The organism is Pseudomonas sp. C32, from assembly GCF_030417915.1.
In the GTDB taxonomy this organism is placed as follows: domain Bacteria; phylum Pseudomonadota; class Gammaproteobacteria; order Pseudomonadales; family Pseudomonadaceae; genus Aquipseudomonas.
Map to the genome: position 1 here is coordinate 112,564 of NZ_JAUHUK010000011.1, position 99,342 is coordinate 211,905.

Annotated in this window: 86 protein-coding genes (1 of these 86 only partly in view); 44 read left to right on the forward strand and 42 right to left on the reverse strand. The window is 59.6% G+C overall.

Annotated elements, in window-relative coordinates:
* The 10 genes from mraY to lpxC all read left to right on the forward strand — a co-directional run.
* Positions 1-255 carry the 3' portion of a phospho-N-acetylmuramoyl-pentapeptide-transferase gene (gene mraY, locus QYH43_RS14585; protein ID WP_090286123.1) on the forward strand. Its footprint begins 828 nt before the window's first position, so 255 of the gene's 1,083 nt are visible here — the last part of the coding sequence; its start codon lies off the left edge, out of view; it ends in the stop codon at positions 253-255.
* Positions 256-261: 6 nt separating this feature from the next.
* Positions 262-1,608, forward strand: coding sequence for a UDP-N-acetylmuramoyl-L-alanine--D-glutamate ligase (murD, locus tag QYH43_RS14590; RefSeq protein WP_095056967.1), 1,347 nt, complete (start codon positions 262-264; stop codon positions 1,606-1,608).
* Positions 1,609-1,610: 2 nt separating this feature from the next.
* Positions 1,611-2,822 carry a putative lipid II flippase FtsW gene (gene ftsW, locus QYH43_RS14595; protein WP_177408780.1) on the forward strand — a complete coding sequence of 404 codons (1,212 nt, stop codon included), beginning with the start codon at positions 1,611-1,613 and terminating at the stop codon, positions 2,820-2,822.
* On the forward strand, positions 2,812-3,882 hold the full coding sequence (gene murG / locus QYH43_RS14600) for an undecaprenyldiphospho-muramoylpentapeptide beta-N-acetylglucosaminyltransferase (RefSeq protein ID WP_095152878.1): 1,071 nt from the start codon (positions 2,812-2,814) through the stop codon (positions 3,880-3,882). The genes ftsW and murG overlap by 11 nt, the downstream gene beginning before the upstream one ends.
* Positions 3,875-5,335: a UDP-N-acetylmuramate--L-alanine ligase gene (gene murC, locus QYH43_RS14605; protein WP_095056970.1), complete on the forward strand. Its 1,461-nt coding sequence runs from the start codon at positions 3,875-3,877 to the stop codon at positions 5,333-5,335. Before murG ends, murC begins: the two co-directional genes overlap by 8 nt.
* Positions 5,332-6,288, forward strand: coding sequence for a D-alanine--D-alanine ligase (locus tag QYH43_RS14610; RefSeq protein WP_095056971.1), 957 nt, complete (start codon positions 5,332-5,334; stop codon positions 6,286-6,288). The genes murC and QYH43_RS14610 overlap by 4 nt, the downstream gene beginning before the upstream one ends.
* A 4-nt stretch (positions 6,289-6,292) precedes the next feature.
* Positions 6,293-7,162, forward strand: coding sequence for a cell division protein FtsQ/DivIB (locus QYH43_RS14615; protein WP_301157262.1), 870 nt, complete (start codon positions 6,293-6,295; stop codon positions 7,160-7,162).
* A 15-nt stretch (positions 7,163-7,177) separates the two neighbouring features.
* Entirely contained in the window at positions 7,178-8,437 is a 1,260-nt protein-coding gene (ftsA, locus tag QYH43_RS14620; RefSeq protein ID WP_095056973.1) for a cell division protein FtsA, read from the forward strand.
* A 73-nt stretch (positions 8,438-8,510) separates the two neighbouring features.
* On the forward strand, positions 8,511-9,704 hold the full coding sequence (gene ftsZ / locus QYH43_RS14625; protein ID WP_095056974.1) for a cell division protein FtsZ: 1,194 nt from the start codon (positions 8,511-8,513) through the stop codon (positions 9,702-9,704).
* Between the two features lie 112 nt (positions 9,705-9,816).
* A complete protein-coding gene (gene lpxC / locus QYH43_RS14630) occupies positions 9,817-10,728 on the forward strand; it encodes a UDP-3-O-acyl-N-acetylglucosamine deacetylase (RefSeq protein WP_053154975.1) in 912 nt (303 codons plus the stop codon).
* Between the two features lie 85 nt (positions 10,729-10,813).
* On the opposite strand, the gene QYH43_RS14635 is transcribed toward lpxC, so the two are convergent.
* The 7 genes from QYH43_RS14635 to QYH43_RS14665 all read right to left on the reverse strand — a co-directional run bounded on the left by QYH43_RS14635 (position 10,814) and on the right by QYH43_RS14665 (position 20,474).
* Positions 10,814-12,316 carry a sensor domain-containing diguanylate cyclase gene (locus QYH43_RS14635; protein ID WP_301157263.1) on the reverse strand — a complete coding sequence of 501 codons (1,503 nt, stop codon included), beginning with the start codon at positions 12,314-12,316 and terminating at the stop codon, positions 10,814-10,816.
* Positions 12,317-12,561: 245 nt separating this feature from the next.
* Positions 12,562-12,783 (reverse strand): hypothetical protein, encoded by a 222-nt coding sequence (locus QYH43_RS14640; protein WP_095057131.1) that lies wholly within the window; start codon positions 12,781-12,783, stop codon positions 12,562-12,564.
* Positions 12,784-12,899: 116 nt separating this feature from the next.
* On the reverse strand, positions 12,900-14,264 hold the full coding sequence (locus QYH43_RS14645; RefSeq protein WP_301157264.1) for a heavy metal sensor histidine kinase: 1,365 nt from the start codon (positions 14,262-14,264) through the stop codon (positions 12,900-12,902).
* Positions 14,254-14,931, reverse strand: a complete 678-nt coding sequence (locus QYH43_RS14650) for a heavy metal response regulator transcription factor (protein ID WP_033056445.1) — start codon at positions 14,929-14,931, stop codon at positions 14,254-14,256. Before QYH43_RS14650 ends, QYH43_RS14645 begins: the two co-directional genes overlap by 11 nt.
* A gap of 8 nt (positions 14,932-14,939) precedes the next feature.
* Entirely contained in the window at positions 14,940-18,041 is a 3,102-nt protein-coding gene (locus tag QYH43_RS14655; RefSeq protein WP_301157265.1) for a multidrug efflux RND transporter permease subunit, read from the reverse strand.
* A complete protein-coding gene (locus QYH43_RS14660; protein ID WP_301157266.1) occupies positions 18,038-19,198 on the reverse strand; it encodes an efflux RND transporter periplasmic adaptor subunit in 1,161 nt (386 codons plus the stop codon). Before QYH43_RS14660 ends, QYH43_RS14655 begins: the two co-directional genes overlap by 4 nt.
* A 307-nt stretch (positions 19,199-19,505) precedes the next feature.
* Positions 19,506-20,474 (reverse strand): LysR family transcriptional regulator, encoded by a 969-nt coding sequence (locus QYH43_RS14665; RefSeq protein ID WP_301157267.1) that lies wholly within the window; start codon positions 20,472-20,474, stop codon positions 19,506-19,508.
* Between the two features lie 273 nt (positions 20,475-20,747).
* On the opposite strand from QYH43_RS14665, the gene QYH43_RS14670 reads away from it, so the two are divergent.
* The 4 genes from QYH43_RS14670 to QYH43_RS14685 all read left to right on the forward strand — a co-directional run bounded on the left by QYH43_RS14670 (position 20,748) and on the right by QYH43_RS14685 (position 25,687).
* Positions 20,748-22,247 carry an efflux transporter outer membrane subunit gene (locus tag QYH43_RS14670; protein WP_301157268.1) on the forward strand — a complete coding sequence of 500 codons (1,500 nt, stop codon included), beginning with the start codon at positions 20,748-20,750 and terminating at the stop codon, positions 22,245-22,247.
* A gap of 183 nt (positions 22,248-22,430) precedes the next feature.
* On the forward strand, positions 22,431-24,623 hold the full coding sequence (locus QYH43_RS14675) for an FUSC family protein (RefSeq protein WP_095056981.1): 2,193 nt from the start codon (positions 22,431-22,433) through the stop codon (positions 24,621-24,623).
* The gene (locus tag QYH43_RS14680; protein WP_007896379.1) at positions 24,613-24,813 is read left to right on the forward strand and encodes a DUF1656 domain-containing protein; all 201 of its coding nucleotides are present in this window, start codon (positions 24,613-24,615) and stop codon (positions 24,811-24,813) included. Before QYH43_RS14675 ends, QYH43_RS14680 begins: the two co-directional genes overlap by 11 nt.
* 10 nt (positions 24,814-24,823) lie before the next feature.
* Positions 24,824-25,687: an HlyD family secretion protein gene (locus QYH43_RS14685; protein ID WP_095056982.1), complete on the forward strand. Its 864-nt coding sequence runs from the start codon at positions 24,824-24,826 to the stop codon at positions 25,685-25,687.
* Positions 25,688-25,733: 46 nt separating this feature from the next.
* On the opposite strand, the gene QYH43_RS14690 is transcribed toward QYH43_RS14685, so the two are convergent.
* The 18 genes from QYH43_RS14690 to yaaA form a co-directional block, all read right to left on the reverse strand.
* A complete protein-coding gene (locus QYH43_RS14690; protein WP_301157269.1) occupies positions 25,734-26,477 on the reverse strand; it encodes a hypothetical protein in 744 nt (247 codons plus the stop codon).
* A 47-nt stretch (positions 26,478-26,524) separates the two neighbouring features.
* A complete protein-coding gene (locus tag QYH43_RS14695) occupies positions 26,525-27,808 on the reverse strand; it encodes a hypothetical protein (RefSeq protein ID WP_301157270.1) in 1,284 nt (427 codons plus the stop codon).
* 188 nt (positions 27,809-27,996) lie between these two features.
* Positions 27,997-28,404: a DUF4440 domain-containing protein gene (locus QYH43_RS14700; protein ID WP_095056985.1), complete on the reverse strand. Its 408-nt coding sequence runs from the start codon at positions 28,402-28,404 to the stop codon at positions 27,997-27,999.
* 121 nt (positions 28,405-28,525) lie between these two features.
* The gene (locus tag QYH43_RS14705; RefSeq protein ID WP_301157271.1) at positions 28,526-29,350 is read right to left on the reverse strand and encodes an SDR family oxidoreductase; all 825 of its coding nucleotides are present in this window, start codon (positions 29,348-29,350) and stop codon (positions 28,526-28,528) included.
* Between the two features lie 33 nt (positions 29,351-29,383).
* Positions 29,384-29,848, reverse strand: a complete 465-nt coding sequence (locus tag QYH43_RS14710; protein WP_301157272.1) for a multidrug transporter — start codon at positions 29,846-29,848, stop codon at positions 29,384-29,386.
* A gap of 290 nt (positions 29,849-30,138) precedes the next feature.
* Entirely contained in the window at positions 30,139-31,590 is a 1,452-nt protein-coding gene (locus QYH43_RS14715; RefSeq protein ID WP_095056988.1) for a mannose-1-phosphate guanylyltransferase/mannose-6-phosphate isomerase, read from the reverse strand.
* Positions 31,591-31,739: 149 nt separating this feature from the next.
* Positions 31,740-32,396: an alginate O-acetyltransferase AlgF gene (locus QYH43_RS14720; RefSeq protein WP_095056989.1), complete on the reverse strand. Its 657-nt coding sequence runs from the start codon at positions 32,394-32,396 to the stop codon at positions 31,740-31,742.
* A 17-nt stretch (positions 32,397-32,413) separates the two neighbouring features.
* Positions 32,414-33,589, reverse strand: coding sequence for an alginate O-acetyltransferase (locus tag QYH43_RS14725; RefSeq protein ID WP_095056990.1), 1,176 nt, complete (start codon positions 33,587-33,589; stop codon positions 32,414-32,416).
* Positions 33,590-33,600: 11 nt separating this feature from the next.
* Positions 33,601-35,166 carry an MBOAT family protein gene (locus QYH43_RS14730; RefSeq protein WP_095056991.1) on the reverse strand — a complete coding sequence of 522 codons (1,566 nt, stop codon included), beginning with the start codon at positions 35,164-35,166 and terminating at the stop codon, positions 33,601-33,603.
* 205 nt (positions 35,167-35,371) lie between these two features.
* Positions 35,372-36,493: a mannuronate-specific alginate lyase gene (locus tag QYH43_RS14735; RefSeq protein WP_301157273.1), complete on the reverse strand. Its 1,122-nt coding sequence runs from the start codon at positions 36,491-36,493 to the stop codon at positions 35,372-35,374.
* An 8-nt stretch (positions 36,494-36,501) separates the two neighbouring features.
* Entirely contained in the window at positions 36,502-37,953 is a 1,452-nt protein-coding gene (locus QYH43_RS14740) for an alginate O-acetyltransferase (RefSeq protein WP_301157274.1), read from the reverse strand.
* Positions 37,954-37,963: 10 nt separating this feature from the next.
* On the reverse strand, positions 37,964-39,538 hold the full coding sequence (gene algG / locus QYH43_RS14745) for a mannuronan 5-epimerase AlgG (protein WP_301157275.1): 1,575 nt from the start codon (positions 39,536-39,538) through the stop codon (positions 37,964-37,966).
* 26 nt (positions 39,539-39,564) lie between these two features.
* Entirely contained in the window at positions 39,565-41,049 is a 1,485-nt protein-coding gene (locus tag QYH43_RS14750; RefSeq protein WP_301157276.1) for an alginate export family protein, read from the reverse strand.
* Positions 41,046-42,551: an alginate biosynthesis TPR repeat lipoprotein AlgK gene (algK, locus tag QYH43_RS14755; protein WP_301157277.1), complete on the reverse strand. Its 1,506-nt coding sequence runs from the start codon at positions 42,549-42,551 to the stop codon at positions 41,046-41,048. Before algK ends, QYH43_RS14750 begins: the two co-directional genes overlap by 4 nt.
* Before the next feature lie 9 nt (positions 42,552-42,560).
* Complete coding sequence (locus QYH43_RS14760; protein WP_095056997.1) at positions 42,561-43,730, reverse strand: alginate biosynthesis protein Alg44; 1,170 nt, start codon at positions 43,728-43,730, stop codon at positions 42,561-42,563.
* A gap of 37 nt (positions 43,731-43,767) precedes the next feature.
* Positions 43,768-45,252, reverse strand: coding sequence for a mannuronan synthase (alg8, locus tag QYH43_RS14765; RefSeq protein WP_177408781.1), 1,485 nt, complete (start codon positions 45,250-45,252; stop codon positions 43,768-43,770).
* 92 nt (positions 45,253-45,344) lie between these two features.
* A complete protein-coding gene (locus QYH43_RS14770) occupies positions 45,345-46,661 on the reverse strand; it encodes a nucleotide sugar dehydrogenase (RefSeq protein WP_095056999.1) in 1,317 nt (438 codons plus the stop codon).
* Positions 46,662-47,481: 820 nt separating this feature from the next.
* The gene (gene yaaA / locus QYH43_RS14775; protein ID WP_095057000.1) at positions 47,482-48,261 is read right to left on the reverse strand and encodes a peroxide stress protein YaaA; all 780 of its coding nucleotides are present in this window, start codon (positions 48,259-48,261) and stop codon (positions 47,482-47,484) included.
* A gap of 203 nt (positions 48,262-48,464) precedes the next feature.
* On the opposite strand from yaaA, the gene QYH43_RS14780 reads away from it, so the two are divergent.
* From QYH43_RS14780 to QYH43_RS14805, 6 genes are all read left to right on the forward strand, one after another.
* The gene (locus QYH43_RS14780; protein WP_095057001.1) at positions 48,465-49,589 is read left to right on the forward strand and encodes a polysaccharide deacetylase family protein; all 1,125 of its coding nucleotides are present in this window, start codon (positions 48,465-48,467) and stop codon (positions 49,587-49,589) included.
* A gap of 336 nt (positions 49,590-49,925) precedes the next feature.
* The gene (locus QYH43_RS14785; protein ID WP_095057002.1) at positions 49,926-51,320 is read left to right on the forward strand and encodes a PhoH family protein; all 1,395 of its coding nucleotides are present in this window, start codon (positions 49,926-49,928) and stop codon (positions 51,318-51,320) included.
* Between the two features lie 227 nt (positions 51,321-51,547).
* Positions 51,548-52,021: a cyclic pyranopterin monophosphate synthase MoaC gene (moaC, locus tag QYH43_RS14790; protein WP_095057003.1), complete on the forward strand. Its 474-nt coding sequence runs from the start codon at positions 51,548-51,550 to the stop codon at positions 52,019-52,021.
* Complete coding sequence (moaD, locus tag QYH43_RS14795; protein ID WP_150702912.1) at positions 52,018-52,260, forward strand: molybdopterin converting factor subunit 1; 243 nt, start codon at positions 52,018-52,020, stop codon at positions 52,258-52,260. The genes moaC and moaD overlap by 4 nt, the downstream gene beginning before the upstream one ends.
* A 2-nt stretch (positions 52,261-52,262) precedes the next feature.
* The gene (moaE, locus tag QYH43_RS14800) at positions 52,263-52,715 is read left to right on the forward strand and encodes a molybdopterin synthase catalytic subunit MoaE (RefSeq protein ID WP_095057005.1); all 453 of its coding nucleotides are present in this window, start codon (positions 52,263-52,265) and stop codon (positions 52,713-52,715) included.
* A gap of 288 nt (positions 52,716-53,003) precedes the next feature.
* Positions 53,004-53,780 carry an ABC transporter substrate-binding protein gene (locus QYH43_RS14805; RefSeq protein WP_095057006.1) on the forward strand — a complete coding sequence of 259 codons (777 nt, stop codon included), beginning with the start codon at positions 53,004-53,006 and terminating at the stop codon, positions 53,778-53,780.
* Positions 53,781-53,887: 107 nt separating this feature from the next.
* Here the strand turns inward: QYH43_RS14805 and QYH43_RS14810 are convergent, their stop codons facing one another.
* The 5 genes from QYH43_RS14810 to QYH43_RS14830 form a co-directional block, all read right to left on the reverse strand.
* Positions 53,888-54,529 (reverse strand): PAS domain-containing protein, encoded by a 642-nt coding sequence (locus QYH43_RS14810; protein ID WP_095057007.1) that lies wholly within the window; start codon positions 54,527-54,529, stop codon positions 53,888-53,890.
* 90 nt (positions 54,530-54,619) lie between these two features.
* Positions 54,620-55,747, reverse strand: coding sequence for an FAD-binding oxidoreductase (locus tag QYH43_RS14815; RefSeq protein ID WP_095057008.1), 1,128 nt, complete (start codon positions 55,745-55,747; stop codon positions 54,620-54,622).
* Between the two features lie 125 nt (positions 55,748-55,872).
* Positions 55,873-56,817, reverse strand: a complete 945-nt coding sequence (locus tag QYH43_RS14820; protein ID WP_301157278.1) for an ornithine cyclodeaminase family protein — start codon at positions 56,815-56,817, stop codon at positions 55,873-55,875.
* 140 nt (positions 56,818-56,957) lie between these two features.
* Entirely contained in the window at positions 56,958-58,445 is a 1,488-nt protein-coding gene (gene rhlB, locus QYH43_RS14825; RefSeq protein ID WP_095057010.1) for an ATP-dependent RNA helicase RhlB, read from the reverse strand.
* Positions 58,446-58,543: 98 nt separating this feature from the next.
* Positions 58,544-59,200, reverse strand: a complete 657-nt coding sequence (locus QYH43_RS14830; RefSeq protein ID WP_095057011.1) for an alpha/beta hydrolase — start codon at positions 59,198-59,200, stop codon at positions 58,544-58,546.
* Positions 59,201-59,668: 468 nt separating this feature from the next.
* Between QYH43_RS14830 and QYH43_RS14835 the strand changes: the two genes are divergently transcribed.
* The 9 genes from QYH43_RS14835 to QYH43_RS14875 all read left to right on the forward strand — a co-directional run bounded on the left by QYH43_RS14835 (position 59,669) and on the right by QYH43_RS14875 (position 68,020).
* On the forward strand, positions 59,669-60,700 hold the full coding sequence (locus tag QYH43_RS14835) for an amino acid ABC transporter substrate-binding protein (protein WP_046041975.1): 1,032 nt from the start codon (positions 59,669-59,671) through the stop codon (positions 60,698-60,700).
* A 65-nt stretch (positions 60,701-60,765) separates the two neighbouring features.
* A complete protein-coding gene (locus QYH43_RS14840) occupies positions 60,766-61,947 on the forward strand; it encodes an amino acid ABC transporter permease (protein WP_095057012.1) in 1,182 nt (393 codons plus the stop codon).
* A 10-nt stretch (positions 61,948-61,957) separates the two neighbouring features.
* Positions 61,958-63,055 carry an amino acid ABC transporter permease gene (locus QYH43_RS14845; protein WP_095057013.1) on the forward strand — a complete coding sequence of 366 codons (1,098 nt, stop codon included), beginning with the start codon at positions 61,958-61,960 and terminating at the stop codon, positions 63,053-63,055.
* A 10-nt stretch (positions 63,056-63,065) separates the two neighbouring features.
* Positions 63,066-63,830: an amino acid ABC transporter ATP-binding protein gene (locus tag QYH43_RS14850; protein ID WP_003178331.1), complete on the forward strand. Its 765-nt coding sequence runs from the start codon at positions 63,066-63,068 to the stop codon at positions 63,828-63,830.
* Between the two features lie 280 nt (positions 63,831-64,110).
* Positions 64,111-64,770, forward strand: coding sequence for a FadR/GntR family transcriptional regulator (locus QYH43_RS14855; protein WP_301157279.1), 660 nt, complete (start codon positions 64,111-64,113; stop codon positions 64,768-64,770).
* Positions 64,760-66,064: a CynX/NimT family MFS transporter gene (locus QYH43_RS14860; protein WP_095057015.1), complete on the forward strand. Its 1,305-nt coding sequence runs from the start codon at positions 64,760-64,762 to the stop codon at positions 66,062-66,064. The genes QYH43_RS14855 and QYH43_RS14860 overlap by 11 nt, the downstream gene beginning before the upstream one ends.
* 112 nt (positions 66,065-66,176) lie before the next feature.
* The gene (locus tag QYH43_RS14865; RefSeq protein ID WP_095152171.1) at positions 66,177-66,647 is read left to right on the forward strand and encodes a nuclear transport factor 2 family protein; all 471 of its coding nucleotides are present in this window, start codon (positions 66,177-66,179) and stop codon (positions 66,645-66,647) included.
* Between the two features lie 39 nt (positions 66,648-66,686).
* The gene (locus QYH43_RS14870) at positions 66,687-67,001 is read left to right on the forward strand and encodes a GIY-YIG nuclease family protein (protein ID WP_095057132.1); all 315 of its coding nucleotides are present in this window, start codon (positions 66,687-66,689) and stop codon (positions 66,999-67,001) included.
* A gap of 83 nt (positions 67,002-67,084) precedes the next feature.
* A complete protein-coding gene (locus QYH43_RS14875; protein ID WP_301157280.1) occupies positions 67,085-68,020 on the forward strand; it encodes a glutathione S-transferase family protein in 936 nt (311 codons plus the stop codon).
* A 103-nt stretch (positions 68,021-68,123) separates the two neighbouring features.
* Here QYH43_RS14875 and QYH43_RS14880 read toward each other — a convergent pair whose 3' ends face one another.
* A complete protein-coding gene (locus QYH43_RS14880; protein WP_095057018.1) occupies positions 68,124-68,474 on the reverse strand; it encodes a glutaredoxin domain-containing protein in 351 nt (116 codons plus the stop codon).
* Positions 68,474-69,478, reverse strand: a complete 1,005-nt coding sequence (gene yejK / locus QYH43_RS14885) for a nucleoid-associated protein YejK (RefSeq protein WP_095057019.1) — start codon at positions 69,476-69,478, stop codon at positions 68,474-68,476. The genes QYH43_RS14880 and yejK overlap by 1 nt, the downstream gene beginning before the upstream one ends.
* Before the next feature lie 396 nt (positions 69,479-69,874).
* Between yejK and QYH43_RS14890 the strand changes: the two genes are divergently transcribed.
* On the forward strand, positions 69,875-70,156 hold the full coding sequence (locus QYH43_RS14890) for an HU family DNA-binding protein (protein ID WP_007905514.1): 282 nt from the start codon (positions 69,875-69,877) through the stop codon (positions 70,154-70,156).
* Positions 70,157-70,325: 169 nt separating this feature from the next.
* Here the strand turns inward: QYH43_RS14890 and rlmF are convergent, their stop codons facing one another.
* From rlmF to QYH43_RS14920, 6 genes are all read right to left on the reverse strand, one after another.
* Entirely contained in the window at positions 70,326-71,339 is a 1,014-nt protein-coding gene (gene rlmF / locus QYH43_RS14895; RefSeq protein WP_095057020.1) for a 23S rRNA (adenine(1618)-N(6))-methyltransferase RlmF, read from the reverse strand.
* A gap of 164 nt (positions 71,340-71,503) precedes the next feature.
* Positions 71,504-71,980 carry a hypothetical protein gene (locus QYH43_RS14900; protein ID WP_095057021.1) on the reverse strand — a complete coding sequence of 159 codons (477 nt, stop codon included), beginning with the start codon at positions 71,978-71,980 and terminating at the stop codon, positions 71,504-71,506.
* Between the two features lie 166 nt (positions 71,981-72,146).
* Entirely contained in the window at positions 72,147-74,993 is a 2,847-nt protein-coding gene (locus QYH43_RS14905) for a valine--tRNA ligase (RefSeq protein WP_095152172.1), read from the reverse strand.
* A 229-nt stretch (positions 74,994-75,222) separates the two neighbouring features.
* Complete coding sequence (locus QYH43_RS14910; protein WP_301157281.1) at positions 75,223-76,539, reverse strand: MFS transporter; 1,317 nt, start codon at positions 76,537-76,539, stop codon at positions 75,223-75,225.
* 266 nt (positions 76,540-76,805) lie between these two features.
* Positions 76,806-78,041, reverse strand: a complete 1,236-nt coding sequence (locus QYH43_RS14915; protein ID WP_301157282.1) for a transporter associated domain-containing protein — start codon at positions 78,039-78,041, stop codon at positions 76,806-76,808.
* 12 nt (positions 78,042-78,053) lie between these two features.
* Positions 78,054-78,866, reverse strand: a complete 813-nt coding sequence (locus QYH43_RS14920) for an inner membrane protein YpjD (protein WP_095057025.1) — start codon at positions 78,864-78,866, stop codon at positions 78,054-78,056.
* 210 nt (positions 78,867-79,076) lie between these two features.
* On the opposite strand from QYH43_RS14920, the gene ffh reads away from it, so the two are divergent.
* The 5 genes from ffh (at position 79,077) to rplS (ending at position 82,648) form a co-directional block, all read left to right on the forward strand.
* Positions 79,077-80,453 carry a signal recognition particle protein gene (ffh, locus tag QYH43_RS14925; protein ID WP_301157283.1) on the forward strand — a complete coding sequence of 459 codons (1,377 nt, stop codon included), beginning with the start codon at positions 79,077-79,079 and terminating at the stop codon, positions 80,451-80,453.
* A 250-nt stretch (positions 80,454-80,703) separates the two neighbouring features.
* Positions 80,704-80,955, forward strand: coding sequence for a 30S ribosomal protein S16 (rpsP, locus tag QYH43_RS14930; protein WP_003198088.1), 252 nt, complete (start codon positions 80,704-80,706; stop codon positions 80,953-80,955).
* Between the two features lie 5 nt (positions 80,956-80,960).
* Positions 80,961-81,497 (forward strand): ribosome maturation factor RimM, encoded by a 537-nt coding sequence (rimM, locus tag QYH43_RS14935; RefSeq protein WP_053155094.1) that lies wholly within the window; start codon positions 80,961-80,963, stop codon positions 81,495-81,497.
* Between the two features lie 2 nt (positions 81,498-81,499).
* A complete protein-coding gene (gene trmD / locus QYH43_RS14940) occupies positions 81,500-82,252 on the forward strand; it encodes a tRNA (guanosine(37)-N1)-methyltransferase TrmD (protein ID WP_095057027.1) in 753 nt (250 codons plus the stop codon).
* A gap of 45 nt (positions 82,253-82,297) precedes the next feature.
* A complete protein-coding gene (gene rplS, locus QYH43_RS14945; RefSeq protein WP_003175895.1) occupies positions 82,298-82,648 on the forward strand; it encodes a 50S ribosomal protein L19 in 351 nt (116 codons plus the stop codon).
* A gap of 142 nt (positions 82,649-82,790) precedes the next feature.
* Here rplS and QYH43_RS14950 read toward each other — a convergent pair whose 3' ends face one another.
* On the reverse strand, positions 82,791-84,593 hold the full coding sequence (locus tag QYH43_RS14950; RefSeq protein ID WP_301157284.1) for a sodium:proton antiporter: 1,803 nt from the start codon (positions 84,591-84,593) through the stop codon (positions 82,791-82,793).
* Between the two features lie 106 nt (positions 84,594-84,699).
* Between QYH43_RS14950 and xerD the strand changes: the two genes are divergently transcribed.
* The 6 genes from xerD to QYH43_RS14980 all read left to right on the forward strand — a co-directional run bounded on the left by xerD (position 84,700) and on the right by QYH43_RS14980 (position 91,380).
* On the forward strand, positions 84,700-85,596 hold the full coding sequence (xerD, locus tag QYH43_RS14955) for a site-specific tyrosine recombinase XerD (protein ID WP_301157285.1): 897 nt from the start codon (positions 84,700-84,702) through the stop codon (positions 85,594-85,596).
* Positions 85,597-85,781: 185 nt separating this feature from the next.
* Positions 85,782-86,513, forward strand: coding sequence for a bifunctional protein-disulfide isomerase/oxidoreductase DsbC (gene dsbC, locus QYH43_RS14960; RefSeq protein ID WP_301157286.1), 732 nt, complete (start codon positions 85,782-85,784; stop codon positions 86,511-86,513).
* Between the two features lie 132 nt (positions 86,514-86,645).
* Positions 86,646-87,950 carry a homoserine dehydrogenase gene (locus tag QYH43_RS14965; protein WP_095057031.1) on the forward strand — a complete coding sequence of 435 codons (1,305 nt, stop codon included), beginning with the start codon at positions 86,646-86,648 and terminating at the stop codon, positions 87,948-87,950.
* Positions 87,951-88,061: 111 nt separating this feature from the next.
* Positions 88,062-89,471: a threonine synthase gene (thrC, locus tag QYH43_RS14970; RefSeq protein ID WP_301157287.1), complete on the forward strand. Its 1,410-nt coding sequence runs from the start codon at positions 88,062-88,064 to the stop codon at positions 89,469-89,471.
* Between the two features lie 118 nt (positions 89,472-89,589).
* Complete coding sequence (locus QYH43_RS14975) at positions 89,590-90,930, forward strand: transporter substrate-binding domain-containing protein (protein ID WP_095057033.1); 1,341 nt, start codon at positions 89,590-89,592, stop codon at positions 90,928-90,930.
* Positions 90,931-91,092: 162 nt separating this feature from the next.
* A complete protein-coding gene (locus tag QYH43_RS14980) occupies positions 91,093-91,380 on the forward strand; it encodes a DUF3509 domain-containing protein (protein WP_095057034.1) in 288 nt (95 codons plus the stop codon).
* Positions 91,381-91,559: 179 nt separating this feature from the next.
* On the opposite strand, the gene QYH43_RS14985 is transcribed toward QYH43_RS14980, so the two are convergent.
* Positions 91,560-92,528 (reverse strand): TIGR02285 family protein, encoded by a 969-nt coding sequence (locus QYH43_RS14985; RefSeq protein WP_301157288.1) that lies wholly within the window; start codon positions 92,526-92,528, stop codon positions 91,560-91,562.
* On the reverse strand, positions 92,482-93,681 hold the full coding sequence (locus tag QYH43_RS14990; protein ID WP_095057036.1) for a CaiB/BaiF CoA-transferase family protein: 1,200 nt from the start codon (positions 93,679-93,681) through the stop codon (positions 92,482-92,484). The genes QYH43_RS14985 and QYH43_RS14990 overlap by 47 nt, the downstream gene beginning before the upstream one ends.
* A 147-nt stretch (positions 93,682-93,828) precedes the next feature.
* On the opposite strand from QYH43_RS14990, the gene QYH43_RS14995 reads away from it, so the two are divergent.
* The 3 genes from QYH43_RS14995 to QYH43_RS15005 all read left to right on the forward strand — a co-directional run bounded on the left by QYH43_RS14995 (position 93,829) and on the right by QYH43_RS15005 (position 97,566).
* The gene (locus QYH43_RS14995) at positions 93,829-94,371 is read left to right on the forward strand and encodes a YaeQ family protein (protein WP_095057037.1); all 543 of its coding nucleotides are present in this window, start codon (positions 93,829-93,831) and stop codon (positions 94,369-94,371) included.
* A gap of 57 nt (positions 94,372-94,428) precedes the next feature.
* On the forward strand, positions 94,429-96,138 hold the full coding sequence (gene recJ, locus QYH43_RS15000) for a single-stranded-DNA-specific exonuclease RecJ (protein WP_301157289.1): 1,710 nt from the start codon (positions 94,429-94,431) through the stop codon (positions 96,136-96,138).
* A 321-nt stretch (positions 96,139-96,459) separates the two neighbouring features.
* A complete protein-coding gene (locus QYH43_RS15005; RefSeq protein ID WP_095057039.1) occupies positions 96,460-97,566 on the forward strand; it encodes an NADH:flavin oxidoreductase/NADH oxidase in 1,107 nt (368 codons plus the stop codon).
* A gap of 66 nt (positions 97,567-97,632) precedes the next feature.
* On the opposite strand, the gene glpD is transcribed toward QYH43_RS15005, so the two are convergent.
* Positions 97,633-99,171, reverse strand: a complete 1,539-nt coding sequence (gene glpD / locus QYH43_RS15010) for a glycerol-3-phosphate dehydrogenase (RefSeq protein WP_301157290.1) — start codon at positions 99,169-99,171, stop codon at positions 97,633-97,635.
* Between the last annotated feature and the right edge of the window lie 171 nt (positions 99,172-99,342).

Here is a 99,342-nt window from a genome sequence, read left to right on the forward strand (position 1 = left end):
CTGGGCACCATCGCCGTGATCGTCCGTCAGGAAATCGTCCTGTTCATCATGGGCGGCGTGTTCGTGATGGAGACCCTGTCAGTCGTCATTCAGGTTGCCTCCTTTAAGCTGACCGGTCGCCGTGTGTTCCGCATGGCACCGATTCACCACCACTTTGAACTCAAGGGCTGGCCTGAGCCGCGTGTGATCGTCCGTTTCTGGATCATCACCGTGATTCTCGTGCTGGTTGGCCTTGCCACCCTGAAGCTGAGGTAGAAACTCGTGTCTCTGATCGCTTCTGACCACTTCCGCATCGTTGTCGGCCTCGGCAAGAGCGGCATGTCCCTGGTTCGCTTCCTGGCGAACCGGGGCGTGGCGTTTGCCGTGGCCGATACGCGGGAAAATCCACCGGAACTGGCCACGCTCAAGCGTGACTACCCGCATGTGGAAGTGCGTTGTGGCGAGCTGGACGTCGAATTCCTGTGCCGTGCCGACGAGCTCTACGTGAGCCCCGGTCTGGCGCTGGCGACCCCGGCCCTGCAGGCTGCCGCTGCCCGTGGCGTGAAATTGTCCGGTGACATCGAGCTGTTCGCGCGTCACGCGAAGGCGCCGATCGTGGCCATCAGCGGTTCCAATGCGAAAAGCACCGTGACCACCCTGGTCGGCGAGATGGCGGCTGCGGCCGGCAAGCGTGTCGCCGTGGGTGGCAACCTCGGTACGCCGGCGCTGGACTTGCTCAGCGACGACATCGAGTTGTACGTGATGGAACTGTCGAGTTTCCAACTGGAAACCACCGATCAGCTCAACGCCGAAGTGGCGACCGTGCTCAACGTCAGCGAAGACCACATGGACCGCTACAGCGGTCTGCCGGCCTATCACCTGGCCAAGCACCGGATCTTCCGTGGAGCCAAACAGTTCGTGGTCAACCGTCAGGATGCGCTGAGCCGTCCGCTGATGGGCGAGGGCCAGCCGTGCTGGACCTTCGGCTTGAGCAAACCCGATTTCAAGGCTTTCGGCATTCGCGAAGAAGACGGCGAGAAGTACCTGGCCTTCGAATTCCAGAACCTGATGCCGGTGCGCGAATTGAAGATTCGCGGTGCCCATAACCAGTCCAATGCGTTGGCAGCCCTGGCCCTGGGTCATGCGGTCGGCCTGCCGTTCGATGCCATGTTATCGAGCCTGCGCACGTTCGCCGGCCTTGAGCATCGCTGCCAGTGGGTCCGTGACCTCGATGGCGTGAGTTATTACAACGATTCCAAAGCCACCAACGTTGGCGCCGCACTGGCAGCCATCGAAGGCCTGGGCGCGGACATCGACGGCAAGCTCGTGCTGATCGCCGGTGGCGATGGCAAGGGTGCCGAGTTCAAGGACCTGCGAGATCCGGTGGCGGCCAACTGCCGAGCCGTAATCCTGATGGGCCGCGACTCTGACAAGATCGGCGAGGCCATTGGCGATGGCGTACCGCTGATCCGTGTCGGTTCGCTGGCCGAAGCTGTCGAGCAATGCCGCGCCGTTGCCCTGCCGGGCGATGCCGTGCTGCTGTCGCCGGCCTGCGCCAGTTTTGACATGTTCAAAAATTACGAAGACCGTGGTCACCAGTTCGTCCGTGCAGTGGAGGATCTGGCATGAGCCTGAAAAACATCATCAAGCCGTATCCATCGCCGCTCATCACCGGACGTGGCATCGACCTCGATTTTCCGATGCTGGCCGGTTGCCTGACGTTACTCGGCCTGGGTCTGATCATGATCGCTTCGGCCTCCACCGAAGTGGGCGCGGTGCAATCAGGCAGTGCCCTGTATTACATGATGCGTCACCTTATTTATGTGGTGCTGGGCCTGGGTGCCTGCATTGTCACCATGATGATTCCGCTCGCCACCTGGCAACGCCTGGGTTGGCTGATGCTGCTGGGCGCGTTCGGTCTGCTGGTGATGGTGATCATTCCGGGGATCGGCCGTGAAGTGAACGGTTCGATGCGCTGGATCGGTTTCAGCTTCTTCAACGTTCAGCCATCCGAGATCGCCAAGGTGTTTGTGGTGATCTACCTCGCGGGCTATCTGGTGCGTCGCCAGAAAGAGGTGCGTGAAAGCTGGATGGGCTTCTTCAAGCCGTTCATCGTACTGCTGCCGATGGCAGGTCTGCTGCTGATGGAACCGGACTTTGGTGCCACCGTCGTGATGATGGGGGCGGCGGCGGCGATGCTGTTCCTTGGCGGCGTCGGGCTGTTCCGTTTCTCCCTGATGGTGGTGCTGGCCGTCGGCGCGGTGGTGGCGTTGATTCAAATGCAGCCGTATCGAATGGCGCGTCTGACCAACTTTGCCGACCCGTGGGCTGACCAGTTCGGCGCGGGCTATCAGTTGTCACAAGCACTGATCGCGTTTGGTCGCGGTGAGTGGCTGGGCGTGGGCCTGGGTAACAGCGTGCAGAAACAGTTCTACTTGCCGGAAGCCCACACCGACTTCGTGTTCTCGGTCCTGGCCGAAGAGCTGGGCGCCGTAGGTTCGCTGTGCACTGTCGCGTTGTTCGTGTTTGTCTGTATTCGTGGCATGTACATCGGCTTGTGGGCCGAGAAGGCCAAACAGTTCTTCGCGGCCTATGTGGCCTACGGTTTGTCGTTCCTGTGGATTGGTCAGTTCCTGATCAACATCGGTGTGAACGTCGGCCTGCTTCCGACTAAAGGCCTGACGCTGCCGTTCCTCAGTTATGGCGGTAGTTCGTTGGTGATCTGCTGTGCCTGTCTCGGCTTGTTGCTGCGCATTGAGTGGGAGAGTCGAACCCACCTGGGCAGTGAAGAGATGGAGTTCCATGAGAGCGACTTCGCCGAGGAGCCGAACCATGGGCGCTAACGTCTTGATCATGGCGGGCGGCACCGGTGGCCACGTGTTCCCGGCGCTGGCCTGTGCCCGCGAGTTCCAGGCGCGCGGTTACACCGTGCATTGGCTGGGCACACCGCGCGGCATTGAAAACGACTTGGTCCCGGCGGCCGGTATCGAGCTGCATCGGATCAACGCCAGTGGCTTGCGTGGCAAGGGCAAGTTGTCCCTGCTCAAGGCACCGTTCATGTTGCTGAAGTCGGTCTGGCAGGCGCGGGCGATCATTCGCCAGCTGAAGCCGGCCTGCGTGGTGGGTTTTGGCGGTTATGTGACCGGACCTGGAGGCGTTGCGGCCAAATTGACCGGCGTACCGGTGATCGTTCACGAGCAGAACGCCGTGGCCGGTACCGCCAATCGGTTGCTGGTGCCGTTGGCCGCTCGAGTCTGTGAAGCGTTCCCCGACACCTTTACCCTGTCGAACAGCCGTCGAACCACCGGTAACCCGGTGCGCACCGAGCTGTTCCTCGAAACACCGCGACCTGCCCTGGCCGGTCGCAAGGCGCGTTTGCTGATCCTGGGCGGAAGCCTTGGCGCAGAGCCGTTGAACAAGTTGCTGCCTGAAGCCCTGTCGCAAGTCGCCGTCGACTTGCGCCCGGACGTGTTCCATCAGGCCGGCAAAAACCACGATGAAGTGACCGCAGAGCGCTATCGCGCGGCTGGCGTCGAGGCGCAGGTGCAGCCCTTCATCAAAGACATGGCCCACGCCTATGGCTGGGCCGACCTGGTGGTCTGTCGCGCAGGCGCGCTGACCATCAGTGAACTGGCTGCTGCCGGTCTGCCCTCGATGCTGGTGCCTTTGCCCCATGCGATCGACGATCACCAGACCCGCAACGCCGATTATTTGGCCCGTGAAGGCGCAGCCTTCCTGATGCCGCAAAGAACGACTGGCGCAGCGGATCTTGCCGCTCGCCTGACAGAGGTCTTGATGCAACCACAACGACTCAACGATATGGCGACCGCGGCCCGCCGCCTGGCCAAACCCGATGCCACGCGCAACGTGGTCGATACCTGCCTGGAGGTGGCCCATGGTTGAGAATCAGAAAGCCATGCCGCAACCGGAAATGCGCCGCATCCGTCGCATCCACTTCGTCGGTATCGGCGGTGTGGGCATGTGCGGGATTGCTGAAGTGTTGTTGAACCTGGGCTATGAAGTGTCCGGTTCCGACTTGAAGGCTTCGCCGGTGACCGAGCGTCTGGAATCGTTCGGCGCACAAATCTTCATCGGCCACCGTGCCGAGAACGCTGCCTCCGCCGATGTGCTAGTGGTGTCGAGCGCCGTGAACACGTCCAACCCGGAAGTCGCCACCGCGCTGGAGCGCCGTATTCCGGTGGTGCCGCGTGCAGAAATGCTGGCTGAGCTGATGCGCTATCGCCACGGCATCGCCGTCGCCGGTACCCATGGCAAAACCACCACCACCAGCCTGATCGCTTCGGTGTTCGCTGCCGGTGGTCTGGACCCGACGTTCGTCATCGGTGGCCGTTTGAATGCCGCGGGCACCAATGCCCAGCTTGGCACCAGCCGCTACCTGATCGCCGAAGCCGACGAAAGCGATGCCAGCTTCCTGCACTTGCAGCCGCTGGTGGCTGTGGTCACCAACATCGACGCTGATCACATGGCGACCTACGGCGGCGACTTCAACAAACTGAAGAAAACCTTCGTCGAGTTCCTCCACAACCTGCCGTTCTACGGTCTGGCCGTGATGTGCCTGGACGATCCGGTGGTGCGTGAAATCCTGCCGCAGGTCAAGCGTCCGACCGTGACCTATGGCTTCGGCGACGACTGCGACGTGCGTGCGATCAATGTGCGCCAGCAAGGCATGCAAACCTTTTTCACCGTGCTGCGTCCGGACCGCGAACCGCTGGATGTTTCGGTGAACATGCCGGGCAACCACAACGTGCTCAATGCACTGGCAACCATCTGCATCGCCACGGATGAGGGTGTCAGCGATGAAGCCATTGTCCAGGGCCTGTCCGGGTTCCAGGGCGTCGGCCGACGCTTCCAGGTCTACGGCGAACTGCCGGTGGATGGCGGTAGCGTGATGCTGGTCGACGACTACGGTCACCACCCGACCGAGGTCGCCGCCGTGATCAAGGCCGTGCGCGGTGGCTGGCCGGAGCGCCGCCTGGTGATGATTTACCAGCCGCACCGCTACAGCCGCACCCGCGACCTGTACGACGATTTCGTCAATGTGCTGGCCGATGCCAACGTGCTGCTGTTGATGGAAGTCTACCCGGCGGGTGAAGAACCGATTCCGGGTGCCGACAGCCGCAAGCTGTGCAACAGCATCCGCCAGCGCGGCCAGCTCGACCCGATCTACATCGAACGCGGTGTCGACCTCGCGCCTGTGGTCAAGCCGTTGCTGCGTGCCGGTGACATCCTGCTGTGCCAGGGCGCCGGTGATATCGGCGGTCTTGCACCGAAATTGTTGAAAAGTGAGCTGTTTGCCGGTGCCGTTGCCGCACCGGTTGAGGGGAAGTTGAAATGACTGTTGCCTACGCCAATCTCGTCTCCACCGTTGCGCCGAAAGACTTCGGCCGTGTCGCCGTGCTGTTCGGTGGCAAGAGTGCCGAGCGCGAAGTGTCCCTGAAGTCCGGCAACGCTGTGCTCGACGCGCTGCAAAGCGCCGGTGTGGACGCGTTCGGCCTCGACGTGGGCGATGACCTGCTGCAGCGTCTGCTGAGCGAAAAAATCGACCGTGCTTTCATCATTCTCCACGGTCGTGGCGGTGAAGACGGCAGCATGCAGGGCCTGCTCGAATGCCTGGGCATTCCGTACACCGGCAGCGGCATCCTCGCTTCGGCACTGGCCATGGACAAGCTGCGCACCAAGCAGGTCTGGCACAGCCTGGGCATTCCGACGCCACGTCACGCGGTACTGACCAGCGAAGCCGATTGTATTTCGGCGGCGACGGAACTGGGCTTCCCTTTGATCGTCAAACCGGCCCATGAAGGTTCAAGTATCGGGATGGCCAAAGTGAGTTCCGCGTCCGAGTTGATCGACGCATGGAAAGCGGCCAGTACCTACGATTCGCAAGTGTTGGTCGAGCAATGGATTCAAGGTCCGGAGTTCACCATCGCCACCCTGCGTGACCAGGTGTTGCCTCCAATTGCCCTGGGCACGACGCACAGTTTCTACGACTACGACGCCAAGTACATCGCCAACGATACCCAGTACCGCATTCCGTGCGGGCTGGACAGCGCCAAGGAAAAGGAACTCATGGACCTCACGGCGAAAGCCTGCGAGGCGCTGGGTATCGCCGGTTGGGGCAGGGCAGACGTGATGCAGGACGCCGACGGGCAGTTCTGGTTCCTGGAAGTCAACACCGCACCGGGCATGACCGATCACAGCCTGGTGCCGATGGCGGCCCGTGCTGCCGGTCTGGATTTTCAGCAATTGGTTCTGGCCATTCTGGCAGCCAGTGTTGAGGTAAGAGGTTAAGACCATGCAAGGCGCTCAGCTCAGACATCAGCCTACCGCACCGACCGGCCGCAAGCCGGTGCCGCGGGGTGCCAGCCGTATGGTGGCCAAAGAGCCGATGTCTGCGCGCCTGCCGAAAGCCAACTTTGGTTTTCTCAAAGCGTTGTTCTGGCCATTGCTGTTGGTCGCGCTGGGGTATGGCACCTACGAAGGCGCGCAGCGATTGCTGCCTTACGCCGACCGGCCGATCACCAGGATCAACGTGCAGGGCGACTTGAGTTACATCAGCCAGCAAGCGGTGCAGCAGCGGATCGCGCCATTCGTGGCGTCGAGCTTCTTCACCATCGACCTGGCGAGCATGCGCACCGAGCTGGAAACGATGCCGTGGATTGCCCACGCCGAAGTGCGTCGGGTGTGGCCGGATCAAGTGGTGATCCGCCTGGAAGAACAACTGCCGGTTGCCCGTTGGGGCGATGAGTCGCTGTTGAACAACCAGGGCCAGGCCTTCACCCCGCGCGAGCTGGCGAACTATGAACACCTGCCACAGCTGTTCGGCCCACAGCGGGCTCAGCAGCAAGTGATGCAGCAATACCAAGTGCTGAGCCAGATGCTCAGACCCATGGGTTTCTCGATTGCACGCCTGGAGCTGCGCGAACGCGGCAGCTGGTTCCTGACCACCGGCCCTGGCAGCGCGGGCCCTGGAATCGAACTGCTGCTGGGGCGCGGCAAGCTGGTGGAAAAGATGCGCCGCTTCATTGCCATCTATGACAAGACGCTTAAAGAACAGATTACGAACATTGCGCGCATCGATCTGCGCTACGCCAACGGCCTTGCTGTTGGCTGGCGGGAACCGGTAGCGCCCACGGCAGCCCAACCCGCTGTCGCGAAGAATTAAGAAGAGGCAGGACCCATGGCAAACGTGCAAAGCGGCAAAATGATCGTCGGTCTCGATATCGGCACCTCCAAGGTGGTGGCGCTGGTAGGCGAGGTCGCGGACGACGGCACGCTGGAAATCGTCGGGATCGGCACCCATCCGTCCCGCGGCCTGAAAAAAGGCGTGGTAGTGAACATCGAGTCCACTGTGCAATCGATCCAGCGCGCGATCGAAGAAGCACAGCTGATGGCGGGTTGCCGCATTCACTCGGCATTCGTCGGCGTGGCCGGCAATCACATCCGCAGCCTGAACTCCCACGGCATCGTGGCGATTCGTGATCGCGAAGTCAGCTCCGCCGACCTTGAGCGCGTGCTCGACGCCGCCCAGGCCGTGGCGATCCCGGCTGACCAGCGTGTGCTGCACACCCTGCCACAGGATTACGTGATCGATAACCAGGAAGGCGTTCGTGAGCCACTGGGCATGTCCGGCGTGCGTCTGGAAGCCAAGGTTCACGTGGTCACCTGCGCCGTCAACGCTGCGCAAAACATTGAAAAATGTGTGCGTCGCTGCGGTCTGGAAATTGACGACATCATTCTTGAGCAACTCGCTTCGGCGTACTCGGTACTGACCGACGACGAGAAAGAGCTGGGCGTGTGCCTGGTGGACATCGGTGGCGGTACCACCGACATCGCGATCTTCACCGAAGGTGCGATCCGTCACACCGCCGTGATCCCGATTGCGGGCGATCAGGTGACCAACGACATCGCCATGGCGTTGCGCACTCCGACCCAGTACGCCGAAGAAATCAAGATTCGCTATGCCTGCGCCCTGGCCAAACTGGCCGGTGCCGGTGAAACCATCAAGGTGCCAAGCGTTGGCGACCGTCCTCCGCGCGAACTGTCCCGCCAGGCCCTGGCCGAAGTGGTTGAGCCGCGTTACGACGAACTGTTCACCCTGATCCAGGCCGAGCTGCGTCGCAGCGGCTACGAAGACCTGATCCCGGCCGGCATCGTGCTGACCGGCGGTACCGCGAAGATGGAAGGCGCCACTGAACTGGCCGAGGAAATCTTCCACATGCCGGTGCGCCTGGGCGTGCCTCATGGCGTCAAGGGCCTGGATGACGTGGTCCGCAACCCGATTTATTCCACAGGCGTTGGCCTGTTGATGTACGGCCTGCAGAAACAGTCCGACGGCATTTCGTTCTCGGGCATCGGCAGCCGCGACAGCTACAGCAACGAAGACCCACAGGCGCCGCTGCTGGACCGCCTGAAGAAGTGGGTCCAGGGCAATTTTTAAAGCTTTACCGCAACACCGTAATACCGAAGCACGCAGTAGGCGAAAAAACTAGAGAAATGAAAGGAGAGGGAAAATGTTCGAACTCGTAGACAACATCCCCGCAAGCCCGGTAATCAAAGTTATCGGTGTCGGCGGTGGCGGCGGCAACGCTGTCAACCATATGGTCAAGAGCAACATTGAAGGCGTCGAATTCATCTGCGCCAACACTGATGCCCAGGCGCTGAAAAGCATCAGCGCGCGGACCATCCTGCAACTGGGTACCGGCGTGACCAAAGGTCTGGGTGCCGGTGCCAACCCTGAAGTAGGTCGTCAGGCCGCTCTCGAAGACCGTGAGCGCATTGCCGAAGTCCTGCAGGGCACCAACATGGTGTTCATCACCACGGGCATGGGCGGAGGTACCGGTACCGGTGCTGCGCCGATCATTGCCGAAGTGGCCAAGGAAATGGGGATCCTCACCGTTGCGGTCGTGACCCGTCCGTTCCCGTTCGAAGGCCGCAAGCGTATGCAGCTGGCCGACGAAGGTATCCGTCTGCTGTCTGAAAGCGTCGACTCGTTGATCACCATTCCCAACGAGAAGCTGCTGACCATCCTCGGTAAGGACGCCAGCCTGCTGTCGGCTTTCGCCAAGGCGGACGATGTACTGGCCGGTGCCGTTCGCGGTATCTCCGACATCATCAAGCGTCCGGGTATGATCAACGTCGACTTTGCCGACGTTCGTACCGTGATGAGCGAAATGGGCATGGCGATGATGGGCACTGGCTGCGCCAGCGGTCCGAACCGTGCACGCGAAGCCACCGAAGCGGCCATTCGCAACCCGTTGCTCGAAGACGTGAACCTGCAAGGCGCTCGCGGCATCCTGGTGAACATCACCGCCGGTCCTGACCTGTCCCTGGGTGAGTACTCCGACGTGGGTAGCATCATCGAGGCGTTCGCATCCGAGCACGCGATGGTCAAGGTCGGTACCGTTATCGATCCGGACATGCGCGACGAGCTGCACGTGACTGTCGTTGCCACCGGTCTTGGCGCTAAAATCGAGAAGCCTGTGAAGGTCATCGACAATACCGTTCACACTTCGATGGCTCCACAGCCACAACAACAGGCCCCTGTTCGTCAGGAAGCTCCAGCGGTGAATTACCGTGACCTGGACCGTCCGACCGTCATGCGCAACCAGGCTCAGGCCGGTGCTGCGACTGCCGCGAAGATGAATCCACAAGATGATCTGGATTACCTGGACATCCCGGCATTCCTGCGTCGTCAGGCCGATTGATGAAATGTATCAGGGCTATGAAGGTGATTGGTGTTCAGCAAAGGCATGGTCTGCTATCATCGCCAGCCTTTGTTGATACCAGTTCGCAATTTGCGCTGAAGCGGCCCAAGCCATGATTAAACAACGCACACTGAAAAATATTATCCGTGCCACAGGTGTAGGTCTGCACTCCGGGGAGAAGGTATACCTGACCCTCAAGCCTGCGCCGATCGACACCGGCATCGTCTTTCGCCGTAACGACCTCGATCCAGTGGTCGAGATCCCGGCGCGTGCGGCCAATGTCGGCGAGACAACCATGTCGACGACGCTGGTCAACGGTGACGTAAAAGTGGACACGGTGGAGCACTTGCTCTCGGCCATGGCTGGCCTGGGCATCGATAACGCCTACGTCGAGCTCTCCGCGTCCGAAGTTCCGATCATGGATGGCAGCGCTGGACCCTTCGTATTTCTGATTCAGTCGGCAGGCCTGGAAGAACAGGACGCCGCCAAGAAATTCATCCGCATCCTGCGTGAAGTGACAGTGGAAGATGGCGACAAGCGCGCCACTTTCGTCCCTTTCGAAGGTTTCAAGGTGAGCTTCGAGATCGACTTCGATCACCCGGTTTTCCGTGACCGCACCCAAAGTGCAAGCGTGGATTTTTCCAGCACTTCGTTCGTTAAAGAAGTCAGCCGCGCCCGTACCTTTGGTTTCATGAGTGACATCGAGTACCTGCGCAAGCACAACCTCGCACTCGGCGGCAGTGTTGAAAACGCAATTGTGGTTGACGCTGATGGCGTACTGAACGAAGACGGCCTTCGCTATGAAGACGAATTCGTGAAGCACAAGATCCTCGACGCAATTGGTGACCTCTACCTGCTGGGCAATAGCCTGATTGGAGAGTTCAAGGGCTTCAAGTCCGGCCACGCACTGAACAACCAGCTGCTGCGCAAGTTGATTGAGCAGACAGATGCCTGGGAAGTCGTGACGTTCGAAGACGCCAGCACCGCACCAATTTCTTACATGCGCCCTGTTGCGGCCGTGTAAGTAAAAAACCTCTCTAGTTTTTTAAGGGCTACCTTCGGGTGGCCTTTTTTTATGTCTGCATGAATCAGAAGATCCAGCGATCTTTTCAGCTGGCGCACACCACCCGATTCCGCCCGCCTTCCTTGGCCTGATACAGCGCCTTGTCCGCGCTGAACAGCAACTGCTCCAGGCTGATCTCGCTGGCCGATGTGCAGGTGGCGATACCGATGCTGACCGTCATCGGTGATTGAGGGGCGCCTGCCACTGGCATGTTCTGGACCGCTTCCCGGATCTGTTCGGCGATCTGCCGTGCACCTTCACTGTCGGTTTCAGCCAGGATCACCGAAAACTCCTCGCCACCGTAGCGGGCCACCAGGTCCGTCGGGCGGTGGACATGGGTGCGGATAACATCGGCCAACTCCCGCAATGCCTCGTCACCAGCCTGATGGCCATGCTGATCATTGAAAGCCTTGAAGTGATCGGCATCGATCATCAGCAACGACAAGGGCTTGCCGGAACGTTGTGCGCGAAACCATTCATGGCTCAGCGCATGATCGAGGGTTCGACGGTTGGCAACGCCGGTCAGGGCATCGGTGGCGGCCAATTGCGCCAGATCCTGCTCGGCCTGGTGCCGCAAGCGCAGTTCGCGGCAAAGCAACCAGGTCAGCCACAAGAGGCCAATGCACAGGACACCGGTTGCGCCGCTGATCACCCATGCCGTGCGCTTCCAGGTGGCGAACACTTCATCGAGGGACAGTGCGACGATGACGGTCAACGGCAGATTACCGACCCGGGAAAAGGTGTACAGGCGCCGTTGGAAATCGACGCTCGACACGCTGTTGAAGTTGCCATTGCGCGCTTGCAATATCCTGACGACATTGGGGTTGCTGGCGAAACTCTTGCCGATCAAGTTTTCTTTCAGGTAAGGCTTCTGCGCCAGGAGAATGCCATCGTCATTGATGATGGCCAGTGCACTGCCGGTACCGATGTCCAGACTGTTGAAGAGTTGATCGAAATAGCTCATGCGCATCGAGGCCACCGCAACACCCAGAAACTCACCCGTGGGCGAGGCAATGCGTCGGCTGAAACTGATGCGCCATTCATCTTTTTCTTCACATTCGCAGCGGGGTTTGAACGGTCGGCTGATGAACATGCCGGTGTCGTGGTTGAAGGCATGGGCTAGGAAATAGTCGCGATCGGCGAAATTGGCCGGTTTGGGCTCGATCAACGACGAGTCGGCCAATACCTCGCCATGCTTGTCCAGCAACAGGATGTCGCCTTTGTAACGCGCGGTGGTGGAGCGGTCGAACAGCACCAGATGGCGAATCTGCGCAGACACCTGTTTCAGATCGTCCCGTTGCGCGGCCGCGATCAGTCCTTGCAGTGTCAGATCGTAAAGCTCCACCGTGCGCAGCACATCGGCGTCGATCAGTTGCGCAATGGTCGTGGCGCTGCGGGTAGCAGCCTGCTGGGCGTTGGTGTGTTCGCGAATCAGCAGGAACGTGACAATGCACAGGATTGCGATAACCGTCAGGGAGCTGCCGAGGATCACCATGATCTCCGGTCGACCGGTATTGCCTGAAACATGCGGGAGGCGGTTTGCGGTCATAGGGCGGGTATCTGTTGGAGGGACTGTGTAAGCGTAGTTCCATTAGCGTAATAACTGAATGATTCGGCCTCGGTGCCAGGAGGGTTGATCCATTGCAAAGGGCGTGAGTGATCATCGTTACAGCCCATGCAATGAAACGGTGAAGCCAGCATAAAAAAAGCCGCTGACAGCAGCGGCTTGAAGACAACTTTTCAAAGGGAAGAGCCGATGGAAAGTGTCGAGGGAAACGGGAGCGCTGCGCGCAATCAGCTGTCTTTTTCGGTTTGCTGGGTTTGAATGCGCAACGCTTGTGCTGCCTGGGTGGCCTCAGGGGTTTTGGCTGTCATCTCGATTTGCTGTGCCTCGAAGGCGGCGGCGCGCGTGGCGTTTTGCGTGACGAACGTCTGCGACTCCTCCGCGAAGGCCAATGGCGACAGGAACAAAGAAGACAAAACAAAAGCGCTGGCAATACCCATACGGTTGGACATCGTTAAAACCTTCTTGCTTGGCAAGTGCTGTTTGGTGCGGGCAAAGATAAGGAGGTCGGAGGTTTTGAAAAAGAGCGGATTCATGAAAGGACTGTTACAGCAGAAGCAAAGATCGCTCAGACAGGCAGGTGAATGCCGAAGGTATTCATGCCCTGGTCGCTGCGCACAAACACATCGCCGCCATGCATCAGCGCAATCGCCTTGACGATGGCCAGTCCCAACCCATGGTTGTGGCCGCTGTTGCTGCGCGACGCATCGACCCGGTAGAAGCGTTCGAACAGGCGCGGCAGATGTTCACGGTCAATCGGCGATCCGGGGTTGGCCACGCCGATGCTGACTTGATGCTCACCCACCTCGATCCGCACTTGAATCACTTGCCCGGGCGCGGTGTGTTGCACCGCGTTGTTCAGCAGATTGATCAGCGCCCGACGCAGGTGAGCGATCTCGATCTGCACGTGCGCATCGCCACTGACCTCGACTTGAACCTGGGCATCTTCAAGGATGAAGTCCAGGTATTCCAAGGTCGTCGCCACTTCATCGGCCAGCGATGTAGCGGTCAGTTTGGTCGCCTTGCTGCCCTGATCGGCGCTGGCCAGGAACAGCATGTCGTTGATGATTGAACGCAGTCGTTCCAGTTCTTCGAGGTTCGATTGCAGCACTTCGAAATAGTGCTCGGCGGAGCGGCCGCGGGTCAGCGCGACCTGGGTTTGGCCAATCAGGTTGGTCAGCGGTGAGCGCAGCTCATGGGCCACGTCGGCATTGAAGGACTCGAGGCGCGAGTAGGCCTGTTCGACCCGTTCCAGCGTCGAGTTGAATGACTTGACGAACTGATCGAGTTCCGGCGGCAACGGCGACAGCCGCAAGCGCCCCGAGCGCAAGGGCGGTGCCAGGCGTTGGGCTTCCTGGGACAGTTTGATCAACGGCTGGAGCCCGATTCGCGCCACCCAGTAACCCAGCGCCGAGGCCATCAGCACGCCAATGATCGCCAGGCTGATCAGGGCAATCAGCAACTGGTGTTGCGTGTGGAAAAACGTCTCGGTGTCGATGCCGATCATGAAACGCAGCGGCGGGCGCTGATCCTTGGCCGGAAACTCGCTGACCAGCACTTTCAGCGGATATGGGTGATCGGGTAATTGCAGGTCGCGCATGCCCAGCGGTCCTTCGGCGAAGGCGCGGATCTGCGGTGTAGGGTTGCCATATTCGTAGTGCGGATCGCCGCTGGTGATCCAGAAACTGATGCGCTTGTCTTCTTCACCCAGCAGCTTGAGTTTGTTGTTGATCTTCACCCAATGCTCGGGTGTGCCGTAACGGCCGACGGTGGATTCGAGCACGCTGTAGCGCGCATCCAGCTCCGCCTCGGGCAGCAAACCCAGGCCTTTATCGACCTCTTGGTACAGCGCCCATCCGATCAACAGAAAGACCAAAAGCGCCACCAGCGTAAACATCCCGCTCAGGCGCAGCGCAATGCTGTTACTGGACACCACGGCTCTCCAACACATAACCCATGCCGCGAATGGTGTGCAGCAATTTCTCTTCGAACGGCCCGTCGAGCTTGGCCCGCAGGCGTTTGATCGCGACTTCGACGACGTTGGCGTCGCTGTCGAAATTGATGTCCCAGACCATTTCGGCGATGGCGGTTTTCGAGAGGATTTCACCCTGTCGACGGGCGAGCACGCTGAGCAGCGAAAACTCCTTGGCGGTCAGGTCCAGGCGGGTGCCGGCGCGGGTGGCCTTGCGGCTGATCAAATCTATCCACAGGTCGGCGATGCTAACTTGCACCGGTTCATGGCCGCCGCTGCGGCGGGTCAGCGCTTGCAGACGCGCCACCAGTTCAAGGAAGGAAAACGGTTTGCCGAGGTAATCATCGGCACCATCGCGCAGGCCCTTGATGCGGTCTTCGACGCGCTCGCGAGCGGTGAGCATGATCACCGGGGTTTGCTTGCGCGCACGCAGGGCACGCAGTACGCCGAAGCCGTCGAGGCCCGGCAGCATCACGTCGAGGACGATCACCGCGTAGTCGCTTTCCAGCGCCAGGTGCAGGCCTTCGACCCCGTCGCGGGCCAGGTCTACGGTGTAACCCTGTTCCGTCAGGCCGCGGTGCAGATAGTCCGCGGTTTTTTCTTCGTCTTCGATAATCAGAACGCGCATGACCCGCCTCAGTCTGTGGTCGCCAGCGCCGCAACCGGCGTTGGTTTAGGTCGATGGAATAGCCGCTCAAGCCACAAGTAGATGACCGGCGTGGTGAACAACGTCAGCGCCTGGCTTACCAGCAAGCCGCCGACCACCGCGATCCCCAGCGGTTGGCGCAACTCGGCGCCAGTGCCGTAACCGAGCATCAATGGCAGTGCGCCGAGGAGTGCGGCGAGGGTGGTCATGATGATCGGCCGGAAGCGAGTAATACAGGCCTTGAAGATCGCCTCTTCCGGCGACAAGCCGCCGTTGCGCTGCGCTTCGAGGGCGAAGTCGATCATCAGGATGCCGTTCTTCTTGACGATACCGATCAGCAGCACCAGCCCGATCAGGGCCATGATCGAAAAGTCCTGGCCGCAGATCCACAGCATGATCACCGCGCCCAGGCCTGCCGAGGGCAAGGTCGAAATGATCGTCAGCGGATGCACGAAGCTCTCATAGAGCACGCCCAGAATGATGTACACCGCCACCAGCGCCGCCAGGATCAGCCACGGCTGACTGGCCAGCGAACTCTGGAACGCCTGGGCCGCACCCTGGAAATTTCCGCTGATCGCCGCCGGCATGCCGATGTCGGCCTTGGCCTGGTTGAGCATGATCACCGCATCACCCAACGCCACGCCGGGCGCCAGGTTGAACGACAGGTTGGCGGCCGGGAACATGCCGTCGTGGGCGATGGACAACGGGCCGATGGTCGGAGCATCGAACTTGGCCAGGGCCGACAGCGGCACCATTTCTCCGCTCAGGGGCGAGCGCAGGTAGAAATAGTTGAGGCTTTCGGCCTTGCCGCGCTGTTTGGTGTCCAGCTCAAGAATCACGTTGTACTGGTTGACCTGTGTCTGGAACTCGTTGATCTGCCGCTGGCCGAACGCGTCATACAGCGCTTCGTCGACATCGCTGGCGGTCAGGCCGAAACGGGCAGCGGCACTGCGGTCGATGTTGATGTGGGTGATGCTGCCGCCCAGTTGCAGGTCGTTGGAAATGTCGCGGAATGCAGGGTTGCCGCGCAGTTTTTCCGTCAGGCGCTGGGTCCAGGTGCTGAGCGTCGCGCCGTCGTTGCTCTTGATCACGTATTGATACTGGGCGCGGCTCGGGCCAGAGCTGAGGTTGATGTCCTGGCCGGCGCGCAGGTACAGCACGATGCCCGGGACTTTCATCAGTTGCGGGCGAATCCGGTCGATGAATTCGCTGGCCGAGACATCACGGTCGCCGCGTTTTTTCAGGGCAATCCAGAAGCGGCCGTTGGCGATGGTCTGGTTACTGCCCGAGACACCGACCGAGTGGGAAAAGGCCTGCACAGCTGGATCGGCGGCGACGATTTCTGCCATCGCCAAGTGTTTTTTCACCATGTCGCCGTAGGAAATGTCGGCGGCAGCTTCGGTGGTGCCAAGGACGAAACCGGTGTCCTGGATCGGAAAGAAGCCTTTAGGGATGAAGATGTAACCGGCAACTGCCAGGCCCAACGAGAGGCCAAACACACCGATCATGAATTTCTGGTGAGCGAGTGCGCGGTGCAGGCCTTTTTCGTACCACGCCAGCAGGCGATCGCCGAAGCCCGGTTTGTCGTGGGCGTGATGCACCGGCGCACGCATGAACAACGCGGCCAGGGTCGGCGCCAACGTCAGGGACACCACCACCGAAATCAGGATGGTCGAGGTGGCGGTCAGGGCGAATTCCTTGAACAACCGACCGACCACGCCGCCCATGAACAGCAGCGGAATGAACGCCGCCACCAGCGAGAAGCTGATCGACACCACGGTGAAGCCGATCTCACCGGCGCCCTTGATCGCCGCCTCGCGCATGTCGTCTCCGGCCTCGAGATGGCGGTGGATGTTTTCCACCACCACGATCGCATCGTCGACCACAAACCCCACGGCCACCACGATCGCCACCAGCGTCAGGTTGTTCAGGCTGAAGCCCATCACATACATCAGCGCAAAACTGGCGATCAACGACACACCGAGCACCGCCGACACAATCAGCGTGGCCGACAGTTGACGCAGGAACAACGCCATCACCGCCACCACCAGCATCACAGCGATCAGCAAAGTGATTTCCACCTCATGCAGCGAGGCGCGAATGGTCTGGGTCCGGTCGATCAACACCTTGACCTGCACCGAGGCGGGCAACATCGCTTGCAGCGCCGGCAGCGCGGCCTGTATGCGGTCCACGGTCTCGACGATGTTGGCGCCCGGTTGGCGGAAGATCACCAGGTTGACGCCCGGTTGCGAGCCCGCCCACGCCTGCACGTAGGCATCCTCCGAACCGTTGACGACTTTGGCGACATCCTTGAGGTGAACCGGGGCGCCGTCCTTGTAGGAAACGATCAACTGGCTGTATTCGTCAGGGTGGAACAGTTGATCATTGGTCGAAAGCGTTGAAATACTCGACTCGCCGTACAGCGCACCTTTGGCCAGGTTGAGGCTGGTCTGCTGGATTGCCAGGCGAATGTCCGCGAGGGTCAGGCCGATGGCAGCGAGTTTGTCGGCGGACACCTGAACGCGAATTGCCGGACGTTGCTGACCGGTAATCGACACCTGTCCTACACCGTCGACCTGGCTGAGCTGACGGGACAGCAACGTTTCCGTCAGGTCGCTGAGTTCCGGGCCGGGCATCAGCGACGAGTTGACGGATAGGATCAGCACCGGGCTGTCGGCCGGGTTGACCTTGCGCCAGGTCGGCAGGTTCGGCATGTCCTTGGGCAACTTGCCGGAAGCGGTGTTGATCGCCGCCTGAACTTCCTGGGCGGCGGTGTCGATGCTTTTCTCGAGGGTGAATTGCAGGGTCAGGATGGTCGAGCCGAGCGCGCTGCTCGACGTCATCTGCGTCACTCCGGGGATGGCACTGAATTGCACTTCCAGGGGCGTGGCCACCGACGACGCCATGGTTTCCGGGCTGGCGCCGGGCAGTTGCGCCGCCACCTGGATGGTCGGGAATTCCGCTTCCGGCAGCGGTGCGATGGGCAGGCGCGGGAAGGCAATCGCGCCCAGCAGCACCAACGCAAAGGTCAGCAGGATGGTCGCGACGGGGTGATCGATGCACCACGCGGAAATCGAGCCATGACCTTTCATGGTGTCGGCTCCGATTGCACCACCTGCGGCGGATCGGTCAGCACCTGAACCACCGAGCCGGGCTTGAGACGCGACTGGCCATCGCTGACCAGTTGATCGCCGGCCTGCACGCCTTTGATGATGTTCAGGCCGCTGTCCTGATAGACCATTTGCACCGGGACGGTTTCGACTTTGTCGCCCTTGAGGCGGTAAACGAAATGTTGATCGAGGCCACGCTGTACGACGTTGGGCGGTACGACCAGCGCATCTTTATCCAGTGCTGTCTGAATTTTTACCGTCACCAGCAGGCCCGGCCAGAGTTTCTGCCCGGCGTTGTCGAACTCAGCCTTGGCGCGGATGGTGCCGGTGTTGGCGTTGATCTGGTTGTCGATCAGGGTCATATGACCTTCGCCCAACAGGTTGCCGGTTTCGCCATCGGTGTCGGCCCCGATGTAGGCCTTGACCTGCGCGCGCTGCGGGTCGCTGATCAGGCTTTGCAGGGTCGGCAGCATTTGTTGGGGCAGGGAGAATTCCACGGCGATCGGGTCGATCTGGGTCACCGTGAACAGGCCCTGGGTATCGCTCATGCGCAGGAAGTTGCCTTCATCCACGGTGCGAATGCCGACGCGACCGGTGACCGGGGAGCGAATTTGCGTGTAGGACAACTGCACCTGAGCGGCATCGATTGAAGCCTGATTGCCTTGGGCGGTGGCTTTGAGCTGGTTGACCAGGGCTTGTTGCTGGTCGTAGGTCTGCTTGGAAACACCGTCGTCGACGCTCAGCAGTTTGTAGCGCTGGAGGTTGACCAGTGCGACTTGCAGTTGTGCCTGGCTTTCACCGAGTTGTGCCCGGGCCTGGTCGAGGTTGGCGCGGATCGAGCGGTCGTCGATGGTGGCCAGCAGGTCGCCTTTCTTCACCAATTGGCCTTCCTTGACCATGATTCTGGTGAGGATGCCGTCGATTTGCGGGCGGACCACGACGCTGTGCAGGGACAGGACCGAGCCGATACCGCTGACAAAACGCGGCACGTCCTTTTCGGTGACGCTGACGATGCGTACGGGGATGGCGGTGGGGGTGGCGAGTTTGGTTTTTTCCGGTTTGGTGGCGTACCACAGGCCCAGCGCTGCCAGGAGGATCAGGAGGGCGACGAGCAGGGCGGGTTTTTGCTGGATTCGCATGCGAGTGGGGCGCCGGGGCTGGGTGGTCGGTACGAGGGTAAGGTAGTTTCCTTTATAAACCTGTTTGCTGGTCAGGAGGGTGACTGCTAACTGACGGCGCTGTCAGTTTGGCTTGGGCTTTGCGGCCTTATAGCCGAAGTTTTCTTCGGTAAAGGCAACTTATGGATTCGCAGCGATCCCTGTAGGCGCTGGCTTGCCAGCGAATGGGCTCGAAATCGATGCAATATTCAAGGTTGCCTTCGCCAGCAAGCCGGCTCCTACAGGAAATCAGGCCTCTCAGGATATTTGCAGGCGCTGGCTTGCCACATTAATTCGCCACCCGAACCCCACCCAGACTCCCGCTCAGTTCATACGCCGCCAATTCCGCCTGATGCGCCGCCAGCAACTCCGGCAGCGAGCCGCGCAAGTACTCGACCCAGGTCTTGATCTTCGCATCCAGATACTGCCGCGACGGGTAGATCGCATACAGGTTCAGTTCCTGCGAGCGGTACTGAGGCATCACGCGTACCAGTGTGCCGTCGCGCAAGCCGTCGATGGCGGCGTACAGCGGCAGCACGCCGACGCCCATGCCGCTGGTGATCGCGGTTTTCATGGCGTCGGCGGAGTTCACCAGGAAGGGCGAACTGTTGATGGTGACCATCTCCTGGCCTTCCGGGCCGTCGAAGGCCCATTTTTCCAGGGGGAGCACCGGGCTCACCAGGCGCAGGCAGGCGTGGTTGAGCAGGTCGCTGGGTTTCTGCGCGCAACCGTTGGCTTTGACGTAGGCCGGGGAGGCGCAAACGATGCTGTAGGTGATGCCCAGGCGCTGGGACACAAAACCCGAGTCCGGCAGTTCGCTGGCGAGGACGATGGACACGTCGTAACCCTCGTCGAGCAGGTCCGGCACGCGGTTGGCCATGGTCAGGTCGAAGGTCACGTCCGGGTGAGTCTTGCGATAGCGGGCAATGGCGTCGATCACGAAGTGCTGGCCGATGCCGGTCATGGTGTGCACTTTCAATTGCCCGGCCGGGCGCGCGTGGGCGTCGCTGGCTTCGGCCTCGGCTTCTTCGACGTAGGCGAGGATCTGCTCGCAGCGCAGCAGGTAGCGCTTGCCGGCTTCGGTCAACGCAATGCGGCGGGTCGTTCGGTTGAGCAGGCGGGTTTGCAGGTGGGCTTCCAGATTGGAGACCGCGCGCGAGACGTTGGCCGTGGTGGTGTCGAGTTGCACGGCGGCAGCGGTGAAGCTGCCGGCTTCGGCCACGTAACTGAAGGCGCGCATGTTTTGCAAAGTGTCCATGGGGTGCTCTCGAGTGCGATGGCAAATTGTGACACGAAGTTTCGGGGGCTGAGACCCCGACCAAGGGATTATCTCGTGAACGGTAACAAAGATTCACAGGAATCCCAGCTTATCGCCATCAAAGCCCACCCATAGAATTGCGCGGACTGTAGGAGCCGGCTTGCTGGCGATGGCATCGCTGCGGTCATCCAGATGCCGCGCGATGTCTGCATCGCCAGCAAGCCGGCTCCTACAAGATCTCGTTATCCCCCCTATTTTCAGGAAATCGCAGCAGTGCCGCGTCGCATCAGCAGAGCGCTTCAGCCGCTCAGTGTTTTGGCTTTAACCCTGGCAATCAGCGGCTGCATCGGAACCGGAGGTATTGCCCCGCAGGGCAAGGCGCTGGAGGTCAGTTCACTGGCCACCGACGACGCCATCCAGAGCGCCACTCAGGATGCACACTGGCCCACCGCACAATGGTGGCAGGCCTATGGCGACCCGCAACTGAACCGCTGGATCGAGCTTGCCCTTCAAGATAGCCCGACGTTGGCCATGGCCACCGCCCGCGTGCGTCAGGCCAGATCCATGGCCGGTGTCGCCGAGGCCGCCGAGTCGTTGCAGATCAATGGCGATTCCACCCTCAAGCGGCACAACTGGCCGACCGATCAGTTCTATGGCCCCGGCGACCTGGCCAACAGCACCACCTGGGACAACAACGCCGCGTTGGGCTTCAGTTACGCACTCGACCTGTGGGACCGCGAAAGCAATACCACCGAGCGCGCTGTCGACATGGCCCACATGACGGTGGCTGAGGCGCGACAGGCGCAGCTCGAATTGCAGAACAACATCGTGCGCGTCTACATCGAACTGTCGTTGCATTACGCGCAACGGGACATCGTTGAGGCGACCCTCAAACAGCAACAGCAAATCCTCGACCTCGCGCAGAAACGTTTGGACGGCGGTATCGGCACCCATTTCGAAGTCAGTCAGGCCGAAACGCCATTGCCGGAAACCCATCGCCAGATCGATGCGCTGGACGAAGAGATCGCCCTGAGCCGCAACCAACTCGCCGCCCTTGCCGGCAAGGGGCCGGGGGAGGGCGCAAAGGTGCAGCGTCCGACGCTGTCCTTGGGCGCGGCTCTGAAACTGCCGTCGTCATTGCCGGCGCAGTTGCTCGGCCAGCGCCCGGACGTGGTCGCCAGTCGCTGGCAAGTGGCGGCGCAGGCGCGGGGCATTGATGTCGCGCACGCGGGTTTCTACCCGAACGTCGATCTGGTCGGCAGTCTCGGGTACATGGCCACCGGCGGTGGTGCGCTGGAGTTCTTGACCGGCAAGAAACTCAACTACACGGTCGGCCCGGCCATTTCCTTGCCGATCTTCGACGGCGGGCGTTTGCGTGCAGAGCTGAGTGAAGCCTCGGCCGGGTATGACATCGCTGTGGCGCACTACAACCAGACCGTGGTCAACGCGCTGAAAAACATCTCCGACCAGTTGATCCGCCGCGAGTCCATGGACAAGCAGCAGGCCTTCGCCGCCGAGTCGGTGGCCACGGCGCAGAAGACCTATGACATCGCGATGATTGCCTATCAGCGTGGCCTCACCGATTACCTCAATGTGCTCAATTCCCAGACGTTGTTGTTCAAGCAGCAGCAAGTGCAGCAGCAGGTGCAGGCAGCGCGTTTGAGTGCTCATGCCGAACTGGTGACGGCGCTCGGCGGTGGCTTGGGCGCGGGCAACGATGTGCCGTCTGCCGAACAGACTCAAGTGCCGAAAATACCGGTTCTTCTTCGATGAACTTGATGTGTCAGGCACACCCAGAAATGTGGCGAGGGAGCTTGCTCCCGCTTGAGTGCGCAGCACTCACAAAGTGTTCAGGGGCTGGCGGAGTTTTGGGGCCGCTGCGCAGCCCAGCGCGAGCAAGCTCGCTCGCCACAGGATTTGCCTCATCCCAGACCTTTTTTAATTGAGCAGGATTTCATGACCCCCTTGCCCGCACCTTTGCGCTGGCTGTATTCCCTTGAATGGCGCCGGGGTTTCTTCGACTGGGCGCGCAGTGATGGCGTGACCTGGGTCTACATTTTCAAGGTCCTGATCGCGGCGTTCCTGACGCTGTGGCTGGCGATGCGTCTGGAATTGCCGCAGCCGCGTACCGCGATGATCACCGTGTTCATCGTTATGCAGCCGCAAAGCGGTCAGGTGTTCGCCAAGAGTTTCTACCGTTTTCTTGGCACCTTGGCCGGCTCGACGGTGATGGTCGCGCTGATTGCCTTGTTTGCGCAGAACACCGAATTGTTCCTCGGCTCGCTGGCGATCTGGGTCGGCATTTGTTCGGCCGGTGCCGCGCGTTACCGTAACTTTCGCGCTTACGGTTTTGTACTTGCCGGCTACACCGCTGCGATGGTCGGATTGCCCGCGCTCGCGCATCCCGACGGCGCGTTCATGGCGGCGGTGTGGCGGGTGCTGGAAATCTCCCTGGGGATTCTCTGCGCGACCCTGGTCAGCGCCGCGATCCTGCCGCAAACCGCCAGCGCCGCGATGCACAACGCCTTGTATCAGCGCTTCGGCGTGTTTGCCCTGTTCGTCACCGACGGCTTGCGCGGACGCAGTCAACGGGATGCGTTCGAGGCGGGCAACGTGCGTTTCATCGCCGAAGCGGTGGGCCTGGAAGGTTTGCGCAGTGTCACCGTGTTTGAAGACCCGCACATGCGTCGGCGCAACGGTCGGCTCAGTCGCTTGAACAGCGAGTTCATGGGCATCACCACGCGTTTCAACGCTTTGCATCAATTGCTCGAACGCCTGCGCAACAGCGCGGCGGATCAGGTCGTGGCGGCGATCAAACCGGGTTTGCAGGACCTGGCCGAAGTGCTCGACGGCTACAGTGGTCGTTCCCTGACCAGCGCCGATGCGGCGCGCCTGGTCACGGCTTTGACCGTTTACAAGGAAGGCCTGCCGGCGCGAGTGCGCAGCCTGCGGGCGACGTTCCAGGAGAGCGAGCCGAGCGACGCCGAGCAACTGGATTTCCACACCGCGTACGAGTTGCTTTATCGCTTCGTCGACGACCTGCACAGTTATGCACAGACCCACGCGTCCCTCGCCGATCACAGCCATGCGCGGGAGCAATGGGACGAGCCGTTCACCCCGCAAACCAACTGGATGGCCGCGGCCGCATCGGGGATTCGCGCGGCGTTCATTCTGGTGGTGCTGGGCAGCTATTGGGTCGCCACCGCGTGGCCGAGCGGCGCAACCATGACCCTGATCGCCGCCGCCACCGTGGGCCTGTCGGCCGCCACGCCGAACCCTAAACGCATGGCCTTCCAGATGGCGTGCGGTACGTTTCTCGGGGCGTTGATTGGTTTCGTCGAGATGTTTTTCATCTTTCCGTGGATCGACGGTTTTCCCCTGTTGTGCGTGATGCTGGCGCCGGTGATCGTGCTCGGATCGTTCCTGAGCTCACGCCCGCAATACGCCGGTGTCGGCCTCGGATTGCTGATCTTTTTCAGCACCGGCTCAGTGCCGGACAACCTCACCGTCTACAACCCGTACACCTTCATCAACGACTACATCGCCATGGTGCTCGGCATGCTGGTGTGCGCGGCGGCCGGGGCGATTATTTTACCGCCGAACAGTCGCTGGTTATGGCGTCGGCTGGAGCAGGATCTGCGGGGTCAGGTGGTGTACGCCATCAGCGGCAAACTCAAGGGGCTGGCGTCGAGTTTCGAAAGCCGCACCCGCGACCTTTTGCATCAGGCTTACGGCCTGGCCGCAGGGCAGCCGCACGTGCAGCGCGACCTGCTGCGCTGGATGTTCGTGGTGCTGGAAGTCGGCCACGCGATCATCGAGTTACGCAAAGAACAGGCGATTCTGCCGGTGCATCCGGCGTATGCCGAATCCCAGCCGTGGCGCCAGGCGATCCGGGTGATGGGGCGGGCGCTGGTGCGGTTGTTCCTGCAACCGGGCAGCAACAATCTGGAACGTGCACTGGTCGCGGTCGATCACGCGATCAGCCGTGTGCAGTCGACGGACGAACCCTTCGCCCCGCACTTCGACACCTCGGCGCTGCGTCGGGTGAAAAGCTATTTGCACTTCATCCGCACCTCGTTGCTGGACCCGCAATCACCACTCGCCGCCTACGCCATCGCCAAGCCTGAAGGACTTGAACATGCCTCGTGAAATCGCCTTCCACGGCGTCTACATGCCGACCATGACCCTGATGTTTTTCATCGCTGCAGCGTTGGCCTGGGCGCTCGACCGCTTCCTGTCCGGCTTCGATCTGTACCGCTTCTTCTGGCACCCGGCGCTGCTGCGCCTGAGTCTGTTTACCTGTCTGTTCGGCGCACTGGCGCTGACTGTCTACCGTTGAGAACGTCCCGATGAAAAAGCTTTTCAGCCTGCTCGCGACCTTGCTGGTACTAGCCCTGGCGCTGTGGATCGGCCGCTCCCTGTGGGAGCACTACATGAACACACCCTGGACCCGCGATGGTCGGGTACGCGCCGATATCATCAATGTCGCCGCCGACGTCACCGGCGAAGTGGTGAACGTGCCGGTGCGTGACAACCAGTTGGTGAAGAAGGGTGACCTGTTGATGCAGATCGATCCCGAGCACTATCGCCTGGCGGTCAAGCAGGCGCAGAGCCTGGTCGCCTCGCGCAAGGCCACGTGGGAGATGCGCAAGGTCAACGCCCATCGCCGCGCCGATCTGGACAACCTGGTGATCTCTCGGGAAAACCGCGACGACGCCAGCAACATCGCCGACTCGGCACTGGCCGATTACCAGCACGCCCAGGCACAACTGGAAGCCGCCGAACTCAATCTCAAACGCACCGAAGTGCGCGCGGCGGTGGACGGTTACGTGACCAACCTCAACGTCCATCGCGGTGATTACGCGCGCATTGGCGAAGCGAAAATGGCCGTGGTCGACATGAACTCGTTCTGGGTCTACGGCTTCTTCGAAGAAACCAAGCTGCCCCACGTGCGCGTCGGTGACAAAGCCGACATGCAACTGATGAGCGGCGAAGTGCTCAAGGGCCATGTGGAAAGTATTTCGCGCGGCATCTACGACCGCGACAACCCGGAGAGCCGTGAGCTGATTGCGGATGTGAACCCGACCTTTAACTGGGTGCGTCTGGCACAGCGGGTGCCGGTGCGGATACACATCGATGAAGTGCCGGAGGGTGTGCTGTTGGCAGCGGGGATTACGTGTACGGTGGTGGTGAAGTCAGAAGTTGAGCGGTAAGCGACACCTCTATCCTGCTGGATAGAGGTGTTTTTGGGGGGGGCTTTCAACGTGGATTGGCCACGAGATTAGGCAGGCTGCGAAGTGCAGGGTCTTGCTCCGTTGCCAGCGGATAGAGCACTTGAATGGATACCGTCAAATCGTTGCCCGGCTCCAGCAGGTACTGGTCGCTTGCAGGCGTGTTTAATTCAATCACACCCTCTGAACCGTCATGCGCCGTCTCCAGCCAGTTTTTGGCATGAATTTTCGTACCTGGCGGCAAGCCAGCGCTGGAAAATCCCCATTGGGTGCAGGCGCGGTCAACAGCGCGCAGGATGACGTCATAGCTGTAAATCCAGCCCTGGGTAACCTCGTCCTGCCATGCACCGTTGAACACCTGGCGGGTTTGAATATTCAGCGCTTCGATGTGCCTGACCAGGACAGGGCAGTAGAGACTTTCCTGGTAGGTGGGTTGGTAGTAAACAATCCCGCACAACTCGGCGACAGATGATTCTTGCAGGTTTTTATCAGACCGCAGTGTCAGCGTACGTCGAGCATTCCACCCCTGTGTCTGCACATCCGTAATCGTGATAGTGGAATACCTGAAGTGTTCGTTTACAACTAATTGCGCGCCATTAATCGGCATGGAGGCGTGCAGCAGTGTCACATCCTTTGAAACCCTGAACTGCAAACGCGAACCCACAGGCGGCGGAGCACCATCGGTTTCAAGGGTGAAGCCGAATGTCGCCGGCACCCCTTTTTTGATCTCGTTTACAAAATTATCCATTTTGATATTCAGCAGTTTGGTCATCTCAAAATCCTTTTGAAAAGCATGACATTGTGCGGGGAGTGGGCCGGTCAGTCGCTAGCCTGTTCAGGGTGCAGATAACCGTAAACATGACCCAGAGCGCCACCCAGTCCAAGTGTGTTGCCGGCCAACAGAATCCGGCCATTGGCCTGGATTTGCAGTTGAGCCGGCGTGGTGACTAATGCCGTATCTTCCTGGATGCAGCCATGTTCACCAAAACTTCGGTCAATCAAACCGTTGGCCTGATAACGCGCCGTGTATAGGCGTCGGGCTCCGCCGGCAGTGACGATCTTTCCATCCGACTGCTGATGGCCGCAGACCCATTCGTTACCATGCTCGGCATCGAATTGCGTCAGGACCGGTCGACCACCATTGAACGACGGGTGTGGGTTGCCGGTGGAGTCCAGACCTGCCAGCAGACCCCAGTTTCGGACGGCGGTGCTGGCCTGGCCAATGCCAACAACCTTGCCCCCGCCTGTAGCGACCAGATCATGAATAGCCACGCTGCCATTGGGAATGTTCAGTGTGGAAAAACCGGGCATTTCCTCACCGCCAAAGTCGAGATCGAGTTCGCCGTTTTGCAAGTAACGCGCTACATATCCGAGCGTCTCTGGGACGGCATTGACAGCGCTGCCCGCGACCAGAACTTTGCCGTCGATTTGCGCGAGTAGTGCATGAACTGAAGTGGCGCTGAAGGCCGTGTGTCTTATTTCGAGCTTGCCGGTTTTATTGAAGGTTTTGTCCAGGTTGCCATGGGTGTCAATGCGAACTACCAGCCCCGTGGAAGTGTCGCCGTTTCGGTAAGTTGCGCCGATGATGATCTTTCCGCATTCGTGTAGTTGCAGCGTGCTGCTGTCATTGACAAGTTCGCCGAGGGTGCTGTTGTCAATAATGACGCAGCCTTGTCGGCCAAAACTTTCATCAACCGCACCTTCTTTTTCGAAGCGGCAGATCACGAGCCGTTTCGGGCTGTTGCTGTCTGCTTTTCGCGACCAGCCCAGCATCAGAATGCGCCCGTCCGGCTGTACGGCAAGCCTGCCGCCCGCCGAGTCGTAGCCACCAGCGAAGTTGCCATGAACCAGGCCGTTGTCGGCGAATGCAGTGTCGACACTGCCATCCGGATTGAAGCGTGCCAGACCGTACAGTCCTTTAAGATCACGGGCGAGCCAGGCACCCACAAGTAGTTTGTCGTTGGCCAGTACCTGTATACCTTTCACATGCCTGTCGAGATCAAGTGCGTGCTTCAGATTGAATAACGTAATGACGCCGTCCTCACCAAAGTTTGGATCGCGTGCAGCAGGGGTGGAAAAAGAGTGTTGATCAATAATGTCCATATTATTGCCTTTAGTTTATTTTTCAGTGGATTTAAGTTGAGTTTTTTATTTGAAGTCTCAAGCCCGTTAATTGACGGGCTGTTAACAAGTTATAAGTCAGGGGGGCGTTTGGCGAGAGGGGCGGCGGCAATGTGTGTTTGAGTTTGTTTCTGCTGTGCTGTAGCGACGTCACGTACAAAAGTAACGGGTCAAGCTTTGTAAAACGTCTCCTGCAAATGCAGCCAGATCACCCGGCCATCGGCGTGCTTCTCGAACACAACCGTGGAGCGACGATCCGAGTGCTGCCCGGTCGCATCGGTCTGTTGCTCGCGATAACTCACGGTTGCGCCACCGTCGTGCAGCGCAATGCCACGCAGTTCGCTGAGTTCGATGCGGAACCCGAGTTTCTTGCCGCCCGCGAGCGAGAACAGTTCGCTCAGCGCATCAAAGTCGAGTACCCGGCCCAAGGGCGAGACCATGGAGAACCGAGGCGAAAAGCGCGACAGCAGATTGTCGAGTTCGGACGGGTCGCGTTCTTCGGCCAGCCATTGTTCGATGGCGACGTGGGCCTGGATGACTTCGTCGAAGTAGTTGGTGTAGTCGGTGTAGTCGGTCATTGTGCTGTTTCCTGAATTTTTGGCGGCGTTTGTTCTGACGACATCGCGAGCAGGCTCGCTCCTACAGGGAAACGCATTTCAATGTAGGAGCGAGCCTGCTCGCGATGGGGTCGACACGGTTTCAGAGCTGCCCACGCAACCCGAACCGCTTCATCAACCCGGATTCCAGCAAACCTTTGGGCACCAACCCCGCCAGCAACGGCAACGCCCGGCTGCCATTACCCAGGCGAATCAGTCGCGGTGGCTTGTCCTGCTGCACTGCCTTGAGCAAGCCGGCAGCAAACTCGCTGGCCGGGGTCGGGTTGTCCTGCGAGGCTTTGGCTCGGGCGCGAATGCCTTCACGCAGCGGAAACCACGGCGATTGTTCGCTGATCAGTTGTTCGGCTTCATGGCCGGCGTTCTTGGCGAAACTGGAGGCGATGGCGCCCGGCTGGACTTCCATGACCCGTATACCAAACGGCGCCAATTCCATGCGCAAGGCATCGCTCAAGGCATGCACGGCGGCTTTCGACGCGCAGTAGGCGCCGGCGAAAGGTGTGACCAGAATGCCCGACACGCTGCCGATGTTGACCACGATCCCTTTGGTCCGGCGCAGCACAGGAAACATCGCGCGAGTCACGCCGACGATAGAGAACACGTTGGTTTCAAACTGACGCTGCATCGCCGGTACGCCGCCATCGAGCAACGGCCCCATCGCGCCATACCCGGCGTTGTTGATCAGCACATCGAGCCCACCGCGCTCGTGGTTGATACGTTTGCTCAGCGCTTCGAGTGCCACGCCATCGTTAACGTCCAATCGCACGGCCGTGAATCCGGCAGCGTTCAGCGCGGCAACATCTTCAGTCCTGCGCGCACTGGCCCAGACCTCGTAGCCGGCAGCCTTGAACACATCCGCGAGGGCACGGCCGATGCCGCTGGAACAACCGGTAATCAACGCAACGGGCATGGCGCATTCCTTGTGCAAAAAAAGGGGGAGGGATCAATCGGAAAAACTACCCTGCAAACGCTCGGCGCGAAACTCCAGGGTTTCCGGACGGTAGCCGGGGCGCAGCGGTGGCATGGGCAGGCAGTCTTCCCAACGGCCACCGGCCTGTAATTCGCCGGGACCGCGATAGCGTGGGGCAGTGTATTGATTGTCGGCCAGATTGACCGTGTCACCGGGTGCATAAGCCGCGACTCGCCAGCGCAATTCGGTCAACGGCACGTCGTTGCCATTGTTCATGGTCAATTGCAGCGGACGGTCGGGAGGGCAGTGCTGCGGCGTATAACTGATGCGCAGCTCCAGGCGTTGCAGTTGCTTGAGCTCGCGGTGGTCCATCCAGATGACCCAAGTGGCGACGATGCCGAGCCCCACAGCAGCGGCAACCGAGACGGGCAAGGCTTTGGCTGGGTAGCGCAGTAGCAGGATCAGCCAGGTAATGACCAGCAGGATGCCGATAAACATGACGCGCCAACCTCGGGAGTAGAGGAGACCATCCTACCTAAGCGCAGGTGGGGTTGGCGATGGGCTGATTGTTATGGTGTCTGTGCCGGCCTAATCGCTGGCAAGCCAGCTCCCAGAGTGTTTGCGGGTGTTCACAAGATAGGTGTTCACCGCTGAAACCTGTGGGAGCTGGCTTGCCAGCGATGGGGTCGGTGGAGGCAATACAAAAATCTGAAAAAAAAGCCCCCACCCAAACTACTGCGGATAGGGGACGCAGTGGCCTGGATGGGGGCTTCTTTTTAACTGCAGGTTTACTGCGCGATGGTTTTCACCGACACGCCACGCTCGATTGGCGTCGAGCGACCATAGATATCCTCAAACCGCTCGATATCGTCTTCGCCCAGGTAGCTGCCCGACTGCACTTCAATAATCTCCAGCGGGATTTTGCCCGGGTTACGCAGGCGGTGCACCGAAGCGATCGGAATGTAGGTCGACTGGTTCTCGGTGAGCAGGAACACGTTCTCATCGCAGGTCACTTCAGCCGTGCCGCTGACCACGATCCAGTGTTCGGCGCGGTGGTGGTGCATCTGCAGCGACAGGCACGCGCCCGGTTTGACCGAGATGTGCTTGACCTGGAAACGGCCGCCCATGTCCACCGAGTCGTAGGAGCCCCACGGACGATAGACCTCACAATGGTTCTGGGTTTCAGTGCGGCCCAGTTCGTTGAGGGTGTTGACCATCTGTTTCACGCCTTGGACCTTGTCCTTGTGGGCGATCATCATGGCGTCCTTGGTTTCGACCACGACGATGTTTTCCAGGCCGATCACCGACACCAGTTTGCCGTTGCCGTGGATCATGCAGTTTTTGCTGTCCTGGATCACCACGTCGCCTTTGGTGACGTTGCCGTTGGCGTCTTTGGCATTCACTTCCCACAGCGACGACCAGCAACCGACATCGCTCCAGCCAGCGGTCAATGGAACGACGCAGGCGCGTTGGGTTTTTTCCATCACCGAGTAGTCGATGGAGTTGTCCGGGCAGCAGGCGAAGGTGGCTTCGTCGAAGGTGATGGTGTCGGCATCCTGATGGCTGCGCTCGAGGGTCAGCAGGCAGGTGTCGTAGATGTCCGGATCGTGTTTTTTCAGCTCTTCGAGGAAGCGGCTGGCGCGGAACAGGAACATGCCGCTGTTCCAGAAGTAACCGCCGGATTGCACGTACTCGGTGGCACGTTTCACGTCGGGTTTTTCGACGAAGTGCGAAACACGGCTGATGCCTTCAGGCAGCAGCGAATCGTTGGTCGACTTGATGTAGCCGTAACCGGTTTCCGGTTTGGTGGCCGGTACGCCGAACAGCACCATTTCGCCGTTTTCGGCTGCGACGGTGGCCAGGGCCAGGGCGCGTTGCAGGGCTTTCTGGTCTTCGAGCACGTGGTCGGCCGGCAGCACCAGCATCAGCTCGTCGCGACCTTCATTGACCAGCATCATCGCAGTCAGGGCCACGGCCGGCGCGGTGTTGCGGCCGAACGGTTCCATCAGGATGCGCTGGGTTTCGAGTTTGCGCGCGGCCAACTGCTCGTTGACGATGAAACGGTGGTCCTTGTTGCAGACCACGATTGGCGTGTCCATGCCGTCGAACACCAGGCGTTCCAGGGTTTGCTGGAACAAAGTGTGCTCGCCGGTCAGGGCCAGGAATTGTTTAGGGAACTGCTTACGCGAAAGCGGCCAAAGACGCGAACCGCTACCACCTGACAAGATCACCGGAATCATGTTGTTACTCCTTGCAAATCGTTTGGTTAGGCCTTTGTGGGAGCTAGCCTGCTAGCGATGGCGCCACCTCGGTACATCGGAAAAACCGAGTGGCCTGCATCGCCGGCAGGCCGGCTCCCACAGAGAGCCGGGTCAATTCTGAAAATGTGTTAGCGCGTCGAGACCGGGCGTTTTACCCAGACTGGCGACAGGCTGCTGCCGTTACCGGTGACGTACAGCACTGCCGCTTCACCGCGTTCCAGGGCGACGGGTTTCACGTCGCCGACTTTCGTTGCGCCATCGTATAGCGCCAGGCTGACTTTGACCGGGTTGATTTCACGCTCGCCACGGCCCTTGGGCGCAACGTTCGGTACCACGTCGGTCTTGCCGTCGGCGGTTTTCAGGGTCAGCGCCTTGTCGCTGAGGTTTTGCACGCGCACCAGGGATTTCTGCTTGTTCTTGAACGGCGGCTCTTCAATCAGTTGCGGCGCGCCGCTGGCGTTGTTGACCAGGGTGTAATAGTGATCGCCGGCCAGTTTCACCGGCAGGGTCTGGCTGCCGACCTTGGCGCTGTAGTCGCCGCCCGGCATGAAGCTGAAGTCACTGCTGGCCAACGGCGCGACATCGCTCAGGTTGGTGCTGCCGACGGTGGCGCTGACTTCGGCGTTACTGGCGTTGAAGATACGCACGAAGGACGAGCCTTTCGGGGCGGTCGGGCCGTAGAGCGCGGAGTCGCCAGCGGCGAAGGCCTGCATCGAAAGCACACTCATACCAGCAACCAGTGCAAAGGTCTTGGCGAGACGACGAGGAGTAGTCTTGAAAGTCATGGTAGTACCTCTCTCTTTCAGTTTTGCGCCCGGTCGGGCGTCTCGGATTTAGTGTTGATGGCTACGTTTTGTTGGCGAGCGCCGGCTTGTTTAAGCTCTGCGACCCACTGCGGGTCGGCGTCGCCGATTTCGTTGTTCACAGGCAGATATCGTTCAGGGAACTCCCAGATCAGCACTTGTGGCGGGCTGTTCTTGAAAGCGTCGCTTTTGAGGTAGCTGAGCATCGGCAGAATCGGGCCGTGGCCGTCTTCGGCGTAATTGACCACGTCGCTGTTCAGCGCTTGTTTGAGCGCACCGACGAAGTTCCAGTTGGGGTTGGCGCTGTAGCTGGTGCCGATCAGGGCCACCGGCACTTCGGTGTTGGCGAACAGCGCGTCGTCGCCGGCGGGCTGATCTTCAGCCGCGACCGTATTGCGCTTCTGCAAGGGCTCTTGCTTGGGCATCAGGTTTTCGAACAGCGGGTCCAATGGCAGGAACAGACGCAGGTCGCCCTTGTGCGTGATGGTTTCGGCAGGCTCGGTGACGAAGCGCTGCGGTTCGCCGCTCAACGGGTACGTGTCGGCAATGGTCTTGGCCAAACGGTTGGCGGCGATCTCGGCGCCTTGCGGCGTCCAGTGCGTGTCGGTGCGCAGGAACACTTGCTGGCCGTTCTGCTTGGCTTGTTGCAGCGGGCCGAGCAAGTCCGGTGCCGGAATCCGGTCAGCGGCCAGGCGCTGGTGGAAATCCGTGTAGAGGTTGGCGTGGATGCTGGCCGGTTTCACTTCACCCAGGTGTTCCGGGTACAGGCGCACCTTGGCCGGCACCACCGCCATCACCAGTTGCACGCCTTTGGCTTTCAGCGTTTGGCGCACGCCTTCGACCAGCGCGTAGTTGCCTTGCAGGTTCAGCTCTTCGTTGACCACCGGGTGGAATTCTTCATCGCTGTACAACCACTGATCGCGACCGAGCACGACGCCCGGACGACCTTCGTTGAACAGTTTGAAATCCAGCGCGGCCCAGAGGTTGGTGCCCAGGCGTTTGATCGGGAATTCGTCGTCGTAGTGGGTTTCCACGGCCTTGGTCCAGCGGCCGTTGAGCACCGTCGCATCGGCGTTGGTGCTGAAACCCATGAAGCTGCGAACCGACCACACGCCCAGGGCGAGCAGCGTCACCATGAACAGGGCGATGTAGAAGATGCGTAATGAGCGGGTCATGGTCAGATCCCTCAGAACTGGAAGTAAAGGAACGGCGAGAAACTTTGCGCCGAGAGTTTGAGAATCGAGGCGATGAACAGCAGCAACACCAGCGCACGCATGACGTAGCGCGACCAGTCAGCGGTCCAGTAGGCCGGTTGCACCTGGGCGTCAATGCCGACGGTGTAGCCAGGCTGATGGATGCTCGCCGGGTTATCCCCAGGCGCGGCTTTGATCAGACCCGGTTCGGTGGCGGCCGGGCCGTCGCTGTCGACATTCACCGCAGGCTTGGTCTTGGCAGGCGGCTGATTGCTGTAGAAGTCACGGATGCCGAAGAACGCCAGGGTCACGTAGGCCACGATCAGCGTTGCCACTTGCAGGCCGGTGAGGCTGGCCTGGTTGAGTTCCGACAGCGACCAGTCGCCGAAGCTGAACATCGCGCCGTACATGCGACCGGCAACGTGCAGGTTCTCTGCGCGGAAGATCACCCAGCCCATCACCACCAGCAGGAAGGTCAGCGCCCAGCGGATCGGGTTGATGCTACGTGGCGAAGTGTTCAGGCCCAGCGCTTTTTCAATCGCCAGCCACATGCCGTGCCACGCACCCCAGACGATGTAGGTGATGTTCGCGCCGTGCCACAGACCACCGAGCAGCATGGTCAGGAACAGGTTGCGATAGGTCATCAGCGTGCCTTTGCGATTGCCGCCCAGCGTGATGTACAGATAGTCACGCAGCCAGGTCGACAGGCTGATGTGCCAGCGGCGCCAGAACTCGGTGATCGACTGGCTGATGTACGGCTGTTTGAAGTTTTCCATGAAACGGAAACCCATCATCAAGCCCAGGCCGATGGCCATGTCGCTATAACCGGAGAAGTCGAAATACAACTGCGCGGTGTAGGCCAGCGCGCCGAGCCAGGCATCGCCCGTGGTCGGGTTTTGCAGGGCGAAGCAATGGTCGGCCACCACCGCGAGGGTGTCGGCGATGAAGACCTTCTTGATGAAACCCTGCATGAACCGCGTGCAGCCCTCGGAGAATTTGTCGAGGGTGTGGGTGCGGTTGTTGAACTGATCGGCCAGGTCGCGGAAACGCAGCACGGGGCCGGCGATCAGGTGCGGGAAGATCGCCACGAACGCCGCGAAGTCGATCAGGTTGCGGGTCGCCGGGGTGTCACCACGGTAGACGTCGATGATGTAGCTGATGGACTCGAAAATGTAGAACGAGATCCCGATCGGCAACAGCACGTGGGTCAGGATGAACGGCTCCAGGCCGACCGACGTCATCATGGCGTTGATGCTGTCGACGCCGAAGTTGGCGTACTTGAAGTAGCCAAGGATGCACAGGTCGACGACCACGCCGAGCAGCAGCCAGCGCTGCGCCGGTTTGGTCCGTACTCCAGCGGCACCGACTTTCAGGCCGATCCAGTAGTTCCACAGCGTGACGGCCGCGAACAGCGCCAAAAAGTCCACACGCCACCAGGCGTAGAACATGTAGCTGGCAATCAGCAGCAGCAAATTGCGATAGCGTTGCCCGCTCAAGTAGTACAAGCCGAGGAAGATCGGCAAGAACAGAAACAGGAACACGTTGGATGAAAATACCATCCCGATCTCTCCATGTTTGAACCAACAGTCAAGGGCCAACGGCCCCCCCAAACCCCCCACGAAAAACCGGGGGGATGTATTGCATTCAAGCCACCGCGATCCCTTGTAGGAGCCGGCTTGCTGGCGAAGGCGGCAGATCAGTCGACATCGATGGTGAATGTCATACCGCCATCGCCAGCAAGCCGGCTCCTACAAAGGATTTGCGTTAAGAACCCTTGCCCTTTTCATTGGCCGGGTCGTAGACCTTGGTCAGGTCGCCGCCGAGGCGGAAGGTCTTGAACGGTTGCATGTCATGCTTCTTCTCCAGCACATCCGGCGCGCAGGTGTAGAGCGAGCAGAACGGTTCGAGCCAGGCGAATTTCGAGTCGACCTTCAGGTCGGTCATGTCCTGTTCCTTGCCGTTCTTTTCCTCGAACTCATCCGGGTCTTTCACCCCGGCGAGCACACGATCACCGAGGCGTTTCAGTGCGCCGTTGTTTTCCTGACGCAAATCCACACCGTTGACCTGGGCGAAACTGGCGATCATCGCCAGCGGCGGCAGGGCGTAGTTGTGATAGGCCAGCGCCCGTTGCTGACGCTTGAGTTCGTTGGGCAGATAACCGTCGGCGTCGACCTGGTTGGCGCCGACCTTGAATTCCTTCACCGCCCAGTCGAACAGGTCGCGGCGGTTGGTGGCGACGGACGTGGCCATCACCGACCACGCGGCCCAGTACGAGTGGTTGTTGGTCTTGTCCAGCGGCAGGTTGTCCCAATCGCTGACCACCTGATCGGCCATCTTGCTGAACCAGGCTTCGATCAACTGCGACTCTTGCTGATGATTGGCCAGCGGACGTGAGTCGGAAAATTTCAGGCGAATGTACGAAGACGCCATGCTGCCCAGCGCCCATTTGCGCATCGACTTGCCGGTGTGGTTGAAGTCCTTGGACATCAACGCATCGGCCTTGGCCCAGGCGGTGAGCCAGTTCAACGTGCACTCCAATTGTTCCGGACGACCGTCACGCATGAACTGCATCACGCGCTTGCTGGTGCCGCGTTCCATTTTGGTGATGTCGGCGGTGCTGTCGCGGAAGGCTTTTTCAGACTGTACGTTCAGGGTCGAACGGGCCTTGTCCGAGCCTTCGTACTTGCTGCGGAACTGCAACGAGCCGGTGTAGGGCGTCGGCATGGCATCGCAGCCTTCGCTCTTGTCGCCGGTTTTGACTTTCTCGATCGGTGCGAAGTAACCCTGTGGCGGGCGCAATGGCGCCGCCGCTTGGGTGGCGCCCGCAAACATCGCCAGGCTCAACAGCGTCGGTGCCAACAGATGTTTCAGTTTCGGATTTCGCATAGCAGACCTCATTGCCCGGCCGAAGCGGTACGTTGCTCAGCGCTCGGGAATACGTTGCGTTTGCAGATTTTCGCTTCGACTTTCTGTGGCGCGGTCCCGGCTTTTTCGGGGCCCTGGATTTCAACGGCCAGCAGGTTCTGCGAGGCCCAGTCTTCGTCCGTGCGCAACTCGAAGGCGAAACGCCCGTCGGTGTCGGAGGTTTCCGGTTTGTCGATCTTGATGTCCTCGTGGCGACCGTTCATGTACCAGAGGGTGGCTTGCAGGGTTTTCACCGAGGTGTCGGCGAAGCGGATGTCGACCTGGTGACTGCTGTTACGCAGGTCGAGGTTTTTGCTGTTGACCATCAGTTCGTTTTTGCCCGGCTTCAGGGTGGTGCTGCCGGCCATTTGTGCATCTTTGCCTTCGCAACCGTTGTCCAGCAGCGCCATCATCTGGCGGTAGATGGTTTCCTGGTCTAGGCGATAAAGCGGCGAGAATTCCCAGATGAGAATCTTCGGCGGGTTCTTCTGGAATTCGTCGCTGCCCAGGTACTGCAGCATCGAACCTTCCAGGCCACCGCCGGGGAACGCCACGTTGAGAATGTCGGCGCCGATGGCCTCTTCGAGGAAACCGGCGAAGTTGTAGTTCTTGCCGCTGTGGGAGGTACCGACCAGGGTGATTTGCGGATTACCGGAATCGCCGAACAGGTCGCCGTCGCCCGCTTCGCCCTTGGGCTCGGTGGTGAACTGATCCATGTACTGGATCGCGTAGCTGGTGCCACAGAGTTGACCCGCCATGTTGTGCAATGTTCCGGTCTTGCCCATGCGACCCGACTTTTTGGTCTCGAATTCGCGCTTGGGAATGGCGGCGAACTCAGGCAATTGCTTGACCTTCTCGGCGACGACTTTCGCCGTGCGCTGAGCACCGTACGGCGTCCAGTGCTGGTCGCCACGGAAGTAGAAATCGTGGGCGGGCAGGGTGTCGGGCAACGCCTCGTTGGTCAGCGGCGACAGGTCCGGCACGACGTAACCCATGGCTGCGAAACGACCGAGCATCGACTTGTAGTTCTTCAAGGCCTTGTCGAAATCGAAGCTGGCTTTCTCGGCCGGGTTGAGCTTGTTACGGTTCACCAGGCCACGGGTCGGCTGGTACACAATCACCAGCTCCACGCCTTTGCTCTTGAACGCATCGTGCAGTTGCTTCATGCGTTTGTAGCCGGCCGGGGTGGTGTCGAATTCGGTGCGCAAGTCTTCCTGGGTACGGAACAACCAGTCGCCCTGGGCCTGCACCAGCGTGGTGAAATTCTGCTGATAACGCGTGGTGTAGTTCTTCGCGTCGTGGGCGGCGGGGCACAGGCTGCAGCACGGTTCTGCGCTGAACTTGGGCGCCTGCGCCTCATCGGCACGCGCGCCGCCACTGGCCGCGAGAATGCCGGCGGTCAGGGCCGACAGGCTGAGTAATTTGATCAAGTGTGGGTGCATAAAATTATCCTCAGTCCTGCATTTCGGTCTGGCGTTCGACAGGGTCGATCAGCACGGCTTTCTGCTGGCGCACCAGCAAATCGAGAATTTCATCCTGACGCTCGCCGAGAATCCCCGAAAAGCTGATGCCGCTGGATTTGGTCGGGGCGAGCATGGACACGCGATACAACTCGACGCTCAGCGGCGAGTCGATGGACAGCGGGCCGCTGCCGTTGGCCGCCAATTCACCGCCCACCACGATCAACGACACCTGCGCGTCGAACGGGTCGAGCTTGATGTCACGGTCGGTGTTGCTCAGGTCCTTGATGTGGCCGTAGACGCCGGTCAGGCCGTTGGCCATGGCGATGTTTTCGTACAGGCGAATGTTCACGCTGTTACGAATGCGGATGCCGTGACGGCGGTTGCTGACGACTTTGTTGCCCCACAACAGGTTGTCGGCACTCTCGTAGAGGGTGATGCCGTCGGTGTGGTTCTGGTAGATCTCGTTGTGGGCGATCAGGTTGTTGACGCTGTTACGGTCGATCACCAGGCCCGATAATTTGTTGTCGTAGCTGCGGTTGTTGAAGATGAAGCTGTCGTTGACCTCACGGGAAATAATGATCCCGTGCTTCTTCTTGGTTCCGTACACCGTGTTGTCGGCAATGATCAGACCGTGGGAACGGTCGTGCGGGTCAATGCCGTAGACGATGTTGTCTTTGTAGGTGTTGCCCTTGACCACGAAGTTGCTGGTTTCATAGCAGTAGAAGCCGTACCACATGTCCGAGAATTCGGAGCCGACGATCCAGCCGGTCGGTTCAGGACGCTTGAGCACCTTGGCCATGTTCGGCGTGTATTGGGAAATACTCACGCCGTACGACTTACTGTTGGCGTAACCGAAACTGGCCATCTTGCTGTTGGCGATGTAGGTCTCGGTGCCGCCCCAGGCCAGCAGGAACGGACGGAATTCCTTGGGCGATTTGAATGTCGCCGGGCCGTTGTCCTTCTCGCGCCAGCCAGTGATTTTGGTGTCACGCACAAACAACTGGCCGTCGTTGACCAGGAACGAACCGGCCTCTTGGGACAGGCGCAATTCCTGGGTCTGTTTATCGATTTCAAGGATCCCGTGTTTACCGACCACAATCGGCAACTTCGCCAGGAACACTCCCGGCGAGGTTTCGCTGAAGTACTGCTTGGGCACCTTTTGCGCCAGGTCCTTGAGGTTCATGTAACCGTCGTCGACGAAGATCGCCTGCGGGATCCCGTGCTGACGCACCACCCACTCGGCCATCTTGTTGTCACCGCCGATGAAGTCCTTGAGCGCGTCTTCCTGCATCATCCGGCGCACGCTGATCTTGCCCGGTTTGCTGCGCACGATTTTTGCCGCGACGGCCTCGGCGGTGTAGCCGGACACGTCCGGCAGTTTCGGCGTGGCCAGTTCCAGTGGCGCGGTCGGTGCGCTGCTGACGGTGTAGGTCTTGGCCTGTTGCAGTTCCTTGGCCACGGTTGCGGGCTTCGCTGGCTCCGCATTGGCGAAGGCAGTCGCGCTGGCCAGCAGCATCGCGCCGGCCAACAGGCTGATCGAGCCTTTTCGGGCAGGATGATTCATCTGGGAGACTCCCTTCGCGATGTGCATCAGAAGCGCCAGATCACGTCGATGAATGCGCGGTGCATGTACGAATCGACTTCCTTGCCGTACGCATCGCCCGGCTTGAACACGCCGCCACGAAAACGCACCAACGCCGAAGGCTCGTCGATCGCCTGGCTCATCGATGCCGGCAACAGGCCTTGCTTGAAGTACTTGGTGACCACCAGGTCCATTTCCTGACCGAGGTCTTTCTCGCCATCGTTCAGCGGCAGGGAGGTGCTGGAGAGGATCGCGCCGGTCACGTCGTCGGTGTTGTTCTGCACCGCGTCGATGCCGTTGCTGCCAACCGGCTTGTTGCCGTCGACGCGCCAGAATTTGTGGTAGATCAGGCTGGCGTCGTATTCGTCGTTGAGCATCCACGAACCGAACAGCGTGGCCGATTGCAGGTTGTTCATTTCGCCACGGAACGCTTCACCGAAACGGTGCACGCGCGAGCGGGTACCGGTGTAGTTCGAGCGGTTACTTTCCAGGCCGTTCTGTTCATAGTCTTCGCTGGCGCGGGCGTAGGCCGCACCCACTTGCCATTGCGGATCGAGGCGCAGGCGCACACCCAGGTCGGTGGCCCAGCCATCGACATCGTCGCTGCGCTTGGCTTGTGCGGGAGCTGTGCCATCGGCGTTCAGCGGGTTGACCGTGTCGCGGTCACCGCTCATGCCGGTGATGCTGCCCCAGTAGTTGACGGTGTTGGTGTTGCGCCAGTTGTAGGCGTCGCTGTCGGCGGTGAGGCCCAGCCAGCTGATGTCGCCATTCTGTTTCTTGTCCAGCGAATCGCTGGCTTCGCCTGGTGTCGGGTAGTCGAGCTTGCCGTCATCGTGGGTGTGATGACCGCGAATGCCGACCCAGTTGCCCGGAGTCCACTGGTACGCCGCATCGGCGTAGGCGTGCAGGCGATCCTTGTCTTCCGGTGCCAGTTCTTTCAGGTCGGTGCGGTACTCGCTGAAGCGTTCGGCGATACCGACGTTGGCGCGCAGCAGGGTGGTGTCGAAGGTCCAGTTCAGGGCTTCGATGTTGGTGTCGCGCCATTGGCCGTCGTCATTGCGCAGGCGCTGGCGACCGAACTTCAGGACCTCACCCGGGTAGGGCGTGAAACCGCTGTAGCCGACCCAGAACTCACGCATGGCCAGGTAGTTTTTCTTGGTCTCGCGATCACCGTTGTCGGTGTTCTCGGCGCCGTCGGATTGTTGCAGGGTGTCGGTCTCGATGATGTCGGTGGACGTCACCGCCTGACCCATGGCGTACGCGCTCCACGCGCCGCTTTCGCCGTAGACCCACGGACGCAGGTCGAGGCCGACACCGTTGACGTCGCCGCCGTCGGCGGTGCCGAGGTCACGGTCGTCTTCGGACTGGCCGGTGATTTTCACGTCCAGGCCGAAGTTCTTGGTTTCTTCGGTCATCGCAGCGAGCGTCGGGCAAGACCAGATCAGCGCGAATGTCAGACCGATACCGGCCTTCATGAATGGATTCAGTTTCATAGGGATTCCTCACCGTCTTCTTCTTGCAGGGCGTGCAGTGGCAGCGTGTTCTGGCTCAAGTTGCCGCGAACGGCCTGTTCCTGTTTCAACAGGCGTTGGGCCTCGGCCAGCTGCGCAGGCGGCAGTTGGGTTTCGAGTGTTTGCGCAAGCTCGGTGGCTTGCGGGGTGTTCTGTGCCTTGGCCAGTTGGCTGAAGACATAAGCGTTGAGCGGGTCAGGCTTGGTGCCTTTGCCTTGGGAGAACAGTTGGGCGATGGCGAAGTCGGCGCTGTTCTGGCCGTTACGCGCAGCGGTCAGCAGATGGTCGAGGGCCTTCTGCGGATAGACCCTGCCCAGGTAGCCACGGCGGTAGATCTGGCCGAGGTAGTAATCGGCGGCGACTTCACGGCCGACGGCTTTCTGGAAGTGTTCCTCGGCGACCTTGGCGTCGGCCGGGACCATTTTGCCTTCGTAGTAGAGCTTGCCCAGCAACAGCTCAGCGCGCGGCTGATCGGCGGCGCGGCCGTTGTCCAGGTACTGCATCATCTGGTCGACATCGCCCAGTTCGGGGTAGTCGTAGAGCAGTTGCGCGAGGGTGACCCACGACGCCGGGTAGCCCGGGGCGATCGGTTCGAGCAGCGACTGCGCGGTCTTTTCGTCGGGCGTGCCCAGGGTCGAATCCGCGAGTACGCGGGCGACGCTGTCCACACGCTGAGCGGACACAGTGCCGCGAGCATGACCGGCTTGCATCTGCTTGATCAGCTCGGCCTGTTGTTCAGGCTGGGCTTTTTTCTGGTAGACGGTGGCCAGTTCGACGTAGCAGATGTCGGTGGTGTTGATCGCAGCTTTGCAGACCTTTTCCACATCATCCAGGTGCTGGTCGTAGGTGCCCTGAGTGCGATACAGCAGCACTTGCGCCAGGCCCGCTTCCGGCTTGCCTTCGGCGCGCCATTGGCTGATTTGTTTTTGTGCGTCGACGTTGGGGAAGCTGTGCGGGTATTGGAGGTACAGCATTGCCAACGGGATCAGCGTGTTGCCTTCGCCTGCGGCGGCGGCTTTTTTCAGCAGGGTTTCGGCTTCGTGCTGCTCGGCTTCGGTGGAACCGGGCTTGGCCACCAGCAGGCGACCCAGACGCGCCTGGGCACGCGGCGAAACGCTGGCGGCGGCACGGTAAGTCGCCTCGGCCTGTTTCATCTGTGCCGGGTCGCGGCTGTCGACCTGAATGTCGGCCATGCCGACCTGGGCTTCGCTGTAACCCAGGCTTGCCAATTGCTGGTAATTCGCCGCAGCGGTGGCGGTGTCGCCGCGCTTGAGCGCTTCGTTGGCCAAGCGTTGGTCGGGCAGACCGGCGCAACCGGCGAGGCTGACAGCCAATGCCAGCGAGCACACCACCAATCCCCTGTGGGAGCCAGCCTGCTGGCGATTCGCTTGACGCGGTGTTTCAGCAAAACCGCATTGATCCAATCGCTGGCAGGCCAGCTCCCACAGGGATCGCGGTGTTTTGAGGAGAAGGGTCACGGGCATGTCCTCCGCTTAAAGACCGGCAGCCATGGCTTTGTCGATCAGCCAGTTCAGGTTCGGGCCACGGTCGCTGCTCACTTCCACCGGACGACCGGCGAGGTTGCTGTCCAGGGCTTCGTCAGGCTGGATCAGCACGCGGATATCGGAAGAAAGATCGGCGCTTTTCAGGCTGGTGCTGCTGACGATCTTGCCGGTGCGGGTTTTGTCTTCACCGGCGATCTGGAAGCGCACTGCAGTGCCTGGCAATACGTCGCCGAACTGGCGATAGGAGAAGCGCGCTTCAACGTTGGCTTCGGTGTTGCGTGGCACCAGTTGGAAGATCACGTCGCCCTTGCTGGCGTATTGACCGTTGGCGACCATTTGCTGGGCCACGGTGCAATCGCACGGCGAAGTCAGGGTGCCGGTCATTTGCTTGCCGAACAGTTCTTCAACCTTGGCCGGGGCCAGTTGATCGTCTTGCAGATGGCCCTTGAGCACGTCGAGCATGCTGGTGCTGAACGTCGCCAGCGGGGCACCTTTGGCGGCTACGCCATCGGCTTTCACCAGACTTTGTACGGTGCCGTCACGGGGCATGGTGATGTTCACGCCCTGCACGCTGACCAGGCCGGCCTGGGCATGGCTGACGAAGTACATGCCGTACACCGACTTGAAGATGAAACCGAATGCCGCAAGACCCACGATGAAAATGCCGAGACTGAAGGTCACGGCTTTCATGCGACCGAATGCGCTCATGCCATGGCCGCCATCCTTGCTCTTGCGTGCCTTGGTGAAGTTGTCGCGCTGCAGGGTCGCCAACACTTCGCCGATGCTGACGATGTCGCCGGCCAGGTGCGAAGTGATCAAGTGACGCAGGGTCGAAATGTCCCGTTGTTCCAGGTTCTGGAACTGGCAACCGGTGCGGCCGGTCTGGCTATCGAAGGAGCGGATCTGCAATTCGACATCCATGGCCAGGCCGAGGTTGTCGATCACGAATTGCATGCGAGCCTTGTACACCTCGCCCACCTTCAGGGGCAGTTGACCGGCGTTGAATGCCAGGCCACCGGCGGACAGATCGATAAGGCGGACTTCGACCGGTGTACGGTCAGGACCGAAGAAACGCAGCTTGGCCGGAATTTTCACGCGGGCGTGTTGGCGCTGGGCTTCAGATTCATGCACTACGTTGGCGTTGACGGCGGTATTCATAGGGGCGTTTTCCTGGTTAATTCAAAAAATGGGGCGGTCAGACCATCAACAGCAGCACGGCGACAAAAATGCTGCCGGCGGAGAAGGTCATGGTCCGAGACGACCAGGTGTTGAACCAACGTTGAAAGCTGGCGAGATCACGGGTCAGAGAAGTGGGTTGGCGAGTCCAGGACTGTTGGTCGAGGCGGAAGAACACGTAGATCTTCACCAGTGCACCGACGATCTGGTTGTAATAGAGAATCGCCGGGTAGGCCGGACCGATCCGGTGGCCGGAGCAGGACAGCAACAGGGTCAGGATCAGGCGAGTGATGCCGATCCACAGCAGGTACACCAGGATGAACGCGGTGCCGTACTTGAAGCTGGCGATCAGCGCCACAGTCAGGCCCAGCAGGGAGGTCCACATCGACACGCGCTGATCGAACAGCACCACCGAGGTGAACGCACCGAGGCGTTTAACCCCAAGACCGAGGGCGCGGGAGTTCTGCCGCAGGTTGTTGCCGTACCAGCGGAACATCAGTTTGCGGCTGGCCTTGATAAAGCTCTTTTCCGGCGGATGTTCGACGGTGTTGATCGCGGCGTCGGGCACGTAGAAGGTGTCGTAGCCCAGGCGCATCAGGCTGAACCAGCTCGACTTGTCGTCGCCGGTCAGGAACTTGAAACGACCCAGGCGCCAGTGTTGCAGCGAGTCGCTTTCTACGTCGGCGATGAATTCCGGGTTGGTGACCACAGTGGCACGGAACACCGACATCCGACCGGTCATGGTCAGCACGCGCTTGGACAGGGCCATCGAGCACATGTTGATGTGACGCTGGGCGAAACGCAGCTTGTGCCATTCGCTCATGATGTAGCCGCCGCGCACTTCGCAGAACTCGTTGGTGGTCAGACCGCCGACATTGCCGAACAGCTGGAACCACGGCACGGTCTTGCGCACGACGCCTTCGCCGAGCACGGTGTCGCCGTCGATCACGGCCACCACGGCGCGGTCATCCGGCAGGTGACGGGAGATGGCACGGAAACCGAAGGCCAGGCCATCGCGTTTGCCGGTGCCGGGAATGCGCACGAAGTCGAGCTTCACGTTGGCCGGCGGATTCATGCGTTTCCACAGGCTTTTCACCAGCAGCTCATCGGACATTTCCACGATGGAGCAGACAATAGTGGTCGGCAGCCCGCAGTCGATCGCTTCGCGGATCACCGAGCTGTAGACCTGCGCGGTGGTCAGGGCGTCAATACGGAAACTGGTGACCATCAGGAATACATGGGACGGGTCCGCCGCTTTACCCAGCTTGCGCACTTTGCGCCGCAGGTGCGGGTAGACCACGTACAGAAACAGCATGCCGCGCAGGAAGTGCGTGGCACCCATCGAGTAGCGCCAGATACCGACGATACCGATCAGGAAAATGAAGTCCTTCGACTCGGAGTCGAACGTGGACACAGGCAACGCCATGGCGATGCCCATCAGTAAACTTAGATAAAACAGCCAACCGGCGGCCTGAAGTAGGCCGTGCTTTAGCCTGTGCATAATCGGAATCCTAAAGTCAGTTGCAAGCCCCAAGCTTCAAGCCCCAAGCGAGGAGCTTTGAACTTGCGGCTTGGAGCTTGAAGCTTGCGGCTGCTTTACCAGCAGATACCTTCAGTCCGGCCAGTCACGCTGGTGGCCTTGGACATGAAGCCGACCAGGTCGATCACTTGCTTGCCGTGAGGAACGTCCAGCACCAGGGCGCGGAATTTCTCGTCACGGTTGCCGAGGATGATCACGTCGGAGTTGTTGATCACCGCGTCGAAATCGGAATTGAGCAAGGACGAGACGTGCGGGATCTTCGACTCGATGTAGTCCTTGTTCGCGCCGTGAACACGGGCGTATTCGACGTTGCTGTCGTAGATGCTCAGGTCGTAGCCCTTGCCGATCAGCATTTCCGCCAGGTCCACCAGCGGGCTTTCGCGCAGGTCGTCGGTGCCGGCCTTGAAGCTCAAGCCCAACAGGGCAACTTTGCGTTTGTCGTGGCTTTCAACGATGTCGAAGGCGTTCTGCACCTGGGATTCGTTGCTGGGCATCAGCGAGTTCAGCAGCGGCGCTGCCACGTCCAGGGAACCGGCACGGTAGGTCAGGGCGCGCACATCTTTCGGCAGGCACGAACCGCCGAACGCAAAGCCTGGGCGCATGTAGTACTGGGACAGGTTGAGGGTCTTGTCCTGGCAGACCACGTCCATCACTTCGCGACCGTCGACGCCGACAGCCTTGGCGATGTTGCCGATCTCGTTGGCGAAGGTCACCTTGGTGGCGTGCCAGACGTTGCAGGTGTACTTGATCATCTCGGCGACGGCGATGTCCTTGCGGATGATCGGTGCGTCGAGCTCTTCGTACAGCGATTGCAGAACATCGCCCGAGGCCTTGTCGAACTCGCCGATGACGGTCATTGGCGGTTGGTCGTAGTCGGCGATGGCGGTGCTTTCGCGCAGGAACTCAGGGTTTACGGCGACGCCGAAATCGACGCCGGCTTTTTTGCCGGAGCAGTCTTCGAGAATCGGGATGACCACATTGGCCACGGTGCCCGGCAACACGGTGCTGCGCACCACGATGGTGTGGCGGGTGGATTTGTCACGCAGGACAAAACCGATCTCGCGGCACACGGCTTCGATGTAGTTCAGTTCCAGGTCGCCGTTCTTCTTGCTCGGCGTGCCGACGCAGATCATCGACAGGTCGGTGTCACGAATCGCCTCGGCGAAGTTGGTGGTGCCACGCAGGCGACCGGTCTGGATACCTTGCGCCAGAAGTTCACCCAGGCCTGGTTCAACGATCGGCGATTTACCGGCATTGATCATATCGATCTTGTCTTTGGCAACATCGACGCCAACGACGTCATGGCCCCGTGCAGACAGGCAACCGGCGCAGACTGCGCCAACGTAACCCAAACCAAATATGCTGATGCGCATCGCAATTACCTCTCTGTTATCAAGACTGTATTCAACGAGCCATTAGATGGCCGGAATTAATGGTATTCAGCGTTCAAAGTGCACTCACAAGTGCGGCTAACAGGCACAACAATGCCCGGTGTTGGCATATAAGTTCCGAGTGTCTAAATAAGTGCACTCAAAGTGTGCGCAACCAGGTCTTATTGTTATGGCTTGCCCTGTTATGCAGCCGTTGGTCCTTTGGAAAAGGTGCCGGCGTACAAATCTTGCGCGCTCGATGTCAGGCCGAAAGCCCGTGGATCAAGCGGTTGGGTGCTCTGGCGAGCACGTCTATAGGGGCGCTGCCTTGGCGGTGCAGGGGATAGTCATATTGCGTATCTCCTCTCCATCATGTGTTGTTCACGTCAGGTAATGATCCGCGAAAGTTGGTGTTGTAACTTCGCTATATCAATCACTTCTCTGGGTAAGTTATCTCGTACATGTTCGGCGAGAATCGTTACCGGTGGTATGAGCGGCGCATTTGGACATAGTTCCAGTCCGTCCATCGCGAAATCTGAAATTTCTTGAAATATTGAGAAAGATGGCACTGCTCTCATATTGATAGCACGTGCCGTTTCGCCCTTTATATATAGGCGGATAATGGAAGTGGATAGTTTTTTGCCACTACCGTTAGAAAATGTCAGTGCCACTACAGAAAAAAATGCTTGAAGTCGAGTGAAACTAAAGTCAGAAATCCGATCGATAGTTTATTGGCGTCAATGGGTTGGCGATCAGGAGGGGGTTGTCGGAGGGGCAATGGGTGTCGCACGAGGGGTTTGCCCCCGTGCGTCAGGTCGCTAAATCACTCCGGCGCGTGATCGCGCAGGAACACCAGATTGTCGGGTTTAGACTGTTCGGCGCTGTAGCGATAGCCTTGTACATCGAACTGCTTGAGGGCGGCCGGGTCGTTGATGCGCTCCTCGATAACGAAGCGGCTCATCAGGCCCCGGGCCTTTTTCGCGTAGAAACTGATGATCTTGTACTGGCCGTTCTTCAGGTCCTTGAATTCGGTGTTGATGATCCGCGCATTGAGAGCGCTGCGTTTGACCGCCGAGAAGTACTCGTTGGAGGCCAGGTTAAGCAGCACGTCGTCACCCTGGTCCGCCAGGGCTTCATTCAACCATTCGCTGATACGCGTGCCCCAGAACGCATACAGATCCTTGCCCCGGGCGTTGGCCAGTTTGGTGCCCATTTCCAGGCGATACGGCATCATCAGGTCCAGTGGACGCAGCAAGCCGTACAGGCCCGAGAGCATGCGCAAATGTTGCTGGGCGTAATCGAAATCGGCTTCGCTGAGGGTTTGCGCATTCATGCCGGTGTACACATCGCCCTTGAATGCCAGCAGCGCCTGCTTGGCGTTTTCCGGGGTGAACGCGGGCGTCCAGCTGCCGAAACGCGCGGCGTTGAGGCCGCCGATCTTGTCGGAGACGTGCATCAACTCGCTGATCTGCGCCGGGGTCAGCTCGCGCAATAGCAGGATCAGTTCCTGGGAATGGTCGAGGTACTGCGGCTGGGTGAAGCGCTGGGTCGCCGGCGGTGTTTCATAGTCGAGGGTCTTGGCGGGTGAAATCACCATCAGCATGAAGTCGTCTCCTTTAATCGTGGCGGCGATTCTAGGGGGTTGTTCGTGTTGACTCCAGCTATGAGCGTGATAGGTGATCGGTGGTGTCATGGGACGAGAGAAGTACGCCGATCCCCGTAGGAGCTGTCGAGCGCAGCGAGGCTGCGATCTTTTGAGCTTCCCGCGATATAGTGCCGCGCGGGTTTTGTTATGGAGACATCCCTTTGCGTATCGTTTTATTCCTCTCGGCCTGGCTGTTGAGTTTCGGCGCCCTGGCGGCACCGGGCGATGTGGCGACGCTTGATCGCAGCACCTGGCCAGAACAGCTCAACAACCCGACGCTGTTCGACGTGGCCTCGCGCGCTGAAATCCTCATGTTCGCCCGTGTGCTGCTGGCCAGCGAGTCAGTGGATGAACGGGCACTGGCCCAGCGTCTGGGCTTGCGCACGCTCAACATGGAATCGGTCAACCGTGTCCGCCAACGCCTGTGGCAACGCCTGCTCTCCAGCTACAACTTCGCCCAGCAAAGCTGCGATCAGGACGCCTCGTTCTGTTTTCTGGTCGAAGACATGCCCACCCTGCGCGAGCAGGCCGCCAAGTTTCAGCTCGGCGATGACAGCTACTACATCAAATGGGCAGAGCCGAGCCGGCTGTTCCATACCCAATACCTGGACGAGCAGTTGCGCAAGGCTGCGCTGTTTCCGCAGACCAGCAGCGAAGTCGATCGTTTTGGCGACTTTGAGCGCAACGGCGACGCGATGCATGACCGGCTGTTTTTGCTGACCTTCGACAGTGCCGCCAATGCCGTACCGGACAATACCGGTTGGGTCACCGAGTACCTGCGCAAGTCGAACATCAATGGGACATTCTTCGTCCTCGGCAAAGATGTTCAGGCCCGTTTGGCTGAGGGCTCAGTGGCCGGCCTGCAATCCACGTACTCAACGCAATGCGTCGGCGTGCAGGGCTGGGAGTTTCGCTCCCACAGCCATTGGCAGGACTGGCAGGACTCGGTACGGCGCAGCGCTGACCTTGTGAAAAGCAAATTGCCGGAGAACTTCGTACCGCTGTTTCGTCCGCCCGATGCTCAGCGTCGTGCCGATGCCGAGGTTTTTTTCAGGACTCAGGGCTTGCAGGTGGCGCTGTGGGACATCGACGCCCAGGACGGCGCCGGCAAGCTCAAGGGCAACCAGAGTGCGCAGCGGGTGCTGACCCTGATGCTGCTGTGGCGTCACGGCGTGATCAATTTCAATGTGAAGCAGGAGGGGGTGAAGACGGCCTTGCCCTGGTTGGTCGCGCAAACGGCGCCCGTCGGGATCGGTTGGGAGGATTGTCAGGACGCGTTTCGCTGAAAACGACGAAAGCCCGTAAACATTGGGTAATTGGCGATTTTGGTGGGGATTTTGTTGCAGGTTGATCTCCGACTGTAAACGGGTGATGGCAGCTCGCCAAGTGCTATTGGTCAATCTGCAAAATAAACTTCAAAAAAACGTCAAAGTACTTTTTTCTGTCACACGTTTTGGAGTATTACGAAGACAGACCGCCGAAACCTGCAACACAGGTGGCGTCTTCCAAGACCCTACTTGTGTGCAGTTCACTTGAGTCCTCGCAGGTGAATTCGGCAGTCACTTCGAGGCGCAGCACCGTCAAGGTATTGCGTCGAATGGCTCCCACAAAGGTGACCGAGTATGGATGATCACGGACGTAGCTCTTCTTCCAACCAGCCAATCCTTTATGTACTCGATACCAACGTATTGATTCACGATCCAAACGCGCTGCTTAACTTCGAAGAACACCACGTCGCCATCCCGATGACCGTGCTGGAAGAGCTGGACAAGCTCAAGAGCGGGCATCACAGCGTTGCCGCCGAATGCCGCCAGGCCATCCGCCTGATCGACAAGACTTTGGGCGATGCCTCTCCCGAGGACGTCGAGCAGGGTGTGCCGATCCAGCGTGGCAAGAGCGGACCCAAGGGTTTGCTGTCAATTCTGATGAGCAAGCACGCTGAGCCGAACCTGATACTGCCCGAGCACCTGAACGACAACAAAATCATCAACCAGCTGATCGACCTGCACGCGCGCGACCCTAAGAAGCCCGTGGTGCTGGTCACCAAAGATATCAACATGCGCCTCAAAGCGCGGGCCTGCGGGATTGCGGCCGAGGACTACAGCACCGACCAGTTGGTCGACGACGTGTCGTTGCTGCCTAACGGTTACCACAACATGACCGGCTCCTTCTGGGACCGTGTGAGCAAGGTCGAAACCCGTCAGGACCACGGCCGCACCTGGCATCAGGTGCAGTTGATCGACAATCTGCCGGCCGTGCACATCAACGAGTTCATCATCGATGAGCAGGGGTTTGTCGGCTGGATCAAGGAGATCGCGGAAGACAAGCTGCTGATTCTGGACCTGCACCAGGAGCCATTACTGCACCAGGAAGCCTGGGGCCTGAAACCGCGTGACATCTATCAGAGCCTGGCGCTGTATGCCTTGCTCGATCCGGACATTCACTTGGTCAACCTGTCCGGCGCCGCCGGTTCCGGTAAAACCATCCTGGCGTTGGCGGCTGCGATCGAGCAGACCATGGTCAGCAAACGCTATCGCAGAATCATCGCCACCCGCAGCGTGCAGGGGCTGGACCAGGAGATCGGTTTCCTGCCCGGCACCGAAGCAGAAAAAATGGAGCCTTGGCTGGGCGCCATCACCGACAACCTCGAAGCCTTGCACATGGACGACGAAAGCACCCATGGCAGCGTCGACTACATCCTCAGCAAAGTGCCGTTGCAGTTCAAATCCCTCAACTACATCCGGGGTCGCAGCTTCCAGCAAAGCCTGATTTTGATCGATGAATGCCAGAACCTCACGCCGCACCAGATGAAAACCATCATCACCCGTGCCGGCGCCGGTTCCAAAGTGGTGTGCCTGGGTAACCTCGCACAGATCGATACCCCTTACCTGTCCGCGACCAGCTCCGGGCTGACCTACCTCACTGAACGCTTCAAGGACTTCCCGAACGGGGTGCACATCACCCTGCAAGGGGTACCACGCTCGATTTTGGCCGAATACGCCGAAACGCATTTGTAACTGCATCACCAAAAACGGGCGGCCCTCGCGGGCCGCCCGTTTTTTTGCCGTACGCAAAACCCTGTAGGAGCTGGCTTGCCAGCGATGGGGCCATGAGCCTTGCGGTAAACTCGAGTCCGCCACCGCCGGCAAGCCAGCTCCCACAGGTTGTGGTGAGGGCGATATTCGTGCGTGCGAAAAATTGACCCGCAGGTTTACAATCGACGCTCCTGATCAGGAGTAATCCCGTGCTGACTCATCTCGATTCCCAAGGTCGCGCCAACATGGTCGACGTCACTGAAAAAGCCGTGACGTTCCGTGAGGCGACCGCCCAAGCGCTGGTGCGCATGCTGCCCGAAACCCTGCAGATGATCGTCAGCGGCGGTCACCCCAAGGGCGACGTGTTTGCCGTGGCGCGCATTGCCGGCATTCAGGCGGCGAAGAAAACCAGCGACCTGATTCCCCTGTGCCATCCGTTGATGCTGACCGGCGTGAAAGTCGAACTCAGTGCCGAAGGCGACGACCGCGTGCGCATCGTGGCGCGCTGCAAGTTGTCCGGGCAGACCGGTGTCGAGATGGAAGCCCTGACCGCGGCCAGCGTCGCGGCGCTGACCATCTATGACATGTGCAAGGCCGTGGACCGCGGCATGACCATCGAAAGCGTGCGCTTGTTGGAGAAGGTCGGCGGTAAGAGCGGGCATTTCCAGGCGGACCCGTCATGAACATCACCGTGAAGTTTTTTGCCCGTTATCGCGAAGCGCTGGGCGTGGACTCGGTGAAGGTCGAGGGCAACTTCGCCACGGTTGACGACGTGCGGGTGTTGTTGGCCCAGCGCGACGGTGCCGAGGTGTTGAGCGAACAGAATTTGATGTGTGCGCGCAACGAAGACCTCTGCCAACTCGACGAGCCAGTCAGCGATGGCGATGAAGTGGCGTTTTTCCCGACCGTGACCGGGGGTTGATCATGGCGATTCGCGTGCAGTCCACGGCGTTCGACCCGGGCGCCGAAGTCAACGCGATGCACGACGCCAATGTCGGCGTGGGGGCCGTGGTGAGTTTTGTCGGATACGTGCGCGATTTCAACGACGGACTCGACGTCGCCGGGATGTTCCTTGAGCATTATCCGGGCATGACCGAAAAAGCCCTCGGCAAAATCGCTATCGAAGCCGAGCAGCGCTGGCCATTGCTGAAGCTGGAAGTGCTGCACCGCATCGGTGCCCTGGAACCGGGCGAGCCGATTGTTTTCGTCGGCGCCGCCAGTGCCCATCGCCAGGCCGCGTTCGATGCCTGCGCCTTTGTCATGGACTACCTGAAAACCCGTGCACCGTTCTGGAAGAAGGAAAACACCAGTGACGGGCCGCGTTGGGTGGAAGGGCGTGACAGTGATCATGCGGCGGCGGATCGCTGGAACAAATAACCTCTGCAGTGCACTTCAATCAGCCATCGCTAGCAGGCTAGCTCCCACAGGTTTTGTGTGCACCGCAAATCCATGTGGGAGCCAGCCTGCTGGCGATGGCGTCATCTGCACCACTAAAAAACTTGATGTGCCCACCTCCCGACCATCGGCCGGCACGGGCCGCTTTTGCCCGATTGACGATCAATACATTAAAGTCCAGTATGGAATTACAAGTACAAAAAAGGCTTTCATCCGCTCCAATTCTTTCTTCTATCTTGCCAAACCAACAACAACCGCGAGAAAACGAACATGAAGAAACTCCCCCTCATCACCGGTCTGGCCCTGAGCCTGTTGGCGTGCAGCACTGTGTTCGCCGCCGAGAAAACCCTGCGCATCGGTATCGAAGCCGCTTATCCGCCGTTCGCCTCCAAATCGGACAAAGGTGAGATCGTCGGTTTTGACTACGAGATCGGCAACGCGCTGTGCGCACAGATGAAGGTCAAGTGCGTGTGGGTCGAAGGTGAGTTCGATGGTCTGATTCCTTCCTTGAAAGTGAAGAAAATCGACATGGCCCTGTCGTCCATGACCATCAACGAAGACCGCAAGAAGTCGGTGGATTTCACCCACAAGTACTATTTCACTTCGTCGCGCCTGGTGATGAAGGACGGCGCCGTCGTTGACGACCAGTACGCGAGCCTTAAAGGCAAGAACATCGGTGTGCAGCGTGCAACCACCACTGACCGTTTTGCCACCGAGGTGTTTGAACCCAAGGGCATCAACGTCAAGCGCTACAGCAACAACGAAGAAATCTACATGGACCTGGCAGCCGGTCGCCTTGATGCGATTTTTGCCGACACCATTCCACTGAACGACTTCCTGCAGATGCCGCGTGGCAAGGGTTACGCCTTTGTCGGGCCTGAGCTGAAAGACCCGAAATACGTGGGGGAGGGCGCCGGGATCGCTGTGCGCAAAGGCAATGGTGAGTTGGTCAGTGAGCTGAACACGGCCATTGATGGTATTCGTGCCAATGGCGAGTATCAGAAAATTTCGGACAAGTATTTCAAGTCCGACATCTACGGCGACTGATCAAACGCCATCGCTAGCAGGCTAGCTCCCACAGGTTTTGTGTACACCGAAAATCCATGTGGGAGCCAGCCTGCTGGCGATGGGGCCGGAACAATCCCTGCAAATGATCAGCCCTTCAATTCCTTCAAATGCTTGTACACCGTCGCCCGGCCCATGTTCAGCACATTGGCCACGTAGTTGGAGGCGCTTTTGCCCTTGAACGCGCCTTCGGCGTGCAGCGCCAGCACCAGTTCACGTTTGTGGTCGCGGGTCAGGACGTTCAGGCTCAGCTGGCGTTCGCGCAGCCAGGCGTGGAGGAAGGTGTTGATCCGCTCCTGCCAGTCATCGCGAAACAGTGAATCCGGTTGCGGGATCAGCTTGGTCGGCGACAGGAACAGGTCCAGTGCGGCCTTGGCATTTTCGAACAGCGAAATATTCAGGTTGATGCACAGCATCGCCAGCGGATGACCTGCGCTGTCGCGTAACACAGTGCTGAGGCTACGAATCTTCTGACCATCCCAATTGAGCTTTTCGTACGGCCCGATGTTTCGGTCGCTGACGTCGTCGCTGAGCATGTCTTCCAGTGCCGAGTCGTCGCCGATTTCCCGCTTGGACAGGTTGTTGGCGATGTAGTCGACCTTTTGCGTGCGCAGGTCGTGCAGCACCACTTCGGCGTGGGGAAAGAACAGCGTGGCGATGGCATCGGCAATCGCCCGGAAGTTATCCAGCGAGGTGTGATTCAGGGCCGTGTCGGTTTCGGGGGCGTTCATACAGTGGAGCTCCAGGCAGCGTCAGCGCCCCATGGGAGGGGCGCTGAAAGTGTGCCGTAATCGTGTGGGCACGTCACCTGCGGGCAACGATCAGCCCAGGCGAGCAGGGGACAGCATTTCAGTGCTCAGGCCGAAGCGAGTAAGCGGCTCTGGCAAGGGCTCACCGCGTACCAGCGCGGCGCTGGCCTGCCCCATGGCGGGCGAGGTCTGGATGCCGTAACCGCCTTGCGCCGCGACCCAGAACAGCCCCGGTACCTGCGGATCGAACCCGGACAGCAAATCGCCGTCACTGACGAAACTGCGCAGGCCGGCCCAGGTGCGGGTTGGACGGCGGATGGTCAGGGTCGTGGCTTCTTCGATCTGGTAGATGCCCATGGCGATGTCCAGCTCTTCAGGCTGCACGTCGTGAGGTTCCACCGGGTCGGCGTTGGCCGGCGAGCCGAGGAACATGCCGGCGTCGGGTTTCATGTAGAAGGATTCGTCAAGGCTGACCAGCATCGGCCAATGATGAATGTCTACGCCTTCGGGGCCAGCAAAGATGAATGCGGCGCGGCGCTTGGGTTGCAGGCCCAGCGGCTTGGCTCCGGCAAGTTCACCGATCTTGTCGGCCCAGGCGCCGGCGGCGTTGATGATGATCGGCGCGCTGAAGGTGTGGGTGTTGGTCTGAACCTGCCAGATGCCTTCGGCATCGCGGCTCAGGCTCTGCACTTCGCAGTCGGTATGGACTTCACCTTTGTTGCGGCGGATGCCACGCAGATAACCCTGGTGCAGGGCATCGGTGTCGATGTCGCTGGCGGTCGGGTCGTAGATCGCCCCGTGGACTTTCTCGCGACGCAGGATTGGCACCCGCGCGCAGGCTTCTTCGGCGCTGAGCAACTGCATCTCAGGCACCGTGGATTTTGCGCTCTGGTATTGCTTGTTCAACTCAATCGGGTCACCGGTGAAGTCCACGGTCATTTCGCCGCGCGGGGTCAGCAGCGGGTGTTCGCAGAAGCCACTGGGCGGTGCATCGAAAAAGTCGCGGCTGGCTTGGGTCAGTGCGCGAACCTGCGGAGTGCCGTATGCGGCGGTGTACAGCGCAGCGGAGCGTCCGGTGGAGTGATAAGCCGGGTGGGATTCGCGTTCGAGCACGACCACGCGGCCGTGTTGCGACAGCCAGAAACCGGTGGAAGCGCCGGCAATCCCGCCGCCGATGATGATGAAGTCTGCCTGGCTCATGAGAATCTCCTGTTATCGGTTATCCCGGTAGGAGCCGGCTTGCTGGCGATGGCATCGCTGCGGTTTATCTGATGGACCGCGGCGTCTGGATCGCTGGCAAGCCAGCTCCTACAGGTTTCGTATTGTTAGGGCAGCAGGTGATAGATCGCATTGGCCAGTGCAATGTCTTCCAGGCCCAGGCCGATGGAGCGGAAGAGCACATGCCGCTCGTAGTCGGGACGCTGGATTTTTTCGCTGAGCAGGTCCGCCAGGTCACCGACTATCGTGCGCTTGTCCCAACCATGCTGCTCGCCGGCGATCAGCATTTCGCCTGCCGAACCCGGAGTGGTCAGGCGATAATCGCAGAACACCTGCATGTCATTGAGGCTCTGCGGTGGCACTTCATGGGCGCGTGGGGCGTTGGTGCTGATGGAGGTGATCAGCGCGGGTTTGCTCAAGCAGGCAGGATCAATGACCGGTCCGGCGGACGAGGTGCAGAGCATGATCACGTCGGCGTCTTGAACGGCAGCTTCGCGACTGTCGGCGATGCTCAGGCGCGGCTCGATGTCTTTTAGCAGGTTCATGGTTTCAGCATCTTCATGCAGGCTTGGCGAGTACAGGCTGATACTTTCCCAGTCTCGCAAGCCCTTCACATAATGCAGGTGCGCCTGGCCAACTTTGCCGCTGCCGATGATTGCCAGGCGGGTCGCGCTCAGCGGGGCGAGGGCATCGACCGCCACGGCAGTCGTCGCGGCGGTACGTGCGGTGGTCAGTTCCGCGGCATCGCAAAGCAGCAGCGGTTGGCCGGTCTGCATCGACATCAGCAGCGTCCACGCCGTCACCAGCGGACCTTGCTCGCGCACGATGTAAGGCGAGGTCTTGACCCCATAAACACCGTCTTCAGCCAGCACACCCAAGTAATTGATGAAGTCGCCCGCACCCGCTGGAAATTCAACCAGTTGCTGTGCCGGTTGCACGGCTTGCCCCGACGCCAGGTCACGAAACAGTTTGCGCAGGATCTGCGGAACGTCGACTTGCGCCAGCAACTCGCGAGCCTGGGATTGGTTGATCACGTGGGGCGTACTGGACATGGTCGGCTCCGAACACTCGAACTAAACTAATTTGTCTATTATGGACTTTTAGTTGTCGTGAGCAAGCGCCTGTTGAAAAAATCGAGACGAAAAAAAAGCGCAGACCGTTTGCGGCTGCGCCTCTTTCTGCAAGGCGCCCGTTACGGACGCTTGCGCTCAACCGCCCGCAGCAGGTGCGTCGGAGGGGTTTCACAGCTGATTTTCTTGCCCAGCAGCGCCTCGATGGACGGTAACTGGTAGGAGTCGTCTTCACCGGCAAAACTGATGGATACGCCATCGGCGCCCGCGCGACCGGTGCGGCCGATACGGTGCACGTAGTCGTCCGGGACTTCCGGCAGGGTGAAGTTGATCACGTGGCTGATGCCGTCGATGTGGATGCCGCGACCGGCCACGTCAGTGGCGACCAGCACGCGGATCTTGCCTTCGCGGAAACCTTCCAGTGTCTTGATGCGCTTGTGCTGCGGCACGTCGCCGGACAGCTGCGCGGCGTTGATGCCGTCGCGCACCAGGCGTTCTTCGATGCGCCGCACTTCATCCTTGCGGTTGGCAAACACAATCACCCGCTCCCAACCGTTGTCGTTGACCAGGTTGTAGAGCAGTTTGTATTTGTCGGCACCGGCCACCGCGTAGATGTGCTGTTCGACGTTTTCGTTGGCCACGTTCTGCGACTCGATCTCGACAATCGACGGGTCGGTGGTCCATTGCTTGGCCAGGTTCATCACGTCTTCGGTGAAGGTCGCGGAGAACAGCAGCGTCTGACGCTCGCTCTTCGGCGGGGTCTGGCGAATGATCTGGCGCACTTGCGGGATGAAGCCCATGTCGAGCATGCGATCAGCTTCGTCCAGCACCATGACTTCGACCATGTCCAGGTGCACGTCGCCGCGCTGGTTGAAGTCCAGCAAGCGACCCGGCGTAGCGACGAGGATGTCGCAGTGACGGGCTTCGAGGTGCTTGAGCTGCTTGTCGAAGTCCATGCCGCCGACGAACGTCATGACGTTGAGGCCGGTGTACTTGGTCAGGTCAGCCGCGTCTTTGGCGATCTGCACCACCAACTCACGGGTCGGGGCGATGATCAGCGCCCGTGGCTCACCCATGTAGCGCTCTTTCGGCGGCGGGGTTTGCAGCAGCTGGGTGATGATCGACACCAGGAACGCGGCGGTTTTGCCGGTACCGGTCTGGGCGCGGCCGATGGCGTCTTTGCCGGCGAGGGTAAAGCCCAGCACCTGGGCCTGGATCGGCGTGCAATACGGGAAGCCCAGGTCCTGGATGGCGTGCATCAGTTCCGGGGCGAGTTTGAAATCGTGGAAGCGGGTTTTGCCTTCCTGGGGTTCGACGACGAAGTCTTCGAGTTTCCACGGGATGACCGGCGCTTTTGGCTTTGGTTCGCGGCGTGGCTTGGCGGTTTTCGGCGCTTCGTTGTGCGGTTGCTCCGAGACGGTTGGCGCAGCAGGCTCGACGGCCGGAGCGCTCATCGGCTCATGTTTCGGTGCCGCTACAGGGGCGGTCTGGCCAGGCTGATTACCGTCGGTGCGGGGGCTGGAGTGGTGAGACGGAGCGCTGGTGACTGGCGCGAGTTGCTCAGTCTCGCTTTTACCGAACATTTTCTTGAGTGCTTTGAGCACGGTCATCTCATCAATTGGTTAAGGAATGTACGCCGGCCAGTGTAATGCAAGAATCGGGCGCGGCGTAGTGGGATGGATCAAAGGGCGCTTTTAAACATCATTGATCAACGCAAGCGCTCGGCGAGCCAGACGCCGATGTCGCGAATCTCCTCGGGTAACACTTCGTGGCCCATTGGGTATTCCTGCCATGTCACGGTGACACCACGCTCTTTCAAATGCTCATAGGCGCTGCGGCCCATCGAGTTTTGCACCACATCATCGTACTGACCGTGCAAGGACAGCACCGGAATACGCTGCTGGCTGGCGGACAATTCCAGCGCTTCATTAAAGGTGGGGGCATAAGTGGAGAGGGCAAGTACGCCACCCAAGGGGCCCTGCCATTTCAGGAAGGCGGTGTGGAATACGACCGCGCCACCCTGGGAAAAACCGGCCAGAAAAATACGCGAGGCGTCTATTCCGCTGGTCTTCTGCGTTTCGATCAGTTCGATGATCCAGTCGGCCGACGCTTCCAGTTGTTCGCGGTTGATCGCGCGCGCGGGGCTCATGGCCAATATGTCGTACCAGCTCGGCATCTCGTAACCGCCGTTGATGGTGACGGCGCGGCTCGGTGCCTGGGGCAAAACGAAGCGTGTACTCAACAGGCTTTCCTGCAGGGCTTCGGCCACCGGCAGGAAGTCGTAGCGATCGGCACCCAGGCCATGAAGCCAGACCACGCAGGCATCTGCGGTCTTGACGGGTTCAAGAATCAAGGGGTTGGTCATGGCTGCTCCAAAAATGTGCGTGCGCTCTCATTGAGGGCAAGGTGTGAGTGCGCGTCTGGTGGATCCGTTAAGAAGATGTCGCAAGGCTACAACTTTTGCTATTGACCTGTCCCTTATTGGCTTCGGCGGCCGGTGTGGTACGGGCTTTGCTATGGGGAAACGGTGCAACCCATCTCGCGTGCGGCGGTAACACTATCAGTCTACTGCCGAGCGTGGGATAGCAAAGAATCCGGTGATGGATGTTCGCCAATGGCCGATACGGGCTTCGCGAACGTGAAAGGGCTACAGCCCGTTCGGCCGATTGGTGAGAAGTGAGTAATCCATGATGTGGATTTTCTCCTACTAGACTCATAGCTAACGTCTTACGTCGGTTGACCCCAAAAACAAGCCAACACGGGTCGACTACGCCTCAAAAGGGTGCGACAGGACTCACGCTCCGACACAACAAGAGCAAAACTGGAGGTTTGAATGAAGATGTTGAAATCCACCCTGGCGATCGTGACTGCAGCCGCAGTCCTTGGTGTCAGCGGGTTTGCCCAGGCGGGCGCAACCCTGGATGCAGTGATGAAGAAAGGTTTCGTGCAGTGTGGCGTCAGCGATGGTCTGCCAGGCTTCTCGGTTCCGGATTCCACCGGCAAGATCGTCGGTATCGATGCTGACTATTGCCGCGCTGTGGCCGCTGCCGTTTTCGGTGACGCGACCAAGGTCAAATTCAGTCAGTTGAACGCCAAGGAGCGCTTCACCGCGCTGCAGTCCGGCGAAATCGACATCCTGTCGCGCAACACCACCATGACCAGCTCCCGTGACGCGGGCATGGGCCTGAAATTCCCGGGCTTCATCACCTACTACGATGGCATCGGCTTCCTGGTAAACAACAAGCTCGGCGTGAAAAGCGCCAAAGAGCTGGATGGCGCGACCATCTGCATCCAGGCCGGTACCACCACCGAGCTGAACGTTTCCGACTACTTCCGCGGCAACGGTCTGAAATACACCCCGATCACTTTCGACACCTCCGATGAAAGCGCCAAGTCGCTGGAATCCGGTCGTTGCGACGTGCTGACCTCCGACAAATCCCAGCTGTTCGCCCAGCGCAGCAAGCTTGCTTCGCCGAAGGACTATGTGGTTCTGCCGGAAACCATTTCCAAGGAACCTCTGGGCCCGGTCGTGCGTAATGGCGACGACGAGTGGCTGGCCATCGTGCGCTGGACTGGCTACGCCATGCTCAACGCTGAAGAAGCCGGTATCACTTCGAAGAACGTCGAAGCTGAAGCCAAGGGCACCAAAAACCCAGACGTTGCCCGTCTGCTGGGTACCGACGGTGAATACGGCAAAGACCTGAAAGTGAAGAAAGACTGGGTCGTGCAGATCATCAAGCAAGTCGGCAACTACGGCGAAGTGTTCGAGAAAAACCTCGGCAAGGGCACTCCGCTGGAAATCGACCGCGGGCTGAACGCTCTGTGGAACGCTGGCGGCATTCAATACGCACCACCAGTGCGCTGATGGTTCTATCACCCGGTGGGCCAACCTCCGGGTGATGTTCTGTTCCATTATTTGCGGGGCACTTCATGCAAAATTCAATCGGCGCACCTAAGCAGAGGCTCAGCCTCAGCGATCCGCGAGTGCGTGCGTGGGTATTTCAGATCATCACGATTTTCGGGGTGGTTTCGCTGGGCTGGTTTCTGTTCGATAACACCCAGACCAATCTGCAACACCGGGGCATTACCTCCGGTTTCGACTTTCTGGAGCGCAGTGCCGGGTTCGGCATCGCTCAACACCTGATCGACTACACCGAAGCGGACAGCTATGCCCGGGTGTTTGTCATCGGTCTGCTCAACACCCTGCTCGTGACCTTCATCGGCGTGATCCTGGCGACGATCCTGGGCTTTATCGTCGGTGTGGCACGGCTGTCGAAGAACTGGATCATCGCCAAAGTGGCGACGGTGTATGTGGAAGTCTTCCGCAACATTCCGCCGCTGCTGCAGATCCTGTTCTGGTACTTCGCGGTATTCCTGACCATGCCGGGGCCGCGCAACAGCCATAATTTCGGCGATACCTTCTTTGTCAGCAGCCGTGGTCTGAACATGCCGGCGGCGTTGATGGCAGATGGTTTCTGGCCGTTCGTGGCGAGCATCGTGGTGGCCATCGTCGCCATCGTGCTGATGACCCGTTGGGCCAACAAGCGCTTCGAAGCGACGGGCGTGCCTTTCCACAAGTTCTGGACCGGCCTGGCATTGTTGTTGGTGATCCCGGCACTGTGCACGCTGGTTTTCGGCGCACCCGTGCAGTGGGAAATGCCTGAGCTCAAGGGTTTCAACTTTGTCGGTGGCTGGGTGCTGATCCCGGAACTGCTGGCGTTGACCCTGGCCCTGACTGTCTACACCGCAGCGTTCATCGCCGAGATCGTGCGTTCGGGCATCAAGTCGGTCAGCCACGGCCAGACCGAAGCGGCGCATTCCCTCGGCCTGCGCAACGGTCCGACCCTGCGCAAGGTCATCATCCCGCAAGCCCTGCGCGTGATCATTCCTCCGCTGACCAGCCAATACCTGAACCTGGCGAAAAACTCCTCGCTGGCGGCCGGTATCGGTTATCCGGAAATGGTTTCGCTGTTTGCCGGGACCGTGCTCAACCAGACCGGCCAGGCGATCGAGGTGATTGCCATCACCATGAGCGTGTACCTGGCGATCAGTATCAGCATTTCCCTGCTGATGAACTGGTACAACAAGCGCATTGCGCTGATCGAGCGGTAAGGAAAAGCGCATGAGCACTCATACTTTCAAACCTGACATGCCTCCACCGAGCAGCAGCATCGGTGTGGTGGCATGGATGCGCGCGAACATGTTCTCCAGCTGGCTCAACACCCTGCTGACCTTGTTTGCGTTCTACCTGATCTACCTCGTGGTCCCGCCGATCCTGCAGTGGGCAATCCTTGATGCCAACTGGGTCGGCACCAGCCAGGCCGACTGCACGAAGGAGGGCGCCTGCTGGGTGTTCATCCAACAGCGTTTCGGCCAGTTCATGTACGGCTACTATCCGCCGCTACTGCGCTGGCGCGTGGACCTGACGGTGTGGCTGGCGATTGTCGGCGTGGCACCATTGTTCATCTCGCGCTTTCACCATAAAGCGGTGTACGGCCTGAGCTTCCTGGTGCTCTACCCGATCATTGCCTGGTGCCTGTTGCATGGCGGCGTATTCGGCCTCGACACCGTGGCGACCAGCCAATGGGGCGGCCTGATGCTGACCCTGGTGATCGCCACTGTCGGTATCGCCGGCGCGCTGCCGCTGGGTATCGTCCTGGCGCTGGGGCGCCGTTCGAACATGCCGGCGATTCGTGTGGTCTGCGTGACCTTCATCGAATTCTGGCGCGGCGTGCCGTTGATCACGGTGCTGTTCATGTCCTCGGTGATGCTGCCGTTGTTCCTGCCCGAAGGGATGAACTTCGACAAGCTGCTGCGGGCACTGATCGGCGTGATCCTGTTCCAGTCGGCCTACGTGGCCGAAGTGGTGCGCGGTGGCTTGCAAGCGATCCCCAAGGGTCAGTACGAAGCCGCCGCCGCAATGGGCCTGGGTTACTGGCGCAGCATGGGCCTGGTGATTCTGCCGCAAGCCCTGAAGCTAGTGATCCCCGGCATCGTCAACACCTTCATCGCGCTGTTCAAGGACACGAGCCTGGTGATCATCATCGGCCTGTTCGACTTGCTCAACAGCGTCAAGCAAGCCGCCGCCGACCCGAAATGGCTGGGCATGGCCACTGAAGGCTATGTGTTCGCGGCCCTGGTGTTCTGGATTTTCTGTTTTGGTATGTCGCGCTACTCCATGCACTTGGAACGTAAGCTCGACACTGGCCACAAGCGTTAGGAGTTCTTTTATGAGCGAAGCAATCAAACAGCCTGTGAGCCCTGAAGGCATTATTCAGATGCAGGGCGTGAACAAGTGGTACGGCCAGTTTCACGTACTCAAAGACATCAACCTCAACGTAAAACAGGGCGAGCGTATCGTGTTGTGCGGCCCGTCCGGTTCGGGCAAGTCGACCACCATCCGCTGCCTCAACCGTCTGGAAGAGCACCAGCAGGGCCGGATCGTGGTCGATGGCGTGGAGCTGACCAACGACCTCAAGCAGATCGAAGCGATCCGTCGCGAAGTCGGCATGGTGTTCCAGCACTTCAACCTGTTTCCGCACCTGACCATCTTGCAGAACTGCACCCTGGCGCCGATGTGGGTACGCAAGATGCCCAAGCGCAAGGCCGAGGAAATCGCCATGCACTACCTGGAACGCGTACGCATTCCGGAGCAGGCGCACAAATATCCGGGGCAACTGTCCGGTGGTCAGCAACAGCGTGTGGCGATCGCCCGTGCACTGTGCATGAAACCGAAAATCATGCTGTTCGACGAACCGACTTCGGCACTCGACCCGGAGATGGTGAAAGAGGTTCTCGACACCATGATCGGCCTGGCCGAAGACGGCATGACCATGCTCTGCGTGACCCACGAAATGGGCTTCGCCCGCACTGTGGCCAATCGCGTGATCTTCATGGACAAGGGCGAAATCGTCGAACAGGCCGCACCGAACGACTTCTTCGACAACCCGCAGAACGACCGCACCAAGCTGTTCCTGAGCCAGATCCTGCATTGATCGAAGCCAGGCAGTGAAATAAACCCGGACCGAGTTCCGGGTTTATTTTTGCTTGGAACTCAAGCTTTTCTGTAGCGAGGGAGCTTGCTCCCGTTGGGCTGCGTAGCGGCCCCAAGGTCTTCAAGATCATGGACGATTGTGAGTGCTGCGCACTCAAGCGGGAGCAAGCTCCCTCGCCACGGGTTGATTTATCTATTGCACCTTTGTGGTTGCCCTGCGGAAAGATGCTGACTAACATGTCAGAAAATTCATCCTATGATTGGATGAAAGGGCGAATCCTATGTCTGAAATTTCTCCACTCGTAAAGCGATCTTTGGTCGATCAGGCCCTGGAACAGTTGCGCCTGCGCATCAACCAGGGTGTGTGGGCCATCGGCCAACGCTTGCCGACCGAGCCGGAGTTGTCCGCCGAATTGGGCATCAGCCGTAACACCGTGCGTGAAGCGATGCGGGTATTGGCGTTTTCCGGCTTGATCGAAATCCGCCAGGGTGACGGCAGTTATCTGCGCGCAGTGGTCGATCCGCTCGACACCGTAAAGGCATTGTCCTGTTGCTCCCTTGAGCAGGCCCGCGAAACGCAGCACATCCTCGAAGTCGAGGCCATCGGCCTGGCGGCACTGCGCCGTACCGATGAGGATCTGCGGGCATTGCGCGAAGCACTGAGCGTCAGCGGCAACCACTATCACGGCGACCTCGACACTTACATCGCCTGCGATCTGGTCTTTCACCGCCGCTTGGTGGACGCCGCACACAACCCGACCCTCAGCGAGCTGTATCGCTACTTCTCCAGCATCATCGGCGCGCAATTGCGCCAGACCCTGAACATCGTTCCGCGACGCCAGGAAGTGTTCGACTTGCACATCGAGCTGCTCGATGCCGTCGAACAACGCGACCCGGAGCGGGCCAAAGCCCTGTCGAGGCAGTTGATCAATGAACCTTGAAACCGAGACGTCCATGCGCCGCAGTGATTTATCCACAGCCCCCAAGCGTTCGGCAGAGCTGGAAGAGTTACTGATCGATGCCGAGGCCGATGATGAGCAGGTCCAGCAAGCCCACCCGGTTTTACGCCGGCCATGGCTGTTGCTGCTGGGCCTGATCCTCGTGGCATTGAACCTGCGCCCGGCGTTGTCGAGCATGGCGCCGATGCTCAGCGAGGTGTCGAAATCCCTGGGTCTGACGGCCTCCCAGGCCGGTTTGCTGACGACGTTACCGGTGCTTTGCCTTGGTCTTTTCGCACCGCTGGCACCCGTGCTGGCGCGACGTTTTGGCGCCGAGCGGGTGGTGTTGGGCATTCTCCTGACGCTGGCCGGCGGCATCATTCTGCGCAGTTCGTTTGGCGAGATCGGGTTGTTTGCCGGCAGCGTGCTGGCCGGCGCCAGCATCGGCGTGATCGGCGTGTTGCTGCCGGGCATCGTCAAGCGTGATTTCCCGAAACAGGCCGGAACCATGACCGGCGTCTACACCATGGCGCTGTGCCTCGGTGCGGCGATGGCGGCAGGGGCAACCGTGCCGTTGAGTGAACATTTCGACCAGAGTTGGGCAATGGGCCTGGGCTTCTGGGTGATTCCGGCACTGGCCGCAGCGATGTTCTGGTTGCCGCAAGTCAGCCAGAAACACGGCGCACACAACGTGGCCTATCGCGTTCGGGGCTTACTGCGTGATCCGCTGGCCTGGCAGGTGACCTTGTACATGGGCCTGCAATCGTCCCTGGCCTACATCGTATTCGGCTGGTTGCCGTCGATTTTGATTGCTCGCGGGTTGACCCCGACCCAGGCCGGTCTGGTGTTGTCCGGTTCGGTGATTGTGCAACTGATCAGCTCCCTGGCCGCGCCATGGCTGGCCACGCGGGGCAAGGATCAGCGCCTGGCCATCGTGATCGTGATGGTGCTGACCCTCGGCGGTTTGTTCGGTTGCCTGTATGCGCCGATCGAAGGCTTGTGGGGCTGGGCGATTGTGCTCGGGCTGGGGCAGGGCGCCACGTTCAGCCTGGCGTTGACCCTGATCGTGCTGCGCTCGCGCGATTCCCACGTGGCAGCGAACCTGTCCAGCATGGCCCAGGGCTTCGGTTACACCCTGGCGTCGATGGGGCCGTTCGCGGTGGGTATCGTGCATGACTGGACTGGCGGCTGGACAGCGGTAGGCTGGATCTTCGGCGTTATCGGCCTGGGCGCGATCATCGCCGGTCTGGGCGCCGGGCGTTCGCTGTATGTGCAGGTCGAAAGCGAGAAAATCTGACACTCGCACACTGTCGGTATTCGGTTCACGAATGCCGATAGTGTTCCGCGCATTTGCAGACTATCGTGCAGGCAAACGCTCGACGCCAATTTGCACAACAGGGAGTCTGCTCATGAGTGACGCCAACAACGTCTTGATCACCCGCTTCTACGAGGCTTTTCAGCGCCTCGATGCCGAGGCCATGAGCGCCTGCTACACCGACGACGTCGTGTTCAGCGATCCGGCCTTCGGCGAACTGCGCGGGCGCGATGCCGCAGATATGTGGCGCATGCTCACCACCCGCGCCAAGGATTTCTCTCTCACGTTCGATAACGTGCGCGCTGATGAGCGTACCGGTGGCGCCCATTGGGTGGCGACGTACCTGTTCAGCCAGACGGGCAACACCGTGATCAACGACATTCAGGCGCGATTCGTTTTTCGCGATGGCAAGATTTGCGAACATCACGACAGCTTCGATCTGTGGGCCTGGTCGCGTCAGGCGTTGGGTTTCAAAGGCCTGTTGCTGGGCTGGACGCCGTTGGTGCGCAACGCTGTTCGCGCGCAGGCATTGAAGGGGCTGAAGGCATTCCAGGCCAGTCGCTGATAAGATCGCGGCTTGTTTCCTTTCAAGCCTGATCGTTACGTGACCACCCTCAGCGAAAGCCCTGTCGACGCCGACACACCCGCGAGCAAAACCTGGTTCGTCTATCTCGTACGCGCCGCCAATGGCTCGCTGTATTGCGGGATCAGCGACGATCCCGTGCGCCGGTTTGCCAAGCATCAAAGCGGCAAGGGCGCTCGGTTTTTTCTCTCCAGCCCCGCCATGGCCCTGGTCTACACCGAACGCTGCCGCGACAAAGGCGACGCGTTGCGTCAGGAGCGGTTGATCAAGAAACTGAAGAAAAGCGCCAAGGAATGCCTGGTGGCGAGTGCCGCTGTGGTTTATCAATCTGACTGATAAGTTCCCATCAGGCAGAACTGTGGGCTGCTAACCGATTGCGCGCTAAGCTGCGGATTCCTATCTTTGCGGCGGAGCCGAGCATGTCCGAGTTGATTCTTCATCATTACCCGACGTCCCCCTTCGCCGAAAAGGCCCGCCTGCTGCTGGGCTTCAAAGGGCTGTCCTGGCGTTCGGTGAAAATCTCGCCGGTGATGCCAAAACCCGATCTCACGGCCCTGACCGGTGGCTATCGCAAGACGCCGGTGTTGCAGATTGGCGCGGACATCTATTGCGACACTGCGTTGATTGCCCGTCGACTGGAGCAGGAAAAGGCCTTGCCGGCGTTCTTCCCTGAAGGTCAGGAAATGATCGCGGCGTCGTTCGCCGCCTGGGCAGATTCGGTGGTGTTTCAGCATGCGGTCAGCCTGGTGTTCCAGCCGGAATCGATCGCGGTGCGTTTCGGTACCTTGCCGCCGGAGGCGATCAAGGCGTTCATCGCCGACCGTACCGAATTGTTCAGCGGTGGCAGCTCGACCAAGTTGTCCACCGAACAGGCCAAACATCAGTGGCCGACGATCATGTCGCGGCTGGAGTTGCAGTTACAGCGCGAGCAGGGCGACTTCCTGTTCGGCGAACCGTCGATTGCCGACTTCGCCCTGGCTCACTGCTTGTGGTTCCTGAAGGCAACTCCGGTTACCGCACCGTTGGTGGATGCGTACCCGGCCGTTGCTGCATGGCATGCGCGGGTGCTTGGCTTCGGTCATGGCGCATTCAGCGAGATGACGTCCGAAGAAGCATTGGAGGTTGCGCGCACGTCCCAGCCTGCGGCATTGCCGGATGAACAGTTTGTAGATCCAAACGGGCTCAAGGCGGGTCAGCAGGTGGTGATCGCGGCGACTGATTACGGCGTTGATCCGGTCGCGGGGGAATTGCTGTTTGCCGGTAGCGAGGAGTTGATTGTGCGTCGCGAAGATGAGCGTGGCGGTGTGGTGCATGTGCACTTCCCGCGGTTTGGTTTCCGTATCGAAGCCTGCTGACATTTCTGTTGATAGCAAAAACGAAAAGATCGCAGCCTTCGGCAGCTCCTACACCCATCTCATGTAGGCGCTGCCGAAGGCTGCGATCTTTTGATTTTTTGGGTTACTTCAACGCCGCCAGAATCGCATCCGGGTCATACCCGCGAATCAGTGTCCCGTTCACATCAATGATCGGAATCCCGCCGCCGCCCAAGGCCTCATAGTCCTTGCGCGCCACGGCATCTTTCTCGATATCGAATTCCTTGTATGGAATGCCTTTCTGATCGAGAAAGCGTCGCGTCAGCTTGCAGTAGCCACACCACTCGGTGGCGTAGAGCGCGACGTTGGCCTTGGCCTGGGTCTGCTCCGAAACCACTTGTGAGGGATTGAACACCCGCTCGATCTTGCCCCAGTTCTGGTAAGCCACGACCACCAGCAGGATCAGCAGGCATTTCTTCAGTACGCCGCCGAGCATCAGTTGCGTCGCTTGAGCTGGTCGGTGAGCGAGGTCGGCAAGCCCTTGATGATCAACGTGCCGGCTTCTTCGTCGTACTCGATCTTCGAGCCCAGCAAGTGCGCTTCAAAGCTGATCGACAGGCCTTCGGCGCGACCGGTGAAACGGCGGAACTGGTTCAGGGTGCGTTTGTCGGCCGGAATCTCGGGCGACAGGCCATAGTCCTTGTTGCGAATGTGATCGTAGAAGGCTTTCGGGCGTTCTTCATCGATCAGTCCTGAAAGTTCTTCCAGGCCCATCGGCTCGCCGAGTTTGGCCTGGCTGCTGGCGTAGTCCACCAGGGTCTTGGTCTTCTCACGGGCGTCGTCTTCGGGCAAATCTTCACTTTCGACGAAGTCACTGAAGGCCTTGAGCAGGGTGCGGGTTTCACCCGGACCGTCGACGCCTTCCTGGCAGCCGATGAAGTCGCGGAAGTATTCCGAAACTTTTTTGCCGTTCTTGCCTTTGATGAAGGAGATGTACTGCTTGGACTGCTTGTTGTTCTGCCATTCGGACACGTTGATCCGCGCCGCCAGGTGCAATTGGCCAAGGTCCAGGTGACGGGACGGCGTGACGTCCAGTTCGTCTGTCACGGCCACGCCTTCACTGTGGTGCAGCAGGGCGATGGCCAGGTAATCGGTCATGCCTTGCTGGTAGTGCGCGAACAGCACGTGGCCGCCGACCGACAGGTTCGACTCTTCCATCAGCTTTTGCAGATGTTCAACTGCCACGCGGCTGAATGCCGTGAAGTCCTTGCCGCCCTCGAAGTACTCTTTCAACCAGCCGCTGAACGGATGCGCGCCCGACTCGGCATGAAAGAATCCCCAGGCCTTGCCTTGTTTGGCGTTGTAGCTCTCGTTGAGGTCGGCAAGCATGTTCTCGATGGCGCCCGACTCGGCCAGTTCAGAGTCGCGGGCGTGAAGAACTGCAGGCGTGCCGTCGGGTTTTTTGTCGATCAGGTGGACGATGCAATGACGGATCGGCATGGGCTTCTCGGCTGAATGAAGAGAGGAGGGCGTGCTCCCCCGAAAAAGCGCCCAGTGTACCGCAACCATTGGTTTTGGCGCGGCGTGAAGGGCAATTCGGGGGCGACCGGCGGCGCTTATGCTGTTTTTTGCTGTTTTAGCACAATAAAGCTGACCAAATGGGTAGCTAAAGGCGGATATTTCCACGCCTGTGTGCTAGCTTTGCCCGGTCTTGCGCAAAGTCACTGCGTTAAGCCTGCAGTCAGCATTTGTCAGGTCGAACCAAACCCTGATTTCGGTATCTATAACCCCGAACCCGAGGTTATTTGGCCGAGGGTGCCGGATCCAAAAGATCGGGCTCGATAGCTGACATTGCACTCTGCAATCCATATGAATTTGATAGGGAAGGAACACTAAATGGCTCTTACTAAAGACCAACTGATCGCCGACATCGCTGAAGCTATCGACGCGCCGAAAACCACCGCGCGTAACGCTCTGGACCAACTGGGTCAAATCGTTGCCGATCAGCTGGAAAACGGCGGCGAAATCACTCTGCCAGGTATCGGCAAGCTGAAAGTGACTGAGCGTCCTGCCCGTACTGGCCGCAACCCTTCGACTGGCGCTGCCATCGAAATCGCTGCCAAGAAAGTGATCAAGCTGGTTGTGGCCAAAGGCCTGACCGACGCTGTTAACAAGTAAGACTTGTTAAAAAAAACCGTGCGCCGGAGCAATCCGGGCACGGTTTTTTTATGCCTGCGATTTAGCTCGCCAGACAGTGTAGGAGCGAGCCTGCTCGCGAGACCGGCGTTTCAGCGCCATCGAATTCGACTGACACACCGCTTTCGCGAGCAGGCTCGCTCCTACAGGGTTACGGGCGCGCCCAACGCTCGCGCCAGGCCTGTTGCTGCGCCTTGGTCTGGAACGTCCAGGCGACAAACCGGCTTTGTTTCTGGCCTTGAGACATTTCCACCACCTGGCTTTCCAGCGCCCCGGCCTTTTTCAGGGCGGTCTGGATGGCCGGCAGGTTCGACGCTTTAGATACCAGCGTGCTGAACCATAGAACCTGCTGCGCCACCTGAACGCTTTCGCCGATCAGTTGGTTCACAAAGCGTATCTCACCGCCCTCGCACCACAACTCGGACGCTTGACCGCCGAAGTTCAGCACCGGCAGTTTGCGTTTTGGATCGGCCTTGCCCAAGGCACGCCACTTGCGAGTGCTGCCGCGCGTGGCTTCGTCCAGCGATGCATGGAAGGGTGGATTGCACATGGTCAGGTCAAACCGTTCGGCGCTCTCCAGCAGGCCCGTGAGGATCTGCTTGGGATTCGTCTGCTGGCGCAGCTGGATCGATTTATTCAGACCGTTGGACTGCACAATGGCCTTGGCCGCGGCCAACGCTGTGGAGTCGATTTCCGATCCGAGGAACTGCCAGCGGTAATCGCTATAGCCGATCAGCGGATAGACGCAGTTGGCGCCCATGCCGATGTCCAGCACCTTCACCGCCGCGCCTCGTGGGATCACGCCCTCGTTGCCACTGGCCAGCAGGTCTGCGAGAAAGTGCACATAATCCGCACGCCCTGGAACAGGTGGGCACAGATAGTCAGCCGGAATGTCCCAATGGGCGATGCCGTAGAACGATTTGAGCAGCGCCCGGTTGAATACGCGCACGGCGTCCGGGCTGGCGAAGTCGATGCTTTCCTTGCCGTACGGATTGAGGATGACGAACTTGGCCAACTCCGGTGTGCTTTTGATCAGCGCCGGAAAGTCGTAGCGACCTTGATGGCGGTTGCGTGGGTGCAGGCTGGCTTTTTCACGCGGCGCCACAGCAGGCGTTGGAGGTTTTGGCTGCTTGCGTGGTGCTTTGGGTTTGCTGGGGGCGGTCATGGGGGCGTCGATTCAGGAGGTGGCTCAATATGGCGCCTATTCTCCCACAAAGGACAAACCACGTGGCTGATTCATCTTCACAGCACTCAACTCATGACTCTGTATTAGTAAAGTGTCAGCCGCCGTTTATTAGGGGCTGACTAATAGATTAAGTAACAGTGTTCTTAAATTTCATCGGGGTCATTCAGAAAAGGTGCGTTTCGTTCGATGATGTTAAGGTCGAGCGTTATATTAATTTGCCCATTGGCTTGGAGTCTTACGGGGGACTCGTTTGTGAATACAAATTCGGCATTAACTCGCTTGCCGCTTCGAGTGAGTAGATACACATTTTCTTTGTTGGTCTTGAGGTCATCCAGTGTGAGCGTTTTCCAATCTTTGTTGATTATTTTGAAGGTGGTAGGGTCAGATGATGTGCTGCATGAAAAATAGTTTCCGTTAAGGTCTATTGTCTTGCCGAAATGCTCTCCTTCGGCGCGTATGTAAATCGTGTACCACTCATCTGTGCATCGAAAATAAAAAACGTCTGCTACAGGTTTTTCGGCCAGAACCGGAACAGTATTGCCACGGTGTGAAATTATTCCGAAACTTTTTGTGGACCAGTTCAATGTTGCAAGAAACGATTTTTGACGATTAGTGCTCATACTGAAAATCCTTGTTCAGTGTTGTTGAAAAGTAGGCTGTTACTGTGTTTGGAGTAGGGATGTTAACGAAAGAAAAAATGATAAGAAACTACTTACACGTTTGGTAATTATCAAAAAAATGCCCCGAAGATCGGGGCATTTTTATGTGCAAGCGGCGAATTAAAACTTACAGACTGGCAATCCGCGCATGCTGCTCAGCCAACTTGCCGAGAGCCTGTTCCGCTTCGGCCAATTTGGCGCGCTCTTTCTCGATGACTTCGGCCGGGGCCTTGTCAACGAAACCGGCGTTGGAAAGCTTGCCGCCAACACGCTGCACTTCGCCTTGCAGACGCTGGATTTCCTTGTCCAGACGCGCCAGCTCAGCCCCTTTGTCGATCAAACCGGCCATTGGTACCAGCACTTCCAGCTCGCCGACCAGTGCGGTGGCGGACAGCGGTGCTTCTTCGCCAGCAGCGAGTACGGTGATCGATTCGAGGCGTGCCAGTTTTTTCAGCAGGGCTTCGTTCTCGGTCAGGCGACGCTGATCCTCGGCGCTGACGTTCTTCAGGAACAGCGGCAGCGGTTTACCCGGGCCGATGTTCATTTCGCCACGGATGTTGCGCGTGCCGAGCATCAGGCCCTTGAGCCATTCGATGTCGTCTTCGGCGGCTTGATCAATGCGGGTTTCATTGGCCACAGGCCAAGGTTGCAGCATGATCGTCTTGCCTTCGATACCGGCCAGCGGCGCGATGCGCTGCCAGATTTCTTCGGTGATGAACGGCATGAACGGGTGCGCCAGGCGCAAAGCCACTTCCAGTACGCGAACCAGAGTACGGCGTGTGCCGCGCTGACGCTCGACCGGTGCGTTTTCGTCCCACAGCACAGGCTTGGACAGTTCCAGGTACCAGTCGCAATACTGGTTCCAGATGAACTCGTACAAGGCTTGTGCGGCCAGGTCGAAACGGAACTGGTCGAGTTGACGGGTCACTTCGGCTTCGGTGCGTTGCAGCTGCGAGATGATCCAGCGGTCAGCCAGGGACAGCTCGTAGGCTTCGCCGTTCTGGCCGCAGTCTTCACCTTTGTCCAGCACGTAGCGTGCGGCGTTCCAGATCTTGTTGCAGAAGTTGCGATAGCCTTCGACGCGGCCCATGTCGAACTTGATGTCACGACCGGTGGATGCCAGCGAGCAGAAGGTGAAGCGCAGGGCGTCGGTGCCGTAGCTGGCGATGCCTTCGGCGAACTCGTCGCGAGTCTGCTTCTCGATCTTCTTCGCCAGTTTCGGCTGCATGAGGCCGGAGGTGCGTTTCTGCACCAGCTCTTCCAGCTCGATGCCGTCGATGATGTCCAGCGGGTCCAGGACGTTGCCCTTGGACTTGGACATCTTCTGGCCCTGACCGTCACGCACCAGACCGTGAACGTACACGGTCTTGAACGGAACCTGCGGTGTGCCGTCTTCGTTCTTCACCAAATGCATGGTGAGCATGATCATCCGGGCAACCCAGAAGAAAATGATGTCGAAGCCCGTCACCAGGACGTCGGTGGAGTGGAATTTCTTCAGGAATTCGGTTTGTTCCGGCCAGCCCAGCGTGGAGAACGTCCACAGGCCCGAGCTGAACCAGGTGTCGAGAACGTCGTTGTCCTGTTGCAGCGCAACGTCCGGGCCGAGGTTGTGTTTGGTACGCACTTCGGCTTCGTCGCGACCGACGTAGACCTTGCCCGACTCGTCGTACCAGGCCGGAATGCGGTGGCCCCACCACAGCTGACGGCTGATGCACCAATCCTGGATGTCACGCATCCACGAGAAGTACATGTTTTCGTACTGTTTAGGCACGAACTGGATGCGGCCGTCTTCAACGGCGGCAATCGCAGGCTCGGCCAACGGTTTGGTGGACACGTACCACTGGTCGGTCAGCCACGGCTCGATGATGGTGCCGGAACGGTCGCCTTTCGGCACTTTCAGGGCGTGATCGTCGACGCTGACCAACAGGCCTGCGGCTTCGAACGCGGCCACGATCTGCTTGCGCGCTTCGAAACGGTCGAGACCGGCGTATTCGGTCGGGATCTTGCCGTCGATGGTTTCGTTCAGCGTGCCATCGAGGTTGAACACCTGGCAGGCTGGCAGAACGGCAGCGTTTTTGTCGAAGATGTTCAGCAGCGGCAGGTTATGGCGCTTGCCGACTTCGTAGTCGTTGAAATCGTGGGCCGGGGTGATTTTCACGCAGCCGGTGCCGAATTCAGGGTCGCAGTAATCGTCGGCGATGATCGGGATGCGGCGGCCAACCAGTGGCAGCTCGACAAATTTGCCGATCAGGGCTTTGTAGCGTTCATCGTTCGGGTTAACGGCCACGGCGGAGTCGCCGAGCATGGTTTCCGGGCGAGTGGTCGCGACGATCAGGAAATCGTTGCCTTCAGCGGTCTTGGCGCCGTCGGCCAGCGGGTATTTCAGGTTCCACAGGAAACCTTTTTCGTCGTGGTTCTCCACTTCGAGGTCGGAAATCGCCGTGTGCAGCTTGGTGTCCCAGTTGACCAGACGCTTGCCGCGGTAGATCAGGCCGTCTTCATGCAGGCGGACGAAAGCTTCTTTAACGGCTTCCGAGAGACCGTCGTCCATGGTGAAGCGCTCGCGGCTCCAATCGACGGACGAACCGAGGCGACGGATCTGACGGCTGATGTTGCCACCGGATTCATCTTTCCATTCCCAGACTTTCTCGAGGAATTTCTCACGGCCCAGGTCGTGGCGGCTCTGGCCTTTGGCTTCGAGCTGACGCTCTACCAGCATCTGCGTAGCGATACCGGCGTGGTCGGTGCCTGGCTGCCAGAGGGTGTTGCGACCCTGCATGCGGCGGAAACGGATCAGGGCGTCCATGATCGCGTTGTTGAAGCCGTGACCCATGTGCAGGCTGCCGGTGACGTTCGGCGGCGGGATCATGATGGTGTAGGACTCGCCCGCGCCTTGCGGGGCGAAGTAGTTCTCTGACTCCCAGGTGTTGTACCAGGAAGTTTCAATGGCGTGCGGCTGGTAGGTCTTATCCATGCGCGGCGGGACCCTATTGGCATTTATTCAGGAAAAGCCGGGAAGTATAGCGGGGATGAGCCGATGCGCGTAGAGCGAGGTGACAGTGGGCGGGGAAAAGTTGAGGTCTGTGTTTTGTCAGTGGGACTAAATCGCTGGCAAGCCAGCTCCTACAGGTTATGTGTCGAACAGCTATTTTGTGATCGACACCAAACCCTGTGGGAGCAGGCCTGCCAGCGATGGCGGTCTGTCAGGCGACGCTATTCAAATCGTTATGCCGCGTTTCTTTCAGGCACAGCACTGCAATCAAACTCAGCACTGCCGCCACGGACACATACCCGCCGACATAACTCAATCCGCCCATCGCCACCAGTTTCTGCGCGAAGAACGGTGCAGCGGAAGCGCCGACAATGCCGCCCAGGTTGTAGGCCGCCGAAGCGCCGGTGTATCGAACATGGGTCGGAAACAGCTCTGGCAGCAGTGCGCCCATCGGCGCAAACGTCACGCCCATCAGAAACAGTTCAATGCACAGGAACAGCGCCACGCCCCAGGTCGAACCGTGGGTCAGCAGCGGTTCCATCAGGAAACCGGACAGAATTGCCAGCACGCCACCGATGATCAGCACCGGCTTACGCCCGTATCGGTCGCTGGCCCAGGCCGATAGCGGTGTGGCGGCCGCCATGAACAGCACGGCAAAGCACAGCAGCGCGAGGAACGTTTCGCGGCTATAGCCGAGCGTCGACACGCCGTAACTCAGCGAGAACACGGTGGAGATGTAAAAGAGCGCATAGCACACCACCATCGCGCCGGCCCCCAGCAAAACAGGCATCCAGTATTGGCCGAACAGCTCGAACAGCGGGATCTTCACGCGTTCCTGGCGTGCCACGGCGTTGGCGAACACCGGAGTTTCATGCAGCTTGAGGCGCACGTACAGGCCAACCATCACCAGCGCAGCGCTGAGCAGGAACGGAATGCGCCAGCCCCACGAGCGGAACTGTTCGTCGTCGAGCAGCATCGCCAGTGTCAGGAACAGGCCGTTCGCCGCCAGGAAACCGATGGAGGGGCCGAGCTGCGGGAACATGCCGAACCACGCTCGCTTGCCTTTGGGGGCATTCTCGGTGGCCAGGAGTGCCGCGCCACCCCATTCACCGCCGAGCCCCAAGCCTTGGCCGAAACGCAGCACGCAAAGCAGGATCGGCGCCCAGGCGCCAATACTGTCGTAACCCGGCAGCACGCCGATCAGCGTGGTGCACACGCCCATCAGCAGGAGAGAGGCAACGAGGGTCGATTTGCGCCCGATGCGATCGCCAAAGTGGCCGAACAGGGCAGAGCCCAGGGGGCGCGCGAGGAAGGCGATGCCAAATGTAAGAAACGCCGAGAGCATCTGGGCGGTGCCGGACGTCTGCGGAAAGAACACCGGCCCGATGACCAGCGCAGCAGCGGTGGCATAAACGTAGAAATCGTAGAACTCGATGGCGGTGCCGATGAAACTCGCCGTGGCCACGCGGGTGGCGGAGTTAGTCGGTTGTGCGGGAACGGAGTCGCTGTAAGTCGTGCTGGTCGTCATGCGGTTATCCCTGACAGTCATGTGCCCCAGTGGAGCGAATTATTATGGTCGAGAACCCAGGGATGTGGGTGAGGGCGCGGTCGCTGTTTCAGGTAGGAACAGTCGTCGGCTTGCTGCGGATGTGGCTGATGGTCAGGCCGGAAGTTGCGCGGTGCAGGGGTAAGCACGGGCCCGGCGAGGCTTGGGTAAGCGTATCGATTATAGGAAGGTGGCTAACGATCGAACAAGAGGCTTGCGAGGGTATTCCACAGAGTTTGTCTCAGATCTCAGATAACTACTGGCATCGAACTGGTCTGCCAGATCAGTACTTGCGTAACGCGATTGTCCTCGGTCTCCAGGATTTCCAGGCGATAGCGGCCGATCTTCAGGCAGACGGTGCTTTCGGGAATGGTTTCCAGGGCTTCGGTCACCAGGCCGTTCAGGGTTTTCGGACCGTCGCTCGGCAGGTGCCAGCCAAGGCTCTTGTTCAACTCGCGGATTGAAGCTGCGCCATCAACCACCAGGCGTCCATCGGCTTGCGGGTGGATGTGCGGGTTGTCGAGTTGGTGCTGGCTTTCGAACTCGCCGACGATTTCCTCAAGAATGTCTTCCAGCGTGACGACGCCCAGCACCTCCCCATATTCATCGACCACCATGCCCAGGCGTCGCTGCTGTTTATGGAAGTTGAGCAGTTGCAGCTGAAGCGGGGTGCTTTCCGGTACGAAATACGGTTCGCGACTGGCGGCCAGCAGGGCTTCTCGGGTCAGGCTCGCATCGGGCAGCAAGTGGAGGATGTGCCGGGTGTTGAGCACGGCTTCGACCTGATTGATGTCGCTGTGGAACACCGGCAGGCGAGTGCGCCTGTTGTGTCGCAGCTGTTCGATGATTTCGTCGATGGGGTCGTCCAGGTTGATCCCGTCGACATCGCTGCGTGGGACCAGGATGTCGTTGACCGTGATGTTGTCCAGGGCGTGGATGCCTGACAACGGATGAGGGCGGCAGATGACGTTTTCGGTCGTGTCGCGCCGCTCGGTCAGGGGCTCGTCTTCACTCTGTTGCACAACTTTGGCTTTGCGGGCGAAGGGTCGCACCAGCAACAGGCTGGTGCTTTTAAGCAGCCAGGCGGCGGGGTAGACGATTTTCAGTGGCACGCGAAGCAGGTTGTTGCCTTGGGCCAGGATCGCCTCGGGATAGCGAGTGGCGAGGGCGCGGGGCAGGTAGTCGGCAAACATCAGCACCACTGCGCCCGCTCCCAGGCAAGCAATCCATGGACCGTTTTCGGCCCAGGTGAAAATCGCCAGGAGGGTGCTGATGACCACCACGAGTGCGCGGCAGAGGGTGTTGCAGAAGATCAGGCTGTCGAGGGGAAAGCTCAATTTCGCCAGCGGTTTATCGCTGGAACGCGTTGCCGTGCGCTGAGCCAGCAGATGCTGGTGCGCCGTCTCGATGGCCGTAAACAGCCCCGACCATAAAATCAGCAGGGCCACTACTGCAAGCATCGGCCCTATGGGCAAGTCGTCCATTAATGCCGCCCGTCAGATATGCAGGATGTATTCACGAACCAGCTTGCTGCCGAAATACGCCAGCATCAGCAGGCAAAACCCGGCGAGGGTCCAGCGAATGGCTTTGTGACCCCGCCAGCCGAGACGGTTGCGACCCCACAGCAGGACGCTGAAGACAATCCAGGCCAGGCACGCCAGCAAGGTTTTATGCACAAGGTGCTGGGCAAACAGGTTCTCGACGAACAGCCAGCCGGAAATCAGTGACAGCGACAACAGTGTCCAGCCGGCCCAGAGGAAACCGAACAGCAGGCTCTCCATGGTTTGCAGTGGCGGGAAATTCTTGATCAGCCCGGAGGGGTGCTTGTGCTTGAGCTGGTGGTCTTGAATCAGCAGCAGCAAGGACTGGAACACCGCGATGGTGAACATGCCGTAGGCAAGAATCGACAGCAGGATGTGGGCGAGGATGCCCGGCTCCTCATCGATGATCTGTACCGTGCCCGCGGGTGCGAACTGCGCCAGAAGCACGGTCAGGGCGCCGAGCGGGAACAGCAACACCAGCAGGTTCTCCACCGGAATCCGCGAGCAGGCCAACAGGCTCAAGGCGATGACCGCAGCGGCAATCAGGCTGGCGGCGCTGAAGAAATCCAGGCCGAGACCGATCGGGGTCAGCAGATGGGTGAGCAGGCTGGCGCCATGGGCCAGCACGGCAAGCACGCCGAGCGAAACCAGCAGGCGCTTGTTGGCCTTGGCGCCGGTGGCCAGGCGAGTGCTCTGGTAAATGGTCGCAGCGGCATACAAGCAGGCGGCGGCGAGGGAAGTAAGCAAGCTGGGTGACAAGGGGAGCATAAATCCTGTTAGGCAAGCCCGAAAGTCGCTGAGTTTGGCATAGAACCCCCGCCACACGAAAGACCGCGCAAGCTGACAGCGAGGTGTCCGCCGGCCGCAGTCTTCGCTATAATCCGCGACCTGCCCACGCCGCAGGCTCGCCGAGCACACGTTTAGTCCGGTCCGGGCCGCCATTATCCCGGTCTACACAGGGCCTGAAAGGATCGCGCAATGTTTGAAAACTTAACCGACCGTCTCTCGCAGACGCTGCGCCATGTCACCGGCAAGGCCAAGCTGACCGAAGACAATATCAAAGATACCCTGCGCGAAGTGCGCATGGCGTTGCTCGAAGCCGACGTCGCCTTGCCGGTGGTGAAGGACTTCGTCAATTCGGTGAAGGAGCGCGCTGTCGGCACCGAGGTGTCGCGCAGCCTGACGCCGGGCCAGGCCTTCGTGAAGATCGTCCAGGCCGAACTCGAAAGCCTGATGGGCGCGGCCAACGAAGATTTGAACCTGAGCGCCGTGCCGCCAGCGGTCATCCTCATGGCTGGTTTGCAGGGCGCTGGTAAGACCACCACCGCCGGCAAGCTCGCGCGCTTCCTTAAAGAGCGCAAGAAGAAGACCGTCATGGTCGTGTCCGCCGACGTTTACCGTCCTGCGGCGATCAAGCAGCTGGAAATGCTTGCCGGTGAGGTTGGCGTTACCTTCTTCCCGTCCGACCTGAGCCAGAAGCCGGTCGAGATCGCGCAAGCGGCTATTAAGGAAGCAAAGCTCAAATTCATCGACGTGGTCATCGTCGATACCGCCGGTCGTCTGCACATCGATGAAGAGATGATGGGCGAGATCAAGGCGCTGCATGCCGCGATCAACCCGGTCGAAACCCTGTTCGTGGTCGACGCCATGACCGGCCAGGATGCCGCCAACACGGCCAAGGCTTTCGGTGACGCGCTGCCGTTGACCGGTGTGATCCTGACCAAGGTCGACGGCGACGCCCGTGGCGGTGCCGCGCTGTCGGTCCGTGCCATCACCGGCAAGCCGATCAAGTTCATCGGTATGGGCGAGAAGAGCGAAGCGCTCGACCCGTTCCATCCTGAGCGTATCGCCTCGCGTATTCTCGGCATGGGCGACGTGCTCAGCCTGATCGAGCAGGCAGAAGCGACCCTCGACAAGGACAAGGCCGATAAACTGGCCAAGAAACTGAAGAAGGGCAAAGGCTTCGATCTCGAAGACTTCCGCGATCAGTTGCAACAAATGAAGAACATGGGCGGCCTCGGCGGCCTCATGGACAAGCTGCCGAACATGGGCGGCGTGAATCTGGCGCAAATGGGCAACGCTCAAGGTGCGGCAGAGAAGCAATTCAAGCAGATGGAAGCCATCATCAACTCCATGACCCCGGCCGAGCGCCGCGACCCTGATGTGATCAGCGGTTCGCGCAAACGTCGGATCGCCATGGGTTCCGGCACCCAGGTGCAGGATATCGGTCGCTTGATCAAGCAACACAAGCAGATGCAGAAGATGATGAAGAAATTCTCCGCGAAAGGCGGAATGGCCAAGATGATGCGCGGCATGGGCGGTATGTTGCCCGGCGGTGGAATGCCCAAGATGTAAAGAATTCGCGCCGGCCATCGGGTCGGCGCAGCCCCACACGGACGTGGGATACACAGCAAACCCGCACTTGGCGGGAGCTGATCGGCCGTTTTTAACGACGGCTCTATAGCAAATCTGCATGGCGACCGATAGGCCGCCGGAAAAAGACATTTGCAAAAGTCCGGATATTCCTTAGAATATGCGGCCTTTCGGGCACCTATGCCCGCTGTGCCTTTAGATTTGCAGCACCGACTACAGGAACGATGTTCACATGCTAACAATCCGTCTTGCCCTTGGCGGCTCCAAAAAGCGCCCGTTTTACCACTTGACCGTAACCGACAGCCGCAACCCGCGCGACGGTTCGCACAAGGAACAGGTTGGTTTCTTCAACCCTGTTGCTCGTGGTCAAGAAGTCCGTCTGTCCGTGAACCAAGAGCGCGTAGCCTACTGGCTGAGCGTTGGTGCACAACCTTCTGAGCGCGTTGCTCAGTTGTTGAAGGAATCTGCTAAGGCTGCGGCCTGAGCAATATGAACGCGACGCCAGCTGTTGCTGATGATTTGATCGTTATCGGCAAGATTTACTCGGTTCACGGCGTTCGCGGCGAAGTGAAGGTGTACTCCTTTACTGATCCGATTAAGAACCTGCTGGAATACAAAACCTGGACGCTCAAGCGTGACGGCAATGTAAAGCAGGTGGAGCTGGTCAGCGGACGCGGGAACGACAAGTTCCTGGTCGCAAAGCTCAAGGGTCTCGATGATCGCGAAGAAGCTCGTCTTCTGGCCGGTTATGAGATCTGCGTGCCGCGCAACCTGTTTCCTGAACTGACCGACGGCGAGTACTACTGGTACCAGCTGGAAGGTCTCAAGGTCATCGACACCCTCGGGCAACTGTTCGGGAAGATCGATCACCTGCTGGAGACCGGCTCGAATGATGTAATGGTGGTCAAGCCTTGCGCTGGCAGCCTGGATGATCGCGAACGCCTGTTGCCCTATACCGAGCAATGCGTGTTGGCCATCGACCTGGCGGCAGGTGAGATGAAGGTGGATTGGGATGCGGACTTCTAAGCGTGGCTAACTTGCGCGTAGAAGTGATCAGTTTGTTTCCCGAGATGTTCTCCGCCATCAGCGAGTACGGCATCACCAGTCGTGCGGTGAAACAGGGGCTCTTGCAGCTCACCTGTTGGAATCCGCGAGACTACACGACGGATCGACATCACACTGTGGACGATCGCCCGTTTGGCGGTGGTCCGGGCATGGTGATGAAGATCAAGCCCCTGGAAGATGCTCTGGCTCAGGCCAAGGCAGCAGCCGGGGAGGCGGCGAAGGTGATTTACCTGTCCCCCCAAGGCCGTCAACTGAATCAGTCGGCGGTACGCGAGTTGGCGAATCTGGATGCATTGATCCTGATTGCCGGCCGCTACGAAGGCATTGACGAGCGTTTTATTGATGCTCATGTCGATGAAGAGTGGTCGATTGGCGACTATGTACTGTCTGGCGGCGAGCTGCCGGCGATGGTCCTGATCGATGCGGTTACACGACTGCTGCCTGGAGCTTTAGGGCATGCGGACTCCGCCGAGGAAGATTCCTTTACGGATGGTTTGCTGGATTGCCCGCACTACACCCGACCGGAGGTGTATGCGGATCAGCGTGTTCCCGACGTATTGCTAAGTGGCAATCACGCGCACATCCGGCGTTGGCGTTTACAGCAGTCCCTTGGTCGGACCTATGAACGACGCGCCGATCTTCTGGAAAGCCGCTCGCTTTCTGGAGAAGAGAAGAAGCTGCTCGAGGAATACATCCTCGAGCGGGACGATAGTTAACAACGTATCGATGGTAGATCCGACGATTTACCTTAGGAGCACAGCATGACTAACAAAATCATCCTTGCACTCGAAGCAGAGCAGATGACCAAAGAGATCCCTACCTTTGCCCCGGGCGACACCATTGTCGTTCAGGTGAAAGTGAAGGAAGGCGACCGTTCGCGTCTGCAAGCGTTCGAAGGTGTTGTTATCGCCAAGCGTAACCGCGGCGTAAACAGTGCATTCACCGTTCGTAAAATCTCCAACGGTGTTGGCGTAGAACGTACTTTCCAGACCTACAGCCCGCAAATCGACAGCATGGCCGTTAAACGTCGCGGTGACGTACGTAAAGCCAAGCTGTACTACCTGCGTGACCTGTCTGGTAAAGCAGCTCGCATCAAGGAAAAACTGGCTTAAGTCCAGCTTCCGATGCAGAAAAAAGCAGCCTGCGGGCTGCTTTTTTGTTGCCTGCGATTTGGTGCCAGGTTAAAAAGATCGCAGCCTGCGGCAGCTCCTGCAGGTTGAATTCAGAGCTGCCGAAGGCTGCGATCTTTTGGATTTACTCCGACTCGGGCTGAATCAACGCCAGCAATGTCCAACCCGCCGAAGGCTTCAGTGTGCTGTCCGGTGTCACCACATGCACCCAGCCACTGTCGTCGCGTACGAACAGCAAGGTCGCCCGATCGCCATGCAGCGCGCGGTAATCGTCCCAGCTGAATCCCTCCTTCAATGTCGTGCTGTACAGCTCGGAGCCCTGGCTCAATTGGCTCGCAAGCTTGGCGTAGGTCAGCGCCTCGCTGCCCAGTTGATTGCCGCGATGCTCCAGGCTGGTCCGATGCTTGTCGGTGCGACGGCTTTCCTGGCCGCTGTCCAGGCCGAACATCCGCTGATGACCCAGCTCATGACGAAAGCGCATCAATGCCAGCGTGTTCATCTCACCGGACGGCGATAGCGCCAGAAGATGTCCCAGACCTACCAGGTCCAGATGGGCATCGGCGTGTTGTGAAGCCGGGTTGCCAAAGTAGGTCGGCAACCCTTCCATCCGCGCAGCCCGAATGTTTTCCCAGCTGGAGTCGGTCAACAGCACGCGACTGCCCAGTTGTTGCAGTGCTTTGCCCAGCGTGCGCGCAGGTCCGTTGGCGCCGATGATCAGAAATCCGCTCGGCGCCGGCTCCGCGACTTTCAACAAGCGCGCCAGTGGCCTCGCCGTAGCGCTTTGCAATACGACGGTGCCAATGATCACCGCGAACGTCAGCGGCACCAGCAGCAATGCACCTTGATGACCGGCCTCATGCAAGCGAATGGCGAAGATCGCCGACACGGCTGCCGCAACGATCCCCCGCGGGGCAATCCACGCCAACAGCGCACGTTCGCGCCAGTTCAGGCTTGATCCTGCGGTGCTGAGCAATACGTTCAGGGGGCGCGCAATGAACTGGATGATCAGCAGCAGTATGAGCACCAGCGGCCCGAGCCCGATCATCGCGTTCAGATCCAGTCGTGCCGCCAGCAAAATGAACAGGCCGGAGATCAGCAGGACGCTGAGGTTTTCCTTGAAGTGCAGGATGTGCCGAACATCCACGCCTTTCATGTTGGCCAGCCACATGCCCATGAGCGTCACGGCCAGCAATCCGGATTCGTGCGTGACTGCGTTGGACGCAATAAAAATCCCCAGAACAGCGGCGAGTGCTGCCAGGTTATGCAGGTATTCCGGCAGCCACTGGCGGCGTATCAGGGTGCCGAGCAACCAGCCACCAAAAATCCCGAAGAGACTGCCACACAGAATCACGCCGCCGAAAGTCAGCAAGCTTTCTTTAATGCCATTACCTTCGGTGTTGGCAATGATGAAGCTATAGACGACTACCGCCAGCAGCGCGCCGATAGGATCGATGACAATCCCTTCCCAACGCAGGATGTTGGCGATCGAGGCTTTGGGTCGTACGACGCGCAACATGGGCACGATCACGGTCGGCCCGGTGACCAGCGTCAGGCTGCCGAAAAGTATCGACAGCATCCAGTCAAAACCCAGTAGCCAGTGCGTGGCGACGGCAATCACAATCCAGGTTGAGAGCGCGCCCAGTGTCACCAGTCGATGAACGACACTGCCGATCTCGCGCCATTCCGACAGATGCAGCGTCAGGCTGCCTTCAAACAGAATCAACGCCACCGCCAATGACACCAGTGGCATCAGCAGTGGGCCGAACATTTCCTGCGGGTCGAGCAAGTGCAACACCGGTCCGGCCAGAATCCCGGTCAGCAACAGAAAAAGAATTGCCGGCAGCTTCAGGCGCCAGGCCAACCACTGACAGCCCAGTGCCGCCGCACCGATACCGCCAAACGCCAATAAGATTTGCTGCTCGCTCATGACTGCTCCCTGTTCCTTGAGATGCCAGCCTATGAAAGACTAGCGGCCGATTTCATGTCCATTTTAATTTTGTGCGCAGTCTGAAGGCTACGCGACTTGAGTGCCCATGCCTGCCATCGATCATCCACTGATAGATCAATTCCTTGATGCCCTGTGGCTGGAAAAAGGTCTTTCCGATAACACCCGCGATGCCTATCGCAGCGACCTGGCCCTGTTCAACGGCTGGTTGCAGGAAAAAGGCCTGGAACTGGCCAATGCCGGGCGGGAGTTGATTCTCGACCACCTGGCCTGGCGTCTCGAACAAAACTACAAGCCTCGATCCACCGCACGATTTCTCTCCGGTGTGCGTGGCTTTTATCGCTATCTATTGCGGGAAAAACTGATCTCGGTCGATCCCACCTTGCGCGTGGATATGCCGCAACTCGGTCGTCCGTTGCCCAAATCCTTGTCGGAAGCCGATGTAGAAGCACTGCTCAAAGCGCCGGATCTGAGCGAAGCCATCGGACAGCGTGATCGCGCCATGCTCGAGGTGTTGTATGCCTGCGGGCTGCGTGTGACGGAATTGATCAGCCTGACCCTGGAACAGGTCAATCTGCGCCAAGGGGTCTTGCGGGTGATGGGCAAGGGCAGCAAGGAGCGTCTGGTGCCAATGGGCGAGGAGGCGATTGTCTGGGTCGAGCGCTACATGCGTGATGCCCGTGGTGAACTGCTCGGCGGGCGTCCCAGCGATGTGTTGTTCCCCAGTCTGCGTGGCGAGCAAATGACCCGCCAGACCTTCTGGCACCGGATCAAGCACCAGGCCAAGGTGGCGGGGATCGGCAAGTCGCTGTCGCCGCACACCTTGCGCCATGCGTTTGCCACGCACTTGTTGAACCACGGTGCTGATTTGCGGGTGGTGCAGATGCTGTTGGGGCACAGCGATTTATCGACCACGCAGATTTATACCCACGTTGCCCGCGCCCGTTTGCAAGACCTGCACGCCAAACACCATCCCCGCGGCTGACGACGTCCAGGGAACATCATCCATCTATGCGTCATGCGTCGAGCTCGTGTTGTCTGGCGACAGGTGCATTCGGCCACACCGGCCTTATGTGATAGGCTTTGCCGGTTTGCACGATGGGCGGTTATGACCCGGTGTTTCGGCACGGGTGTTCTGATCGTCCCATATGTTCGCCTTCAGGAGTTCTCATGCGTCTGACCCAGATTCTCGCTGCCGCCGCCATTGCGATGGTCAGCACCTTTGCCGTCGCCGATGACGCGGCCGACAAAGCCATTCGTAAAAGCCTGGAAAACCTCCAGCTCGAAGTGCCGGTAGAAACCATTACACCCAGCCCGCTGCCGGGCCTGTACGAAGTCAAACTCAAGGGCAGCCGCGTTCTCTACGCCAGCGCCGACGGTCAGTACGTGGTTCAGGGCTATATGTTCCAGCTCAAGGACGGCACGCCGATCAACCTGACCGAGAAGACCGAGCGCCTGGGCATCTCCAAGCTGATCAACGCTATTCCGGTCGCTGAAACCGTGGTGTACCCGGCCATTGGCGAAACCAAATCGCACATCACCGTTTTCACCGACACCACCTGCCCGTACTGCCACAAGCTGCACGCCGAAGTGCCTGAGCTGAACAAGCGCGGCATTGAAGTGCGTTACATCGCGTTCCCGCGCCAGGGCCTGGGTTCGCCGGGTGACGAGCAGTTGCAAGCGGTGTGGTGCTCGAAAGACAAGAAAGCGGCCATGGACAAAATGGCTGAAGGCAAGGAAATCAAGGCCGCCAAGTGCGATAACCCGGTTTCCAAGCAGTTTGCCCTCGGTCAGTCGATTGGCGTGAACGGCACACCGGCCATCGTTTTGGCTGACGGTCAGGTCATTCCGGGCTACCAGCCTGCGCCACAAGTCGCCAAACTGGCACTGGGCGCGAAGTAGATTCGCATCGTCACGGCCAGCCTTGACGAGCATGGTCCGGCAGCAACATCGCCGGGCCATTAATAGAGAGCCGCGAGCACGCGGTTGTTTCCACGGCCGGCCTTGAGTCGGTCGTTTTATGGGGAGTTCACAGTGAAACCGGTCAAAGTAGGCATCTGTGGGTTAGGAACCGTCGGTGGCGGTACCTTCAACGTACTTCAGCGCAACGCCGAGGAAATTGCTCGTCGTGCCGGGCGTGGGATCGAAGTGGCACAAATTGCCATGCGCACGCCAAAGCCTCAGTTCCAAACGACCGGTATTGCGATTACCAACGATGTCTTCGAAGTGGCCACGAACCCTGAGATCGACATCGTGATAGAGCTGATGGGCGGCTACACCGTTGCCCGCGAGCTGGTACTCAAGGCCATCGAGAATGGCAAGCATGTGGTCACCGCGAACAAGGCTCTGATTGCCGTTCACGGTAACGAAATTTTCGCCAAGGCTCGCGAGAAGGGCGTGATTGTCGCCTTCGAAGCGGCCGTGGCCGGTGGCATCCCGGTGATCAAGGCGATCCGTGAAGGCCTGTCCGCCAACCGCATCAACTGGGTGGCCGGCATCATCAACGGCACTGGCAACTTCATCCTTACGGAAATGCGCGAGAAGGGTCGCACCTTCGAAGACGTGTTGGCTGAAGCCCAGGCACTGGGTTACGCCGAGGCTGATCCGACCTTCGACGTCGAAGGCATCGACGCGGCCCACAAGCTGACGATCCTGGCTTCGATTGCGTTCGGCATTCCGCTGCAGTTCGAAAAGGCTTACACCGAAGGCATCACCAAACTGACCACCGCCGACGTGAACTACGCCGAAGCGCTGGGCTACCGCATCAAGCACCTGGGCGTGGCGCGCAGCACCGCGGCGGGTATTGAACTGCGCGTACACCCGACGCTGATTCCGGCTGATCGCCTGATCGCCAACGTCAACGGTGTGATGAACGCGGTGATGGTCAACGGCGATGCTGCCGGTTCGACCCTGTTCTACGGCGCTGGCGCCGGAATGGAGCCTACCGCTTCGTCGGTGATCGCCGACCTGGTGGACGTGGTTCGCGCCATGACGTCCGACCCGGAAAACCGCGTACCGCATCTGGCCTTCCAGCCGGATTCGCTGTCGGCTCACCCGATCCTGCCGATCGAAGCCTGCGAAAGCGCTTACTACCTGCGCATTCAGGCCAAGGATCATCCGGGCGTGTTGGCTCAGGTCGCGAGCATCCTCTCGGAGCGCGGCATCAACATTGAGTCGATCATGCAGAAGGAAGCCGAGGAACACGACGGCCTGGTGCCGATGATCCTGCTGACCCACCGCGTGCTGGAACAGCACATCAACGACGCCATCGCTGCTCTGGAAGCCCTGGCGGGTGTGGTCGGTCCGGTTGTACGGATCCGTGTCGAGCACCTGAACTAATTTAGAAGCAGCTGCAAGCCGTCAGCTGCAAGCTGCAAGCTAAAAGCCTCGGTGCTTTGAACTTGCAGCTTGAAGCTTGAAGCTTGAAGCCCAAACCGAAGGTTTGCCCCTATGCGCTACATCAGTACCCGCGGCCAGGCACCGGCCCTTAATTTCGAAGACGTCCTGCTGGCAGGTCTTGCCACCGACGGCGGTCTGTACGTCCCGGAAAACCTGCCACGTTTCACCCAGGAAGAAATCGCTTCCTGGGCCGGTCTGCCGTATCACGAGCTGGCTTTTCGCGTCATGCGCCCGTTCGTCACCGGCAGCATTCCGGACGCCGATTTCAAAAAGATTCTTGAAGAAACCTATGGCGTGTTCGCCCACAGCGCCGTTGCGCCGCTGCGTCAGCTGAACGGCAACGAATGGGTGCTGGAGCTGTTCCACGGCCCGACCCTGGCGTTCAAGGACTTCGCCCTGCAACTGCTGGGTCGTTTGCTCGACTACGTGCTGGAAAAGCGCGGCGAGCGCGTAGTGATCGTCGGTGCCACCTCTGGTGACACCGGCTCGGCCGCCATCGAAGGCTGCAAGCACTGCGAAAACGTCGACATCTTCATCCTGCACCCGCACAACCGTGTGTCTGAAGTGCAGCGTCGGCAGATGACCACCATTTTCGGTGAGAACATCCACAACATCGCCATCGAAGGTAACTTCGATGATTGCCAGGAAATGGTCAAGGCAAGCTTCGCCGACCAGAGTTTCCTCAAGGGCACGCGTCTGGTAGCGGTGAACTCGATCAACTGGGCGCGGATCATGGCCCAGATCGTTTACTACTTCCATGCATCCCTGCAGTTGGGCGGCCCGGCGCGTTCGGTGTCGTTCTCGGTGCCGACCGGCAACTTCGGCGACATCTTCGCCGGTTACCTGGCGCGCAACATGGGCCTGCCGATCAACCAGTTGATCGTCGCCACCAACCGCAACGACATCCTGCACCGCTTCATGAGCGGCAACCAGTACGTCAAGGACACCCTGCACGCCACGCTGTCGCCGTCGATGGACATCATGGTGTCGTCGAACTTCGAACGCCTGCTGTTCGACCTGCACGGTCGCAATGGCGCGGCCATCGCCGGGCTGATGGATTCGTTCAAGCAGGGCGGTGGTTTCAGCGTCGAGCAAGAGCGCTGGACCGAAGCCCGCAAATTGTTCGACTCGTTGGCTGTGGATGACGCGCAAACGTGCGAAACCATCGCCGAAGTCTATGAGCAGACCGGTGAAGTGCTCGATCCGCACACTGCGATTGGTGTCAAAGCCGCGCGTGAATGCCGTCGCAGCCTGGACATTCCAATGGTGATCCTGGGCACTGCCCATCCGGTCAAATTCCCGGATGCCGTGGAAAAGGCCGGTGTAGGAAAAACGCTTGAACTGCCTGCACATCTTTCTGATTTGTTTGAGCGAGATGAGCGTTGCACCGTGTTGCCGAATGACCTGAAAGCCGTACAGGCCTTTGTCAGTCAGCATGGCAACCGTGGCAAGCCGTTGTAACGGTCAAAGCTGTCACATTTTGAAGCCCGTCTCCTGACGGGCTTTTTCATTTCTGCATGCACACTTGTCGTGTTGTCGCCCAGAAAGGAAGGGCGAGTCGATCACGAAGGATGTGGCAATGCTGTTTTCAAAAGGGGTCAAACCGGCCGCGTACTGGCTGTTTCTGCTCGCAATCATGGGCATCGGCCAATGGGGTATTGCGGCGCCGATGGACATGCATGAGCGCGATGCGACGATCACGCTGGATGCGCAGGAGTTGCAGTGGATCGCCACTCACCCGCGCGTCGTCGTCACGGCGCTGGATTATCCGTTGTACCTGTTCAAGGACAAGCAGGGTCAATGGAGCGGCTTGCACTTTGATGTACTCAAGCGCATCAGCGTGATGACGGGGGTGCAGTTCGTTTTCGAAGAGTCGTTCTCTACCGATCAGATGCTGGTGAAACTGGAAAATGGCGGGGCGGACTTGAGCTCAATGCTGTCGATGAACGACGAGCGCAAGACGTTGCTGGATTTCAGTCATGCGTTTGGTGGTGCCGGTTGGGTATTTGTCGGGCGAGTCGGGGCGCCACGGGTGCAATCGCTGGAAGAACTGGCGAAACGGGTGCTGGTGCTGCCGGCCCGGCATGCATTGGAAGCGGCGATCCGTCGCGACTACCCGGCCATTGAGGTGCGTACGGTGAAAACCAACGCCGAGGCACGTGCCTGGGTGGAAAGCGGTGACGCCTACGCCACCATCGAAAATGAAGTTGGAGCGCAGCTCTATCCATCCGGGCTGTTGCAGGTCGGTGCGGTGGTGCCGGGCATATGGGACGCGGATTACCTGTCGGTACGCAAGGGGCAACCGCAATTGTTGAGCATCCTGAACAAGGCCCTGAATGCGTTTCCTCCAGAAGAGTTACGTGTCATTCGCCTGAAGTGGTTCAGTGGCGTCACGCCATCCAAGGTGCCCGGTCTGTGGCAGACACTGCGCCACTGGGTCTGCGAAGGCATCGTTATCGCCAGCGTATTCGGCCTGTTGTCGCTGCTGTGGAACCGGCGTTTGACAGTGCTGGTCAGGCAGCGGTTCGAGGCCGAAAAAAGCCTCAGTGATCAACTCGCCTTCCAGCACGCATTACTGGATGCCATGCCTGATCCAATGTTTGTCCGTGACCTGCAAGGGCGATTGGTGATGTGCAACAAAAGTTATGAGGAGGTGTTGTCGACCCGGTTTGATCAGGTTCAAGGTCGACAGTTGATCGAAGTCGATGTCTTGCCGAAACGCACCGCTGAACTTCTGCATGCCGAATTCATGAGCCAGCTGGAAACACGCCGGACTCGCTTTATTGAGCGTCAATTGAGGTTCAAGGACGGTATCAGGGATGTTTACCAGTGGACGGTGCCGTTTTATGGTGCAGACGGGCAGTTGCGAGGATTGCTGGGCGGTTGGGCTGAAATCGATCGACGAAGCCGACAGGCGTGACGGCAGCGTTTTTTCTCTGTCATGTTCGCCGTGCATGCTCACTTGAGCTGATTCGCGGGTGCGCCTTGCGGTCAGTCTCCAGAACTTTCTTCTCGGGTCCGTGGTCATTCATTGCAGGCACGCCCAAGGCACGTTGTTTCGGACTATTGAGTGGTGATCGGGATGGAAAGTATCAGTCTGTTGCTCGGTGAGGCGCTGAGCCCGTATCAAGTCACAATGACCCCTTCAGGCATTCATGGCGAATGCCTGGTAACCCTGAAGAATTCGATGGGCGCCACGGTCGTCAAGCGAGCGTTCAATCAGGCCCAGTTGAACGACAAGCGCTTGCTGACGGACGTGGTCGATGGATTGCATCGCGACGTGCTGATTGCGGAGGGACGCCTGGAGCCCTGTGTCATCGCAGCGTTGCGCAATGCTGCCCAGGACAAGTTGATGGCCAGCCGCAATTGACGGGATTTCGCTGGGAACCTTCCTGCGCGCAGGTCAGTCAGATCGGGTAATAGCAGGATCAAGCATTGTGCTCCGGTGCTTGTAGCTTGCTACTACGGGTCTTTATGTAGGCCACGTTTAACCCCGAGTAGTCTTCCCACTGCTCGGGGTTTCTTTTTGCCTTTTTGCCCGCGATTTATTCACTGTCCGGCCTGTTGCTCAAAAAACTCTTTGGCAGCCTTCAGGTAATCGCTGCGGCTTTCCGGATCGAGCCAGGCCGCGTACGCCTCGCTCAATGGCTCGCGGGGCAGGGCGCGTAGCAGTCGATTGATCTCGATAATCGCCTGTCGGCCCTGTGGTGTGTCGGTGCAGCCGATGTAGCCTGACAGGTACTTACCCGTGCCGCGAATCGGGTAGAACTGCAATTCATCTTCTGCGATCCCCTCCTGCTGCGCCTGGTAACGAATTTCCGGACGATAACCCAACAGCACTTGCAAGCGCCCCAGGCGTTGCATTTGCAGCAGGCTGCCCAAAGCGTCGTTGCCGTAATGCAGCGCAAGTGCCTTGGTCGGTGCTTGTTTCAGGAGTGCGTCGAGGTACTCGCCGTAGTTGCGCTCGGCAACAATCCCCAGCGTGACGCTGCCGGTCGCCAAGAGGGCCGACAGGTCCACCTCGCCGTCCTTGATGAACGGGGTCAACACGTCGCGATCAGCACGCCGCACGGCCAGACCATTGCTCATGGCGCGAAAGACCGGGGTGGAAAACACGATCCAGGTTTCGCGCTCCTTGCTCCAGTTCAGCGCCGCATCACACGTGAACGTTGACTCATGGAGCATCTGCAGGCCGCGTGCGCGATTGACCCTCATCACGCTGTGTTGGTATTGAGGCATGCCGGCAATCAATTGCGTTAACAGCTGATCGATGACGCCCTGATCCTTTTTCGGTCCTTCGAAAATGAACAGCGGCGGCAAATCGCGCTTGAGCCAGATCAGGGTTTCCGTGGGTTGCGCCAGCGTCGAGGGAGGCAGGGCGGCGATCAGGAGCGCGCCTGCCATGGCGCACATCGCCGGTCCGTTTCGCCACCGGCAGTGCTTGATGACTCGCGCAAACAGACGCTTCAGCTCAGATGGCTCCGTCTTTGCGCAGTTGTGTGATCTGCGACGCGTCATAGCCAAGTTCCTGGAGTACCTGCGCGTTGTGCTCGCCCAGTTGTGGCCCTACCCATTCACAATCACCGGGTGTCTCAGAGAGTTTCGGCACAATTCCCGGCATCTTGAAATCTTTGCCATCCGGCAGCTTGGCTTGCAGGAACATTTCCCGGGCGAGGTACTGCGGATCGCTGAACATGTCTTCGGCACTGAAGATCCGGCTGGCGGGTACTTCGGCTTGATTCAAACGTTCGATGACAGTGTCCAGGGGCAGCGAGTTGACCCAGCGATCGATAACCCCGTAAAGCTCATCGCGGCGGTTATCACGGCCATCGTTGCTGGCAAGTAGAGGATCGTTGGCCAGGTCTTCGCGGCCAATGATCAGCATGAAGCGTTTGAAGATCGCGTCGCCGTTCGCGCCGATCTGCACGTGCTTGCCGTCAGCGCTGGTGTGGATCGAAGACGGGGTGATGCCAGGCATGATGTTGCCGGTGCGTTCGCGGATGAACCCGAACACGTCGAATTCCGGGACCATGCTTTCCATCATGGCGAAGATCGCTTCGTACAGCGCTACATCGACCACCTGGCCCTGGCCACCGTTGACCTCGCGATGACGCAGGGCCATCAGCGCGCCGATCACGCCCCAGAGCGCGGCAATCGAGTCGCCGATGGAAATCCCGGTGCGCACCGGTGGTCGGTCCTCAAAACCGGTGATGTAGCGCAGGCCGCCCATGGATTCACCCACGGCGCCGAAACCAGGCTGGTCTTTCATCGGGCCGGTCTGGCCGAAGCCCGAGAGCCGCACCATCACCAGTTTCGGGTTGAGCGCGTGCAGGACATCCCAGCCGAGACCGAGTTTTTCCAGTACGCCGGGGCGAAAGTTCTCGATCAGGATGTCCGCTTCGCTCAGGAGTTTTTTCAGGATCGCCAGGCCCTCAGGATGTTTCAGGTTCAGCGTCAGGGACTTTTTGTTGCGTGCCTGAACGAACCACCACAACGAGGTGCCTTCATACAGCTTGCGCCACTTGCGCAGCGGATCGCCGCCATCCGGGGATTCGATCTTGATCACGTCCGCACCGAATTCAGCGCAAATGCGCGACGCAAAGGGGCCGGCAATCAAAGTGCCCAATTCGATGACTTTCAGACCTGAGAGCGGTTTGGCGGTGAGCGGCATGCTGGTTCCTGTAGGACAAAGATTGAGCGAGTACAGCGTTTTAACATAGCCGACTATCAGGCGCTCAAGGTTGATCACCATCAATTCGTGGATTGCCTGCCGCATCGGTTAGACTTGCCGCCTTTCCCCGTATCAAGAAGCCCGTACATGGCCCAGCCGTCCACGACCTACAAGTTTGAACTGAACCTCACCGACCTCGACCGCAGCGTCTACGAGAGTGTCAAGCAAACCATCGCCCGCCACCCATCGGAAACCGAAGAGCGCATGACCGTGCGCCTGCTGGCCTACGCCCTCTGGTACAACGAGCATCTGTCGTTTGGTCGTGGTCTGTCGGACGTGGATGAACCGGCCTTGTGGGAAAAAAGCCTGGATGACCGTGTCCTGCACTGGATCGAAGTCGGCCAGCCCGATGCCGACCGCCTGACCTGGTGCTCGCGCCGTACCGAACGCACCAGTCTGCTGGCCTATGGCAGCCTGCGCGTCTGGGAAGGCAAGGTGATCCCGGCGATCAAGAACCTGAAAAACGTCCACATCGCGGCGGTCCCTCAGGAAGTCCTGGAGACCCTGGCCAAAGACATGCCTCGCGTCATCAAGTGGGACGTGATGATCAGCGAAGGGACGATTTTCGTCACCGACGACCGTGGTCAGCATGAAGTCCAGCTGCAATGGTTGTCGGGCGAGCGCGGCTGAGTCCTCGCCGTTCCTGCGGTTTTACCCTACTTCATCAAGAGAAGCCCCTGTCACCCCATGCGCATCGAACCCCGCCAGCTGCCCGACACCCTGCCATTCCTCGGTGATATTCCGCCGCTGCTGACCCGCCTGTATGCAGCGCGGGGCGTGCAGTCTGAAGCCGAGCTGGATAAAAGCCTGGCGCGACTGATTCCGTTCCAGAAGCTCAAAGGCATCGAAGCGGCCGTGGACTTGTTGGTGACCGCGCTCGAACAGCGTCAACGGATTCTGATCGTCGGCGACTTCGACGCTGACGGTGCGACGGCCAGTACCGTGGGGACGTTGGGTTTGCGTTTGCTGGGGGCGGCGCATGTCGACTACCTGGTACCGAATCGCTTCGATTACGGCTACGGCCTGACACCGGAAATCGTTGCCGTGGCGCTCGAGCGCCAGCCGCAGTTGCTGATCACCGTGGACAACGGCATCTCCAGCGTCGAAGGTGTGGCGGCGGCGAAACAGGCCGGGCTTAACGTGCTGGTTACCGATCACCACTTGCCCGGCGACGAACTGCCGCTGGCCGATGCCATCGTCAATCCGAACCAGCCCGGTTGCGAGTTCCCGAGCAAGGCGCTGGCGGGTGTCGGGGTGATTTTCTATGTGCTGATGGCCTTGCGTGCGCGATTGCGCGAGCTCGGCTGGTACGCGAACAAGCCGCAGCCGAACATCGGCGAATTGCTTGATCTGGTGGCTTTGGGAAGCGTCGCCGACGTGGTGCCGCTGGATTCCAACAACCGGATTCTGGTGCACCAGGGCCTGGAGCGCATTCGTGCCGGACGCGCCCGACCGGGGATCAAGGCGATCCTCGAAGTGGCCAAGCGTGACCACACGCGCATCACGTCGACCGACCTGGGCTTCATCGTCGGCCCGCGCCTGAACGCGGCGGGGCGTCTGGACGACATGAGCCTGGGCATCGAATGCCTGCTGACCGACGACGCCGGGCTGGCTCGCGAAATGGCGGCTCAACTGGATGGCATGAACCAGGACCGCAAATCCATCGAGCAAGGCATGCAGCGTGAAGCGCTGGCGCAGCTCAAGGATTTGCCGTTGGAGTCGATGCCGTTCGGCTTGTGCCTGTTCGATCCCGAGTGGCATCAGGGCGTCATCGGTATCCTCGCCTCTCGCATGAAAGAGCGTTACTTCCGGCCGACCATTGCCTTCGCCGATGCGGGCGATGGTTTGCTCAAGGGGTCGGGGCGTTCGGTCCAGGGCTTTCATATCCGCGATGCCCTGAGCGTGGTGGCGGCGCAGCATCCGAGCCTGATCACCAAATACGGTGGTCATGCGATGGCCGCCGGCCTGACGCTGCCGGAAGCGAATTTTCCGCTGTTCGCCGAAGCCTTTGACGCTGAAGTGCGTCGGCAATTGCGCGAAGAAGACCTGACCGGGCGCTTGCTGTCGGACGGCACGCTGGCGGTGGAAGAGTTTCATCTGGAACTGGCCCGCGCCCTGCGCCATGCCGGTCCTTGGGGGCAGCATTTCCCGGAGCCGTTGTTTCACGGCGTGTTCCAGTTGGTCGAGCAGCGCGTCGTAGGCGAACGGCATCTTAAAGTCGTCCTCAAGAGCGAGTGCGGCTCGGTCAAGCTCGATGGCATCGCATTCGGGATCGACCGCGACATCTGGCCGAATCCGACCATCAAATGGGTGGAATTGGCCTACAAGCTCGACCTCAACGAGTTTCGCGGAAACGAGACGGTTCAACTGATGATTGCCCACATCGAACCGCGATAGCTTTTTTGTGGCGAGGGAGCTTGCTCCCGCTGGGCGGCGCAGCCGCCCCAAAACCTGCCACTGCGATTGGGTGTGCTTTGCACACCAACGGGAGCAAGCTCCCTCGCCACAGGGGACGCATTGGACGCTGATTGGAGGTGTTTCATTCTTGAACCCTCCCTGATCTTGCGATGTCGACTAGGCTCTAAGCACTGCTTGATTATCCTTGTGACGTTTTGTCCATTTTTTGCCCGCGGGGGCGGGTGCTGTAGCTTTTTCCTGTCACTCGTCGACTTTTCAAACAGAACCCTGGAGCCTGCCCACTGATTCGAGAGGTGCCCCATGAGTCTGCTGCTTGAACCCTATACCCTTCGCCAATTGATTCTGCCCAACCGCGTCGCGGTCTCGCCGATGTGCCAATACTCAAGTGCCGACGGCCTGGCCAATGACTGGCACCTGGTCCACCTCGGCAGCCGTGCGGTTGGCGGGGCCGGGCTGGTGTTTACCGAAGCCACGGCGATCACGGCCGATGGGCGCATCACCGCGCAGGACCTTGGCCTGTGGAGCGATGAACAGATCGAGCCTTTACAACGCATCACTCGCTTCATCGCGGCGCAAGGCGCCGTGGCCGGTATTCAACTGGCCCATGCCGGTCGCAAGGCCAGTACCTACAGACCGTGGCTGGGCAAGCACGGCAGCGTCAAACCCGACGAGGGGGGCTGGGTTCCGGTTGGCCCTTCACCGATTGCTTTCGATCCCCAGCACACCCAGCCCAAGCAGCTGGATGAAGGCGAGATCGCGACGATCATTCAGGCTTTTGTCGATGCGGCCAAGCGCTCGCTGACCGCAGGCTTCAAGGTGGTCGAGATCCATGCAGCCCATGGTTATCTGCTGCATCAGTTTCTTTCGCCCTTGAGCAACCAACGCCGTGATCAGTACGGCGGTTCGTTTGAAAACCGCATCCGATTGGTGTTGCAGGTTACCGAAGCGGTGCGTGCGGCGTGGCCTGAAGAGTTGCCGGTGTTTGTCCGCGTCTCGGCGACCGACTGGGTGGAGGACGGTTGGAATCCGGATGAAACCGTGGAGCTGGCCCGTCGCCTGAAAGACCTGGGTGTGGACTTGATCGATGTATCGTCGGGCGGCACGGCGGTGAACGCTGAAATCCCCACGGGGCCCGGCTATCAAACCCGTTTCGCCGAGCGCGTACGCAAAGAGTCAGGCATCGCCACCGGCACTGTCGGCATGATTACCGAGCCGGCCCAGGCCGAACACATTCTGCGCACCTGTCAGGCGGATATCATTTTCCTGGCGCGTGAATTGTTGCGCGATCCGTACTGGGCGCTGCATGCGGATGACGATCTGGGCGGACGCAAGGCGGTCTGGCCGGCGCAGTATCAACGGGCGACCCATCGCGAGCAGCCGATTCACGAGTCGGATCTGCGCGACTAAAACCATCGGCATGAAAAAGCCCCTGAGTCGTGAGATTCAGGGGCTTTCGTTTGTCTGGATATCCGATCAGGCGGCTTGGATCTTGCTGCGGTTCTGCTCGACCTTGTTCAGGTAGTCCTTGAGTTTTTCCTGCTCCTCCGCCGTTGTGAACAAGCCGAGTTTGCTGCGACGCCACAGAATATCGTGGGCGGTGGTGGCCCATTCTTCGCTGCACAGGTAATCGACTTCGCGGGTGTAGAGACCGCTGCCGATGTGTTCGCCCAGATCCCTCAGACTCTCAACGCCTTCGAGCATGCGCCAGGTGCGGCTGCCGTAGGTCGTGGCCCAGCGGCGTGCGATTTCACTCGGGACCCAGTCGAACTGGTCGCGAATGCGCGAGCTCAAGGCTTGTGGCGTGGTCATGTCTTCACCGCCCGGCAGCGTGGCGCTGGCGGTCCAGCTCGGCTGGATGTGTTTGAAGTACGGTGCAAGTTGCGCCAGCGCCGACTCGGCGAGTTTGCGGTAGGTGGTGAGCTTGCCGCCGAACACCGACAGCAACGGTGCCTCTTCACCGGCGCCGGACAGCGCGAGGGTGTAGTCGCGAGTCACGGCGGACGGGTTATCGGATTCGTCGTTGCACAGCGGCCGCACGCCGGAATAGCTATGCAGGATGTCGTCACGGCCGATCTGCTTTTTGAAGTGGGCGTTGACCACGTTCAACAGGTAATCGGTTTCGCCGTCGGTGATTGCCACTTTCGCCGGATCGCCGGTGTACTCGCGGTCAGTGGTGCCGATCAGGGTGAAATGGTTCAAGTACGGAATGGTGAACACAATGCGCTGATCTTCGTTTTGCAGGATGTGCGCGTGTTCACCTTCGTACAGCTTCGGCACGATCAGGTGGCTGCCCTGAATCAGGCGGATGCCATACGGCGATTCCATTTTCAGATCGTCGCGAATGAACTTGGCGACCCATGGGCCGGCGGCGTTCACCAGAGCCTTGGCACGGATCGAAAAAAGGCTGCCGTCGGCGCGCTCCAGGTGCAAGTGCCACAGGCCTTTGACGCGACGCGCACTGACGCAACGGGTTTGAGTGTGAACGTGGGCGCCTTTTTCCCGGGCCGCCATGGCGTTCAACACCACCAGACGTGCATCGTCGACCCAGCAATCGGAGTATTCGAAGCCTTTGGTGATCTCGCTTTTGAGCGCGCTGTCCGGGCCGAATTTCAGGCTTTTCGAACCTTGCAGTTGCTCGCGCTTGCCGAGGTTGTCATACAGGAACAAACCGGCGCGGATCATCCAGGCCGGGCGCAGGTGCGGGCGGTGTGGCAGCACGAAACGCATTTGCTTGACGATGTGCGGCGCCTTGGCCAGCAGCACTTCGCGCTCAGCCAAGGCTTCGCGCACGAGGCGGAATTCGTAATGTTCCAGGTAACGCAGTCCACCGTGGATCAGCTTGCTGCTGGCCGAGGAGGTGTGGCTGGCCAAATCATCCTTTTCGCAAAGGAACACCGACAGCCCGCGGCCGGCAGCATCCGCTGCGATCCCCACGCCATTGATCCCGCCACCGATGACGGCGATATCGTAGACCTCGGAAAGAGGGGGCGTAGGCAAGGTGGAAGTGGGCATCGGCTCGGGCCTCGGAATTCTTGATGTTCTGTATTTGAATTCGAACATTAATGTTCATTTGCGAAAATACTAGCCCATAAAGACGCGCGCAGCCAGCCGGCTTCGATTGAAAATACTCATCGAAGGGCCGTTAAAGGAAAATTTACGAACATTGTATGGCGGGGGGATTGA

What these genes read in the sequence shown, in the direction of transcription:
- QYH43_RS14785 (WP_095057002.1), top strand. Translation starts at nt 49,926, where the DNA reads ATGGATGATCACGGACGTAGCTCTTCTTCCAACCAGCCAATCCTTTAT.
- QYH43_RS14750 (WP_301157276.1), bottom strand. Translation starts at nt 41,049, where the DNA reads ATGAAACTGAATCCATTCATGAAGGCCGGTATCGGTCTGACATTCGCG.
- QYH43_RS14705 (WP_301157271.1), bottom strand. Translation starts at nt 29,350, where the DNA reads ATGCCCGTTGCGTTGATTACCGGTTGTTCCAGCGGCATCGGCCGTGCC.
- QYH43_RS14820 (WP_301157278.1), bottom strand. Translation starts at nt 56,817, where the DNA reads ATGTCCAGTACGCCCCACGTGATCAACCAATCCCAGGCTCGCGAGTTG.
- QYH43_RS14675 (WP_095056981.1), top strand. Translation starts at nt 22,431, where the DNA reads ATGACCCCCTTGCCCGCACCTTTGCGCTGGCTGTATTCCCTTGAATGG.
- QYH43_RS14880 (WP_095057018.1), bottom strand. Translation starts at nt 68,474, where the DNA reads ATGCTCGGCGGCGTACTGAAGAAATGCCTGCTGATCCTGCTGGTGGTC.
- QYH43_RS14995 (WP_095057037.1), top strand. Translation starts at nt 93,829, where the DNA reads ATGGCCCAGCCGTCCACGACCTACAAGTTTGAACTGAACCTCACCGAC.
- QYH43_RS14850 (WP_003178331.1), top strand. Translation starts at nt 63,066, where the DNA reads ATGAGCGAAGCAATCAAACAGCCTGTGAGCCCTGAAGGCATTATTCAG.
- QYH43_RS14910 (WP_301157281.1), bottom strand. Translation starts at nt 76,539, where the DNA reads ATGACGACCAGCACGACTTACAGCGACTCCGTTCCCGCACAACCGACT.
- yaaA (WP_095057000.1), bottom strand. Translation starts at nt 48,261, where the DNA reads ATGCTGATGGTGATTTCACCCGCCAAGACCCTCGACTATGAAACACCG.
- moaE (WP_095057005.1), top strand. Translation starts at nt 52,263, where the DNA reads ATGGCGATTCGCGTGCAGTCCACGGCGTTCGACCCGGGCGCCGAAGTC.
- QYH43_RS14710 (WP_301157272.1), bottom strand. Translation starts at nt 29,848, where the DNA reads ATGTTTATCGGCATCCTGCTGGTCATTACCTGGCTGATCCTGCTACTG.
- QYH43_RS14650 (WP_033056445.1), bottom strand. Translation starts at nt 14,931, where the DNA reads ATGCGCGTTCTGATTATCGAAGACGAAGAAAAAACCGCGGACTATCTG.
- QYH43_RS14985 (WP_301157288.1), bottom strand. Translation starts at nt 92,528, where the DNA reads ATGACGCGTCGCAGATCACACAACTGCGCAAAGACGGAGCCATCTGAG.
- QYH43_RS14845 (WP_095057013.1), top strand. Translation starts at nt 61,958, where the DNA reads ATGAGCACTCATACTTTCAAACCTGACATGCCTCCACCGAGCAGCAGC.
- QYH43_RS14905 (WP_095152172.1), bottom strand. Translation starts at nt 74,993, where the DNA reads ATGGATAAGACCTACCAGCCGCACGCCATTGAAACTTCCTGGTACAAC.
- rpsP (WP_003198088.1), top strand. Translation starts at nt 80,704, where the DNA reads ATGCTAACAATCCGTCTTGCCCTTGGCGGCTCCAAAAAGCGCCCGTTT.
- rlmF (WP_095057020.1), bottom strand. Translation starts at nt 71,339, where the DNA reads ATGACCGCCCCCAGCAAACCCAAAGCACCACGCAAGCAGCCAAAACCT.
- QYH43_RS14690 (WP_301157269.1), bottom strand. Translation starts at nt 26,477, where the DNA reads ATGACCAAACTGCTGAATATCAAAATGGATAATTTTGTAAACGAGATC.
- rimM (WP_053155094.1), top strand. Translation starts at nt 80,961, where the DNA reads ATGAACGCGACGCCAGCTGTTGCTGATGATTTGATCGTTATCGGCAAG.
- QYH43_RS14770 (WP_095056999.1), bottom strand. Translation starts at nt 46,661, where the DNA reads ATGCGCATCAGCATATTTGGTTTGGGTTACGTTGGCGCAGTCTGCGCC.
- QYH43_RS14680 (WP_007896379.1), top strand. Translation starts at nt 24,613, where the DNA reads ATGCCTCGTGAAATCGCCTTCCACGGCGTCTACATGCCGACCATGACC.
- xerD (WP_301157285.1), top strand. Translation starts at nt 84,700, where the DNA reads ATGCCTGCCATCGATCATCCACTGATAGATCAATTCCTTGATGCCCTG.
- QYH43_RS14915 (WP_301157282.1), bottom strand. Translation starts at nt 78,041, where the DNA reads ATGGACGACTTGCCCATAGGGCCGATGCTTGCAGTAGTGGCCCTGCTG.
- QYH43_RS14720 (WP_095056989.1), bottom strand. Translation starts at nt 32,396, where the DNA reads ATGACTTTCAAGACTACTCCTCGTCGTCTCGCCAAGACCTTTGCACTG.
- QYH43_RS14660 (WP_301157266.1), bottom strand. Translation starts at nt 19,198, where the DNA reads ATGCGAATCCAGCAAAAACCCGCCCTGCTCGTCGCCCTCCTGATCCTC.
- QYH43_RS14805 (WP_095057006.1), top strand. Translation starts at nt 53,004, where the DNA reads ATGAAGAAACTCCCCCTCATCACCGGTCTGGCCCTGAGCCTGTTGGCG.
- QYH43_RS14950 (WP_301157284.1), bottom strand. Translation starts at nt 84,593, where the DNA reads ATGAGCGAGCAGCAAATCTTATTGGCGTTTGGCGGTATCGGTGCGGCG.
- QYH43_RS14725 (WP_095056990.1), bottom strand. Translation starts at nt 33,589, where the DNA reads ATGACCCGCTCATTACGCATCTTCTACATCGCCCTGTTCATGGTGACG.
- ftsA (WP_095056973.1), top strand. Translation starts at nt 7,178, where the DNA reads ATGGCAAACGTGCAAAGCGGCAAAATGATCGTCGGTCTCGATATCGGC.
- QYH43_RS14665 (WP_301157267.1), bottom strand. Translation starts at nt 20,474, where the DNA reads ATGGACACTTTGCAAAACATGCGCGCCTTCAGTTACGTGGCCGAAGCC.
- QYH43_RS14990 (WP_095057036.1), bottom strand. Translation starts at nt 93,681, where the DNA reads ATGCCGCTCACCGCCAAACCGCTCTCAGGTCTGAAAGTCATCGAATTG.
- algK (WP_301157277.1), bottom strand. Translation starts at nt 42,551, where the DNA reads ATGCCCGTGACCCTTCTCCTCAAAACACCGCGATCCCTGTGGGAGCTG.
- QYH43_RS14695 (WP_301157270.1), bottom strand. Translation starts at nt 27,808, where the DNA reads ATGGACATTATTGATCAACACTCTTTTTCCACCCCTGCTGCACGCGAT.
- dsbC (WP_301157286.1), top strand. Translation starts at nt 85,782, where the DNA reads ATGCGTCTGACCCAGATTCTCGCTGCCGCCGCCATTGCGATGGTCAGC.
- QYH43_RS14815 (WP_095057008.1), bottom strand. Translation starts at nt 55,747, where the DNA reads ATGAGCCAGGCAGACTTCATCATCATCGGCGGCGGGATTGCCGGCGCT.
- QYH43_RS14700 (WP_095056985.1), bottom strand. Translation starts at nt 28,404, where the DNA reads ATGACCGACTACACCGACTACACCAACTACTTCGACGAAGTCATCCAG.
- QYH43_RS14830 (WP_095057011.1), bottom strand. Translation starts at nt 59,200, where the DNA reads ATGACCAACCCCTTGATTCTTGAACCCGTCAAGACCGCAGATGCCTGC.
- QYH43_RS14635 (WP_301157263.1), bottom strand. Translation starts at nt 12,316, where the DNA reads ATGACCGCAAACCGCCTCCCGCATGTTTCAGGCAATACCGGTCGACCG.
- ffh (WP_301157283.1), top strand. Translation starts at nt 79,077, where the DNA reads ATGTTTGAAAACTTAACCGACCGTCTCTCGCAGACGCTGCGCCATGTC.
- rplS (WP_003175895.1), top strand. Translation starts at nt 82,298, where the DNA reads ATGACTAACAAAATCATCCTTGCACTCGAAGCAGAGCAGATGACCAAA.
- QYH43_RS14685 (WP_095056982.1), top strand. Translation starts at nt 24,824, where the DNA reads ATGAAAAAGCTTTTCAGCCTGCTCGCGACCTTGCTGGTACTAGCCCTG.
- algG (WP_301157275.1), bottom strand. Translation starts at nt 39,538, where the DNA reads ATGAATCATCCTGCCCGAAAAGGCTCGATCAGCCTGTTGGCCGGCGCG.
- QYH43_RS14980 (WP_095057034.1), top strand. Translation starts at nt 91,093, where the DNA reads ATGGAAAGTATCAGTCTGTTGCTCGGTGAGGCGCTGAGCCCGTATCAA.
- QYH43_RS14835 (WP_046041975.1), top strand. Translation starts at nt 59,669, where the DNA reads ATGAAGATGTTGAAATCCACCCTGGCGATCGTGACTGCAGCCGCAGTC.
- yejK (WP_095057019.1), bottom strand. Translation starts at nt 69,478, where the DNA reads ATGCCGATCCGTCATTGCATCGTCCACCTGATCGACAAAAAACCCGAC.
- thrC (WP_301157287.1), top strand. Translation starts at nt 88,062, where the DNA reads ATGCGCTACATCAGTACCCGCGGCCAGGCACCGGCCCTTAATTTCGAA.
- QYH43_RS14640 (WP_095057131.1), bottom strand. Translation starts at nt 12,783, where the DNA reads ATGTCCAACCGTATGGGTATTGCCAGCGCTTTTGTTTTGTCTTCTTTG.
- QYH43_RS14615 (WP_301157262.1), top strand. Translation starts at nt 6,293, where the DNA reads ATGCAAGGCGCTCAGCTCAGACATCAGCCTACCGCACCGACCGGCCGC.
- recJ (WP_301157289.1), top strand. Translation starts at nt 94,429, where the DNA reads ATGCGCATCGAACCCCGCCAGCTGCCCGACACCCTGCCATTCCTCGGT.
- QYH43_RS14840 (WP_095057012.1), top strand. Translation starts at nt 60,766, where the DNA reads ATGCAAAATTCAATCGGCGCACCTAAGCAGAGGCTCAGCCTCAGCGAT.
- QYH43_RS14715 (WP_095056988.1), bottom strand. Translation starts at nt 31,590, where the DNA reads ATGATTCCGGTGATCTTGTCAGGTGGTAGCGGTTCGCGTCTTTGGCCG.
- rhlB (WP_095057010.1), bottom strand. Translation starts at nt 58,445, where the DNA reads ATGACCGTGCTCAAAGCACTCAAGAAAATGTTCGGTAAAAGCGAGACT.
- QYH43_RS14760 (WP_095056997.1), bottom strand. Translation starts at nt 43,730, where the DNA reads ATGAATACCGCCGTCAACGCCAACGTAGTGCATGAATCTGAAGCCCAG.
- glpD (WP_301157290.1), bottom strand. Translation starts at nt 99,171, where the DNA reads ATGCCCACTTCCACCTTGCCTACGCCCCCTCTTTCCGAGGTCTACGAT.
- QYH43_RS14865 (WP_095152171.1), top strand. Translation starts at nt 66,177, where the DNA reads ATGAGTGACGCCAACAACGTCTTGATCACCCGCTTCTACGAGGCTTTT.
- QYH43_RS14860 (WP_095057015.1), top strand. Translation starts at nt 64,760, where the DNA reads ATGAACCTTGAAACCGAGACGTCCATGCGCCGCAGTGATTTATCCACA.
- lpxC (WP_053154975.1), top strand. Translation starts at nt 9,817, where the DNA reads ATGATTAAACAACGCACACTGAAAAATATTATCCGTGCCACAGGTGTA.
- moaD (WP_150702912.1), top strand. Translation starts at nt 52,018, where the DNA reads ATGAACATCACCGTGAAGTTTTTTGCCCGTTATCGCGAAGCGCTGGGC.
- QYH43_RS14735 (WP_301157273.1), bottom strand. Translation starts at nt 36,493, where the DNA reads ATGCGAAATCCGAAACTGAAACATCTGTTGGCACCGACGCTGTTGAGC.
- QYH43_RS14655 (WP_301157265.1), bottom strand. Translation starts at nt 18,041, where the DNA reads ATGAAAGGTCATGGCTCGATTTCCGCGTGGTGCATCGATCACCCCGTC.
- QYH43_RS14810 (WP_095057007.1), bottom strand. Translation starts at nt 54,529, where the DNA reads ATGAACGCCCCCGAAACCGACACGGCCCTGAATCACACCTCGCTGGAT.
- QYH43_RS14730 (WP_095056991.1), bottom strand. Translation starts at nt 35,166, where the DNA reads ATGGTATTTTCATCCAACGTGTTCCTGTTTCTGTTCTTGCCGATCTTC.
- murG (WP_095152878.1), top strand. Translation starts at nt 2,812, where the DNA reads ATGGGCGCTAACGTCTTGATCATGGCGGGCGGCACCGGTGGCCACGTG.
- QYH43_RS14740 (WP_301157274.1), bottom strand. Translation starts at nt 37,953, where the DNA reads ATGCACCCACACTTGATCAAATTACTCAGCCTGTCGGCCCTGACCGCC.
- QYH43_RS14890 (WP_007905514.1), top strand. Translation starts at nt 69,875, where the DNA reads ATGGCTCTTACTAAAGACCAACTGATCGCCGACATCGCTGAAGCTATC.
- ftsZ (WP_095056974.1), top strand. Translation starts at nt 8,511, where the DNA reads ATGTTCGAACTCGTAGACAACATCCCCGCAAGCCCGGTAATCAAAGTT.
- murC (WP_095056970.1), top strand. Translation starts at nt 3,875, where the DNA reads ATGGTTGAGAATCAGAAAGCCATGCCGCAACCGGAAATGCGCCGCATC.
- QYH43_RS14920 (WP_095057025.1), bottom strand. Translation starts at nt 78,866, where the DNA reads ATGCTCCCCTTGTCACCCAGCTTGCTTACTTCCCTCGCCGCCGCCTGC.
- QYH43_RS14900 (WP_095057021.1), bottom strand. Translation starts at nt 71,980, where the DNA reads ATGAGCACTAATCGTCAAAAATCGTTTCTTGCAACATTGAACTGGTCC.
- QYH43_RS14855 (WP_301157279.1), top strand. Translation starts at nt 64,111, where the DNA reads ATGTCTGAAATTTCTCCACTCGTAAAGCGATCTTTGGTCGATCAGGCC.
- QYH43_RS14875 (WP_301157280.1), top strand. Translation starts at nt 67,085, where the DNA reads ATGTCCGAGTTGATTCTTCATCATTACCCGACGTCCCCCTTCGCCGAA.
- QYH43_RS14610 (WP_095056971.1), top strand. Translation starts at nt 5,332, where the DNA reads ATGACTGTTGCCTACGCCAATCTCGTCTCCACCGTTGCGCCGAAAGAC.
- QYH43_RS14975 (WP_095057033.1), top strand. Translation starts at nt 89,590, where the DNA reads ATGCTGTTTTCAAAAGGGGTCAAACCGGCCGCGTACTGGCTGTTTCTG.
- QYH43_RS15005 (WP_095057039.1), top strand. Translation starts at nt 96,460, where the DNA reads ATGAGTCTGCTGCTTGAACCCTATACCCTTCGCCAATTGATTCTGCCC.